General features: G+C 58.8%; 114 protein-coding genes and 3 tRNA genes (2 of these 117 cut by a window edge). 62 read left to right on the top strand and 55 right to left on the bottom strand.

The window, feature by feature from the left end; genetic code table 11:
• The 10 genes from tolB to J1W56_RS12590 form a co-directional block, all read left to right on the top strand.
• Positions 1 to 248 carry the final stretch of a Tol-Pal system beta propeller repeat protein TolB gene (gene tolB / locus J1W56_RS12635; protein ID WP_223613652.1) on the top strand. It extends 1,069 nt beyond the left edge of the window, so 248 of the gene's 1,317 nt are visible here — the last part of the coding sequence; its start codon lies off the left edge, out of view; the stop codon is at positions 246 to 248.
• Between the two features lie 233 nt (positions 249 to 481).
• Entirely contained in the window at positions 482 to 985 is a 504-nt protein-coding gene (gene pal, locus J1W56_RS12630; protein ID WP_223613651.1) for a peptidoglycan-associated lipoprotein Pal, read from the top strand.
• A gap of 191 nt (positions 986 to 1,176) precedes the next feature.
• Positions 1,177 to 2,157 (top strand): tol-pal system protein YbgF, encoded by a 981-nt coding sequence (gene ybgF, locus J1W56_RS12625; protein WP_223613650.1) that lies wholly within the window; start codon positions 1,177 to 1,179, stop codon positions 2,155 to 2,157.
• Complete coding sequence (gene tilS / locus J1W56_RS12620) at positions 2,138 to 3,499, top strand: tRNA lysidine(34) synthetase TilS (RefSeq protein ID WP_223613649.1); 1,362 nt, start codon at positions 2,138 to 2,140, stop codon at positions 3,497 to 3,499. The genes ybgF and tilS overlap by 20 nt, the downstream gene beginning before the upstream one ends.
• 96 nt (positions 3,500 to 3,595) lie before the next feature.
• Positions 3,596 to 5,530, top strand: a complete 1,935-nt coding sequence (gene ftsH, locus J1W56_RS12615) for an ATP-dependent zinc metalloprotease FtsH (RefSeq protein ID WP_223613648.1) — start codon at positions 3,596 to 3,598, stop codon at positions 5,528 to 5,530.
• Between the two features lie 211 nt (positions 5,531 to 5,741).
• The gene (gene glmM / locus J1W56_RS12610; protein WP_223613647.1) at positions 5,742 to 7,094 is read left to right on the top strand and encodes a phosphoglucosamine mutase; all 1,353 of its coding nucleotides are present in this window, start codon (positions 5,742 to 5,744) and stop codon (positions 7,092 to 7,094) included.
• Between the two features lie 204 nt (positions 7,095 to 7,298).
• The gene (locus tag J1W56_RS12605; RefSeq protein WP_223613646.1) at positions 7,299 to 8,072 is read left to right on the top strand and encodes an outer membrane protein; all 774 of its coding nucleotides are present in this window, start codon (positions 7,299 to 7,301) and stop codon (positions 8,070 to 8,072) included.
• 196 nt (positions 8,073 to 8,268) lie between these two features.
• Positions 8,269 to 9,444 (top strand): phosphoserine transaminase, encoded by a 1,176-nt coding sequence (locus tag J1W56_RS12600; protein WP_223613645.1) that lies wholly within the window; start codon positions 8,269 to 8,271, stop codon positions 9,442 to 9,444.
• 79 nt (positions 9,445 to 9,523) lie between these two features.
• Positions 9,524 to 11,119, top strand: a complete 1,596-nt coding sequence (gene serA / locus J1W56_RS12595) for a phosphoglycerate dehydrogenase (protein WP_223613644.1) — start codon at positions 9,524 to 9,526, stop codon at positions 11,117 to 11,119.
• Positions 11,120 to 11,134: 15 nt separating this feature from the next.
• Positions 11,135 to 11,653 (top strand): GNAT family N-acetyltransferase, encoded by a 519-nt coding sequence (locus J1W56_RS12590; protein ID WP_223613643.1) that lies wholly within the window; start codon positions 11,135 to 11,137, stop codon positions 11,651 to 11,653.
• Here J1W56_RS12590 and J1W56_RS12585 read toward each other — a convergent pair whose 3' ends face one another.
• Positions 11,654 to 12,547 (bottom strand): DMT family transporter, encoded by an 894-nt coding sequence (locus J1W56_RS12585; RefSeq protein WP_223613642.1) that lies wholly within the window; start codon positions 12,545 to 12,547, stop codon positions 11,654 to 11,656.
• 189 nt (positions 12,548 to 12,736) lie between these two features.
• Here J1W56_RS12585 and J1W56_RS12580 point away from each other — a divergent pair, with 189 nt between their 5' ends.
• Positions 12,737 to 14,029: an adenylosuccinate synthase gene (locus J1W56_RS12580; RefSeq protein WP_223613641.1), complete on the top strand. Its 1,293-nt coding sequence runs from the start codon at positions 12,737 to 12,739 to the stop codon at positions 14,027 to 14,029.
• Positions 14,030 to 14,083: 54 nt separating this feature from the next.
• Positions 14,084 to 15,766: a hypothetical protein gene (locus J1W56_RS26080; protein ID WP_319025544.1), complete on the top strand. Its 1,683-nt coding sequence runs from the start codon at positions 14,084 to 14,086 to the stop codon at positions 15,764 to 15,766.
• Between the two features lie 54 nt (positions 15,767 to 15,820).
• On the opposite strand, the gene J1W56_RS12570 is transcribed toward J1W56_RS26080, so the two are convergent.
• Complete coding sequence (locus J1W56_RS12570; protein WP_223613640.1) at positions 15,821 to 16,315, bottom strand: GNAT family N-acetyltransferase; 495 nt, start codon at positions 16,313 to 16,315, stop codon at positions 15,821 to 15,823.
• Between the two features lie 100 nt (positions 16,316 to 16,415).
• Between J1W56_RS12570 and J1W56_RS12565 the strand changes: the two genes are divergently transcribed.
• Positions 16,416 to 16,805, top strand: coding sequence for a VOC family protein (locus tag J1W56_RS12565; RefSeq protein ID WP_223613639.1), 390 nt, complete (start codon positions 16,416 to 16,418; stop codon positions 16,803 to 16,805).
• A 76-nt stretch (positions 16,806 to 16,881) separates the two neighbouring features.
• On the opposite strand, the gene rpoH is transcribed toward J1W56_RS12565, so the two are convergent.
• A complete protein-coding gene (rpoH, locus tag J1W56_RS12560; protein ID WP_223613638.1) occupies positions 16,882 to 17,793 on the bottom strand; it encodes an RNA polymerase sigma factor RpoH in 912 nt (303 codons plus the stop codon).
• 257 nt (positions 17,794 to 18,050) lie between these two features.
• Entirely contained in the window at positions 18,051 to 19,109 is a 1,059-nt protein-coding gene (locus J1W56_RS12555) for an RluA family pseudouridine synthase (RefSeq protein ID WP_223613637.1), read from the bottom strand.
• 2 nt (positions 19,110 to 19,111) lie between these two features.
• Here J1W56_RS12555 and J1W56_RS12550 point away from each other — a divergent pair, with 2 nt between their 5' ends.
• Both J1W56_RS12550 and J1W56_RS12545 read left to right on the top strand, forming a co-directional pair.
• Positions 19,112 to 19,513, top strand: coding sequence for a fimbrial protein (locus tag J1W56_RS12550; RefSeq protein ID WP_319025543.1), 402 nt, complete (start codon positions 19,112 to 19,114; stop codon positions 19,511 to 19,513).
• A gap of 87 nt (positions 19,514 to 19,600) precedes the next feature.
• A tRNA-Glu gene (locus J1W56_RS12545) sits at positions 19,601 to 19,675 on the top strand.
• Positions 19,676 to 19,731: 56 nt separating this feature from the next.
• Here J1W56_RS12545 and J1W56_RS12540 read toward each other — a convergent pair.
• Positions 19,732 to 20,919, bottom strand: a complete 1,188-nt coding sequence (locus tag J1W56_RS12540) for an alpha-hydroxy acid oxidase (RefSeq protein WP_223613636.1) — start codon at positions 20,917 to 20,919, stop codon at positions 19,732 to 19,734.
• Between the two features lie 202 nt (positions 20,920 to 21,121).
• On the opposite strand from J1W56_RS12540, the gene J1W56_RS12535 reads away from it, so the two are divergent.
• On the top strand, positions 21,122 to 22,048 hold the full coding sequence (locus tag J1W56_RS12535) for a 2-hydroxyacid dehydrogenase (RefSeq protein WP_223613635.1): 927 nt from the start codon (positions 21,122 to 21,124) through the stop codon (positions 22,046 to 22,048).
• On the opposite strand, the gene purU is transcribed toward J1W56_RS12535, so the two are convergent.
• From purU to cobG, 5 genes are all read right to left on the bottom strand, one after another.
• Positions 22,045 to 22,899, bottom strand: a complete 855-nt coding sequence (purU, locus tag J1W56_RS12530) for a formyltetrahydrofolate deformylase (RefSeq protein WP_223613634.1) — start codon at positions 22,897 to 22,899, stop codon at positions 22,045 to 22,047. The two genes, J1W56_RS12535 and purU, sit on opposite strands and share 4 nt — an antisense overlap.
• A gap of 150 nt (positions 22,900 to 23,049) precedes the next feature.
• Positions 23,050 to 24,747 carry a precorrin-3B C(17)-methyltransferase gene (cobJ, locus tag J1W56_RS12525; RefSeq protein WP_223613633.1) on the bottom strand — a complete coding sequence of 566 codons (1,698 nt, stop codon included), beginning with the start codon at positions 24,745 to 24,747 and terminating at the stop codon, positions 23,050 to 23,052.
• Positions 24,744 to 25,484, bottom strand: a complete 741-nt coding sequence (locus J1W56_RS12520) for a precorrin-2 C(20)-methyltransferase (RefSeq protein WP_223613632.1) — start codon at positions 25,482 to 25,484, stop codon at positions 24,744 to 24,746. The genes cobJ and J1W56_RS12520 overlap by 4 nt, the downstream gene beginning before the upstream one ends.
• A complete protein-coding gene (locus tag J1W56_RS12515; protein ID WP_223613631.1) occupies positions 25,484 to 26,110 on the bottom strand; it encodes a precorrin-8X methylmutase in 627 nt (208 codons plus the stop codon). The genes J1W56_RS12520 and J1W56_RS12515 overlap by 1 nt, the downstream gene beginning before the upstream one ends.
• A complete protein-coding gene (gene cobG, locus J1W56_RS12510) occupies positions 26,103 to 27,503 on the bottom strand; it encodes a precorrin-3B synthase (protein WP_223613630.1) in 1,401 nt (466 codons plus the stop codon). The genes J1W56_RS12515 and cobG overlap by 8 nt, the downstream gene beginning before the upstream one ends.
• A 156-nt stretch (positions 27,504 to 27,659) precedes the next feature.
• Between cobG and cbiE the strand changes: the two genes are divergently transcribed.
• A complete protein-coding gene (cbiE, locus tag J1W56_RS12505; RefSeq protein WP_223613629.1) occupies positions 27,660 to 28,877 on the top strand; it encodes a precorrin-6y C5,15-methyltransferase (decarboxylating) subunit CbiE in 1,218 nt (405 codons plus the stop codon).
• A 180-nt stretch (positions 28,878 to 29,057) separates the two neighbouring features.
• On the top strand, positions 29,058 to 30,107 hold the full coding sequence (locus J1W56_RS12500; RefSeq protein WP_223613628.1) for a DUF475 domain-containing protein: 1,050 nt from the start codon (positions 29,058 to 29,060) through the stop codon (positions 30,105 to 30,107).
• A 70-nt stretch (positions 30,108 to 30,177) separates the two neighbouring features.
• Here J1W56_RS12500 and J1W56_RS12495 read toward each other — a convergent pair whose 3' ends face one another.
• The 3 genes from J1W56_RS12495 to J1W56_RS12485 form a co-directional block, all read right to left on the bottom strand.
• Positions 30,178 to 30,654, bottom strand: coding sequence for an SRPBCC family protein (locus tag J1W56_RS12495; RefSeq protein ID WP_223613627.1), 477 nt, complete (start codon positions 30,652 to 30,654; stop codon positions 30,178 to 30,180).
• A 90-nt stretch (positions 30,655 to 30,744) separates the two neighbouring features.
• On the bottom strand, positions 30,745 to 31,986 hold the full coding sequence (locus tag J1W56_RS12490; RefSeq protein ID WP_223613626.1) for an RNA polymerase sigma factor: 1,242 nt from the start codon (positions 31,984 to 31,986) through the stop codon (positions 30,745 to 30,747).
• Complete coding sequence (locus J1W56_RS12485) at positions 31,983 to 32,357, bottom strand: YciI family protein (RefSeq protein WP_223613625.1); 375 nt, start codon at positions 32,355 to 32,357, stop codon at positions 31,983 to 31,985. The genes J1W56_RS12490 and J1W56_RS12485 overlap by 4 nt, the downstream gene beginning before the upstream one ends.
• 209 nt (positions 32,358 to 32,566) lie before the next feature.
• Between J1W56_RS12485 and J1W56_RS12480 the strand changes: the two genes are divergently transcribed.
• Complete coding sequence (locus tag J1W56_RS12480) at positions 32,567 to 33,451, top strand: methyltransferase domain-containing protein (protein WP_223613624.1); 885 nt, start codon at positions 32,567 to 32,569, stop codon at positions 33,449 to 33,451.
• A gap of 24 nt (positions 33,452 to 33,475) precedes the next feature.
• Here the strand turns inward: J1W56_RS12480 and J1W56_RS12475 are convergent, their stop codons facing one another.
• On the bottom strand, positions 33,476 to 34,672 hold the full coding sequence (locus J1W56_RS12475; protein WP_223613623.1) for an FAD-dependent oxidoreductase: 1,197 nt from the start codon (positions 34,670 to 34,672) through the stop codon (positions 33,476 to 33,478).
• 140 nt (positions 34,673 to 34,812) lie between these two features.
• On the opposite strand from J1W56_RS12475, the gene J1W56_RS26075 reads away from it, so the two are divergent.
• The 3 genes from J1W56_RS26075 to J1W56_RS12460 all read left to right on the top strand — a co-directional run bounded on the left by J1W56_RS26075 (position 34,813) and on the right by J1W56_RS12460 (position 39,233).
• On the top strand, positions 34,813 to 35,943 hold the full coding sequence (locus J1W56_RS26075; RefSeq protein ID WP_223613622.1) for a GNAT family N-acetyltransferase: 1,131 nt from the start codon (positions 34,813 to 34,815) through the stop codon (positions 35,941 to 35,943).
• Positions 35,944 to 36,029: 86 nt separating this feature from the next.
• Positions 36,030 to 37,028 (top strand): glycosyltransferase, encoded by a 999-nt coding sequence (locus tag J1W56_RS12465; RefSeq protein WP_223613621.1) that lies wholly within the window; start codon positions 36,030 to 36,032, stop codon positions 37,026 to 37,028.
• 33 nt (positions 37,029 to 37,061) lie between these two features.
• The gene (locus J1W56_RS12460; RefSeq protein WP_223613620.1) at positions 37,062 to 39,233 is read left to right on the top strand and encodes a glycoside hydrolase; all 2,172 of its coding nucleotides are present in this window, start codon (positions 37,062 to 37,064) and stop codon (positions 39,231 to 39,233) included.
• Here the strand turns inward: J1W56_RS12460 and J1W56_RS12455 are convergent.
• Positions 39,230 to 40,330 carry a GNAT family N-acetyltransferase gene (locus J1W56_RS12455; protein ID WP_223613619.1) on the bottom strand — a complete coding sequence of 367 codons (1,101 nt, stop codon included), beginning with the start codon at positions 40,328 to 40,330 and terminating at the stop codon, positions 39,230 to 39,232. The two genes, J1W56_RS12460 and J1W56_RS12455, sit on opposite strands and share 4 nt — an antisense overlap.
• Before the next feature lie 113 nt (positions 40,331 to 40,443).
• Positions 40,444 to 41,751 carry a lipopolysaccharide biosynthesis protein gene (locus tag J1W56_RS12450; protein ID WP_223613618.1) on the bottom strand — a complete coding sequence of 436 codons (1,308 nt, stop codon included), beginning with the start codon at positions 41,749 to 41,751 and terminating at the stop codon, positions 40,444 to 40,446.
• Positions 41,752 to 41,909: 158 nt separating this feature from the next.
• Here J1W56_RS12450 and J1W56_RS12445 point away from each other — a divergent pair, with 158 nt between their 5' ends.
• From J1W56_RS12445 to J1W56_RS12425, 5 genes are read left to right on the top strand one after another with little or no spacing between them, the layout of a single operon-like run.
• A complete protein-coding gene (locus J1W56_RS12445; protein WP_223613617.1) occupies positions 41,910 to 43,388 on the top strand; it encodes a GumC family protein in 1,479 nt (492 codons plus the stop codon).
• A 17-nt stretch (positions 43,389 to 43,405) separates the two neighbouring features.
• Positions 43,406 to 44,734, top strand: a complete 1,329-nt coding sequence (locus tag J1W56_RS12440; protein ID WP_223613616.1) for an O-antigen ligase family protein — start codon at positions 43,406 to 43,408, stop codon at positions 44,732 to 44,734.
• Positions 44,727 to 45,503, top strand: coding sequence for a polysaccharide deacetylase family protein (locus J1W56_RS12435; RefSeq protein WP_223613615.1), 777 nt, complete (start codon positions 44,727 to 44,729; stop codon positions 45,501 to 45,503). The genes J1W56_RS12440 and J1W56_RS12435 overlap by 8 nt, the downstream gene beginning before the upstream one ends.
• The gene (locus J1W56_RS12430) at positions 45,500 to 46,741 is read left to right on the top strand and encodes a glycosyltransferase family 4 protein (RefSeq protein WP_223613614.1); all 1,242 of its coding nucleotides are present in this window, start codon (positions 45,500 to 45,502) and stop codon (positions 46,739 to 46,741) included. Before J1W56_RS12435 ends, J1W56_RS12430 begins: the two co-directional genes overlap by 4 nt.
• Complete coding sequence (locus tag J1W56_RS12425; protein WP_223613613.1) at positions 46,741 to 47,889, top strand: glycosyltransferase family 4 protein; 1,149 nt, start codon at positions 46,741 to 46,743, stop codon at positions 47,887 to 47,889. Before J1W56_RS12430 ends, J1W56_RS12425 begins: the two co-directional genes overlap by 1 nt.
• A 119-nt stretch (positions 47,890 to 48,008) precedes the next feature.
• Here J1W56_RS12425 and J1W56_RS12420 read toward each other — a convergent pair whose 3' ends face one another.
• Entirely contained in the window at positions 48,009 to 49,259 is a 1,251-nt protein-coding gene (locus tag J1W56_RS12420) for a tyrosine-type recombinase/integrase (RefSeq protein WP_223613612.1), read from the bottom strand.
• Complete coding sequence (locus J1W56_RS12415; protein ID WP_223613611.1) at positions 49,259 to 49,702, bottom strand: Arc family DNA-binding protein; 444 nt, start codon at positions 49,700 to 49,702, stop codon at positions 49,259 to 49,261. The genes J1W56_RS12420 and J1W56_RS12415 overlap by 1 nt, the downstream gene beginning before the upstream one ends.
• A gap of 125 nt (positions 49,703 to 49,827) precedes the next feature.
• Between J1W56_RS12415 and J1W56_RS12410 the strand changes: the two genes are divergently transcribed.
• The 10 genes from J1W56_RS12410 (at position 49,828) to J1W56_RS12365 (ending at position 56,192) form a co-directional block, all read left to right on the top strand.
• Positions 49,828 to 50,010 carry a helix-turn-helix domain-containing protein gene (locus J1W56_RS12410; protein WP_223613610.1) on the top strand — a complete coding sequence of 61 codons (183 nt, stop codon included), beginning with the start codon at positions 49,828 to 49,830 and terminating at the stop codon, positions 50,008 to 50,010.
• A gap of 67 nt (positions 50,011 to 50,077) precedes the next feature.
• On the top strand, positions 50,078 to 50,275 hold the full coding sequence (locus J1W56_RS12405; protein WP_223613609.1) for a hypothetical protein: 198 nt from the start codon (positions 50,078 to 50,080) through the stop codon (positions 50,273 to 50,275).
• Positions 50,272 to 51,102, top strand: a complete 831-nt coding sequence (locus tag J1W56_RS12400) for a helix-turn-helix domain-containing protein (protein WP_223613608.1) — start codon at positions 50,272 to 50,274, stop codon at positions 51,100 to 51,102. The genes J1W56_RS12405 and J1W56_RS12400 overlap by 4 nt, the downstream gene beginning before the upstream one ends.
• Complete coding sequence (locus tag J1W56_RS12395; RefSeq protein ID WP_223613607.1) at positions 51,099 to 51,704, top strand: hypothetical protein; 606 nt, start codon at positions 51,099 to 51,101, stop codon at positions 51,702 to 51,704. Before J1W56_RS12400 ends, J1W56_RS12395 begins: the two co-directional genes overlap by 4 nt.
• Before the next feature lie 167 nt (positions 51,705 to 51,871).
• The gene (locus J1W56_RS12390; RefSeq protein ID WP_223613606.1) at positions 51,872 to 52,189 is read left to right on the top strand and encodes a hypothetical protein; all 318 of its coding nucleotides are present in this window, start codon (positions 51,872 to 51,874) and stop codon (positions 52,187 to 52,189) included.
• The gene (locus tag J1W56_RS12385; protein ID WP_223613605.1) at positions 52,179 to 52,484 is read left to right on the top strand and encodes a hypothetical protein; all 306 of its coding nucleotides are present in this window, start codon (positions 52,179 to 52,181) and stop codon (positions 52,482 to 52,484) included. Before J1W56_RS12390 ends, J1W56_RS12385 begins: the two co-directional genes overlap by 11 nt.
• A 51-nt stretch (positions 52,485 to 52,535) precedes the next feature.
• Positions 52,536 to 53,039: a hypothetical protein gene (locus J1W56_RS12380; RefSeq protein ID WP_223613604.1), complete on the top strand. Its 504-nt coding sequence runs from the start codon at positions 52,536 to 52,538 to the stop codon at positions 53,037 to 53,039.
• 93 nt (positions 53,040 to 53,132) lie between these two features.
• Positions 53,133 to 54,323 carry a hypothetical protein gene (locus tag J1W56_RS12375; protein WP_223613603.1) on the top strand — a complete coding sequence of 397 codons (1,191 nt, stop codon included), beginning with the start codon at positions 53,133 to 53,135 and terminating at the stop codon, positions 54,321 to 54,323.
• 74 nt (positions 54,324 to 54,397) lie between these two features.
• Positions 54,398 to 54,775, top strand: coding sequence for a hypothetical protein (locus J1W56_RS12370; RefSeq protein WP_223613602.1), 378 nt, complete (start codon positions 54,398 to 54,400; stop codon positions 54,773 to 54,775).
• Between the two features lie 16 nt (positions 54,776 to 54,791).
• Complete coding sequence (locus J1W56_RS12365) at positions 54,792 to 56,192, top strand: helicase HerA-like domain-containing protein (protein WP_223613601.1); 1,401 nt, start codon at positions 54,792 to 54,794, stop codon at positions 56,190 to 56,192.
• 235 nt (positions 56,193 to 56,427) lie between these two features.
• On the opposite strand, the gene J1W56_RS12360 is transcribed toward J1W56_RS12365, so the two are convergent.
• On the bottom strand, positions 56,428 to 56,931 hold the full coding sequence (locus tag J1W56_RS12360) for a hypothetical protein (protein WP_223613600.1): 504 nt from the start codon (positions 56,929 to 56,931) through the stop codon (positions 56,428 to 56,430).
• Positions 56,909 to 57,322, bottom strand: a complete 414-nt coding sequence (locus J1W56_RS12355; protein WP_223613599.1) for a hypothetical protein — start codon at positions 57,320 to 57,322, stop codon at positions 56,909 to 56,911. Before J1W56_RS12355 ends, J1W56_RS12360 begins: the two co-directional genes overlap by 23 nt.
• A gap of 99 nt (positions 57,323 to 57,421) precedes the next feature.
• Between J1W56_RS12355 and J1W56_RS12350 the strand changes: the two genes are divergently transcribed.
• The 4 genes from J1W56_RS12350 to J1W56_RS12335 all read left to right on the top strand — a co-directional run bounded on the left by J1W56_RS12350 (position 57,422) and on the right by J1W56_RS12335 (position 65,701).
• Complete coding sequence (locus J1W56_RS12350) at positions 57,422 to 59,671, top strand: phage tail tape measure protein (RefSeq protein ID WP_223613598.1); 2,250 nt, start codon at positions 57,422 to 57,424, stop codon at positions 59,669 to 59,671.
• 171 nt (positions 59,672 to 59,842) lie between these two features.
• On the top strand, positions 59,843 to 63,730 hold the full coding sequence (locus J1W56_RS12345; RefSeq protein WP_223613597.1) for a hypothetical protein: 3,888 nt from the start codon (positions 59,843 to 59,845) through the stop codon (positions 63,728 to 63,730).
• A 536-nt stretch (positions 63,731 to 64,266) separates the two neighbouring features.
• On the top strand, positions 64,267 to 64,989 hold the full coding sequence (locus tag J1W56_RS12340; RefSeq protein ID WP_223613596.1) for a hypothetical protein: 723 nt from the start codon (positions 64,267 to 64,269) through the stop codon (positions 64,987 to 64,989).
• Between the two features lie 259 nt (positions 64,990 to 65,248).
• A complete protein-coding gene (locus J1W56_RS12335) occupies positions 65,249 to 65,701 on the top strand; it encodes a GNAT family N-acetyltransferase (RefSeq protein ID WP_223613595.1) in 453 nt (150 codons plus the stop codon).
• Between the two features lie 427 nt (positions 65,702 to 66,128).
• Here the strand turns inward: J1W56_RS12335 and J1W56_RS12330 are convergent, their stop codons facing one another.
• The 11 genes from J1W56_RS12330 to J1W56_RS12280 all read right to left on the bottom strand — a co-directional run bounded on the left by J1W56_RS12330 (position 66,129) and on the right by J1W56_RS12280 (position 74,767).
• Positions 66,129 to 66,683, bottom strand: coding sequence for an ImmA/IrrE family metallo-endopeptidase (locus J1W56_RS12330; protein ID WP_223613594.1), 555 nt, complete (start codon positions 66,681 to 66,683; stop codon positions 66,129 to 66,131).
• Positions 66,680 to 67,036, bottom strand: coding sequence for a helix-turn-helix domain-containing protein (locus J1W56_RS12325; protein ID WP_223613593.1), 357 nt, complete (start codon positions 67,034 to 67,036; stop codon positions 66,680 to 66,682). The genes J1W56_RS12330 and J1W56_RS12325 overlap by 4 nt, the downstream gene beginning before the upstream one ends.
• A 246-nt stretch (positions 67,037 to 67,282) precedes the next feature.
• Positions 67,283 to 67,522 (bottom strand): hypothetical protein, encoded by a 240-nt coding sequence (locus J1W56_RS12320; RefSeq protein ID WP_223613592.1) that lies wholly within the window; start codon positions 67,520 to 67,522, stop codon positions 67,283 to 67,285.
• A 43-nt stretch (positions 67,523 to 67,565) separates the two neighbouring features.
• On the bottom strand, positions 67,566 to 67,871 hold the full coding sequence (locus tag J1W56_RS12315) for a hypothetical protein (RefSeq protein WP_223613591.1): 306 nt from the start codon (positions 67,869 to 67,871) through the stop codon (positions 67,566 to 67,568).
• Between the two features lie 152 nt (positions 67,872 to 68,023).
• A complete protein-coding gene (locus J1W56_RS12310) occupies positions 68,024 to 68,368 on the bottom strand; it encodes a hypothetical protein (RefSeq protein WP_223613590.1) in 345 nt (114 codons plus the stop codon).
• Between the two features lie 2 nt (positions 68,369 to 68,370).
• Entirely contained in the window at positions 68,371 to 68,613 is a 243-nt protein-coding gene (locus J1W56_RS12305) for a hypothetical protein (RefSeq protein WP_404928132.1), read from the bottom strand.
• Between the two features lie 199 nt (positions 68,614 to 68,812).
• Positions 68,813 to 69,613, bottom strand: coding sequence for a YtxH domain-containing protein (locus J1W56_RS12300; protein WP_223613589.1), 801 nt, complete (start codon positions 69,611 to 69,613; stop codon positions 68,813 to 68,815).
• A 129-nt stretch (positions 69,614 to 69,742) separates the two neighbouring features.
• Complete coding sequence (locus J1W56_RS12295) at positions 69,743 to 71,725, bottom strand: ATP-dependent nuclease (protein WP_223613588.1); 1,983 nt, start codon at positions 71,723 to 71,725, stop codon at positions 69,743 to 69,745.
• A 372-nt stretch (positions 71,726 to 72,097) separates the two neighbouring features.
• Complete coding sequence (locus J1W56_RS12290; RefSeq protein WP_223613587.1) at positions 72,098 to 72,724, bottom strand: hypothetical protein; 627 nt, start codon at positions 72,722 to 72,724, stop codon at positions 72,098 to 72,100.
• A gap of 707 nt (positions 72,725 to 73,431) precedes the next feature.
• Positions 73,432 to 73,508, bottom strand: a tRNA-Arg gene (locus J1W56_RS12285).
• Between the two features lie 89 nt (positions 73,509 to 73,597).
• A complete protein-coding gene (locus tag J1W56_RS12280; protein WP_223613586.1) occupies positions 73,598 to 74,767 on the bottom strand; it encodes a M20 aminoacylase family protein in 1,170 nt (389 codons plus the stop codon).
• A gap of 179 nt (positions 74,768 to 74,946) precedes the next feature.
• On the opposite strand from J1W56_RS12280, the gene J1W56_RS12275 reads away from it, so the two are divergent.
• Together J1W56_RS12275 and J1W56_RS12270 are read left to right on the top strand one after the other, a co-directional pair.
• Complete coding sequence (locus J1W56_RS12275) at positions 74,947 to 76,062, top strand: D-alanyl-D-alanine carboxypeptidase family protein (protein WP_223613585.1); 1,116 nt, start codon at positions 74,947 to 74,949, stop codon at positions 76,060 to 76,062.
• A 22-nt stretch (positions 76,063 to 76,084) separates the two neighbouring features.
• On the top strand, positions 76,085 to 77,263 hold the full coding sequence (locus tag J1W56_RS12270) for a CobW family GTP-binding protein (protein ID WP_223613584.1): 1,179 nt from the start codon (positions 76,085 to 76,087) through the stop codon (positions 77,261 to 77,263).
• A gap of 180 nt (positions 77,264 to 77,443) precedes the next feature.
• Here the strand turns inward: J1W56_RS12270 and J1W56_RS12265 are convergent, their stop codons facing one another.
• Positions 77,444 to 77,668 carry a sulfurtransferase TusA family protein gene (locus tag J1W56_RS12265; protein WP_223613583.1) on the bottom strand — a complete coding sequence of 75 codons (225 nt, stop codon included), beginning with the start codon at positions 77,666 to 77,668 and terminating at the stop codon, positions 77,444 to 77,446.
• A gap of 33 nt (positions 77,669 to 77,701) precedes the next feature.
• Positions 77,702 to 78,979, bottom strand: a complete 1,278-nt coding sequence (locus J1W56_RS12260; RefSeq protein WP_223613582.1) for a L,D-transpeptidase family protein — start codon at positions 78,977 to 78,979, stop codon at positions 77,702 to 77,704.
• Positions 78,980 to 79,298: 319 nt separating this feature from the next.
• Here J1W56_RS12260 and J1W56_RS12255 point away from each other — a divergent pair, with 319 nt between their 5' ends.
• Positions 79,299 to 79,751 carry an SRPBCC family protein gene (locus J1W56_RS12255; protein ID WP_223613581.1) on the top strand — a complete coding sequence of 151 codons (453 nt, stop codon included), beginning with the start codon at positions 79,299 to 79,301 and terminating at the stop codon, positions 79,749 to 79,751.
• Entirely contained in the window at positions 79,744 to 80,286 is a 543-nt protein-coding gene (locus J1W56_RS12250) for a GNAT family N-acetyltransferase (protein ID WP_223613580.1), read from the top strand. The genes J1W56_RS12255 and J1W56_RS12250 overlap by 8 nt, the downstream gene beginning before the upstream one ends.
• Positions 80,287 to 80,320: 34 nt before the next feature.
• On the opposite strand, the gene J1W56_RS12245 is transcribed toward J1W56_RS12250, so the two are convergent.
• Positions 80,321 to 80,596, bottom strand: a complete 276-nt coding sequence (locus tag J1W56_RS12245; RefSeq protein ID WP_091880272.1) for an HU family DNA-binding protein — start codon at positions 80,594 to 80,596, stop codon at positions 80,321 to 80,323.
• 171 nt (positions 80,597 to 80,767) lie between these two features.
• Entirely contained in the window at positions 80,768 to 81,742 is a 975-nt protein-coding gene (locus tag J1W56_RS12240; RefSeq protein WP_223613579.1) for a LysR family transcriptional regulator, read from the bottom strand.
• Positions 81,743 to 81,910: 168 nt separating this feature from the next.
• Between J1W56_RS12240 and J1W56_RS12235 the strand changes: the two genes are divergently transcribed.
• Positions 81,911 to 82,864, top strand: coding sequence for a ring-cleaving dioxygenase (locus J1W56_RS12235; protein ID WP_223613578.1), 954 nt, complete (start codon positions 81,911 to 81,913; stop codon positions 82,862 to 82,864).
• Positions 82,865 to 82,911: 47 nt separating this feature from the next.
• Here J1W56_RS12235 and J1W56_RS12230 read toward each other — a convergent pair whose 3' ends face one another.
• The 3 genes from J1W56_RS12230 to J1W56_RS12220 form a co-directional block, all read right to left on the bottom strand.
• On the bottom strand, positions 82,912 to 84,477 hold the full coding sequence (locus tag J1W56_RS12230; RefSeq protein WP_223613577.1) for a VOC family protein: 1,566 nt from the start codon (positions 84,475 to 84,477) through the stop codon (positions 82,912 to 82,914).
• A 217-nt stretch (positions 84,478 to 84,694) separates the two neighbouring features.
• Entirely contained in the window at positions 84,695 to 84,844 is a 150-nt protein-coding gene (locus tag J1W56_RS12225) for a DUF1127 domain-containing protein (RefSeq protein ID WP_091879951.1), read from the bottom strand.
• Between the two features lie 223 nt (positions 84,845 to 85,067).
• Positions 85,068 to 86,006, bottom strand: coding sequence for a hypothetical protein (locus J1W56_RS12220; RefSeq protein ID WP_223613576.1), 939 nt, complete (start codon positions 86,004 to 86,006; stop codon positions 85,068 to 85,070).
• Positions 86,007 to 86,262: 256 nt separating this feature from the next.
• On the opposite strand from J1W56_RS12220, the gene J1W56_RS25990 reads away from it, so the two are divergent.
• Positions 86,263 to 86,391: a hypothetical protein gene (locus J1W56_RS25990; protein WP_264319131.1), complete on the top strand. Its 129-nt coding sequence runs from the start codon at positions 86,263 to 86,265 to the stop codon at positions 86,389 to 86,391.
• Positions 86,392 to 86,462: 71 nt separating this feature from the next.
• On the opposite strand, the gene J1W56_RS12215 is transcribed toward J1W56_RS25990, so the two are convergent.
• From J1W56_RS12215 to J1W56_RS12195, 5 genes are all read right to left on the bottom strand, one after another.
• Positions 86,463 to 86,539: transfer RNA gene (locus J1W56_RS12215), tRNA-Arg, on the bottom strand.
• 213 nt (positions 86,540 to 86,752) lie between these two features.
• Positions 86,753 to 87,706 carry an acetyl-CoA carboxylase carboxyltransferase subunit alpha gene (locus J1W56_RS12210; RefSeq protein WP_223614118.1) on the bottom strand — a complete coding sequence of 318 codons (954 nt, stop codon included), beginning with the start codon at positions 87,704 to 87,706 and terminating at the stop codon, positions 86,753 to 86,755.
• A 215-nt stretch (positions 87,707 to 87,921) separates the two neighbouring features.
• Entirely contained in the window at positions 87,922 to 88,467 is a 546-nt protein-coding gene (locus tag J1W56_RS12205) for a hypothetical protein (RefSeq protein WP_223613575.1), read from the bottom strand.
• Between the two features lie 35 nt (positions 88,468 to 88,502).
• Positions 88,503 to 89,429, bottom strand: a complete 927-nt coding sequence (xerD, locus tag J1W56_RS12200; protein WP_223613574.1) for a site-specific tyrosine recombinase XerD — start codon at positions 89,427 to 89,429, stop codon at positions 88,503 to 88,505.
• Positions 89,430 to 89,433: 4 nt separating this feature from the next.
• Positions 89,434 to 89,595: a histidine kinase gene (locus J1W56_RS12195; protein ID WP_223613573.1), complete on the bottom strand. Its 162-nt coding sequence runs from the start codon at positions 89,593 to 89,595 to the stop codon at positions 89,434 to 89,436.
• Positions 89,596 to 89,732: 137 nt separating this feature from the next.
• On the opposite strand from J1W56_RS12195, the gene J1W56_RS12190 reads away from it, so the two are divergent.
• The 4 genes from J1W56_RS12190 (at position 89,733) to J1W56_RS26165 (ending at position 93,335) form a co-directional block, all read left to right on the top strand.
• On the top strand, positions 89,733 to 90,338 hold the full coding sequence (locus J1W56_RS12190) for a shikimate kinase (RefSeq protein ID WP_223613572.1): 606 nt from the start codon (positions 89,733 to 89,735) through the stop codon (positions 90,336 to 90,338).
• Complete coding sequence (gene aroB, locus J1W56_RS12185; RefSeq protein ID WP_223613571.1) at positions 90,335 to 91,450, top strand: 3-dehydroquinate synthase; 1,116 nt, start codon at positions 90,335 to 90,337, stop codon at positions 91,448 to 91,450. Before J1W56_RS12190 ends, aroB begins: the two co-directional genes overlap by 4 nt.
• Entirely contained in the window at positions 91,447 to 92,736 is a 1,290-nt protein-coding gene (locus J1W56_RS12180; protein ID WP_223613570.1) for an HlyC/CorC family transporter, read from the top strand. Before aroB ends, J1W56_RS12180 begins: the two co-directional genes overlap by 4 nt.
• A gap of 74 nt (positions 92,737 to 92,810) precedes the next feature.
• Positions 92,811 to 93,335: a TerB family tellurite resistance protein gene (locus J1W56_RS26165; protein WP_404928131.1), complete on the top strand. Its 525-nt coding sequence runs from the start codon at positions 92,811 to 92,813 to the stop codon at positions 93,333 to 93,335.
• A gap of 12 nt (positions 93,336 to 93,347) precedes the next feature.
• Here J1W56_RS26165 and J1W56_RS12170 read toward each other — a convergent pair whose 3' ends face one another.
• Positions 93,348 to 93,650, bottom strand: a complete 303-nt coding sequence (locus J1W56_RS12170) for a BolA family protein (protein ID WP_223613568.1) — start codon at positions 93,648 to 93,650, stop codon at positions 93,348 to 93,350.
• Between the two features lie 143 nt (positions 93,651 to 93,793).
• On the opposite strand from J1W56_RS12170, the gene J1W56_RS12165 reads away from it, so the two are divergent.
• The 3 genes from J1W56_RS12165 to cobT all read left to right on the top strand — a co-directional run bounded on the left by J1W56_RS12165 (position 93,794) and on the right by cobT (position 97,440).
• A complete protein-coding gene (locus J1W56_RS12165; protein WP_223613567.1) occupies positions 93,794 to 94,447 on the top strand; it encodes a J domain-containing protein in 654 nt (217 codons plus the stop codon).
• Positions 94,448 to 94,541: 94 nt separating this feature from the next.
• On the top strand, positions 94,542 to 95,528 hold the full coding sequence (gene cobS / locus J1W56_RS12160) for a cobaltochelatase subunit CobS (RefSeq protein ID WP_223613566.1): 987 nt from the start codon (positions 94,542 to 94,544) through the stop codon (positions 95,526 to 95,528).
• 13 nt (positions 95,529 to 95,541) lie between these two features.
• A complete protein-coding gene (gene cobT / locus J1W56_RS12155; protein WP_223613565.1) occupies positions 95,542 to 97,440 on the top strand; it encodes a cobaltochelatase subunit CobT in 1,899 nt (632 codons plus the stop codon).
• A gap of 105 nt (positions 97,441 to 97,545) precedes the next feature.
• On the opposite strand, the gene J1W56_RS12150 is transcribed toward cobT, so the two are convergent.
• Positions 97,546 to 98,196, bottom strand: a complete 651-nt coding sequence (locus J1W56_RS12150) for a VUT family protein (protein ID WP_223613564.1) — start codon at positions 98,194 to 98,196, stop codon at positions 97,546 to 97,548.
• Positions 98,197 to 98,284: 88 nt separating this feature from the next.
• The gene (gene rpmB / locus J1W56_RS12145) at positions 98,285 to 98,584 is read right to left on the bottom strand and encodes a 50S ribosomal protein L28 (RefSeq protein WP_091879976.1); all 300 of its coding nucleotides are present in this window, start codon (positions 98,582 to 98,584) and stop codon (positions 98,285 to 98,287) included.
• 268 nt (positions 98,585 to 98,852) lie between these two features.
• On the opposite strand from rpmB, the gene J1W56_RS12140 reads away from it, so the two are divergent.
• Positions 98,853 to 99,656, top strand: a complete 804-nt coding sequence (locus tag J1W56_RS12140) for a DUF3108 domain-containing protein (protein ID WP_223613563.1) — start codon at positions 98,853 to 98,855, stop codon at positions 99,654 to 99,656.
• A 72-nt stretch (positions 99,657 to 99,728) separates the two neighbouring features.
• Positions 99,729 to 100,559 carry an aromatic amino acid exporter YddG gene (gene yddG, locus J1W56_RS12135; RefSeq protein ID WP_226904679.1) on the top strand — a complete coding sequence of 277 codons (831 nt, stop codon included), beginning with the start codon at positions 99,729 to 99,731 and terminating at the stop codon, positions 100,557 to 100,559.
• Between the two features lie 26 nt (positions 100,560 to 100,585).
• Here yddG and J1W56_RS12130 read toward each other — a convergent pair whose 3' ends face one another.
• Positions 100,586 to 101,020 carry a cupin domain-containing protein gene (locus J1W56_RS12130; RefSeq protein ID WP_223613562.1) on the bottom strand — a complete coding sequence of 145 codons (435 nt, stop codon included), beginning with the start codon at positions 101,018 to 101,020 and terminating at the stop codon, positions 100,586 to 100,588.
• Positions 101,020 to 101,790, bottom strand: coding sequence for a hydroxyacylglutathione hydrolase (gene gloB, locus J1W56_RS12125; RefSeq protein WP_223613561.1), 771 nt, complete (start codon positions 101,788 to 101,790; stop codon positions 101,020 to 101,022). Before gloB ends, J1W56_RS12130 begins: the two co-directional genes overlap by 1 nt.
• Positions 101,791 to 101,901: 111 nt before the next feature.
• On the opposite strand from gloB, the gene J1W56_RS12120 reads away from it, so the two are divergent.
• Entirely contained in the window at positions 101,902 to 102,654 is a 753-nt protein-coding gene (locus J1W56_RS12120) for a class I SAM-dependent methyltransferase (protein ID WP_223613560.1), read from the top strand.
• A gap of 3 nt (positions 102,655 to 102,657) precedes the next feature.
• Here the strand turns inward: J1W56_RS12120 and metW are convergent, their stop codons facing one another.
• Both metW and metX read right to left on the bottom strand, forming a co-directional pair.
• Positions 102,658 to 103,272, bottom strand: coding sequence for a methionine biosynthesis protein MetW (gene metW, locus J1W56_RS12115; protein WP_223613559.1), 615 nt, complete (start codon positions 103,270 to 103,272; stop codon positions 102,658 to 102,660).
• A complete protein-coding gene (gene metX / locus J1W56_RS12110) occupies positions 103,269 to 104,456 on the bottom strand; it encodes a homoserine O-acetyltransferase MetX (protein ID WP_223613558.1) in 1,188 nt (395 codons plus the stop codon). Before metX ends, metW begins: the two co-directional genes overlap by 4 nt.
• Positions 104,457 to 104,648: 192 nt before the next feature.
• On the opposite strand from metX, the gene hisC reads away from it, so the two are divergent.
• Both hisC and J1W56_RS12100 read left to right on the top strand, forming a co-directional pair.
• Positions 104,649 to 105,755 (top strand): histidinol-phosphate transaminase, encoded by a 1,107-nt coding sequence (hisC, locus tag J1W56_RS12105; protein ID WP_223613557.1) that lies wholly within the window; start codon positions 104,649 to 104,651, stop codon positions 105,753 to 105,755.
• Positions 105,756 to 105,758: 3 nt separating this feature from the next.
• Positions 105,759 to 106,691, top strand: coding sequence for a prephenate/arogenate dehydrogenase family protein (locus tag J1W56_RS12100; protein ID WP_223613556.1), 933 nt, complete (start codon positions 105,759 to 105,761; stop codon positions 106,689 to 106,691).
• 26 nt (positions 106,692 to 106,717) lie between these two features.
• Here J1W56_RS12100 and J1W56_RS12095 read toward each other — a convergent pair whose 3' ends face one another.
• Positions 106,718 to 107,737, bottom strand: a complete 1,020-nt coding sequence (locus J1W56_RS12095) for a DUF2125 domain-containing protein (RefSeq protein WP_223613555.1) — start codon at positions 107,735 to 107,737, stop codon at positions 106,718 to 106,720.
• A 64-nt stretch (positions 107,738 to 107,801) separates the two neighbouring features.
• On the opposite strand from J1W56_RS12095, the gene J1W56_RS12090 reads away from it, so the two are divergent.
• The gene (locus J1W56_RS12090) at positions 107,802 to 108,329 is read left to right on the top strand and encodes a gamma-glutamylcyclotransferase (RefSeq protein ID WP_223613554.1); all 528 of its coding nucleotides are present in this window, start codon (positions 107,802 to 107,804) and stop codon (positions 108,327 to 108,329) included.
• 86 nt (positions 108,330 to 108,415) lie between these two features.
• Here the strand turns inward: J1W56_RS12090 and J1W56_RS12085 are convergent, their stop codons facing one another.
• From J1W56_RS12085 to ftsE, 4 genes are all read right to left on the bottom strand, one after another.
• Positions 108,416 to 109,201 (bottom strand): lysophospholipid acyltransferase family protein, encoded by a 786-nt coding sequence (locus J1W56_RS12085; protein WP_223614117.1) that lies wholly within the window; start codon positions 109,199 to 109,201, stop codon positions 108,416 to 108,418.
• A 68-nt stretch (positions 109,202 to 109,269) separates the two neighbouring features.
• A complete protein-coding gene (locus J1W56_RS12080; RefSeq protein WP_223613553.1) occupies positions 109,270 to 109,983 on the bottom strand; it encodes a YdcF family protein in 714 nt (237 codons plus the stop codon).
• Between the two features lie 107 nt (positions 109,984 to 110,090).
• The gene (locus J1W56_RS12075; RefSeq protein WP_223613552.1) at positions 110,091 to 111,089 is read right to left on the bottom strand and encodes a cell division protein FtsX; all 999 of its coding nucleotides are present in this window, start codon (positions 111,087 to 111,089) and stop codon (positions 110,091 to 110,093) included.
• Positions 111,082 to 111,705, bottom strand: a complete 624-nt coding sequence (ftsE, locus tag J1W56_RS12070; RefSeq protein ID WP_245421113.1) for a cell division ATP-binding protein FtsE — start codon at positions 111,703 to 111,705, stop codon at positions 111,082 to 111,084. The genes J1W56_RS12075 and ftsE overlap by 8 nt, the downstream gene beginning before the upstream one ends.
• Before the next feature lie 224 nt (positions 111,706 to 111,929).
• Between ftsE and J1W56_RS12065 the strand changes: the two genes are divergently transcribed.
• Both J1W56_RS12065 and hpt read left to right on the top strand, forming a co-directional pair.
• A complete protein-coding gene (locus J1W56_RS12065) occupies positions 111,930 to 112,262 on the top strand; it encodes a hypothetical protein (protein ID WP_223613551.1) in 333 nt (110 codons plus the stop codon).
• 126 nt (positions 112,263 to 112,388) lie between these two features.
• Positions 112,389 to 112,719, top strand: the 5' portion of a protein-coding gene (gene hpt, locus J1W56_RS12060) for a hypoxanthine phosphoribosyltransferase (protein WP_223613550.1). The gene runs 206 nt beyond the window's last position; only the first 331 of its 537 coding nucleotides appear in the window; it begins with the start codon at positions 112,389 to 112,391; its stop codon lies beyond the right edge, outside the window.

Here is a 112,719-nt window from a genome sequence, read left to right as displayed (position 1 = left end):
AGTCGGGCGGCCAGTTCTCCATCGGCGTCATGAAGACGGACGGCTCGGGTGAACGCATCCTGACCAGCGGCTATCACGATGAAGGCCCGACCTGGGCTCCGAACGGCCGCGTCCTGATGTTCTACCGCTTCCCTCCCGGATCGAACAGCCCGCATCTGTTCACGATCGACCTGACGGGCCGCAACCTGCGCCAGATCCAGACACCCAATCTGGCATCCGATCCGGCATGGTCACCGCTTCTCGAGTGATTGCATCCTGATCAATCGATGATTTAAGACCATTCGCGGCGATGTTATCTCAACATTGCCGCGAATGTCGTTTTTCCGCCGCATTGTTTGCATTAAGGATGCAGGACATTCACTGATTTCGCTGTTAATCCTGGTGTTAAGAGTGGATTAACCCTGTTTCTTGAACTGGCCTTAACCTCGATATGGTTACTGCTTGTTCACCGAAACAATTCAATTCTTAAGGAGTCCAGGCTATGCGCCGCTTCGAAATGATCGCCCGCAGTCCAGTTGTCGTCGCCCTTTTCATGGCTCTCGCTATTGCGGGCTGTGCGAAGAAACCTATCAACAGCGCCGGTGATCTTGGCCTGAACGGTGCCGGTAGTGCCCGCCCGGGTTCGACCCAGGACTTCACGGTCAATGTTGGCGATCGCATTTTCTTCGATGTCGACTCCTCCGTCATCCGTGCGGATGCCCAGCAGACCCTCTCCAAGCAGGCTCAGTGGCTGCAGCGCTACCCCAACTACACCATCACCGTTGAAGGTCATGCGGACGAACGCGGCACACGCGAATACAATCTGGCTCTCGGCCAGCGCCGTGCGGCTGCAGCCCGCAACTTCCTCGCGTCGCGCGGCCTGCCGGCTGCCCGCATCAAGACCATCTCCTATGGCAATGAACGTCCGGTTGCCGTGTGCGATGCCGACTCCTGCTGGTCGCAGAATCGCCGTGCCGTTACCGTTCTCGGCGGTGCTGGCAGCTAAGCCATACATCTCTGATGTAACTGCAGAAAAGCGGCCTTCGGGCCGCTTTTTTTGTCTCACCCGCGATCACAACAAAATTTGGCCGAAGTCGCGTTGCTCGTGTTAGATAGGTTCGCCGTAAATCGTTGCGGTGGTTAAATTCCCATATCAGGGGCGGTAAAGGAATGAACAAACGACTGAAAAGATTGGTTATGGCTGTGGCGGTTCTGCCTTTTCTGGCAACCGGCGCCAGCCATGCCTCGAACCTTGATGGCAGCTTTTTTCCCGCTGCGCCGAAGGCAAATGTCGGGAAAAGTGATGCGCCGATCCTTATGGCTCAGGCAGGCGATCCGCGTGTCAGCCAGCTGGAGGAGCAGATCAGGCAGCTGACAGGCAAGATCGAAGACCTTAATTTCCAGTTGCTGCAAATGCAGGAGCAGATGCGCAAGGTTCAGGAAGACAATGAGTTCCGTTTTCAGGAACTGGAAAAGAAGGGCGGCGGTAAGAAAACCGATGCCGGCGGCAGGGGCGACCGTACGGTTGCCGGTGCCGCGCCTTCTCGGACAACAGGGGAGGCATCGCCAGATGCCTCCGCTTACCCCGCCGCTCCGTCGCGGACAACCCCATCCGACAGCACCGATTCCGCTGCTATTGACCCTCAGCCCAATGCTCCGCAGTCTCCGCAGGTCGGCGAACCGCCGCGCGCGCTTGGACAGATTGAGTTCGATGCCAATGGCAACGTAATCGGTGAAACAAGGAACGACACCGCTCCGGCAGCCAATCCCAGCCTTGCGTCGCTGCCGCAGACGGATGATCCCAATGCGCTGTACCGGCAGGCCTATCAATTGTTCCTGTCCGGCGATTATCGCAATGCCGAAGCTGCCTTCCGCAGCCATATCGAGCGGTTCCCGAAAGATCCCTCCGATCCCGACGCGCGCTACTGGCTCGGCGAATCGCTGTATGGCCAGGAACGCTACCAGGAAGCGGCATCGGTCTTCATCGACAACCACAAGCAGTTTCCCGATTCCAAGAAAAGCCCGGAAAACCTGCTCAAGCTCGGCATGACGCTGGCGAAGATGAAGGACCACGATGTCGCCTGCGCCACCTTTGCAACGGTGAGTTCACGCTATCCCAGCCTCTCGGTCGCGCTCAAAGAGCGCGTGAAGAATGAACGTGCCGCCAACAAATGCTGACCATCGCCTCGATCCGGAAGAGATTTTCGCTGGAATCGATTTCGACCGTCTGACGGCGGTCGTCGTTGCCGTTTCCGGCGGCAGCGATTCTCTCGCTCTGCTTTTCCTGCTTGATGATCTGCGCAAAAGCCGGGCCGCCTTTCCCCGTATCGTTGCCGTCACCGTCGATCATGGGCTGCGGGCTGAATCAGCGGAGGAAGCTCTGTATGTCGCGGACCTGTGCAAGGCGGCGGATCTCGACCACCATATTGTCAACTGGGCTGGAGCCAAGCCCGCCACCGGACTGTCCGCCAAGGCGCGCGAGGCCCGCTACCGGCTGCTTCGCGACGCCGCCGGCGAAGCGGCAACCGATGTGATCCTGACCGGCCATACGCTGGACGATCAGAACGAGACGTTCATGATGCGCGCGGCGCGCGGCGGCGAACGCGGCCTTGCCGGCATGGCGCGGTTCACCCTGCTCGAGCGAGAGACATGGCTGGTCAGGCCGCTGCTCGGGATCCGGCGCGAAGACTTGCGCGGCTATCTGCGCGCGCGGGGGATCGTCTGGCGCGACGATCCGTCCAATGCCAATCCGCAGTCCGAACGGGTGCAGGTCAGGACGGCGCTGCAGGAACAGGGCAGCGGCGACATTCCAGCGCGCGTTGCCCGCAACGGCGCGCAGCGGCTTGCCGTCAACGGCGAGGCGGCGAAGCTCTTGCTGGGTCATGTCACGGTGACGGACGGCGTCAGGGCCGAGATGAACACCGCAGGTTTCGATCAATACGGCGATGATGCTCAACGTCTCGCCATGGGGGTTCTATTGGCCGCTATGGGCGGCCTGTCGTTTCTGCCGTCGGTGGAGGAATGCGGCAAGGCCCTCCGCCATCTCACCGGCGCGGATGGCCCCCGCCGCATGAGTCTTGGCCGCTGCATAATCCAGCGGGTTAACACAGGCGTAACCATATACCGTGAAATGCGTTCGATTCCCGATGCCGTCATCGCACCCGGTTGCGCCATCGTGTGGGATGGACGTTACCGCGTGTCGAATGGCGCCCCGATCGCGCTGCGGATCAGGGCGGCGGGCGATGACGGGGTGGTGTTTTTGCAGGAGGGCGGCTGCGGCAATGTCCACCGCGCTTCGATCGCATCCAGCCCGGCCTTTGTGGTCGAGGGCCGGATTGTTGCCGTTCCGGCCGGACCGCATCACGGGAATGTGCCTGCGGGGGTCGAGGTGACACGACACGTCGCCCTGTTCGATCATATCCTTTCAGGCTATGATGAAAACCTTGCCGCCAGCGTGGCAAAATTGTTTGGTTTGCGGGATTACAAGCGATTTTCTGTAAACCAGATTGATAAGAATTGATCTCAGTTTGATTGCCAGCCTTGGCAAGGCCATGCTTCGAACCTATGTTACGTGTAAATTCCGCGTCCTTGCGGTTGTGATTGATGGGACCCGATAATGAATCCTAACTACCGGAACTTCGCACTGTGGGCGATTATCGCTTTGCTTCTGATCGCGTTGTTCAACCTTTTTCAAAGCCCTTCCCAGCGTTCGGCATCCAGTGATGTGCCCTATTCGACGTTCATAACGGACGTGAATAATGGCCGCGTGAAAACGGTGACGATCGCCGGCAACCGCATCACGGGCACCTATGCCGACAATAACGCAACGTTCCAGACCTATTCGCCTGGGGATGCCGGCCTCGTCGGCCGCCTCGAGAGCAAGAATGTCCAGATCGCCGCCCGGCCCGAGACCGATGGCTCGACATCGTTTGTCGGCATGCTGATCAACTGGCTGCCGATGATCCTGATCGTCGGCGTGTGGATTTTCTTCATGCGCCAGATGCAGGGCGGCTCGCGTGGCGCCATGGGTTTTGGCAAATCCAAAGCCAAGCTGCTGACCGAGGCGCATGGGCGCGTGACGTTTCAGGACGTGGCCGGCGTTGACGAAGCCAAGGAAGATCTCGAAGAAATCGTCGAATTCCTGCGCGATGCGCAGAAATTCCAGCGGCTTGGCGGGCGCATTCCGCGCGGCGTGCTGCTCGTGGGCCCTCCCGGTACCGGTAAGACGCTTCTGGCGCGCGCCATCGCCGGTGAAGCCAATGTGCCGTTCTTCACCATCTCCGGTTCCGACTTCGTTGAAATGTTCGTCGGTGTCGGTGCATCGCGTGTGCGTGACATGTTCGAACAGGCGAAGAAGAATGCGCCCTGCATCATCTTCATCGACGAAATCGATGCGGTCGGCCGTCATCGCGGCGCCGGTCTGGGCGGCGGCAATGATGAACGCGAACAGACGCTGAACCAGCTGCTGGTCGAGATGGATGGTTTCGAGGCCAATGAAGGCGTCATCCTGATTGCTGCGACCAACCGTCCCGATGTTCTCGATCCTGCACTGCTGCGTCCGGGCCGTTTCGACCGTCAGGTCGTCGTGCCGAACCCGGATGTTTCCGGCCGTGAAAAGATCTTGAAGGTTCACGTCCGCAATGTTCCGCTGGCACCGAATGTCGATCTGAAGGTGCTGGCCCGCGGCACACCCGGCTTCTCCGGTGCCGATCTGATGAACCTCGTCAATGAAGCGGCGCTGACGGCAGCGCGCCGCAACAAGCGTCTCGTTACCATGCTCGAATTCGAAGACGCCAAGGACAAGATCATGATGGGTGCCGAGCGGCGCTCGACAGCCATGACCCAGGCGGAAAAGGAACTGACGGCCTATCATGAAGCCGGTCACGCCATTGTGGCGCTGAACGTGGCGATGGCCGATCCCCTGCACAAGGCGACGATCATTCCGCGCGGCCGTGCGCTCGGCATGGTCATGCAGTTGCCGGAAGCCGACCGCTATTCCATGAGCTACAAGTGGATGATCTCGCGTCTGGCGATCATGATGGGCGGGCGTATTGCCGAAGAACTGAAGTTCGGCAAGGAGAACATCACGTCGGGTGCTTCATCGGATATCGAGCAGGCAACCAAGCTTGCCCGTGCGATGGTGACCCGCTGGGGCTTCTCCGACAAGCTCGGTCATGTGGCTTACGGCGAAAATCAGGAAGAAGTATTCCTTGGCCACTCCGTTGCCCGTACACAGAACGTATCCGAGGAGACGGCGCAGCTGATCGATGCGGAAGTGCGCAAGCTGATTGACGATGCCTACACGCAGGCACGTGTCATTCTGACAAAGAAGAAGAAGGAATGGATCGCGATTGCCGAAGGTCTGCTCGAATACGAGACGCTGACCGGCGAAGAGATCAAGGCAATCATGGCGGGTAACAAACCAGCCCGCGATCTTGGCGATGATACGCCGCCGTCGCGCGGTTCGGCTGTCCCCAAAGCCGGTTCAGCCAAGAAGCCGCGCAAGGGCGACGAGCCGGATAAGGGCCTCGAACCGCAGCCGCAGTCCTGATTGCGGCACGCGCCAACAAGCAACGGCCGGTATTCACCGGCCGTTTTTGCACGGATTGTTCACGGATTGAATGATAGTATAATCGCCACATAATTTGTGAAATGCGCAAGGAAAGGTCTTCTGCAATAAGCGTGAAGATCAGGCACAAGCACAACAGGCTGAACACCGGCGCCGCCGGATAAGAGTTGGCCGCACAGTTTGGATAGACACTATGGCTCGAAAATATTTCGGCACCGACGGTATTCGCGGACAGGCAAATGCCTACCCCATGACACCGGATATCGCGATGAAGGTCGGCATGGCTGTCGGCCTCGCCTTCAAGCGCGGCAATCACCGCAACCGGGTGGTGATCGGCAAGGACACCCGTCTTTCCGGCTACATGATCGAGAACGCGCTGGTCGCCGGCTTCACCTCCACCGGCATGGATGTCTTTCTGCTCGGGCCGATACCGACGCCCGCCGTGGCCATGTTGTGCCGCTCGCTGCGTGCCGATATCGGTGTGATGATTTCCGCCTCGCACAATCCCTACCATGACAACGGTATCAAGCTCTTCGGCCCGGATGGCTTCAAGCTCTCCGACGAGATCGAGCTTGAGATCGAACGGCTGATGGACGAGGACCTGTCGGGGCGGTTGTCGAGCTTTGAAGCCCTCGGACGGGCCAAGCGCGTCGATGGCGATATCTATCGCTATATCGAGTTCGCCAAGCGGACGATGCCGAAGAACATCTCGCTCGCCGGTTTGAGGGTCGTCGTGGATTGCGCCAATGGTGCGGCCTACAAGGTTGCGCCCGCTGCCCTGTGGGAGCTTGGCGCCGACGTGGTGACGATCAACGACAAGCCGAACGGCACCAACATCAACGAGGATTGCGGCTCGACGCATCCGTTGAGCCTCATCAAGAAGGTGCACGAGGTGCGGGCGGATATCGGCATCGCGCTGGATGGCGATGCGGACCGTGTGCTGATCGTCGATGAGAAGGGCTCGATCATCGATGGTGATCAGCTGATGGCGGTGATCGCGCAGTCCTGGCAGGAATCGGACCGGCTTGTCGGCGGCGGCGTTGTCGCAACGGTCATGTCCAACCTTGGCTTTGAACGCTTTCTCGGCGATCGCGGCCTGACCCTGGCCCGCACCAATGTCGGCGACCGCTACGTGGTCGAGCACATGCGCAACCATGGCTTCAACATCGGTGGCGAACAGTCCGGCCATATCGTCATTTCTGATTTCTCTACGACCGGTGACGGACTTGTTTCTGCCCTGCAGATTCTGGCCGTGGTTCAGGAGGAGGGGAAACCCGTCAGCGAGGTCTGCCGCAAGTTCGAACCGGTGCCCCAGGTGCTCAAGAACATCCGCACGGCGGGCGGCAAGCCGCTTGAGGACAAGAAGGTCAAGACGGCGATCGATGATGCCCGCGACCGTCTTGGGAAATCCGGCCGTCTGGTCATCCGCCCGTCGGGAACGGAGCCCTTGATCCGTGTCATGGCGGAAGGGGACGACAGCCAACTGGTCGATACCGTCGTCAATGATATCATTTCGGTGATCTCGTCGGTCAAATCGGCAGCCTGATTTGCCGCCAGCCGCAACGCGCTGAATGGGCCCCTTTGCGGGCCCATTTTCACATCTGCTTAGCGGTATGGGGTTTGTTAACGTTAATGATCATGGTGAACAAACACGGTTAAGCGGGATTTAACTTTTTCCCTCCATATTCCCCTCTAGAACCTTAGTAGCATTCGCTGCGTTTCGATTTTTGGGCCTGACGAGGGATATGAAATGGGCATTTTCAATAAATATGCTGCAGCGAGTGCAGCTCTGCTATGCCTGGGGGCAATCCCGGCTCATGCTGCGGATCCGGTGGAAGTACCGGTGGTCGAAGTGCAGCAGTTCGGCGGATGGTATCTGCGCGGCGATATCGGCATGAGCAACCAGCGCCTCGGCAATCTGGACTATGTCGGCTTCGGCGACGCAGCGCAGCACGGCTTTCTGGAGGACGGTACGTTCGATGCCGGAATCACCGGCCAGATTGGTGTCGGTTACCAGTTCAACGATTGGCTTCGTGCTGACGTAACCGGTCAGTATCGCGGCAAAACCGAATTCAGTGCCCTTGATTTCTATTCCAATCCCGCGCTGGGACAGTATGGAACCAACCAATACCATGCGAAGAAATCCGAATGGCTGTTCCTGGCCAACGCCTATGCGGATCTTGGCACATTCAGCGGCATAACCCCCTATGTCGGTGGTGGTATCGGTGCGTCGCGCAATACGATCTCCAACTTCACCGATGACAACATCCTCAATGGTGGCGGCGGTTATGCCGACAGTGCCTCCCAGTGGAACTTCGCATGGGCACTGCATGCCGGTGTCGGCATCAAGGCAACGGACCGCATGACCATCGATGTCGGGTACAGCTACGTCAATCTTGGCGATGGCCAGACTGCCAATGCGCACAATTATGATGATCGTTTCACACGCGCCAATCCTGAGCCGTTCAAATTCAAGGACATCACGTCGCATGATTTCAAGGTCGGCGTACGCTACGCTTTCTGATTGAAACGACTTGGTTTTTCGAGCGGCAGGAGCATTGCTCCTGCCGTTTTCGTTTGTGTTTCAATCCGTCGGCTCCTGCAGATTTAATGTCGCACGCAAACATATTTCTTGACTGTGAACGACATTTCTCCTAGTTCCCGGAGTGGGCCACCTCTCCCCAACGAGAGGCGTGCTATCTGTGAGGATAGGAGAAAACATGACGACGCTTGTAAAGCCGGCGCAGCGCCCGGCTAACCCGAATTTTTCATCAGGTCCCTGTGCAAAACGTCCCGGATGGTCGCTTCAAGCGCTTTCCGACGCACCGCTTGGCCGCTCGCATCGCGCCAAGGTCGGCAAGACGAAGCTGAAACAGGCGATCGATCTTACCCGCGATATCCTGCAAGTTCCCGCCGATTACCGCATCGGCATTGTTCCGGCGTCCGATACCGGCGCTGTCGAGATGGCCCTGTGGTCGCTGCTCGGCGAGCGCGGCGTCGACATGGTTGCCTGGGAAAGCTTTGGCGCGGGCTGGATCACCGACGTGGTCAAGCAGCTGAAGCTTGGCGATGCCCGGACCATCGAGGCCGGTTACGGTGAACTGCCCGACCTTTCAACAGTCGATTTTGACCGCGACGTCGTCTTCACCTTGAACGGCACGACCTCGGGCGTGCGTGTGCCCAATGGCGATTTCATTCCGGCGGACCGCAAGGGCCTGACCATCTGCGACGCCACCTCGGCGGCGTTTGCGCAGCGTCTTGATTTCGACAAGCTCGATGTCGTCACCTTCTCCTGGCAGAAAGTGCTCGGCGGCGAGGGTGCGCACGGCATGCTGATCCTCAGCCCGCGGGCTGTCGAGCGGCTGGAAAGCTACAAGCCCGCCTGGCCGCTGCCGAAGATTTTCCGCCTAACCTCCGGCGGCAAGCTGATCGAAGGTATTTTCTCCGGCGAGACGATCAACACGCCGTCGATGCTGTGTGTCGAGGATTACATCGATGCGTTGAACTGGGCAAAATCGCTCGGCGGTCTGGATGGACTTGTCGGCCGTGCTGACCGCAACTTTGCCGCACTCAATGCCTTTGTCGAACGCACGCCATGGATTGCCAACCTGGCAAAGGTCCCGGCAACCCGGTCCAACACGTCCGTGTGCCTGACCATCGTCGATCCCGAGATCACGGCGCTCGACAAGGATGCCCAGGCCAATTTCGCCAAGAACCTGGTTGCGGTTCTGGAGAAGGAAGGCGTTGCCTATGATATCGGCGCCTATCGCGACGCTCCATCGGGGCTGCGCATCTGGGCAGGTGCGACGGTCGAAACGGCCGATCTCGAAGCGCTGACGCTGTGGCTCGACTGGGCATTCCAGTCGCAAAAGGCCGCGCTGAAACAGGCTGCCTGATTTCACCGGCTTGACGTGACCGCAGCGGATGCGGTCACCCCCAATTCAAAATTTCACCGATTCAACGATGGAGGCCATGATGGCACCGCGCGTACTCGTATCCGATAAACTCTCCCCGACCGCCGTTCAGATCTTCAAGGATCGTGGCGTAGAAGTCGATTACCTGCCTGATCTGGGCAAGGACAAGGAAAAGCTGGCCGAAGTGATCGGCCAGTATGACGGTCTTGCCATCCGTTCGGCCACCAAGGTCACGGAAAAGCTGATTGCCGCCGCCACCAACCTGAAGGTCATCGGCCGCGCCGGTATCGGCGTCGACAATGTCGATATTCCCGCCGCATCCCGCCGGGGTATCATCGTGATGAACACGCCTTTCGGCAATTCCATCACCACGGCCGAACATGCCATCGCGCTGATGTTCGCGGTTGCCCGCGAACTGCCGGAAGCAGACGCTTCCACCCGTGCCGGCAAGTGGGAAAAGAACCGCTTCATGGGCGTCGAGATCACCGGCAAGACGCTGGGTATCATCGGTTGCGGCAATATCGGTTCGATTGTCGCCACGCGCGGCGTCGGCCTCAAGATGCACGTCATCGCCTTCGATCCGTTCCTGTCGGAAGGCCGGGCTGAAGAGCTGGGCGTCGAGAAGGTCGAGCTTGACGAACTGCTGGCACGGGCCGATTTCATCAGCCTGCACACGCCGATGACCGACAAGACCCGCGGCATCATCAATGCGGATACCATCGCCAAGATGAAGGACGGCGTGCGCATCGTCAATTGCGCCCGCGGCGGCCTGATCATCGAGAAGGATCTCGTCGCGGCCCTGAAGGCGGGCAAGGTTGCCGGTGCCGGCATCGACGTGTTCGAGGTGGAACCTGCGACGGAGAACGAGCTGTTCAACCTGCCGAACGTCGTCTGCACGCCGCATCTTGGCGCGTCGACGAGCGAAGCGCAGGAGAATGTCGCACTGCAGGTTGCCGAGCAGATGGCGGACTACCTGATCAAGGGTGCGGTTTCCAACGCGATCAACATGCCGTCGATCACGGCGGAGGAAGCGCCGCGCCTGAAGCCGTTCGTCAAGCTGGCGGAAGTGCTGGGTGCCTTTGTCGGGCAGGTCACCGACGAGCCGATCCAGGAAGTGGAAGTGCTGTTCGACGGTTCCACTGCCGCGATGAACACCCGGGCGCTGGTCAGCGCGGCCCTGGCCGGCCTGATCCGCCCGCAGGTGGCGGATGTGAACATGGTGTCGGCACCGGTCATGGTGAAGGAACGGGGCATTATTCTCTCCGAAGTGCGCCGTGACAAGTCGGGTGTGTTCGACGGCTATATCAAGCTGACGGTCAAATCCGCTTCATTGACCCGTTCGATTGCCGGTACCTGTTTTTCCGACGGCAAGCCGCGCTTCATCCAGATCAAGGGCATCAATCTCGATGCCGAAGTTGGCCAGCACATGCTCTACACGACCAACAACGACACACCCGGCATGATCGGCATGCTCGGCACGATCTGCGGCAAGAACGGCGTCAACATCGCCAACTTCTCGCTGGGCCGCGACAATCCCGGCGGCAACGCCATCGCCATGCTCTATCTCGACGAGCGGATTCCGGATCATGTTCTGGAAGAACTGCGCGTGAACAAGGCAATTGTTTCGGCCAAACCGCTGGAATTTGACATCGGCTGATTGTAGGGATGGCGTATGTCGACATCCCAAACGCACACACTGAACTGGCGCCGGATGGAAGCGGGGGACCTCGCTTCCGTCATCGCCATGGCGGCCGTCATCCATACGGATTTTTTCGAGGATGATGCGATCTATCTGGAACGCATGCGCCTTTACGGCAAAGGCTGCTTTGTCCTCGAGGGGCAGAGCGGTGAACTTTTTGGCTATGCGATCACGCATCCGTGGCAGCTCTTTGCCACGCCAGCCCTGAACAGCCTGCTCGAGCGCCTGCCGGATCATCCGACGACCTATTATCTGCACGATATCGCGCTCCTGCCCGCCTCGCGCGGTAGTGGTGCGGCGCCGCGCATCGTGTCGATCCTTGCCGATCAGGCGCGTGCCGAGGGGCTCGAAACCATGTCGCTGGTCTCAGTCAACAATTCCGCCGACTTCTGGCAGAAGCAGGGTTTCGCGGTGGTGCAGCGGCCGGAACTCGACGCAAAACTCAAATCCTATTCGGATGATGCCTGTTTCATGCTGCGCAGGCTTGCCTGATCAGGCGGCGGCGTGCTTGCGCCCGCTGATTTCGGCAATGCCGATGCCGCCGAGAACCAGCACCAGGGCGACGGCGTGATAGAGGTGAAATGCCTCGCCCAGCAGGATCACGGCCAGCAACGTGCCGAAGATCGGCACCGCATTGATGAACAGGCCGGCGCGATTGGCGCCGATATATTCGACCCCCTTGATGAACAGCACCTGTGCGGCAAGCGACGGCAAAAGCGCGGTGTAAAGCACGACCATCGTGCCGGTAAAATCCGGTGCGACCAGCGCGCCATCCAGCCATTCCCAGATCGTGAACGGGATGGCGGTGGCAAAGGCAAAGAACGTCATGACCGTCATCAGGCTCTGCCAGTGAATGGCCGGACGAAGCCGCAATGCCACGGTATAGCCGCTGTAGAACAGCACGGCGAGCAGCATCAGCGCATCGCCCTGATTGACCTCGAGTTCCGCCAGCTTGAGGAAGCTGCCATGCCCGGCGGTCAAGGCCACGCCGACGAGCGACAGGCTGAAGCCGAAGATCTGGCCGGGGCGCACGGCCATGCCGAACAGCAGCAGGTTGGCAACGAAGATCACCATCGGCATGCCGGCCTGTTCGATGGTGACGTTGATGGCCGAGGTATAGTTCAAGGCGGTGTAGAGGGCCATGTTGAAGAAAGTGAAGCCGAACCCGCCCAGGGCGGCGAGCAGCGGCAGATGGGCGCGCAGCACTTTCCAGTCCCGCCTGACCTGGCTGCCGCTGATTGCGGCGACGACCGCGAAGGCGATAAGCCAGCGCAGCATGGTCAAAAGCATCGGCGAGATATGGCCAACCGCGAGCTTGCCCGCCACGGCATTGCCGCCCCACAGGAGAGCGGTCACGAGCAGAAAGATGTATGCGGTGCGATTCATGGCGGGCTGCTTATACTTTGGCGGGAGAAGTGTTGCGGTGTCGCCAGAACAATAGGTTTATTCGTTTAATAATGGCAAATTGGCCACGCTTCAGCCGAAAGAATTGTCGCGCTTTTATGAACCAGCCTGTATAGAAGCACCGCATTTAGCAAAAAATGCATGACGAGGTTATGACTCGAGGAGTTTTGAATGGCAAATGTTGTGGTGATCGGCTCCCAGTGGGGTGACGAGGGCAAGGGCAAGATTGTCGATTGGCTTTCCGAACGGGCCGATATCATTGTCCGCTTTCAGGGCGGGCACAATGCCGGCCATACGCTGGTTGTCGATGGTGTCACCTACAAGCTGTCGCTGTTGCCATCGGGCGTGGTGCGCAAGGGCAAGCTCTCGATCATCGGCAACGGTGTTGTCTTCGATCCGCATGCATTCATCGCCGAAAAGAAAAAGCTCGAGGCGCAGGGTGTCGTCATTACGCCCGAAACGCTGAAGATCGCCGAGAACACGACGCTGATCCTGTCGATCCATGGTGAGCTTGACCGCCGCCGCGAAGCCTCCAATTCAGGCACCAAGATCGGCACGACCGGCCGCGGCATCGGCCCGGCCTATGAAGACAAGGTCGGCCGCCGCGCCATTCACGTGCTTGATCTCGCTGATCCCGACACGCTTCCGGCGAAGATCGAACGGCTGCTGGCCCATCACAATCCGCTGCGCCGCGGTCTCGGCATCGAGGAAGTCGATGGTTCCAAGCTGCTGGCCGAACTGCTTGAGGCCGCGCCGCACATCATCCCGTTCATGGACCGCGTCTGGTATGTTCTCGACCAGAAGAAACGGGCCGGCGAGCGCATCCTGTTCGAAGGCGCGCAGGGTACCCTGCTCGATATCGACCATGGCACCTATCCGTTCGTGACATCGTCGAACACCGTGGCCGGCCAGGCATCCGCCGGTTCCGGTATCGGACCCGGCTCGCTGCACTATGTTCTCGGCATCACCAAGGCCTATACGACCCGCGTCGGCGAAGGCCCGTTCCCGACCGAACAGCAGAATGAAGTTGGCGAATTCCTCGGCCAGCGCGGCCATGAATTCGGCGTCGTCACCGGGCGCAAGCGCCGTTGCGGCTGGTTCGATGCGGTGCTGGTGCGCCAGGCCGTTGCCAACAACGGCATCAGCGGTATCGCGCTGACCAAGCTCGACGTGCTCGACGGTCTCGATGAGATCAAGGTCTGCACCAGCTATGAACTCGATGGCGAGGTCATCGATTACCTCCCGGCCAGTCAGGGCGCGCAGGCGCGCGTCAAGCCGATCTATGTGACGCTGGAAGGCTGGAAGGAAACAACGGCCGGAGCACGCAGCTGGAGCGAACTGCCGGCGCAGGCGGTGAAATATGCCCGCTATCTGGAAGAGCTGATCGGTGCGCCGATCGCGTTGCTTTCGACCAGCCCGGAACGGGACGACACAATACTTGTTACCGACCCGTTTCATGATTAGACTCACAAACGGGTTTCGATGTTAATCTCACAACAAAACCATAGGTTTGGGTGAATGGCTGATTTCGTTGCAGTATTGAGAAAGACAATTGACGGGCTCGCGGACCCAAAGCCCGAGCTCCGTCAACGTGTGTATGCAAAGGCTCGCGCAACGATTGAGCAAAAGCTTGCGACGCTGAATGCGCCGGAAGCTGTCGCCGTTCGCCAGAAACAGGCGCTGGAAGATGCGATCATCGAAGTCGAGTCGGATTTCGCGCCTGCTCTCGACGATCTGACGCATGTCCCGGACCCGGTTCCCGTTGCGGCCCCTGTTCCGCCACCACCACCGCCGGTCGCCCCGGCACCGGTTGTGGCAAAGCCGGAGCCTGCTGCGGCGATACCGCCAAAGCCGGCACCCGTCGCAACGCCTCCGGTCGTGCCTGCGCCATCCTTTACCAAGCCCATCGCCCAGTCCGATGCGCTTGAGGATTTCCTGACGACCCACACGCCGAGCGGCGCCAAGCCGATCGAGCATCGGGAGGACGGGTTCCACAACGAACGATCGGATGAGCGCCCCCTTGCCGGATCTTTTTCCGGTATGGCCGGCAAGCTGAAATCCGGACGCGGACCGGAAGAGGAGCTTGACGACGAGCCGGAACTGAAACCGGAGGATCGCGGGCCCACGGACTATGGCGTTTACACGCGCGGACCGCTGAAGCAGCCGAAACAGAAGCGTTCGCTGGTTCCCCTGGTCAGCCTTCTCGGCCTGCTCGTCCTTATTGGTGGCGGTGCCTATGCCGGCTGGACCTACAAGAACCAGATCGCTGCACGGGCCGCATCGGTCAAGACCTACCTTGCCAGCCTGACAGGCGGCGGCGACAAAGCCCCGGCGAAACCGGCCGAGACTGCCGGCAACCAGCCGGCAACACCGCCGGCGAAGACAGAACAGCCCGCGCAACCTGCGGCACAGCCTGCAACGCCAACGGCACCGGCAGGCGAAGCAAAGCCCGAACCGAAATTGACGCAGCGGCTGTTGCCGGACGGACAGGAAATCAATCCGGGCCCGGCCAACGACACGCCGTCGCTGGGCGAGGGCACATCGGTTGCCGCGTCGACGCCGGATCAGCAGCCTGCAACACAGCCGCCAGCGCAGGGACAGCAGACGGCTCCAGCCGGACAGACAACGCCCCCGCCAGCGGCGCTGCCGATCGGCCAGAAGGCGTTTTTCTATGAGGAGCGTTCCGGACAGGATGCCGGCACGGCGGATGCTGGCGGTGTCGTCTGGTCCGTGGTGCAGGAATCGCCGGGCAACGACCTGCCGCCCGAACCGGCAATCCGCGCCGAGGTGACTATCCCGGACCGTGGCATCAAGCTGCGCATGGTCATCCGCCGCAACGGTGACAAGACGCTGCCGGCCAGCCATCTCGTCGAAATGATCTTCACGGTTCCCGAAGGGTTCCCCGGCGGGTCCATCGATGCGGTGTCGCGCATGACGCTGAAGGATACCGAACAGGCTCCCGGCAGCCCGCTCGTCGGCATCCCGGCCAAGATTGCCGACAACTTCTTCATCATTGCGATGAATGACGCGAAAACCGCGGTTGATACCAACATGGCTCTGCTGCGCCGTCAGTCGTGGATCGATATCCCGATTGCCTACAAGACCGGTCGCCGTGCGCTGCTGACGCTGGAAAAAGGCTTGCCGGGCGAGAAGGCCTTTGACGACGTGCTGAAGGCATGGGCGGCCAAGGCGGGCGGCTAGTCCGTCGCGCCCCTACGACCGATGAAAAAGGCTCCGTGGAAACGGAGCCTTTTTTCATCGCAATTGTTTTTCCATGAGTTGCCCGCCAACCCCGCGGGCTGGTTCCCCGCTTGTTCGCGGCGGGCGCCGGTAGTAGACATCCCATTCGTCCTCGCCCGTCTGCGTAAAACCGTGGCGGGCATAAAAGCGTCCGGCGTCGCTTTGCTGAAGCACGCTCAGGCGGATCGGCAGGCCGGCGGCGTCGGCTTCGCCGAGCAGCCGCTGCAGAACCGCGCTGCCCAGACCTTTTCCCTGCTGTTCGGGCGCGATGTAGAAATGCTCAAGCAGCAGATCTCCGTCTGCCGGTCCCATCGCCACGCATCCGGCCAGTTCCCCCTGGGGCCGCATGATGAGCCTTGTATAATGCGGGCGGTATGAATTGCGAAAGCGGTCATAGGCGCGCCACTCGTCAAACCGTCCGATCCGTTCCAGGCTTTCACGCATGCAATGAAGGCGTAATTGCAGAAGCCGGTCGAAATCTTCTACGGTGGCGGGTTCTAGGGTGAACATGGAAAGCTGCCTGTGGTGAATCGTTTGCCTACAGGCTGGTTTTAGCGCAAGTCTTTGTCAATATTGTCATGGTCCGCAGGGGGATTTGGAGGAGACGGGGATGATCGGCTACACGATGATCGGAACGAATGACCTGGAAAAATCCCTGCGTTTCTATGATCCACTCATGGCGGCAATGGATCTTGATCAATGCTGGCGCGATGAGCAGTCGGTTTCATGGGGCAAGCGCGCGGATGAGGCCATTCCGCGATTCTTCGTCGGCTATCCTTTTGACGGCGGGGCTGCAACGGTGGGCAATGGCAGTATGACCGCGTTCCTGTTCGACAATACCGGCATCGTCGACCGGCTCCATGCGCTGGCGATGCAGAACGGCGGAAGCGACGAGGGCGCGCCGGGGCGAAGGCCGCATTACGGCGCGGGTTTTTACGGCGCTTATGCGCGCGATCCCGACGGCAACAAGCTGGCTTTCGTCTGCTACAACGCCGGATGAGACGGACGGCGCAGGGGCTGAAAATGCAAAAGGCCCCGTATATCCGGGGCCTTTTGTCTCATTCGCGATGCGCTTGTCAGCGCGCGTCGGAACCGGTCGAAACCAGCGCCTTCAATTGTTTGCTGGCTGCTGCTTTCACCGCATCCTGCACCTTCTCGAAAGCACGCACTTCGATCTGACGCACGCGCTCGCGGCTGATGCCGAACTCGGTCGACAGGTCCTCGAGCGTTACCGGATCGTCGGCCAGGCGGCGGGCCTGGAAAATGCGCCGTTCGCGGTCATTGAGCGATGACATCGCACCGGAGAGCATTTCGCGCCGGTTCTCCAGTTCGTCCTGTTCGATCAGCATGTCTTCGGCGCTGTCGTGGTCGTCGACCAGCCAGTCCTGCCAGTCACCGCCGGCTTCGCCGTCGGAAGAGCGGATCGGGGCGTTCAGCGATGCATCGCCGGACAGCCGGCGGTTCATCGATACGACCTCGTCCTCGGACACGCTGAGGCGGGTGGCGATTTCCTTGACCTGTTCAGGGTTGAGGTCGCCGTCGTCCAGCGCCTGAATCTTGCTTTTCACCTTGCGCAGGTTGAAGAACAGGCGCTTCTGGTTGGCTGTCGTGCCCATCTTGACCAGGCTCCACGACCGCAGGACATATTCCTGGATCGAGGCCTTGATCCACCACATGGCATAGGTCGCCAAACGGAAGCCGCGTTCCGGCTCAAACCGCTTGACCGCCTGCATCAGGCCGACATTGCCTTCGGAAATGACCTCGCCGATCGGCAGGCCGTAGCCGCGATAACCCATGGCAATCTTGGCGACGAGCCGCAGATGGCTGGTCACGAGTCTATGGGCCGCTTTCGGATCGGCATGCTCCAGATACCGCTTGGCGAGCATGTACTCTTCCTGCGGTTCGAGCATGGGAAAACGGCGAATCTCTTCGAGATAACGGGTCAGTCCCCCGTCACCGGCAACAATACTTGGAAGATTTTGGGCCACTGAGCACCCCTCCTCATTGTGAGATGAACCCCCATTATCGGCGGGTTCGCAGCAACCGGCCGCCCGCATTGCGCGGCACGACCGGACCAGTGCTATCCATATATAGGTAGCATTTTGTCAAAAACACGATGCATTAAGAACCGAAACAATTTGTCACATAAATGTGAACAACAGAGTCAAGATTTCCGCCTGCGTTCTATAACGTACGGTATGAAATAAAGTTCCGCAAGTGTTTTCGATTTTTTCTGCGGGGATCCCTAAAGCGGAGTTGTCCGGAATGCGGTCAGCAGTTCGGCCATATCCTCCGGCACATCCGCTTCAAAGCGCATGATCTCGCCGGTGGACGGGTGTTCGAATGCCAGCACCTGCGCATGCAGCGCCTGCCGTGAAAAGCCCTTGACCACGCTCTGCAGGGGGTCGGCCAGCTTGTTGGCCTTGGTCTTGTAGGCGCTGCCATATTCCACGTCGCCCACCAGGGGGTGGCCGATATGGGCCATGTGCACGCGGATCTGATGGGTCCGTCCGGTTTCGAGGCGGCATTCGATCAGCGAGGCGACCGCCGTCGAATCCTCTTTGGCACCGAAGCGTTCCTGCACGTCGAAATGCGTGACGGCATGGCGGGCGTCGTCGCGTTCCTCATGCACGACCGCCTGCTTGGTGCGGTCGCGGTGCGAGCGGCCGAGCGGCGCGTCGATGGTGCCGGTCTTGCGGTCGGGCGTGCCCCAGACAAGCGCGAGATAGGCGCGTTCCAGATCGCCGGTGCGGCCATGATCGGCAAACTGGGCGCTGAGGTGGCGATGGGCGAGGTCGTTCTTGGCCACGACCATGACGCCGCTGGTTTCCTTGTCGAGACGGTGCACGATGCCCGGACGTTTGACACCGCCGACACCGGACAGCGTATCGCCGCAATGGTGGATCAGCGCATTGACCAGCGTGCCGGTCCAGTTGCCGTTGCCGGGATGTACCACGAGACCCGCCGGCTTGTTGATGACGATCAGGTCGGCATCCTCGTAGAGAATGTCGAGTGCAATATCTTCTCCCGCCGGCGTTGCGTCTTCCGGTTCGGGGATTTCAACGGTGATGCTGACGCCTTCGCGCAGCTTGTGTTTCGTCTCGCGCACGACCTTGCCGTCGACGCTGACCTGCCCGTCGCTGATGAGCGCCTGGATGCGGTTGCGGGACAGATCCGGTGCCAGCTGCGCCGAGAGCCATGCGTCAAGTCGCTTGCCCGTTGCCTCGTTATCGGTAATTAGCTCTTTCAAAGACCGCGTCCCTTCGTTACAGAGGCTTGGTTTCGAAACCTCGGAGAATGCCATACATGGCCAATATCAATGCTGATACGGAAACGGAAGAGCAGCCGCTCGATCCAGCAATGGAACGGGTGCGCCGCAAGATGATCCGGCTTCTGGCTGTTTCCATCGGCATCATGGTGATTGGTCTTATGGCGGTGCTTGCGGCCATTGTCTACAAGATTAACCAGCCGGTGGGTGGCGCGGCCAAGCCGGCAGCGGTCCGTTCCGAGGCGCCGGGGCAGCCGATCGGCGATGCGCTGGTGGGTGAAGCCATCACGCTTGATCCCGGCACGCGCGTGCTGTCGCATAATCTTTCCGGATCGATGCTGTCGCTGGAAACGCGGCTGGCAAACGGCACGCGGCAGATTCTCGTCTATGACGTGGCGACAAAACGCGTCGTGGCGCGCATTTCGGAAGCGGCCAATTAGATATTGAAGACCGCTGCAATGACCATTCTCTTGCAAATGGTCATTGCACTTTTCGATTTGCTTGATTATACCCGCGCAATCGACTGCGCGCCCATCGTCTAGCGGTCAGGACGGCGCCCTCTCACGGCGCAAACAGGGGTTCGATTCCCCTTGGGCGTACCACTCACCTGAAATACGAAGAGGAATGTCTGGCCGGTTTGCACCGGCCATTGATCCTATCAGGCACGCTTTTTCCTGGGCGCGGCCGCGCGCGGCCTGGTTTCAAGGCCGCTCTTGTAGAGATTGTTGCGGTCGAGGTTCTTGACGTCGCGTTCGCCGCACAGCGCCATGGTGACGTCGAGTTCGTTGCGGATGATCTCCAGAGCTTGCGTGACGCCCTGCTTGCCGCCCGCACCCAGCCCGTAGAGGAAGGCGCGGCCGATAAAGGTGCCCTTGGCGCCGATGGCGAGCGCCTTCAGCACATCCTGGCCGGAGCGGATGCCGCCATCGAACAGCACTTCGATCTTGTCGCCGACCGCATCGACGATATCGGCGAGCGCTGAGATCGACGAGGGAGCGCCATCCAGCTGGCGGCCGCCGTGATTCGACACGATAATGGCATCGGCGCCGGTCGAGACGGCCATGCGCGCATCCTCGACATCGAGAATGCCCTTGAGGATGAGCTTGCCGCCCCAGCGTTCCTTGATCCAGGCAACATCGTTCCAGGACAGTCGCGGGTCGAACTGTTCATCCGTCCATGTGCCGAGCGAAGAGAGATCGCCGACACCCTTGGCATGGCCGACGATATTGCGGAACGTGCGGCGCTCGGTCTTCAGCATGCCGAGGCACCATTGCGGGCGGGTGGCCATCTGCCAGATGTGCTTGGCGGTGAATTTCGGCGGGGCGGACAGTCCGTTGCGCACATCCTTGTGGCGCTGGCCGAGAATCTGCAGATCGAGCGTCAGCACCAGTGCGGAGCATCTGGCCGCCTTGGCACGGTCGATCAGATCTTTGACGAAGTCGCGGTCGCGCATGACATAGAGCTGGAACCAGAATGGCTTCTTCGTTACCGAGGCGACGTCCTCGATGGAACAGATGCTCATGGTCGACAGGGTGAACGGCACGCCGAATTCCTCGGCCGCCTGAGCCGCCAGCATTTCGCCGTCCGCATGCTGCATGCCGGTCAGGCCGGTCGGGGCGAGGGCAACCGGCATGGAGACGGCCTGGCCCGCCATGGTGCTTTCCAGTGTCCGGTCGCTCATATCGACGGCCACGCGCTGGCGCAGCTGGATCTTGCGGAAATCCTCCTCGTTGGCGCGGTAGGTGCTTTCCGTCCAGGCACCGGAATCCGCATAGTCGAAAAACATTTTCGGCACGCGGCGCTGGGCAATTCTCTTCAAATCGGCAATTTCAACGGTCTTGGGCATGGGTTCCGTCCGGAGGTTTCTGTTTTTGATTTTCGACAATAGCAAGGTTGGGAAGACAAGCACGAGAATTGTCAGAACGTGCCAAAAAGTCATATACGATTAATTGCTTTACAGGTAAATTCTTATTGAGGGTTTGGCATAAGCCCGGCGATTTGGCTATGATCGCGCTCCTGCCTCGTTATTTTCCGAAGGATATCCATTCATGACAAAGCAACCGGTTCTCGTGCTCGGCCCCCTCATGCCCTATCTGCTGGCGGAGCTGGAGAAAAGATATGCGGTGGAGAAACTCTACGCGGAAAAGGACGCGCTGAAATTCCTGCAGGAGAATGCCGGGCGTTTTCGCGCTGCGGTGACCAGCACGTTTACCGGCATCACCGCCGATATGATCGACCTGTTGCCACAGGTGGAGATCATTTCGTCCTTCGGTGTCGGAACGGACTCGCTGGATGTCGCCTATGCCAATACCAGGGGAATCCGGGTTGCCAATACGCCCGATGTGCTGAATGAAGACACGGCCAACATGGCGCTGCTGCTGCTGCTCGCCGCGACGCGCGATCTGGTGAAGAACGATCGGTTTGTGCGCGAAGGACGCTGGGCCAGGGGCGAAAGCGCACCGCTGGCGCTGGGTATCGAAGGCAAGCGCGTCGGCCTTGTCGGGCTCGGGCGCATCGGCAGCGTCATCGCCAAGAAGCTTCTGGCATTCGGATGCGACGTTGCCTACCACACCCGCAGCAGGAAGGCTGACGCGCCCTATGCCTATTACGACAATCTCGTCGAGCTCGCCCGCGACAGTGCCGCGCTCATCGCCATCCTGCCGGGCGGCGAGGCAACACGGGGCGTGATTTCCCGCGAGGTCCTGCAGGCGCTCGGTCCAGACGGAACATTCGTCAATGTGGCGCGCGGCACGGTGGTCGACGAGGCGGCGCTGGTGGAACTGCTGCAATCGGGCGAACTTGGCCGCGCCGGACTTGATGTGTTCGCCGATGAGCCGTCCGTGCCGGAAGCCCTGTTCAAGCTCGACAATGTCGTGCTGCAGCCGCATATGGGCAGCGCCACGCTGGAGACGCGCCGCGCCATGGCGGATCGCGTCGTCACCAATCTGGAACACTATTTTGCGGAAAAGCCCTAGCCGAACACCACGGTCTTGTGCCCATTGAGCATGACGCGGGATTCGAGGTGCTTCTTGACCGCCCGTGCCAGAACCCGGCTCTCGATATCGCGGCCGGTGGCGACAAAGTCCTCGGCGCTCATGGCATGGCTGACCCGCTCGGTCTCCTGCTCGATGATCGGGCCCTCGTCGAGGTCGGGCGTGACATAATGCGCCGTCGCGCCGATCAGCTTCACCCCGCGCTCGAACGCCTGGTGATAGGGCTTTGCCCCCTTGAAGCTCGGCAGGAACGAATGGTGGATGTTGATCACCTTGCCGAACAGCCGCTTCGACAGATTGTCGGAGAGAACCTGCATGTAGCGGGCGAGGATGACGAGATCGGCGCCGGTGTCCTTGACGATCTTCAGCAGCGCCTCCTCCTGCGCCGTCTTGTTGTCTTTCGACACAGGCAGCACATGATAGGGGATGCCCTCATGTTCGGCAAAGCGGCGGCTGTCCTCGTGGTTGGAGACGATGGCGGCCACTTCCGCATCGAGCCAGCCGACCTTGATCTGGTAGAACAGGTGCAAGAGCGCATGGTCGAACTTCGACACCATGATGACGATCTTCGGCTTCTTGGCCTGGTCGATCAGCGTGGTCTTCATGCCGAAGCGCTCGATGGCGGGTTTCAGCGCCCGCTCGACATCGCCCTTGGAGGTGCTTTCTGAGGCGGCAAAGGCGATGCGCATGAAGAAGCGGTTGGTCTGGCGGTCCCAGAACTGGTTGCTCTCGGCGATATTGGCATCCAGCGCCGCCAGCTCCGTCGTCACCGATGCCACGATCCCAGGCTTGTCTTCGCACGACAGGGTGAGGACATAGTTCTTGTTTGGCATGGGAAACTCCAGGGATACGGGCGACAATGGACGGCGATCATAGTGAGGGCGGAAGAAACGCGTCGACACAAATGCGAAGCGCTCAGTCCTTTTTCCGGCATTCGGGTGCCCCGTCAAATGATCTTTCGTCACCGGGCGATGAGATTCCCTTCAACCGGCGGGCTTGGTTCCGTACCAGCGCGGGGTATAGACCCACTGGCCGCCATCCACCCGGTCAAAGCTTTGGGTGAGGGATGATCCCACGAGAATGACCGTGCGCATGTCGACCTGCTCGGGTGTGAGGTCCGCCAGGGTGATGACGCGCAGGGTTTCCGCCGGACGGCCGATATCGCGGCCCAGAACGATGGGTGTCTCCGGTGCACGGTGCTGGCGCAGAATCTCGATAGCACGCGGCAGTTGCCATGGCCGTGGTTTGGAGATCGGATTGTAAAAAGCCATGGCGAAATCCGCTTCGGCCGCCAGCGCGATGCGCTTTTCGATGATGTCCCACGGTTTCAGATTGTCGGACAGCGACAGGATGCAGAAATCATGGCCGAGCGGTGCGCCGCTGCGGCTGGCGGCCGCCATCGCGGCGGAAACGCCGGGAAGAATCTGCAGGTCGACCCCGTGCCAGGCCGGATTGTCGGATTCGTGCAAGGCTTCGACCACGGCGGCTGCCATGGCGAACACACCGGGATCGCCGGATGAAATCATCACCACCGAACGGCCGGAGGCGGCCAATTCGAACGCGTGGCGGGCACGCTGCATTTCCTCGCGATTATCCGTCATGTGAATGATTTGATCGGGGCGGAAAGACCCGGCCATGCGCACATAGGTCTCGTAACCGAGAACATCCTCAGCACGCTGCAGTTCCTGCCTGACGGCCGGGATCATGAAATCCGGATCGCCCGGTCCAAGCCCGATGACCGCAAGGCGGCCGCGCCGATGTCCGGCGCGTGTCACGGCATCGGGCGTGGCCGCAACGGCGATGGCAAGCTTGTCGTTGCCGTTCTGGCGTACCGGCTCTTTGATGAAGGCCGATAGGATATCTCCGGCACTGCAACCGTTCACCGGAAGCAGCCGCAGAGGCAGGCCAAGCTCAGCCGCAAGATGGTGGAGCGGGGCGCTTGCACTGCGTTCTTCGCTGGCGGCAAGGCAGACGACGGAAGCAAGCGCGATATTCTCTGCAGTAAGGGCAGCCCGCACCTCTTCAGCGCTGAAATCACCGGCAATGCCGACAACCGCCACCTTGGGATGAAAGACCAGCTCGTTCTTCTGCGGGGCAATGTTCAACGGCGTGACGCGGATATGCATCGCGCTGTTATCGGCGACCGGCAGGCGCGCCTCTTCCAGCCATGGCGCCGGACCATCGATCCGCACGGTCTGGCCGGCGAGAAGATCAGCGATGAAGCGTTTGCCGTCCTCGGGGTTCTGCAGATGGAATTCCGCCGGCGGATTGAGCAGGCAGGTGCCGAAGCGCAATTCGCCCGATGTGGTGATCGCAGGAGATACGTCGAGAATTTTTGACAGCTGCCGCGCCAGCACATTGACGCCGGTGGTTCCGCCGAGCAGCGGCACCACGGCGCTGCCGTCATCGGCAATGGCGAGTACCGGCGGTTCGCCGCCCTTGTTTTCCAGCAACGATGCCAGCGCGCGGATGGTGATGCCGGCGGAACACAGGGCGGCAATGGCGTTGCCGTTGCGGTAATGCGTGCGCAGCGTTTCGCCGAAATTGGTGTAGGTGTGGTCCGCACCCTGCACGCGGCCTTCCAGCCCGTGAATGACCGCTTCGGGATAACCGGCCTTGATCCGCTGCGCTGTTTCCATGCCCTGCGCGCTCAAAACCATCAGGACAAGCGGGGCTGTCATTCGCCGCCACCCTGCCATTTCTCGCCGGGCACAAGGATGAGCGAGAAATAGGGTGAAGACTCCGGATCGACATCGCGCAACGGCACAATGCGCTGCGCATCCATGGTGGCGCGCTCGACGTAAAGCGCACGATCCATCAGCCCGAGGTCGGCGATGACATCGCGCACCTTCGCCAGATTCTTGCCGAGCTTCATGATGGCGGCCGCTTCCGTCGCGGCGAGGCGGTTTTTCAGCTCATGGGCCGGAAGCACGCCGGAGAGCACCGTCAATGTCTGGTTGCGGTAGACCAGCGGCGCACCGAGCACGGCCGCGCCACCCAGAATGGAGCAGACGCCGGGCACGACTTCCGTCTCATACTGTCCGGCCAGCCGGTCGTGGATATACATGAAGGAGCCGTAGAAGAACGGGTCGCCCTCGGCAATGACGGCGACATCCTTGCCCGCATCCAGATGCGTTTTGAGACGTTCGGTGATCTCGCCGTAGAAATCGCTGACGATGGCTTCATAATTCATGTGCGCGGGCAGCTTTTCCGTGGTGACCGGATAGATCAGCGGCACAAGCAACTGGTTGTCGTTGAGATAGGTCTCGACGATGGTCAGCGCATTGCCCTTCTTGCCCTTGGCCGCGTGGTAGGCGACTACGGGCGCCGCCTGCAGCAGCCGCAGGGCCTTGAGGGTAATGAGTTCGGGATCGCCGGGACCAACGCCCAGTCCGAAAAGCCGTCCAGGCTGCGGCATTATTCTTTCTCCGAAGCGAGTGCATTGAGTGCGGCCGCGGCCATGGCGCTGCCGCCCCGCCGTCCGTGCACGACGACGAAGGGAACGCCGCGGCTGTTTTCGGCCAGCGCCGCCTTCGATTCCATCGCGCCGACGAAGCCGACGGGAAAGCCGAGGATAAGCGCCGGTTTCGGCGCGCCTTCATCGAGCATTTCGAGGAGGCGGAACAGGGCGGTCGGTGCATTGCCGAAGGCCACCACGGCTCCGGCGAGATGCGGGCGCCACAGTTCAAGCGCAGCCGCCGAACGGGTATTGCCCATGTCGCGGGCGAGAGCGGCGACGGACGGGTCCGAGAGCGTGCAGATGACGTCATTGCTGGCGGGCAGGCGCGCGCGCGTCACCCCTTCGAGCACCATGCGGGCATCGCACAGGATGGGTGCGCCCCCGGCCAGGGCGGCCACACCCGCTGCGCCCGCGCCTTCGGAAAAGGCGAGGTCCCCGATCACATCGACCATGCCGCAGGCATGGGCGACGCGCACGGCCAGCTTTTCCAGATCAGCGGGAATGCGGCTGAGATCGGCCTCGGAGCGGATGATGGCGAAGGAGCGATCATAGATCGCCTGACCGTCGCGGATATAGTCAAGCATGCGGTGGCCCCCCAGAGCCGGAAGTGAGCGGCCTTTGGGTCGATGGCCGGGAATTCAACGGAAGGTTGCCGATCCAGTCGGCAGCTTCCTCGATAGTAACATGTGCAGCCAATAGCTTGCCAAATCGCGACGGTCCATTGGTCGCACGCAGAAATATGTTGTAGTACCCCGGTTCGGTTGCAACCAGCGTGACCGGTTTTGCCGAAGGCGAGGCGCAGGATTTGCTGCAGCCGGTCAGGTGAACCGCCATATCAGGAGCCGTGTTGCGCAGCAATGCGCCGAGCTTGAGGCCATCGGCCTGCGTTGCACCAAGCGCCGATCCGCAACCGGCGGAGCCTGAACAACTGATCATGGTTGCAAGCGGATTATCCGGCCGGGCGGCGAAACCAAGGGCCTCGAATTCCCGCACTGTTTGCGATGCCATGGCTTCGGGCACTTCAGGCAACATTATGCTCTGCCACGGCGTTATCAGCAGCTTTCCATTGCTGTTTTTTTCCGCCAGTGCCGCCACGGCGTCCAGCCTGTCGGGATCAAGGCGCCCGAGCGGCGGCATGGCGCCGGCAAGGCGGTGGTCGCTGCCGCGTTCCGGCAACAGGCCGAGATGTCCATGCGGGCGGGGCAAGGATCGGCGCCATTGATCAGCCTGTTCATTGCGTATTGAAAAATTCAGACGCTTTTCCAGCTGGGCGGCGAATGCGTCGCGCCCGATGGCTGCGATCATGTGACGAAGCCGCGAGGCCGCCGGATTGGCGGCATTCCAATCGATGAACGCATCGAGAATCGCCGTGACCAGCTGCATGGCCCGGGATACGCCGACACTGCCGAGGGCGGGCGTATCGTCCGCTCCCGTCGGCGGTGTGCCGGCAACGCCCAGGGCAAACCGGGGGCTCTCTGCGTCGATGGCGCTCAGCCAGATGTCATGGGGATGCTCCACCATGGCAACGCTTTCGCCGCCGTCGACGAGAATGGAAAATTTCGGCGAAAGGCGCTGGTAGGAGGCATCGGTCTGCAGGATTTCGAACAGCTGCAAGGCGAGCGGCCGCACGTCGAATCTGCCCGGCACGACACCGGCGATCGGGCTGACCATGACATTGCGCACATCGTCGCCCCGGTCGGTCAGTGGCCCGAGCCCGGCGGCCAGCAGTGCTGCGATCAGCGGATTTTCCGTATCGGGCCGCACGCCGCGAATCTGCAGGTTGGCCCGGTTGGTGATCTCGATGACGCCATTGCCGAACTGCCGGGCTGCATCGGCAATGCGGTGCGCCTGTTCGGCGCTCAGCGTGCCGAATGTCAGTTTCACCCGGCATATTGCGCCATCAAGCGCCTTGGCCATGCGGAACAATCCGGGGCAGGCGGACCGCCGGTCTTCAATTCTGTTCGGGACTGCGTCCATGGTGCTTAACTGGCTCATCGGATCAGGGTTTTACAGGATGGCCGGTGCGGAGGAAAGAAATATGATCCGCAATTGCAACGGGCATGCTGTTTGAGCTTCGTTGACCCTTCCGGCGCTTTCGGGCATGCATAGCCTCTGCAATCAACGGGACATGACATGACGCCTTGGCTGACGATTATCGGGATTGGTGAAGACGGCTATGGCGGACTGGGTGCCAATGCCCGCGCCGCGCTGGACCATGCCACCACGGTTTTCGGCGGCAGGCGGCACCTCGAATTCCTGCCGGAAACACTTGCGGCAAAGCGGATCGCATGGCCGACACCCTTTTCCGATGTCTATCCCACCCTGACGGCGTTGCGCGGCACCCAAGTGGTGGTGCTTGCCAGCGGCGATCCCATGCATTTCGGCATGGGTGCAACTTTGACACGTTTCTTCGATCGGGCCGAGATGCGGATTCTGCCGGCACCCGCATCCTTCTCGCTCGCAGCGGCTGCAATGGGCTGGCCGGTGCAGCATGTGCATCTGCTCAGCGTGCACGGCCGTCCGGTTGAGACATTGTTCAAGTCGTTCACACCGGGAGTCAGGCTGCTCATCTTGAGCAATGATGGCGATACGCCCGCGAAGGTCGCGCGGATGCTGGTGGACAGCGGATTCGGTTCGGCCAGGCTTACGGTTCTGGAACATATGGGCGGTGAGGCGGAACACCGGGTCGACGGCGTGGCCAGGGATTGGACGCATCCGCGCGGGGCCGATCTCAATGTTCTCGCGGTGGATTGCGGATCGGCCGAACCGGAGGCGCGCTCCTATTCCATCCTTTCCGGCCTGCCTGACGAGGCCTATGAGAATGACGGCCAGTTGACCAAGCGGGATGTCCGCGCTGTCACCCTGGCGCGGCTCGGGCCGCGTCCTGGAGAGCTGCTGTGGGACGTCGGGGCCGGATGCGGCTCCATCGGCATCGAATGGATGCGGAGCGATCCCTCCTGCCGGACAATCGCCGTGGAAGCCAATGACGGGCGGCAAGGCGTCATCGAGCGCAATGCCCGGGCGCTGGGTGTTCCGGATCTGCAGCTCGTCCGCGGGGAAGCCCCGGCAGCACTCTCTGGTCTGGCCAGCCCGGACGCCATTTTCATCGGCGGCGGCGTTACCGACAGCGGCGTGATGGAGGCCTGCTGGAACGCGCTGAAGCCGGGCGGGCGGCTTGTGGCCAATGCGGTGACCCTGCAGAGCGAGGCGGCACTGATCGGCTGGCGCGGCAGGTTCGGCGGCGAGCTGACGAAACTTGCCGTTGCACAGGCGCAGCCGCTCGGTTCCTTTGATGCGTGGCGCTCCGCCTTGCCCGTGGTGATCTATTCGGTCCGCAAACCCGCGGATTGACAGCCGGACCGGCGCCGCGACAGGATTGCGACAGGATTATGCAGTCTAAGGGGGGCGGGTGATTGCTATTGCGCGCGAATTCATATTCAACCGGTACATAAGTTCCGATCTCTCGGTCGTGACCGCCGTTTTGATTTCCGGCCCCGATAGCAATCTGGGAGACTCTAGCAGGAATTAAATATGGCAACTTACAAGTACTTCACCTGGCCGTTTCTGTTCACGGCGGTTGGACTGGCGCTCGGCGCGTGGATAGGGTTCGTCTATTCGGGAACGGTCGAAGGCACATTATCAGTCCTCTTCATCTGTGCGGTGCTGGGCATTCTTGAAATTTCGCTGTCCTTCGACAATGCGATTGTGAACGCCAGGATTCTCCGGGACATGACGCCGGTCTGGCAGCGACGGTTTCTGACATGGGGCATCATCATCGCCGTGTTCGGCATGCGGATCATCTTCCCGCTGGCAATTGTTGCAATCGCCGCGTGGATCGATCCGATTTCGGCGCTGAAGCTGGCCATTTCAAATCCGGAACAATATGCGCGGATCATGCAGGACGCCCATGTCGGCATTTCCGCCTTTGGCGGTACGTTTCTCCTGATGGTCGGCCTCAAGTTCTTCTTCGATCATGAGAAAGACGTGCACTGGATCCGCGTCGTTGAAAGCCGCGCGTCCCGCTTTGCCTCGGTGCAGGGCATCGAGGTCGGCGTGGTCCTGGCATTGATCATCTTCTTTTCCAGGCAGCTCGACGGTGCGGAGTCGGTGACGTTCCTGACGTCGGCCATTTACGGCCTGCTGACCTTCCTCGTGGTGGAGGGGCTTGGCGCGCTTCTCGATGCCTCGCAGGAACAGATGGACACGGTCCACAAGGGCGGGCTTGGCGCGTTCCTGTATCTGGAAGTGCTCGATGCGAGTTTTTCGTTCGACGGTGTCATCGGTGCGTTCGCACTGTCGACCAATCTGTTTGTCATTGCGATCGGTCTGGGCATCGGTGCGTTCTACGTGCGCGCGCTGACCATCATGATGGTGGAGAAGGAGACGCTCGGCCAGTACCGCTATCTCGAGCACGGGGCATTCTACGCGATCCTTGTGCTTGCGGTGATCATGTATTGCCAGACCTTGTTTCATATTCCCGAAGTGATCACCGGTTTGATCGGCGCGGCACTCATCATCTTCTCGCTCTGGTCGTCGATCCGCTACCGGCGCCGGCATCCGGATCAGGCGGAACACGCCTGATCCGCTTCCATGTCCCGACAAAAAGCCATCCGGGTTCCGGATGGCTTTTTTGCAGGTGAAATGAAGGGTTTTAGAGCCTGGCAGCGAGGGCTGCGAGCTGGTCGGTGCACAGACCCCAACCTGCATGAAAGCCCATTTTTTCGTGGGCTTCCCGGTCGGCCACCGTCCAGTGCCGGACGAGCGCGGTGTATTTCGTCTTGCCGCTGCCGGCATCTTCCAGCGTGATGATGCCGGTCATGAACGGTTTCTCCGACGGCTTCCAGTCGCTGGTATAGGCATCGGTGAAGACGAGCCGTTCGTTTTCGACGACTTCGAGATAGACGCCTTGATTGGGAAACTCGGTGCCATCGGGTCCGCGCATGACGATGACGCTGGTGCCGCCGGCGCGCACGTCAAGCTCGGCGTGCGGCGTTGTGTAGGGCAGCGGCGCGAACCACTGCTTGAGAAGATCGACCTCGGTCCAGGCCCGGAATATGTTTGCGCGGGGCGCATCGATGATGCGGGTAATGACGAGGTCGCGGTCGGTGATTTCGCTGGTGGATGTCATGATGGTCTCCTGCGTGAATGGTTTCGATGCAAGGACGAATGGCAATCGGCGAGGCCGACACGGTATCGGAATTTTTCCTATTTTTCGCGATCAGTTCTGGCTGAGGCGGTCGAGATGCATGCGGATGTGGGCGGCTTCAGCCGGTGTATTGGCAAGGGCTATCGCGCGGTCGAAGGCAATGCGTGCCTCCCGGCTGCGGCCAAGCTGCATCAGCAGCCCGCCCTTGACGCCGAAGAAGTGAAAATAGCCGGAAAGCCTGTCTTCCAGCGGCTCGATCAGCAGCAGCGCCGCCTCGGCACCATGCACCTTGGCCACCGCTATGGAGCGATTCAGCGTGACCACGGGTGAGGGGCTTATCCGTTCGAGCGCGGCATAGAGCTGATCGATTTCCAGCCAGTCCGTATCCTGCGGCTGCCGGGCCCGCGCGTGCAGGGCGGCAATGGCCGCCTGCACCTGATAGGCACCCGGCTGCCGGTGGCGCATGGCCTTGTCGATCAGGGCAAGCCCTTCGGCGATCATCGTCTGGTTCCACAGGCCGCGGTCCTGATCGTCCAGAAGAACGACCGCGCCTTCCGCGTCGAAACGGGCCTTGGCGCGGGCGTGCTGCAGCAGCAGGAGAGCGGTCAGCCCCATGATCTCCGGTTCCGCCGGGAAAATGCGCAGGAGCAGGCGCGCCAGCCGGATCGCCTCGTCGCACAGCGGAAACCGCGCTGCCACTTCCGTGCTGCCGGCCGAGTAACCCTCGTTGAAGATCAGGTAGATCATTGCACTCACGGCCGAAAGCCGTTCTGCCCGCTCGAAGGCATCGGGTGTGTCGAACGGGATGTCGCCGGAGGAAATCCGACCCTTGGCTCGGGTGATGCGCTGCTCCATGGCGCTTTCGCCGACAAGAAACGCCTGGGCGATCTGGCGGACCGAAAGTCCCGACACGATGCGCAGTGCCAGCGCAATCTGCTGCGTGGCTGGAAGATCCGGATGACAGCAGATGAACAGCAGCCGGAGGATATCGTCGCGGTAGTCGGCGCTGTCGATCTTCTCGGCGATGGCCGATTCGGCATCTCCGAGGTCGGACAGCAGGTCTTCGGGCGGCAGTGGCTGCTGCTTGGCCTGACGCCGTACGGTATCGATGGCGCTGTTGCGGCCGACGAAGATCAGCCACGCCGTGGGGTCACGCGGCGGGCCGTTCTTCGGCCAGTTCTTCAGCGCGCGCAGACAGGCCTCCTGGAAGGCTTCTTCCGCCGTGTCGAGATTGCGGAAATAGCGCAACAGGGCACCCACGGCCTGCGGGCGTGCGGCTGTCAGCGCGGCATCGATCCAGGCCGGGTCGGTCATTGGGAACCCGATCCGGGTCTGAACAAGGCGATCGGGCGTATCTCGTAGGAACCCTGTCCGGGATTGGCCTGTGCCAGATCGCGGGCGATGTCGAGCGCCTCGTCGAGCGATTCGCAGTCAACCACGTAGAATCCGAGAAACTGTTCCTTTGTCTCGGCGAAGGGGCCGTCGATGACGAGGGGCTCGCCGCGGGATTTGCGCAGCGTTGTCGCGGCAGTCGTGGGCAGCAGCCGGGCCACAGGCCCCAGCTTGCCTGATTTGGCGAGCTTGTCCTGCACGACACCAAGCCGTTCCATGACAAGGTCGTCTTCCTCCTTGGACCACGAACCGACCACGTCCTCCATGTTGTAGCAAAGTATGGCGTAAAGCATCCCGTTACTCCTTCTTCCTCAAGACGAACCACTATCGCCGATCCCGACATGAGGTCGAGAAAAATTGCAAGCCTGTCTCGGCTCGCCTTGCGGAGTGAAATTCGTTGGCAACCAGCGGTTGACGCTGGAAACGAAACTGCTCTCTAATGCCTGGCAGGCGAACGTGCACAGCCAGCCGGCGGTTAAAGAACCAAGTGACGGGGTAATGAATGGGACACAGTATGCGCAATGCGGCCATGTACGGGATCGGCATTGTTTTCCTCGCTCTGGCCTGGGCAAAAAACAAGCTGCAGGGCTATACGACGCCCAACAAGGTCGACCGTTCCGACACCGATGGCCGCATCGACTATGTCTACGACACCGTTGCCTCGTGGAAGCGGTATCTGCCCGCCGGCTTCGATCTGGAGGGCAAGGACGTCCTTGAGCTGTGTCCGGGGTCGTCGCTCGGCACCGGGGCCATCCTGCTCGGCTATGGCGCCAAGTCCTATCATGCCGTTGACGTGTTCGAACTCGCGGGTACGGAGCCAGCCGCCTATTTTGCCAAACTTCTCGACCTGTTTCCGGAGCGCGAAGCCTATGCTCCCAGTATCGACCGGGCGAAACAACTGACCGAAGGCCCCGATTCCGACCTGTTCAGCTATCGCGTCGGCCGGGATTTCGACATTCCCCGGCTGGCGGACAACAGAAAGTTCGATCTGATCCTGAGCTGTGCCGCATTCGAGCACTATGACGACATCGAAGCGACGATTGCCAATATCTCCAAGGTTGCCCGCAGCGGCTGCATCGCCGAGCACATTGTCGATTATCAGACACACTCCCGCTGGATCCGCGAACAGGATCCGAACAATATCTATCGATACTCGGAAGGTCTTTACCGGCTGTTTTCCTTCCCCGGACAGCCCAACAGGCGCCGCCCGCTGGACTATGTCAGGGCATTCGAAGCCAATGGCTGGAAAAATGTCCGCGTCATCAATGCCCGTGCAATCCCGCAGGAGCATCTGGCCCGTTCCGTTTCGGGAATGGCGCCGCCCTTCGACCGGCCTGATATGCAGATGGACATGCTGTCCGGCGTGGTCATTGCGGAATGGCCGTGAACGGAAATCCCGATACGCCGGTACTTATTTGGGTGCCGGTGACCGCAGCTGCTTGACGGTGGCGCGCACCACGTAGCGCGCACGGCCCAGCGTGTTGCTGCGCAGCCGCCGCAATTTCCAGCGCATGCCAAGGTCGGTTTTGATCTTCTTCGCGTCGAAACTCATCTTCATTGCCGAAGCGTCCCGGGCCGTTTTGATGGGGTCGGCGTAAAATTCGCGGATTTTTGCCTTGGACATGCCCGCACTTTTGAACCAGCGCGGAATATATGTGTTGCACAACCGGTCCACGTCGGTGAGGGCCTTTTCAATCCCCGTGCCGGTGATCGGGCAGACGACGCAGAAGGCGTCCCCGATGAGAACAACCCCATCCTGTTCGTGATTGTGCACCTGTACCAGGTCAATGGGGCGGGCAATGACCGGACCGGCAATGGTGATTTCGCCAAACATCCTTTCCAGACCCGGCATCACAGCGCGCAAACCCTGCGCGGGCTGATCCCGGAATGTGCGGGTCCATTCCTCCGACGATGTCCGATAAACGAAGAAGTTGGCGCGAATTTTATCGCCTATAGGAAAGAGCGTGAGGTAGGATACGCGGTCATTGAATTTTGCCCCGTTCCACACGAGGGATGGAAAGGGAAAATGCGATCGCGGCTGTACCAGATCGAAACCGCAGCACAGCGAATGCTGCGGGCTTATGATGTCCCGTTCGATCCCGAGCTTCTTGCGGATCGTATCGCCGAGCCCCGTGGCAACGATCAGGAGCCGTGCGGTGAATTTCCGGCCATCGGACAATGTCACGTGCTGCAGGTTTTCGCTGGTCGCGATGTCATCGACCCGGCCGACAATGGAACGCACGCCCGCAGGGATGGCCCGGCGCACTGTATTGACCAGATCGGAATAATCGCCGCCATATTCGGGCGTCGTGGTTCGCTCGAACCGGCCGAATCGGTGGAGCCATACGCCGTCAAAAGCGGTCACCTCGGCACGCACGACATCGCCAAGACCGATGCGCTCGAACAACTCCATCTGGGTTTGCGCGACTTTCTCGGCGCGAAAGTCCGGCGGATGACGCTCGTGGCTGCTGATCAGGGTCACACCGTAGCCCTGACGGAACAGCGCGATGGCGGCACTGGCTCCTGCCAGCCCGCCGCCGATGATCACCACATCGGTCTGGATGGGCTGTGCCTCCGTCCCTTGAATTGCCAATTCCGGTTCAACCATGCATGCTCCGCAGACCTGTAGACAGCTCGATCAGTCAATGTGAAGCCGGATAATACAGCGTAAATAAGATGTATGTTAAACAATCGATTATGCTGGTTGTGGATAGAGTGTTCACGTATGCGTGTGTCGTGAAGGGGTGAGTGTTTGTGATTCCAGAATATGATATCCGGGTTTACAGCCATCCCGATCAGCTCTCGCCTCTATGGCCGGCGGCCGGTACGGCCACGGATGCAAGGCAGTATATTTTCCAGACGACCACATTCCTGCAGACATGGCTGGCATCCTATGGCACCCGGCCGGGCAACCAGCTTTGTCTGGTCGAGGTCTGGGATATCTCCGGAAATCCGCTGTGCTTTCTGCCGTTCAGCCTCTCGTCCCGCCATGGCGGGCGCGTCCTCACCTTCGTCGACGATGGCGTGGCGGATTACAACGCGCCGATCCTGTTTCCCAACGGCGATGAATGGACCCGAACATCCGCCGAACAGCTGTGGAACAGGATTGCAGAGGCTTTGCCGCCGTTCGACATGGCGATCTTCGACAAAATGCCGGAGCAAATCCGCGACCGCACGAATCCGCTGTTCCTGCTGGCTGAAGACTTGAACGGCGAGTCGTGCCACCTGACAAACCTCAAGCGCAGCTGGCCGGAGGTCGATCAGTCGCAGCCGGGGTCGAAGAACCTGCGGAACCGGCATCGGGCGCTCGAGCGGCTGGGCGAATGCCGGCTGCTGATTGCCGGGACGCCGGAAGAACGCGCCTTTGTTCTGGAGACGCTGCTTGCCCAGAAACAGCGCCGGTTTGAAGAAACGCAGGTGCCGGGTTTCGACAAGGAGCCGGAGAAGCAGAGCTTTTTCACGCTGGGAACCGACAATTTTGCCGCGGCAAATGCGCTGCACCTGTCCGCGCTTGTCGTGAACGGCCAGGTTATCGCGGCGATGTGGGCGCTGGTCGAAGGCAGGCACTATTACGGGCTGGTGTTCACGTTTGAATCCGGCGAATGGTCCAAATATTCTCCGGGGCGGGTGCTGCACTATCTGCTGCTGCGCCATTTGCTCGATAGCGGCTATGATTGCCTGGACCTCGGCATCGGCGACGAGCCATGGAAGCTGAACTGCTGCGACGTCACCATCGACCTGAAAAAGATGACGCTTGTCCGCACGGCGCGGGGACGGGTCATCGCAACGCGGTTGCGGGTGATGGAGAGGCTGCGTGCGACGCCCTTGTGGCAGAAACTCAGGCCGCTCAAGTGGAAAGTCTTACGCGCGTTGCGCTAATGCCATAAGAGATACGATAGTGAATACGCCATTGCGGGATGGCGGTGCATGTGTAGCGGTTTCCAGACTGGGGCAGGACTTGATTGATGACCGTTTCGATTATCATGAAAACGCTGAACGAAGAAAAGCGCATCGCAGCGGCGATTGAAAGCGCATTGCAGGCCTTGCCGGGCGGCACGGTCGAAGTCATCGTGGCCGATAGCGGTTCCACCGACCGGACGGTCGAAATCGCCATGCACTATCCGGTGACCGTGGCGCAGATCGTCAATCCGGCCAGGCCCAGCTGCGGCATCGGCCCGCAATTGGGCTTCCAGTACAGTCATCACGATCTGGTCTGCCTCATGGATGGCGACATGCTGCTCGACAAGGATTTCCTCGGTGCGGCCATTGCGTTTCTCGAAGCCAATCCCCGGGTTGCGGGGGTGACGGGACATGTGGTGGAAATGAACGTCGACAATCTCGAATTCACCCGCCGGGTGCGCCGCGTGTCGCCGGAAAACCGGACAGGATCGATTGACCGCATGAATGGCGGCGGGCTTTACCGCCGCGCTGCCATCGCCGAGGCCGGCTATTTCTCCGACCGCAATCTGCACGGCTATGAGGAATTCGACCTGGGCGTGCGCCTGCGGTCGCTCGGATGGGAGCTGCACCGGCTTGACCGCCGTTTCGTCGCGCATTTCGGCCACTCCATCAACGCCTACACCTTGCTGGTGCGGCGCTGGCGGTCGAAATATCTGCGGGGCGTCGGGGAATTGCTGCGTGCCGCGCTTGGCCGCCCGCATTGGAACAAGCTGGTGCACGAGCTGCCGGAACTTCGCCTGTGGGCCGGGGTCTATCTGTGGTGGCTGGCGATGATCGGGCTTCTGGTTTTCCTGCCCGACAAGAAGATGGCCCTATTGATCGATGCCGCATTGATCGTTCTCGTCGTTGCCGCGATGAGCCTGAAACAGCGCAGTCTGTCGCTGGGCGTCTATGCCGTTGTCGCCTGGTGTTTCCATGCCGCCGCCCTGCCGCTCGGCTTTTTCCATCCCCGCCGCCAGCCGGATGACTGGATCGAGAGTAAGGTCATCTCCAAGGACCACTAGGCTGCCCTCAAAGACACAGGAATGCACCGCATCATGCTGAGACTGGTTGCCCTTGCTCTCGCTTTCCTGCTGGTTACCGGGGCGTCCCGGGCGGGCGATGTCTGGTCGCCGGTCCGGGAGGTGTCGCTCGAGCTGCAAAGCGGCAGTCCTCTCGATTTTTCCACGCTGCTGCCCAATCCGCCGATCAGCGAGCAGAGCCGGATCGTCATCAATGGAGACGGCCGGCTGGCCCGTGCGGATGCGGAGACGAGCCCCGTGCGGTTCCTGTGCGCATCGCTGGGCTGGAGCCCGGCCTCCGGCGGCTTTCCCGACCATGACGGGGCTGACCGCTATGCCCGCCAACTGAAAATGCATGGCTACAACATCGCGCGTTTTCATTTTGTCGATGCGGCGCTGATGTTCGGTCGTGCCGCTGATTTCGATTTCGATCCGGAAACCATGGACCGTTTCCGCTATCTGATGGCGGCGTTGAAGCGCAACGGCATTTACTGGATGATGGACGGTCTGAGTTCCACCCGCGGCGCCTATGGCGGATATGACGATCGCTGGAATCTCACCGGCGACATGAAGCTTGAGGTGCAGATCAATGAAAAGACTTTTCAGCACTGGCTGAAATTCCAGCAGCTGGTGCTGGCAACGGTCAATCCCTATACGGGAATCGCGCCGATCCGCGATCCGGCTCTGGTGGCGATCATCCCATTCAATGAAAACAGCATCGAGTTTGACAGCATCCTGCATCAACGCGATGGCCAGCCACAATATTCGCGGCTTCTACAACCTCCATTCAATGCCTGGTTGCAAAAACGGTATGCTTCGACGGCCGCGCTTTCCCGTGCATGGGGCGCGGTCGAGGCTGGCGAGCGGCTGGAGGACGCAACGGTCAGCCTGCCGGCCAATCGTTATGAAAAGACGCCGCGCATGCGCGACCTGCAGGCCTTCTTCGTCGATGTGGAAACGCGTTCCGCGGAACGCATGACGGCAGCGCTGCGCGATCTCGGCTACCGGGGCGTGGTGGCGCCCTACAACAATTGGCCGAGTGTCCAGACAAGCCTGACACGGGCGGGGCAGCAGGCGGTGTCGATGAACACCTATCAGGATTGGGTCGGGGGCTACGAGCCGGGCAGTTCGCTCGGTCAGAAGAGCTCGATCGCCGACGGGGCGGCTTACATGCGGATGATGGCGGCGGCGCGCTGGCTGAACCGCCCCTTTATCGTCACGGAATATGATCACCTCTTCTGGAGCCATTATCGTTACGAGGCCGGCATTGTCATGCCTGCCTACGCGGCATTGCAGAACTGGGACGTGCTGTGCCGCCATGGGCATGGCCCCATCGTGCTGGCCTATGGCGAGGATTTTGCCCATAAACGCCAGATGCTGCCCTATGCCATTGCGCTCGATCCGGTTGCGCGTGCGGGCGAAACGCTGGCGGCCCTGCTGTTCAGGCGCGGCGATGTGCAGGGCTCGCCGGTTTCCATCCCCTTCCGCATCCGGGGAATGGAGGATTTGACGCAGAACATGTATGAGCGGGAACCCGATGCATTGACGACGCTCGCCCTGCTTGCGGCAATCGGGTTGCAGAAGGATGCGCCATCGGCACCAGCCCACGGTCTGGTAGCGGCATCGCCCCGCGATCCCGCGTCCGGCGGCAAACTCATCGCCGCCATGCGCGACAGCAGGCTGCTTGCGCCCGAAAACAGCACGGACGCCGGCAAGGGCATTTTTGAGAGCGACACGAATGAGATCAGCCTGGACCAGAACAAGCTGCGCATGATGGTGAAAACCGGGCGAACCGAAGCCATTGCCTTCGCCGACCTTGCCGATACGGTCACGCTTGCCAACCTGACCGTCGGCAATGCCACGGGCAAGGGCCTGTTTGCCGTTTCAGCGCTGGATGACCGGCCGGTCAGCACCAGCCGCCGCCTGCTGCTCATCTACGCGACCGATGCCCAGAACACCGCCATGCGCTTTTCGGATGGGGAAGAACGGGTTATCGCCGATTTCGGCCGCCTCCCCGCCCGCATCAAGGTGGGAAGCGTCGATTTCTCCCTGCCCGGGAAAGGACGCTGGACCGTCTCGCCGGTGGGGCTGGATGGCAGGGTGCGGCCTGCGATTGCCCGGGGAAGCGGCGCTGTTGCAACGCGGCTTTCCAATGACGGACCCGAGGGACCCACCACCTATTTCCTTATTGAACGGCAAGAGTTCTAGAAGAAGTCCGATACGAGCCGGCTCCACGATTCACCGGCCAGTCCGCCGATATACATGTCGTTGCGGTCGATGGCGTTGAGGACGCCGGCATGACGCGTGCTGACGCAGGTATGGGCGCGATGCTTGTAATACATTGCCCTTTGCCGGGTTAAAGCGTCGAGTTGCCGGGGCTGCACGTGACCGCGGGCCGCCACAAGCCCGGCCTGTTCCAGATGATACATCATCCGGTTGATCACGAGCGCATCCTTGCCCTTCTGGGAAAATATGTTCATCACCTGGGCAATCATTCCGGGGCGTCCGAAATAGACAAAGCAGCCGATCAGCTCGGCGTTCTGATCCCAGACCGAGCGGATGTTCAGATCTCCCAGGCTTGCATTCAGTCTGGCGACATCCAGAATCCAGTTCAGCTCCGGCCCCGACCAGACAGGACGGACCGGATAGTCGGAGAGAAAGTCCTGGACGGTTGCCACGAACAGTTCCGGCGCCATGTCCTCGTCATGCATTCCCGCGCCCGGCTCGACATGCAGCCCCGGTATCATCCGTCTGATGATATGGTCGACCGGCCGTGCTATCGGCAGCCGGGCAGCATGGCGGCCAAGGGTTGACCGGCTGGCCGCCGACCGGGCAAAAAAACCGGCCGGCTGGAAAACCCGGCACCAGCCCAGCCCATGGACCGGCAACAGGGCGGCACGTGCCGCCTTGAACGCCCCGGCGCTGGCGGGGGAGGCGCTGTCGGTGAAACAGAGATCCTGATTGCGCGGCCGCATGGTCAGCGCGAGCTCGGCCGCGCCATGGCAGGGCATGTCGGGGTCCGTCATGAAAGCGCAGAGAAGACGCGCCGTTATGATCCCGCCGTCGACCATGTATTGCATCGGCACGGCCGAAACGACGCTGCTGATATGCCCTGCCGAAGTCTCGTGAACGATGCTGCCATATTGCTGCTGGTAGATCGGGCTGCCGAAAAACAGCTGTTGGAAATAATCGTTGAAGGCGTTGCTTGAATTGCTGGCTCGGTTGCGGAACGTTTTATAGAATAGGCGTCCGACCTGAGGAATATCGTCCACAGTCATCGGACGTATCTGTCTTCCCCGTTTCATCCCCATCCCCATGCAGACGTATATCCCGACTAACAGTCTGCACTATCTCGATGTTCGAAGCATATAGTCAATGCAACCATAGCGCGATTCTTCAATTCTGATGGCAAGATGTTCTACGTGGTAAACGATCTTTCCTGTGCAGCGACACGGCTGTTGCGCGCCAGACGAAGCAGAACCAGCCATGCGGCGATCATGATGGCGATCTCGATGACATATATCGAGACAAATGTTCCGAGCGGCGGTGCGACCCAGGTGGCCCAGGCAATCAGTCCCGCGCCAACCGCATTGGCGGTGTTGAGAATTGCCGCCCGGGGTCCGTGATATCCCGCCGCCCCAAGCGCATCGATTGCCACTGACCAGATGGCAAGAAAGACCACCGTTCCGCTCAAAATCCGGCAGAACGAGACCAATGACACATATTCGCGGCCGAAGAGAATGGGCAGGAACGGGGCGACGATGAAGATGGCAAGGGCCGAGCCGATGCCGATCCCCAGGGCGGCCAGCAATATCTTCTTGGTTCGCCCGATCGCGTTGTGAATGCCATCGATGCTCAGGCGGGCAAGGCCCGGATAAACCAGCCGGTTCATGGCATCGATGGAGAGATAGCTGCTGTCAACGATACGGCGCACGACGCCATAGCTGCCGACGACCTCGGGATTGGCCATGATGCCGAGCATGAGAAGATCGACGTTCTGGCGGATGGCGCGGAAGATGAAGGGGGTTGCAAAGAGAATGCCGAGACGGATTTCCTCACGCACGATCCGGTATTGCGGCCGGCCCAGTTTGCGCAATGACCACATATAGACGATCAGGACCAGCACATGGGCAGCGAACTGCCATATGGCCCAGTCAACCAGACTGGTCACGCCGAAAACCAGACAGGCAAGCGCGGCGGCGGCCGTCCGGGCAAAGGCAAAGCCGACGACGGAGCGGTTGGCCGCGGGAAACTGCGAATGACCGATAAAAATCTGTTCGGTCAGCAGAATGATGCGGACCAGGATGATGTTGGTGATGAGGATCAGCAGGATTGCGATGACATTCTCGACGGGATCGGGCGAAAGCTTCATCCAGAAGGGCAGAATGGCGATGCCGAGCAGCACCAGCACGACGCCGCTCGTCAGGGTCAGGATGAGGTTGTGCCCCATCATGACGGGGTACATGGCATGGTCGCGGGCGACGCGCCGCACCAGGCATTCCGAGGCGCCGAGGCCGCACAGATGCACGGCGATGCTGGTCACCGCCGTTACGGAAACGAAGACGCCGAATTCGACGGCGCCAAAGGAGCGGGCAAGAATGGCGAATGTCACCAGCTGCGCCGCATTGGCGATCAGCAGGCTGCCGCTCGACGCCGCATAGGACATGATCATCGGCAAGAGTCGCGGCAGTCCAGCGATGATTTCCGCAGCACTCAACTTCTTCATGTTCTACGACCTGGGCGGAGGGCTGGCATTTTCATCTTTATTGTTCAGCAGGCCAAAGGGAGATAGCCATTTATTAACCAAAATTTGCAATCTATCGTTTAGATATACATTACCGTTAAACCGTTACGGTTTGATTGATGCTTACAGAGTATTGTTGAATGTACAAACTGCGTGACGCGACGGGCAAACTGCAGCCGGCAGCTCCTATCAAGGGACCTGTCGTCGAGCCTCCTGTGCGTGACGAGCGGAAACCGGCCCAGGCCGCCGCCTTTTCCCTGCCGCACATCGATGTGAGTTCGCTGATTTCCTGGCTGCTTGCCCGCTGGTATTGGGTTTTGATCGGGGCCGTCGTTGGCGCGTTGATCGGCATCGGTTACGGGATGGGCGCGAAGCCGCGTTATACCGTCTATACGGACCTGCTCGTGCCGCCGGCCAATCTCCAGGTCCTGCCGAACGACATCTATGTGCAGAACCAGCAGGGCGACACGCAGCTGCTCGACGTCGAAAGCAAAATGCTGGTGCTGACCTCCGGCAATGTGTTGCGGCGCGTCGTCAGTGAGCTTGGCCTTGCCAGCGATCCGGAGTTTGTCGGCACGGATGGGCCGGGCTTCAGTCTCGGTTCATTGTTCGGCAGCAAGCCGGCGGTCGCCGACAAAACGCTGGCAGCCATGCGCAGCCTGTCCGAGAGAATAACCGCACGCCGCCAGGAGCGCTCCTACATGGTGACCATCGCGGCCTGGGCCAACAATCCCGATACGGCGGTACGCATTGCCAATGCACTGGCCAAGGCCTTCCAGGAGGAAGTCGCCCAGGCGGAGGCGGATGGAGCCGGACGCGCTGCCTCGGCCCTGACCGACCGCCTGGCGGAGCTGAAGCAGGGCGCTTCCGATGCGGAGGCCAAGGTGGCTGAATTCAAGCGCGATCATGGCCTCCAGACCAGCGCCGGTGAGCTGATCAGTTCGCAGTCCATGGCGCAGATCAACGTGAAGCTGGTGGATGCCAATGCCCGGCTGGTCGAAGCACAGTCGCGCTACAACGAGCTGACAGCCTCGACACCCAATCAGACGAGCCCGTCGGCGACATTGCAGTCGCCCACGCTCGCCAGCCTGCGCGCCCAGTATGCGACGGTCAAGCAGACGGTCGATTCCATGTCGATCACCTACGGGCCGCGTTATCCCGGACTGATCCGCGCCAGATCGCAGCTCGGTGGCCTGGAACAGCAGATATCGCAGGAAACCGGGCGCATCCTGCGGGCTGCGCAGGTCGATCTGGACCAGGCGAAATCCGTGGTCGATGCGCTCAAGCAGCAGGCGGCAAGCGCGCGCTCCTCCGTTTCCATGGACAATGATGCACAGGTGCGGCTGAACGATCTGGAACGCGACATGGCGACGAAAATCGCCATCTACCAGACCTTCCTGACGCGCGCCGGTGAAACGACGGAGCGCCAGCAACTCAACAGCACCAATATCCGGGTGATCTCGTCCGCAATACCGCCCCTGCGCCGCAGCTGGCCGCCGCGCACGGCGTTGCTTGCCGCCGGCGGAACATTTGCCGGATTGGGCCTGGGCGCCTGCCTTGCCATCGCCACCGGCCTGCTTGGGGTCATGCGCGCCGAGCGCAAGGCGAAGAACAGTTAAGCAGGATACGTTCTTTTATGGGAACAATCGAAACCAGAACTGCGCCCACGACCTCCGCAGCGGGTGGTGTCGGCGCATTGCTGTTCGTGGCGATTTTCCTGTTTTTCTGGATCACCACCACACCCTATGTCGATCTGACGGGCGCGGCTTCGGTCGATCCGAGCGCTGGAAACTCCAACGTGGTCAATCAGCTTGTTACGCTGGTTCTCTCGGCAGGATTGATCGCCTTCGGGTTGAGCAGCCCCCTGCGCCGGACGATCATGCAGCCGCGCGGGCTGCTCGTCCTGCTGTTCGCCTGGTTCATTCTGGTCTCCGCACTGTCCGCGCATCCCGATATCGCCCTCAAACGCATCGTCCTTGCCATTCTGGTTTGCGTGAACGCCAGTGTCTTCCTGCTGCTGCCGCAGTCCGACCGGCATTTTGGCAAGCTGCTTGGCCTGGCGACGCTCATCATGCTGGGCTTTGCCTATTTTGGCGTGATCGCCCTTCCCACACGGGCCATTCACCAGGCATCGGAAATCCGCGAGCCGATGAATGCGGGTTTCTGGCGTGGTCAATTTCCCCACAAGAACGTCGCGGCGGCCGTCATGGTGATGGCAGTGTTCTTCGGACTGTTCGTCCATAGCGCAGGCCAGAGACTGGCTGGTATCGCCATCATTGTCCTCTCGGTGGTGTTTCTGCTGCACACCGGCGGCAAGACATCCACCGCCGCATTGCCGGGTGTTCTCATCCTTGCCTGGATATTCGAGCGCTGGAAGTGGACGCGGGCGCTGATCGGCATTGCCGGGATTGCAATGTTCAACATTCTTGCCGTGGGATCGGCGGTGTTCGAACCGATACGATCCCTCATCACTGCCGCCGGCATCGATGCCACCTTTACCAACCGGACGGACATCTGGCGTTTCGCCTTTTCCGCCATCGCCCAAAAGCCCTTTACCGGCTATGGATTCCAGTCGTTCTGGCAAACCGAGGAGCTGGTCTACAGCGGCGGCAATGTCGAGACGTGGGCCGTTGCCGCCTATAACGGCCATAACGGCTATCTCGACACGCTTTTGACAACCGGGATACCGGGGCTGGTTCTCACGCTTATATGGTTGCTTTTTCTGCCGCTGCGCGACATAGGCAGGGCAGATAGAGCCGCCAACAATCCCGCCCTCACACGGCTTTTTGTTCGCGTCTGGCTGTACGGGATCTACACAGCCTGCGTGGAAAGCATGTTCTTCCAGAGCGGCAGCCCGTTATGGTTCGCATTCCTGTTCGCCGTGTTCGGCCTGCGCCTGCAAGCAAATGCCAGCATTGTCAGCCCAACACCTTCACAAGGTAGATTGACGGTCGCCCATGCCTGACATTCTGAAAAAACTGGATTATTGGTCGGACCGCATCACCGACAGGCTGATGCGCCGGATGCCCGGACCGCGCCTTAACATACCCGTATCGCGACCGGTCGTGTCCTTCACCTTCGATGACGTGCCAGATACGGCGCTGACCAACGGTGCACGCATACTCGAGGACCATGGCGTCCGCGGCACGTTCTATATCGCCGGATCGCTGGAAGGACAGATTGAACCCGGGCGTAGGCTGATTTCCCGCGAGGGATGCCGAGCCCTGGCGCAGCAGGGGCATGAGATCGGCTGCCATACCTTTTCCCACACGAAGGTGTCTCACATGGGCAACCGGCGGCTTGCCGCGGACCTGCAGCGGAACAAGGCCTATCTCGACAGTGTTGCACCGCAGGAGCGCCGCCGCAATTTCGCCTATCCCTACAATGCCGGTTCGTTCTGGGGGCGCGGCATTTTCGGCAGCCGTTTCGAAACCTGCCGTGCCGGCGGCGAACGCATCAATCGCGGCGCCGTCAATCCGGCCTTTCTCTGGGGCGTGGAAATCCGCCAGCCGGAAAGCCATGCGCGCGACCTGACCCATTGGATCGATCATTTGATCGCGGAGCCTGGCTGGCTTATCTTTTTCACCCACGATATCGCGCCGCAGCCGACGGATTTCGGGTGCACGGCGGAGACGTTCGAACGCCTCGTCGCCCATACACTGGCACTGGGATGCACGGTCCTGCCGGTGCGGGATGCGCTGGAACAATTCAGCGCGGGGAGGCATCCGTCGTGAACGCCTCCACCCCGTCGAAGCGCCTGCTCGCGATCAACAATTATTTCTATCGGCGCGGCGGCGCCGAAGCGATATTCCTCGAGCACATGCAGCTCTTTTCCGAGATCGGCTGGGAGGTCATTCCCTTTGCCATGCAGCATCCGGACAATGATGCCTCTGCCTGGTCGGAGCATTTTGTCTCTGAAATCGAGTATGGGCGGGAAAGCAGCCTTTTGACCAAAGTCGCCCAGGCCGGCAAGATCATCTACTCCTTCGAAGCGCAGCGCAGCATCGAAGCGCTGATCGAGCAGGCCCGGCCCGACATCGCCCACGCGCACAATGTCTATCATCACCTCTCGCCCTCGATCTTTGCCACGCTGAAAAAGGCAGGCATTCCGACCGTGATGACGGTGCATGACCTGAAGCTGGCCTGTCCCGCCTACAAGATGCTGGTTGACGGGCATGTCTGCGAGGAGTGCCGCGGCGGCCGGATCTACAATGTCGTGCGGCACCGCTGCATCAAGGGCTCACTTGTCCTCAGCGGCCTGGTGTTCCTGGAGACCATCGTGCATCGCGGGTTGGGGCTTTACCGGAACAAGGTCGACAGGTTCGTGGTGCCGAGCCGGTTCTACCGCGAGAAGCTGATCGAATGGGGCTGGCCAGCGGAACAGCTGGTCTATATCCCGAATTTTGTCGATACGCAGGAATTCGCCACCGGCTGGAGCGAAGGCGACTATTTCGTCTTTGCCGGACGTCTCGCGCCGGAGAAGGGGCTGGTTACCCTGATCCGCGCCGCGGCGCTGGCAAAACATCGGCTGGTGATTGCCGGAACCGGCCCGGACGAGGCCATGCTCAAGGCCCTCGTTGCGGAGCTGGGTGCGGATGTCACGTTCGCCGGATATGTCTCGGGCGGCAATCTGCGCCGCCTGATCGGCGAAGCCAGGGCATTGGTGTTGCCCTCCGAATGGTATGAAAACGCGCCGGTCAGCATCTTGGAAGCCTATGCGCTCGGCCGGCCGGTCATTGGCGCGGCGATCGGCGGCATTCCGGAAATGATCCGCGAGGGCGAAACAGGCATGACTGCCATTGCCGGCGATGCGGATGACCTGGCGCGTGCCATCGGTGCCATGGCGGACCTGACCGCTGCCGCCCGTTCGCGCATGGGCATGAATGGCCGCGAGTGGATCGCCCGCGACTTCTCGGCGGCTGCCTATCGCGACCGCATGGTCGATCTCTACGCCACGCTTGGAGTATCCTGATGGCTGACGGACGCGGTGCAGCAAAGCAACCCACGGTGATGATGCTCGGCCTGCGCGGCATCCCCGAGGTGCAGGGCGGCGTGGAAAAACATGTCGAGGAACTCAGCCGGCATTTTGTCGACAGGGGCTGGGATGTCACGGTTCTCGGCCGCAGGCGGTACCTGCTGACGCCCGATCCCTATACGTGGAAGCGGGTGAAGGTGCATCCGCTGTGGTCGCCCGGTTCGGTGAAATTCGAGGCGATCGCCCATACGGCGCTCGGCGTGCTGTTTGCCGCCTATCATCGTCCGGATATTCTGCACATCCATGCCATCGGCCCGGCGCTGATGACGCCGCTGGCCCGCCTCTTCGGCCTGAAGGTCGTCGTCACCCATCACGGCTATGATTACGACCGGCAGAAATGGGGCGGCCTTGCCAAGCTCATGCTGAAACTGGGCGAGAAGGCCGGCATGCGCTTTGCGCGCGCGCGCATTGCCGTGTCCAACGACATCGCGCGGACGATGGAAAGCCGCTACGGCGTGCCGGTGCAATATGTGCCGAACGGTGTGACGGTCCGCCGGAGCCAGACGGATACGGGCATTCTCGGGAAACTCGGGCTCACGTCGCGGCGCTATATCATGCTGGTTGCACGCATCGTGCCGGAAAAACGCCAGCACGATCTCATCGCGGCCTTTGCCAAACTGGCCGATCCCACGGTCAAGCTGGTTCTGGTGGGCTCGGCCGAATACATGGCGCATTATTCGCAGGACGTTGAAAAGCTTGCCGCTGATGTTCCCGGTGTGGTTCTCGCGGGCATGCAGACAGGCGACGATCTTTCCATCCTCTACGAGAACGCGGGGTTGTTCGTGCTGCCTTCCAGCCACGAAGGCATGCCGATTGCGTTGCTCGAGGCGATGGGCGCCGGGCTGCCGGTGCTGGCCAGCGACATCACGGCCAACCTTGCAATCGGCCTGCCCGCGCAGGACTATTTCCCGCTTGGCGACATTGAGCAATTGGCCGCGGCCATGCGGTCAAAGCTCGCCGTGCCGTTCGATTCCGGCAAAGCGGCGGAGCAGGGCGCTCTTGTGGCAGAACAATATGGCTGGCTGAACATCGCGGACCAGACGCTTGATGTTTACAACACGGTTTTGAAGCGCAAACCACACTGATCTCTTGGGGAAGAGTGGTGATCCCGACTGGATTCGAACCAGTGGCCTACAGATTAGGAAGCTTATTTCACTGATTTGAAATCAAATAGTTACAGCCGTATGTCGCGTCTATGTCGCGTTCATTTTAAAAGAGCTAGCTCCGCGGCCGCTAATTCTGCTGCATCATCGTTGCGTGGGAAGAGGTGGCCATAGGTATCCATTGTCAGTGTAATGGACGAATGGCCGAGCCTTTCCTGTACCATCTTTGGAGGCAGTGACAGCCCTCCATCCTCCCGGCGGTTGATACACCAAGACGCATAGAAATGCCTGATCGCATGAAACCCTGTGTATTTTGATCTCAAGACCGGATTTCCGTCCTTGTCGATCTCGCCGGTGTTGGTGGTGACGCCAGCAGAAACTTGTGCTGGAGAAAAACCGAGCTGCATGATTTTCGATAGGGACTCGACCTTGCCCAAGCTGTTCGGGAATACCAACTGTTCGGGCCGTATCTCTTCCGTGAGATGCTTTCCCTTTGAATCCTTTTGTCCGGTTCGGGGGCGGGGACATGAAAGCCGCCACGCCTTCAACGTATTGGCCACCAACGGCGGAATAGGTATCGTCCTCTCTCCGGCTTCCGATTTCGGCCGGCCGATTTGATTGAACCTGTCAGCGCGTTGCCGTACGTGAATTTCCCGCTTTTCAACATCGACATCGACCCAGCGTAGGCCGCGGATTTCAGAAGCGCGTAGGCCGGTGAATATCGCGGTCAGAAGCAATGGTCTCCATTTGCCCTCCAGAGCGTCTACGATGGCCTTTATCTCTTCCCGTGAGGGAATATCCACTCCAATACGCGGTTTGCCGCTCTGACGCTTCTCTAAGCGTCTGTCTTTGCCCTTCTGACGTGCCCGGCTTTTTTCCCTCGCAGCATTGCGGATCACCAGTCCACGCTCTTGGGCATCAGCCAAGAGGGAACCTAGGCTCACCATGACTTTGCGAACCATGGATGATGATCGGCCTTGCTCCATCATGTCATCCTCAAAGGATCTGATCACCGGCACGGTTAGGCGCGAAAGCAATGTGGATCCGAGAAAATGATTGATATGCAGGTCGAGGTGTTGTCGGTACTGAACGATGGTACCGCGCTCCAGCCCATTCTTTTCTGCGCGCTTGATCCATAGTTCGCCGGCCTCTTTGACCGTCGCGCTGGCGCTGTCGGCGACATGGACGCCTTCACGAACTTCTACGCTTGCTGTAGACGCGAAAACATCAGCTTCTTTTTTCAGCCTGAATGTCTTCAGCCGGCGAGTACCCCTGATATCGGTATAATCGACGACCCAGGCAGTTTTCTCTTCGCCCTTAGCATTCGTCCAATTGCGCTTGCGGATAGACATTAGAAGTCTTTTAAATCACTTTTGCGTTGGATCTCTTCAACTTGTTCGGGATCGAGGGCTTTGACAACCTCGTCATAACCCCTTGTTTCCCCAGTTTCAATTTTCCATTTTTCAAGAGCATTTTGGATTTCTCTTCGCACCGATTCATCGATGTCCATAACCCGCCCAGACACGACACCCTCCAGTGTCTCACGGATATCGTCGACCAAGCTGTCGATAATATCTCGCGGATCTCCAGTTGCCTTTAGAATGGCCAATAAACCATTGAGTTGCCTTAGCCTCTGCTGGAACGTCCATGGCTCCGGGAATGCGTGTTCCAATACCTGGACGATCTCTGCATTCATTGAGCGTCCATGCCTTTCGGCATGAAGTTTGATGCGATCCCTCATCCCATCCGGGAGCCGAATCATTACCTGCTCTGAGCCACGTCCTTGTTTAGCCATTGCAACCTCTTTCGAAATTTTTATTTAGCACTGTGCTAAATCCCAATTGACGTCAATATTAGCACGGTGCTAACACTTGTCTAACGTCAGCACCGTGCTGATACCATTGGCTGCAGGAATTTCCTATGAACGAAGAGACGATGAATTTGATCTGGGGCGCAGAAGAGATCGCCAAAATAATTGGCCGCTCGACACGTGCAACTTTTCACATACTCGATAGCGGTGAGCTGCCGGCAAGAAAAGTCGGAGGCCGTTGGGTGGTCGAACGCAGCCAACTGATCCGCTTCTTTATGGAAAATGTGGCGTGACGGTATTCACTTCAGCCGGCACGTCGCAATTGCGTTTCGGTGTGACGCCTGTGGAAACTGTGTCTCCATGATACGCCTCACGCGCCAAGAACAGGACAGAATCCTCACCGCGCACGGCATTGTCGAGCTCGCGTCCGACGAAGTACCGATTTTCAATGGCAAAGATTTTGTGATTGTCCGGCCACAGCTCTTAGACAAGCCCTATCAAAACCGTCACGACCGTCGTGCGGCCGCTAAGGACGCCAGGCGGAGCAAATCGACATGAGCGACAAATTCACAGCCGATAAGCTGGCGTGGTTGGAACAGATTGCCTGCGATCCTGATCTATCGATTCTGGCTAAAGCTGTCGCGATGGTGATTGCCGTTCGTTACCTAAATCGCGAAAGTGGCGATGCCTGGCCTGCGGTTGAGACACTGGCCACGGACGTAGGGCGCGGCAAGACGCAAATCCATGAGGCGCTGAAAGCTCTAGAATTGCGAGGGCATCTGCAAATAACGCTCACGGCCGGTGGCAAAGGTCAGACCAACCGTTACCGCCCGTTCCTAAAACCCTCCGAAAAACCGGAGGGCAAATCTCGCATACCCTCCGGCTATCCAAACCGTTCGGAAACTCAAACCCTCCGAAATTCCGGACGAAACCCTTCGGAATTCCGGATGAAACCCTCCGAAAAACCGAAGGGGAATCCCATTGAAGAACCTATTGAAGAACCTATTGAAAGAGAATCTATCTCTCCGCCGTTGAAACGCCCGCTCGCAGAAAGCAGGGACGCAGAGTTCGATCAGTTCTGGCGCGTCTACCCTCGACGTGAGGCCAAGGCAACGGCGCGCCGTGCTTACGAGAAAGCACGCAAGGTCGTTTCGGTGGAGACAATATTGGAAGGCGCTATTCGGTATGCGAAGGAGCGGGCTTTCGAGGATCCAAAGTACACAAAGCATCCCGCAACATGGCTCACCGGCGAGTGTTGGGGCGACGAGCCTCGCCAGCCACAGATCATCCCCCCACAAGCCCAGCGTTCAACAGGACGAGCGAGGTCCTATACCGATGAAGCGATGGAATTAATCGCTCGCAGACGACAGGAAGAACAATCATGACCGATATGATCAACGCGAGTTCAGCGTCACTTGTGCCATACCAATTGATGCGCAGCCTCATCGCGCCGGCGGAACATAAGCGTGACCTCCAGCCGTTCTTGAAACGAGCGGTCTCAGATAATGGCGTGCTATCGCCGCTGTTCGGGCAGTACCACGATCCGAATGGACTCTCGAAGGCAAGGCAGTGGCTTTCTGACGTTCCCGGCGTTTCCGACCTCAGATCGGCCGAGATTGAATTCGCCGATGCCGCGAACACGAAAGCTACACATGAGCAGGTGACGTTCCTGATTGCAAGAATGATGGATGCTTTCCCCCAGGCGCGCCTAACCAGCATTGAACCGTATGTCGATGCATTGGCACTTCTCGTCGACTTTGATGACAGCGAAGACGAACCTGCGCCACCAATCTCGCAATACGCAATCGCACTGGCGATGTATCGAATCCATCAAACATCAAGATTTGTGCCATCAGTCGCTGAAGTAATAGCCGCGGCGCGAAAGGCTCGTGGAGAGTTCGTCTTTGCTGAGACCAGATGCAGAAGGTTGATCGAAATAACGGAAAGCGCGGAGCAATACCTTCGAGATGAAGGTGATCTGGAATGATCAATAACATTGACGCCAAAGTGGGCAGACGTGATCGCCCACAAACGCAAACCGCTCCCAAGCCGGTGGCAAGAGAGCGGTCAAGGAGGTTCCCCAAGGGTGACTCTGTGAGAACCCGACTAACGTCGCATCAAAGATTTCAACAAAAGTTAACAAGGAGTTCTTTCATGAAGGATGACCTGCATTCAGATCGCAGTCTCGTCGTTTCGATCTCGGCCGCCAAGCCGCGAACATTTCTAGAAGCTGTGTCAGAGCAGGGTATTGCTTGTGACCGCAGCAGAGACCTAGCGCAGTGGCAGCAAGAAATATCGGCGTCGGCCAGTGCGTTGGATTTTCCTACGCTTGCTGCGGCAGCGATCAAAAATGGCCTTCCTCCCTCTCTATTTCGAAGCCTTTGCGACACGTTACGCGACAACCGCTGGATCGCTGACGCGATTGCTCGCGACATTCCAAATCTCGGCAGGGATGGCCCTGATGCCAACTGACCAAAATCAATCCGGGGATTCCAACGTCGTTCAGTTCCGCGAAGGTCGAATTCCCGCACGCCAAACTTATGGCGATGCCTTTTACCGACAGCTGAAAGAGAGGAACCATCCCATGATCGAGGACACAGACACTGCGGAAACGGCGAGAATAAAGTCGATCATCACCAGCGATGAGGGAAAGAAATTTCGAACGCTGGCGTTCTACGTCTCTTTCGAGACGACTAACTCTCCGGAGCAATTTCAGGCGATCGTGCGATCGTTTCTTGAAGATGCCGGACCTGGCAACGGCGCATAGCGCCCGCTTTGCCATCACCTAATCCCGAAGCAGATGAAAAGGAAAATCGTGATGACCTCTAATCACTCATCGCGGCCGACAAAAGAGGATTGGCTGGCGGCTTTTGACCACGACAGTGCGTTGGCTCGCCGACCTCTTCAGCAAAGCCTCATGCGATCGAAGGGAAAGACTTTCTGGGATACCTATTGGGAACGGTTCGAACAGAGCCTCTCCGTTGCAAGAGATCATTTGTCATCGCCCGATGTCGTGTCACGCTTTAAATGTGACCAGGCCGTGATTGTTGCTGGTTGCTTCGACATTGATTTCAAATCGATCATGCCCACCCCTTTGGGCACCTTTCATCACCCGGAGTTGATCGCTGAGTTTCGACGCAACCTCATACGTAAGCGCTCGATCATGGGGTTGCCAGCAACTGCCACTTTGTATGGGCAGCACCACCAAGCAATTCTAACCGCCGTCTTCGATGGAACTAAACCGGTTGAGCAGTTCCAGAAAATCTTAGCCAAACATCTTGCCAGTCACGCCGGCCAGTATCGCGCTCGGCCGCTGACCTAGGTCGCCTGCAGTTTCTCCGAACAATGCGAGGTGCACCGACAAAGCCACAAGTTCTGATCTGCCTGAACCGAATTCTAACCCATGGTGAAAAAGATGAACCGTCTGAAAAACATGATTAAACGTCCGAAGAATACGGAAATATCCGCGATCGAGGATGAAGTCTTGACCCTCACAACCAAACGCACCGATATTGTTGCGCGTCGTGCAGCGGCCGTAAAGGCCGCCGACGAGGCGCGCGAGCAACGAAAGATTGCATTGATCGATAGCTCTGAGACCAGCATCGATCCATTCAATGATGAGATTACCCGACAAGAAGGCGTCGTTGGCACTTGTGACAGTGTTGTCGCTGAGATTGATCAAATGCTTGCTGCTGCCCGCCTGCGGCTCGAAGCCGCTCGCTCTGCCGATCTGCGAGCAAAGAACGCAACCACACTCGAGGAGGTCGCAACGACTGTTGAAAAACACGCAGGTGAGCTCGAAGTAGCATTGAAACCCGTTGCGGCCATTTTGGCAAAAATCCGCAAGGCCTTGCCGGAAAATGTGGCAATATACAATCCAGCTAATCGCCCTGAAGGCAGAACGGAAAAAAATCATCACGCTTCATCACGTGAGATTGTTTCTGCGCTCCTGGCTGAGGCAATCGCACACGTCGCGCCAGATACCTTCGACGAGGAGACCAACTATAAAAGAGAAAATGCGCTGTTCCGCGTCGTCGTCGACGAGTGGGAACCCGGAGTGCGCTTTCGGGAAAGGCGTGATCCGTCATCTGCTTCCGCGGCGGCCCGATTGCTCGTTGGCGATAGACTCCGGCAACGAGCAACAGCGATCAGGGATGGTAAAGCACCGGCGGAGATTCATGGAACGCCAATTTATGTTCCTAGTGTGGATGTTCCGCAGACCAGCATCGATCTCTTCGTGGTTAAGAACTTTTCCTACATCAAGGACAGGCTTGGCCGATACGAATTGCATGCACAAGGTTCGACAGCCGTTCTTGACGTAAAAATAGCCACGGTAGCTATCGAGAAAGGCTTTGCTCTTCGTCTGGATAGCGATGAGGGCAGGCAGGCTTATGACGCGCATCTAGAAAACCTGAAAACTTATCAGCCGTGGAATAGCAGCTTGTCTACGGACGAATGTGAGCCGCTTGGCAATATTCTCAACTTCGAGTTGGAAGAGGGTTCCAATCCGCTCCAGATTTCGTCAGAGCGGGGACGACATACGGCTGAACCATCTGCGATTAAACCCGCACGTCGGATTCCGGAATTTTCATGGGAAGACGATTAATCAACGTAACGTGGGGCGCTCCACGCGCGGTTCGCCCCACTATTCTCCCTCTCAACTTTCCTAAGGAACACACTATGTCGAACCAAATCGAATTTAATGCAGCAAGCCGTAGACAAGGATCGATCGGCGCCAGCCCCATCAGTTCGGTTGATCCATCCTCCGGCACAGGTAGCCCAGTAACCGATCAACTTTCCACTCTCATCGACAACCATCAAGCCTCGCTTGCCGAGGTCGATATTGCGATCGAGCAGGATCCGAGTGAGGGGAGCGAAGGTTTGCAGCTTGCGTTCGAGAAAGAGCAGATCGCACTTGAACAACTGCTGCAATACTCACCGCGAAATCTTGGCGAAGTTAATTTCAAATCCTCCTATTTTCTTGAACGCTCAGATTTTCTGGGATGTGAGGATCCTCACATGCTGATGTTCCTACGAGCAATGGTGCAAGTCGCTTAGGATAGAGAGAAATGCAATGAAACTCGATCTCGGCACTACGTTTGGCGGCACACCCATCAGCCTACCCCTCCGCTTTGCCAACCGGCACGGTCTTGTGACCGGCGCAACGGGCACGGGCAAGTCTGTGACCCTGCAGCGTATGGCCGAGGAATTCTCTCGCAATGGCGTTCCCGTGTTTGCCGCAGATGTGAAGGGAGACCTTTCAGGCATCACCACCGCATTTCCTGCCGCGCTTTGGGACATCTTCGGGCGGCATGGCATGCCGCTCCGCACCAGCGTGCAGGAAATGGGCGCACAATTGATATCACGCATGCTCGGGCTGAACGAGACGCAACAGGGAGCGATCGAGATCGCATTCCGAATTGCGGAGAAAGAACAGTCGTATCTCCTCACTCTCGACGATCTCCGCTGGTCCCTCTCCGACATGCTCGATAACCGTGAGGACGTCTGCAAGCAGCACGGGAATATCACGGCGGCATCTATCTCGGCGATCCAACGCAATCTATTGGCGCTCGAGGCGCAAGGCGGTGCCAACCTTTTCGGCGAGCCGCCGTTTGATATCCTCGATTTCATCCGGACCGATGCCGCCGGCAAAGGAATGATCAATCTGCTGCACGCGGACCAATTGATGGAAGCGCCGAAATTATACGCGACCTTCCTCCTCTGGCTGCTGACAGAACTGTTCCGGCGCTTGCCCGAGGCCGGTGACTTGGACAAACCGAAGCTGGTTTTCTTCTTTGACGAGGCTCACCTACTGTTTCGGGATGCCCCTCGGCTGCTCGTCCAGAGCATCGAGCGCCTGGTCCGCCTGGTGCGCTCCAAGGGTGTCGGCGTGTATTTCGTGACGCAATCCCCGGCGGACGTCCCCGATACGGTGCTTGCGCAGCTCGGCAATCGCGTGCAGCACGCGTTGCGCGCATACACGCCCAGCGATCAGCGGAAAGTCAAGGCGGCCGCCAACGCGTTTCGGCCGAATAAGGGCGTGGACGTGAAGGCCGAAATCACGACGATGGGCGTTGGTGAAGCGCTCATTTCAATGCTGGAAGAGAACGGCGTGCCCCGGCCCGTGGAAAAGGTCCGGATCATCAAGCCGACAGCACAGATAGGCCCTGTGTCTGAGCTCGAACGCGAGACGGTTGTCGCAGCCTCGCCCATGTCATTGAAGTATCGGACCGAACTAGATTCCTTTGAGGCCAGCCACTGTTTCACCAATCGCATGAAAACTCAGAGGGGCATCCACGTCGACGCCGAAGCGACAGCCCAACCGTACGAAGAGAAGATGTATCTGAAGCACATTCCGGATCTTAACGAGGAAGAGAAAGAACAGAAGGGCACGAGTATCGCGATGACCTTGGTTAAAGTTCTTTTCTGGGGTGCCTTCGCAATGGGCGGTCTTAAAGTGGCGGGCCTGTTCTAAGCAGTCCTGGATGTTCCGCGCGGGATTCGTAATTCTTTCAATACCTCTGCAGTCAGGTGGCCCACTATCTCGATTAGGTTATCATCCGAACTGTTGGTGTCAGCGCGTACACGCGCGATAGCCTCATCGTCCGTATCGATCGCGACATGCCAAAGCTGCACCATCGGTGCTCCGCCGCTCACTGCTTGCGTTGTTACTCTGACGATTTTGCCGCCATTGGCCCACTCTGTACCGTCTACCATAATTTCACCCCTGCTTCGTTCAGCGAAAACGCAATGATCTCGGCTGCCCGATCCCGTCTACGTCGAAACGTTGTGTAAGACCAGCCCCGCTTCTTGCATTCATTCTTCGCATGCCAACCGCGTACTTCCCAGATGCACCAGGACACAAGGCAACGTCGCATCCCATCGCTGTCTTTCAGAAATCCGATCGGCCACGCCGGGTGGAGCTTCCCATCCTTGCCCTTATGGCCGAGCAGCACCTTCTCCATGTTGGAGATCTCCCGTGCCGACCGCTGCACCCTTGCCCGCATCCGCCCGACGGCGTTCGTTCCGCTAAGCTGCTGCTCGGCATTGTCGGACTGCGTTACCTGCTGCAGATACTCAGGCCAATTGCTCTTGTGCCCGCCCGGGCCAACACGGCCGGTGGTATCGAATAGGATTTCGAAAGCGGCCTTCAGTTCGACCTTGACGATTGCGGCCGTCCACTCTGTCTGCTCATTCCCCGTCGAAGCGGCCATCTGTCACCGCCGCATACAGATCGTCCGACAGTGCACAAACTGAAATCCGGCGCAGGTACTCCTCAGGCGCAATCTTGAGCTTCTTAGCCCGCTGGGTAAGGAGGGTTCGCTCGTGCGCCATGAGTGGAACCGGAACGGTCGCAACATGACGGCCGCCGGTCGGCGTCATTGGCAAGCGCCACCGGCGCCACATGGCTCGGATGGTTGCGGGATTCACACCGTCGTTCAAAGTTTTTGCAATTTCAGTGGATGCCACGCCCTTACCAGTCAAATACGCCACATATGCTGACTTCGCATTGGTCCATCGCTCCACAAGCAACTTCTCACCGCGCATCCGTTCTGTGTGGTGCTTCTTCCTGCGTGTTTTCTTCGGCATGGGGTCAGGTGTCATGATGCTTTCCTCTATATTACCGATAAAATTTGGATGATATTTAGAAATTACAATGAATTATCAGTGATAATTACTAGAACTTTATGAAGCGGAGACGGAATGATGGCGAAAACTTTCCTCGGGCAGCTCGTATTGCGGCTGCAGGATGAAATGTCCGGCAAAGCCAAGAAGGCCGCCACGGACGTGACCAGATCTATGAAGAAAATCGAGGATCACGCACGCCGACTTGCTGGCGCGCAGTGGGGTACCAATTTCCAGCGACAGATCGAGAAAATGGGTGCCTCGGCACGCGAGCTTGAGATCGTCCGACGGTCTTGGGATCGAATGCATAAGGATATGCAGTCGAAAAACCTCGGAACTGCGATGAGGAAATCCGAAATCGGTGCGTGGAAGGTCGCAACTCTGTCGCACCTGGCGCAGGTTCGCTCGGGGCTCCGGAGTACCGAAAAGGAAGCTCAACGGAGTGCCAAGGCTATTAAAGCGGCGATGTCTGCAGTCCTCAGGCCTGCATATGTGGCGGCCGGTGGTTACACGGGTGCCTACATGGTCAACAACCTTGGGCGAGAAGCTGTGACAGCTTCTTCGGAGCGCCAGCGCGAATATTTCCGCCAGAAGATGGCAAATATTCCCGAGAAAGAACGGGAACAGATGTTCCAGAGATCCAGCGAGCTTTCGCAGCAATATCCCTCGGTGAACATCACCGACATCATGGAAATGGCCCGCTCGGCGCGCAATACCATGGGGTCGACCGAGCAGGGTATGAAGATCCTCGACGGTATGGTTCGCGCCATGGTGACGCTCCAATCATCGAAGGGTGTCGATGCGGCCACGGATCAGCTGATGCGCATGCTTCGCGGTATCGACAACCTGGGCAAGAACTCGAATGGCGATATCGGCGTGAAAAACGTCCTCGATATTATCGACGGCGTGACAAAGGCGGCCCAGATTGAAGGCGCTGATTTGGATCCCGGCAAGATGTTTGAGTTTGCGCGGCGTGCAAAGATCGCTGGCCCGGGCTTGAGCACGGATTTTCTTATGACAACGGCGCCGGCATTCATGCAGGATATGTCGGCCGAGGGCTTTGGCAGCGCGTTATCGAGCGCATACCAGGCGTTTGTCATCGGTGCGAACAGCAATTCAGGCAAGGTCAATATTAACGAGCAGCGAAGGCTTGGCTTGCGCAAGGGGGAGGGCAACGGCGATCTCGTAGGGAGCGATCTATTTGGCACCAATCCCTACCAATGGGTCAAGGAGTATCTCATGCCCGCCCTCACCAAAGACGGGGTTGACCTGAATAACGAAACGGCCGTTAGCAAGGCCGTTGCGAAAACCACCAAGAATACTAACGCGTCCGGTATGCTCACGCGCATGATCACGCAGAGTGACCAGACGGAGCGCCTGATTAACCTCTATGGCCGCTCTATGGGCACCGATGCCGCTGACCAGGCAAGGTTTCAAGATCCGTTCGTCGCCTACAAAGGGTTCCTCGAGTCGTTCAAGAACCTGGCGGCCGCCGTCGGTGAAAGCGCGATGCCGGTCATCGTACCCGGGCTCAATGCCATTTCCGACGCTGTGAATAGCTTCTCTGCGATGGTGAAGGCAGGGGATCCAACGGTTGCGACCGGCCTCGGCGTTGCTGGCGTCGGTGCCGCTGCCTTCGGAACCTATAAAGTTGGCGCTGCAATTTACGGGCTCATCACTGCGGGCACCAACCTCAACGTTGCTGCGCTCGCTCTGCAACAGGCTGCCGCAATGCAGGGCGGCGGCGCGGCCGGCGATCTACTGGTCACTGGCAAGGGTGGCGGAAAGAAAGGGATTCTCGGGATGCTGGCCGGCGGCGCCGGCTCAATTCTCAAATCTCCGATCGGGAAGGGCGGGGCGTGGCTCGCCGCCCTATACGCTCTGCAGCGGGGACTCGATGAATCTCCCACGAAGGATCCAAGCATGATGGATCCGGAGCAGCTGGTTCGGAAGCACAATGCCTATCGGGATCGCATGAACCCGAGCCATGCTGTATCTATGCCAAACTATACGCCCGTGCCTGAGAACAAAGGGTTCTGGGAACAGATGATGGCACCAGTGTCTTCGGTTGGGCAACCCGCCGGGGCGTCGTCTGACCAGATGGATGATATCTTGAGGCGGTCGGCCGATATCGGTCGGCAGGTTGTGGAGAATCTCTCAGTTTCAGCAAAACCAGAAGTCGACGGATCCGGCATAAAGGCGGCGCTTGCAGATGCTAGAGAGTTGAAGGCCGTTTTGGCAGGGCTCGGATCCGTTATCACAGCGGCTCAAGACAGGATTAACAGTGAGATGCGCCGCAGCTTCTCCGACTACGGGGTGTCGCCTTAATCGTGCGACGATCCGACCCCGTACTCCGTCCGATTTTTTGCTGCTAAAGTCTCAGCGTTTAGCAATTTGGCTTGTTCAAACGCGTTCTCGAACGCGAATCCTCTCCCTTTCGCGTGGAAGAAAAGCTTCAGTCAGCGGGCCTCCGCATGACATCTGCAATGAAATGATGTCATGGTATCAAACATCAAGGAGATTAGACTTTCGATGTTTTTTACTGCAGATACCGACCATATTGCAAAACTTGACAGTCTGACGCTCGTCAAGTTGATGAAACGCCTTATGTTTGCTGAATGCCGCTCTTGTGGGGTGCCCTTGCGTGCAGCGACCGCGCCTTTACAGATCAATGTCCCTGATGGCGGCGAAGACGGGCGGGCAGAATGGACAGGTGGTGTTGCGTCAACGGATTATCTCCCACACCGCTTTTGTATTTTCCAATCAAAGGCGCAGAAGCTGCGTGACGGAGACGTCAGGGCAGAGATACTCAAAGGTGGAACAAAGGGCACCCCTTTGCGCCTAAGTAACGCCATCGAGGAAGTATTATCGAAAGGCGGCGCCTACATTGTTTTTTGTTCCCAGGCGATGACTGGAGCGAAGATAAACAAGCTGGTCAAGGCAATCAAGGCGGCCATCACCGAAGGGGGCGGTGATCCTGGAAGGATCACTGCGATCAAGATCTACGATGCTAATCAGATTGCCGACTGGGCCAATACGCACACACCCGTTGCACTTTGGCTTGCAACGCTTCAGCGCAAAAGATCACTTAGCGGCTTCCTTTCACATGAAGATTGGGGGAAAACGTCGCGCATTTTGGAAGCCCCTTGGGTGAACAGCGAGACGCCACGTTATCAACCTGTAAACCAGATGATAGCAATGGCAGAACGTGGGAATCCCGCAATAAATGCATGGAGTTGCAACCAGGCGATCACGGCAAGCCTTGATTTTCTCGCTAATCCAAACGCAGCTCTGCGTATTATCGGTGCATCTGGGCTTGGTAAATCCCGGTTTGCCTACCAACTATTGCTGTCACAATCCTCCGTTTCCGATACCGCCGATCATTATTCAACGATTTATGCAGATTACGTCACTGTCGGGAACGAGTTGTTGAAACTGGGACTGGAAATTGCGCAATCCGGTTCATCAGCCATTTTGGTGGTAGATGAATGTCCCGATCATGTTCATCAAAAGCTCATGGGATATGCGGGCTTCAAAGGATCCAATCTGCGTATTGTTACAATTGATGTGGAAACCAATATTCTCTTGGCGAGAAACACGCTGACTATCGAGCTGGAGAAAGCCGACGTCACGCTGCTTGCAGACATAGCAGAGGCTGCTGGCAGCAACCTCGACATTGCGGACACGCGTTACATCGCCGAAATTGCCGATGGCTACCCAGGAATGGCCGTGCTGGCGGCGCAACTCAAGGGCGATCGCAGGCTGACTATTCGGTCGATTGATGAAATGATGGATCGCATCATCTGGGGTCATCATGCGCCCAACGCTGAGGCCTTACGCGCACTTGAATGCCTGTGCCTGTTCGATTGGGTTGATCTAAAGAACAGTGCGGCTGGAGACGCCAACTACATTGCCGCCACCCTCGCGCACATGCGACCTGAGCAGTTCATCGAGCACGTTCAGAATTTCCAAAAGCGCGGCATTGTTTTAAAACGCGGCAGCTTTTTCCAGGCTGGTCCGACGCCTCTTGCCGCCCGGCTTGGTGCACTTCGTCTTGAGCGTATAGCGGCAGACGATGTGCTGGCCTGCTTTCTCGGTGCTTCTCTAGCCCTTAAACGTAGCTTCCTAAAGCGTTTGCGGTGGTTTGACACATCACCAGTCGCGCGTGCATTCGCAGGTTCCGTATTGGGTGAAGATGGTATTGGTAATCTAGCCGAGCTTAATACCGAATTTGGGTCGGAGTGTCTTGACGGCCTCGTGCACGTCGATCCCGACGGGGCGATGGCGATGATCGATCGTGTGTTAGGAAATATGACCAAGACCGAGTTGCAGGCGATCCGGGATGGGCGGCGTTACTTGGTTTGGGCTTTGGAAAAGCTTGCCTTTCGCAAATCAAGTTTTGACCGCGCTGCAACCCTGTTGCGTCGGCTCGCTGCTAGTGAAAACGAAAGGGACATCGGTAATAATGCTACCGGCCAGTTTGTCCAGCTGTTCCAACTGCATTTGTCTGGTAGCGAAGCTGACCCCGATGCAAAACTGCGCGTTTTGGATTCGGGGCTTGCATCGTCTGATCTCGCTGAACGCGAAGTGTGCCTCGCAGCGCTGGAAAACATGCTCCCGGCATCTCACTTTACACGCGGTGGGGGAGCGGAAGAAATCGGCAGTGCAAAACAGCTTAAGGACTGGAAACCCGAGACCTATGGCGAAGTCCGCAATTACCACACGGCGGCCGTGATCCGGCTGACTGCGATAGCATTGGCAAAAGATTCTCTCGCGGAAGACGCCAAAGCGATTCTCGGGAAGAAAATGCGAGGCATTGTCAATGGGGTAACGCTGGATGCGGTCAAGGGGATGACACGCCAAATCATCGATAGGTTCGGCTTCTGGCCAGAAGCCGTGCAGGGCATAAGCAACTGGCTTTATTTCGACGCTCCGAAGGCACCGAAGCAAGCTGTTATTGCTGTGCGGTCGTACTACGACGAACTAATGCCAAACGATCCGGTTGAACAGGCCCTAGTTTACGCCAACGGCTATTCCCATACGCTACATGATCCTGATGCCCGCTATGAACGCGATTCAAAAATACCTCGCGACAGAGAATACGTTGCACGCCATGTCAAGGCTCTGGCGGTGATTATAGGCAATGATCGGCAATTGACGGAGAAAGCAATCACGGCTTTCGTTTTTAGCGCTGCCAAGAATGCATATACTTTCGCTTACGAACTCGCGGCGTCAACTACCGATCCGCTGTCAGTGTTTGTAAACGCTATTACTCGTGCCGACTCAAGCGATGCACCTGTCAATGTCCGCTTCTTCACTGGTCTGGTATCGGGGGCAAATGCGTTGGATATCGGCATTGGCCGTGCATGTATCCGAACTGCTTTGGGTTCCCTGCAACTGAAGCCTTATATGGCACAGCTTATCGGAGCTGGGGCGATGTTGCCGGCAGACCTTACGTTGCTTGTTACCTTGTTGCGGAACAAGGACGTCACGGCGAATGACTGTTATGTGATTTCGAACAGATTCGATCACCTTGATCCAAATGAGCTTATGCCTGTGCTTAATGAGCTGGAAAGACATGGAGCTGACGGCCTGTGGATGTCATCCGACATTATAACCCTTTATCTCCATCCAGCGAAGCTTCCGGCCGATCCCCTGATCAAGGCAATGAAGCGCATCCTTCTGACACCGAAACTGTTCACCTCGAAGAACCCCGGCATGATGGATGGTTACCATCTTGGGGAAATGGTTGCGGCCCTCGAACGTGCCAATGCTCTCGACATGACCTTTGCACAATCTATGATGAAGCAGCTGTTGAGGCTGTGCGAGGTTGACGATTATAGAATTTTTATGAAACTCGATGAGGCTGCTAGCGAGATTCTGATCCGCTTGATCGCGTTATACCCGGTGGTTGTATGGACAACGGTAAGCAAACAACTCGAACGCAAGGCTTGGAGTGCGCTCGACCGGTTGAAACATCTGATTGACCAAAGGCTCGAACAGACTCTGGGAGCGGGCGTTCTGTTTCAAATACCCACCGCGATAATCATGGATTGGGTACGTGAGAAACCGGAGAAACGAGCCGAGATTGTCGTCGAGTGGTTGCCCATTGCGATACGGCAGGCGGATGGCGCACTTGTTATACAGCCGGAATTGGATGCCTACCTGTCAGAATTTGGCGATGTGCCTCAGGTGCTTGTGCAAATTTATTGGCGCATGACCAAAGAATTTTTCAACGATTCAAAGGCCTTATTGCCATTTTTCGAGCATTGGAAACAACATGCGCAAGAAGACGTTCGTCGGTGGGCAACCATCTCAATCGGTAAACTGGAGGCTAATGTTGTTAAGGAACAGGAGCAGGACGATGCATTGTTCGCCCACGGATAGGTAAGGCATTGATAGATTTACGATTGTTAATGTATCCATAAATAGCCCAACGCATATCTTTCAACGTTGAAAGTTAGTCGTCGTCTATGCGCGCAATCGTATCCACTCGCTTCAACTTCCTCTCCATCTGTGGTCAAAAAAACGGACGGTCAGACGAAACCTGAAAGCAGTCAAAATTGGACGCCGATCACCCCGCCTGAGTGGGCAATATTCCACGCTGAAACACATACATCGGTTTTGGTGCGATGCCGTTTTGTGTGGCCGCCGCGGCTTCAGCGAGCATTTGGCAGTGGCGTGTTGGCTCGTTACCCCGCCAAAACCCTTCGATTTCCCTTGACAGGAAACCGTCAACGAATCGCTCTTTGACACTCACGGGGAGGAACCCCCTTAGAGAAGATAACTTCGCCGAGATTCCGGGGTGCTGCGCCCCGCTCTGAGAAGGCCCCTCATACGGTCCCTAAAGTCTTTGCGAGGGCTGCTCGCCGCCGCAGGGTGAGGCGCACAGAGGTACGTAGCATGGAGCATCAAGGCTCATATTGCTCGCGCGTGCTGGTGGTGCGCTGGTAGCGTGGCTTTGGCTTGATGTGAATAGAGGTGCATGCTCGGACGATGCATCAGCCTATCCTCGGCCGGGTGTAGCCGCACCGGGTCTCGAGGTTCCTTTCGGGGCATGTGAACGGCACACAGGCGCCAAGGTCAGTGCGTCCGCGTTAATCCTGTTGGAAGATGACCGCAGTTCTACAGTTGCATTCTTTGCGAATTTTAAGTTGTTTCTCTGTTTAGAACTTCGTCAGGCCGGTTCTGGCCAGTTGTTTTTGAGGAGGCAGGTCGTGAAGGTTTCAATTCTGGCTGCGGTATTGTCTGGTTTTACATTCATTGCTGTACCAGCACTTGCACAAACTGATGCCGATATGGATAAGCGGTTAGATGAGACGATGGGATCTCACAAAGACTACGCCAAATTCTTTTCGAAGCTTCAGAAAGCCGTGGCAGCCGATGACAAGCAGGCATTGTCTGCGATGGTCTATTATCCGTTTGCTGTGCATTCAAAGGGCAAAGCTGTCATGATCAAAGACGCCAAACATTTCGTCGCTGCCTACGACCAAATCATTACGCCCAAGGTGAAGGCTGCTGTCGTTAAGCAAACCTATGCAACGCTCTTCGCCAATTGGCAGGGCGTGATGATCGGTGATGGCGATGTCTGGTTCCAAGGAATAGGCGATAAACTTGAAGTGAAGATTTTCGCCGTCAACAATTGACACACGTAAATGGTGGCTATTCGTTACTCTGGTTTCCTTAAGGAAGACGCGTTTTTTGTGTCCAAACTCCTGATTTAAGATTTAAACCCAGCCCAGCCGTTCACGGTGCCCTTGCTGAACTCGGGCTTGTGTTCCCCGCAATTTCGTTCCGTTCCAAAGCGTTTGTTAGAGACAACGGAGCAAACCTCTTTTGCAAGCGGCGCTGTTCGAAATGGGTGGAGCATGCTAGGTGGCCCCGAACTCACAAGGGTCCGGCTGAATGGAACATTCTATAGAAGTAATTTCAAATCCGACTAATTCGGACCGTGACCGTATCCTGGAGCCACTGCTCGAATACAATGATCAGGCGGCACCTCCCTCAGAGTTTGAGACCTTTGCCATTGTCATAAGGGACAATCAAACGTCAGAGCAGGTGGGCGGGCTCTGGGCCAAGATCAATTACGATTGGCTCATAGTCGAATTGACATTCATTCCTGAAAAATTACGGGGCCAAGACCTGGGCTCGCTTCTTTTGGCAAAGGCGGAAGAGATCGCTATTGGAAAAAACTGCATGGGTATTTGGCTCGATACTCACAGTTTCCAGGCACCCGACTTTTATATCAAACGAGGGTTCGAGGTTTTTGGCCAACTAGAAGATCATCCGAGGGGATCAAACCGTTTCTTCCTGCGCAAGGTCTTGAACGATAGTGTACCGAAAATGCCAAACTCATAGCGGTAGCCCGGCAGCGACTGTTTATCGAAGGTAGGCGTTTACCGGGCACTTGCTTGCGTGAGCACGCAGTGCCAAGGTCGGGTGTGCCGAGATAAGAAAAACCCCGCCGAAGCGGGGTTCCTCTTTGTTAAGGACGACTTGAAACCAAGATTGGCCAGGCTTTAAGACCATAGTGTTTTGCCCACAATACCTTGCCCGTTTTAGGGCAAGTCCGCGAGGGGCGGAAGATATACTCCTGCCCTGGCGGTGGAGGGGGAAGCTGGTGCTTCATCTCCGCCGTTCCTTTCTCCTCGGGGCGCTGTTTACCTTGACTTTTCCAATTTATGTAATTATCTGAAGCTGTCACACTAGCAGATGGATCGGTCTAAGGCTTCCACACCGGCAGGCCCCGAGGCAGTCCGATGCAAAAATAAAATGGGGGTCTGTGTTACATCACTGATCCCCTTATTTTTTCCCATCGACTGTTCATAAATCGAAGCCGGTTCTGAGCGGCTTCATTCGAAACAGCATGCCGCGACATGATTGTCTGAACGGTGTCGTTCAGTTCAATGAAACACCGCGGCATCAAAAGCTCTGCTGCAAATTGATTTGCTTGTGGTTCGCTTAGTATGAACGCCTTCTCGCGGCGGTCGTCAGAAGCTCGCGCCATGGGCATGCCGGTATGGAGGAAGTAGTGGCCGAGTTCATGCGCGACTGTGAAGCGATCCCTGCCGTTTTCTTCCCATGCATTTTCGTACACATCTTGACGCAGGGCAATGAATTTTCCCTCAGGATCGGTGTACCCTTCGTACGCTCCCATTTCTTCTTTTGACCGAATTCTCAGTTCCACCATTTCCATCTTTTCATACAAAACTTTTTCAAGGAATTGCATAACGGGAAAGTTTGGCTCCTCCGCGAGAGAGAACTGAACACGCAGGCGATCACACATCGCGCCGATGTTATCCCATGAACGTGGAGGGACAATATAGTTCTGACTGCTCATTCCTCTTTTCCTCGTTTCAAAATTAGTTTGATTTCCTCCAATTGGTCGTCTGTGAGAGTGTTCATTTTTCTGGCCAAAAGGCCGGCAGTATCTCGACCGACTATCGTGTCCGCACTAATAGTAAACACCTCGCGCGAACGATCAGCTGCGATTCTGAGGCGGTCTGCAGCAACCTTTGTCAGGCCGTAGACTCGAACAATCATCTCCTCAAACCCTGTAGGTGGGGATTTATGTCCTGTCTCTACCGCCGAAATAAAAGCTGCTGACTTACCTATTTTTTGAGACATATCCAGCAACCGTTCATCATGATCAATTCGAAGTTTTCTAAGCTCCTTCCCAAGTTCAGTTTTCATTTTCGCTCTCCGTTCAAAGCGACGAATCATAATGTCGCTCGTACAGATTTAATCATTTTGCGAATGAAAATCAACCTGACAGGTTAAAAAATATAAAGATGCCGTGAATGATGCGAATAGAAGCGAGTTCATCTCGACAGTGTGGTGGGCAAACGTAGTGACAATCATGCGAAATTTTCCGTTGGGACGTGCAATCATCGAAACGGAATAGCCCATCCGCTCACGGCGCTGATGCTGCCTTCGGCCTCAATCGTTCCTCTTCATGAGCTTCGCCAGTCGAATCTCAACGTCCGTCTTTCCCTTGGTATCCAGGGCAATTGTCGTGATGTCGGCAACCGACGTGATAGCGGCCAGCACTTCCTCATGACGCCATCCGGCGCGGGTCGCTTCGACAACCAGCAGAACAAACACTTCTTCTATTGCCGTCTGGCAATCCTCGAAACGGTCAGGATAATTGCATGTCGCCTTGGGAGCCGGGATTTTCATTTGAGCGTTCCTTCCATGGGGTTTGGCCGCACCAAGCGAAACATCACTCGTCATTTTCTTCGAGTATCTCTTGTTTGATACCCATCATGAGTCGAAGAATCCTCAACGCGTCTGCCGCTTCCAGCATCATTGCTTTGGTCTCTTCCTCATATCGGAAGTCCAGTCCATCACCATAGTTGTCCAGTTGGTACGCAATATCTGTCTGCTGGTCATTGGCTGGTGTTCCGGACAATGCGATCAAAGCGCGATAACATCTAATGGCTTCGGCAGCTTCATCAAGAAGGGATTTTTGCAAATCAGTTGAAAGCGTAAGTGCGCCATTGGCAAATTTGACGAGATCGCGGTTCAAGCCGTTTCTCACCCGCACAATCACTCTCCATTAAGCCTTCTTCTCTTTCAACTTTGTAGAAAGACGTGGCGAGAGTCGAGCCTGATCAGCGCAACAAAAAACCGCCCGGAGGCGGCTTGAGCGAAGGGCTTAGATAACCTCTCGTATTCGCTTTATTTGTCTTCTACGTCCTTCAGTTTATGAACTTCTTCCAACAAGAATGTTACAAACACAAAAAGGCAGAAAATTGAAAATGGTAAAATTGAAAACATGGTGTCGACATCCTTCACTAGAGGGACGCCCCCCTTGTCTTCCGCAACTTTGATCGCCGCTTGGATTCCAAATTGGTAACCAACCCCCCAAGCGATATAAAGCCAGATGCAGGCGAAACTCACTTTGCGAAGAACGCTGGCAAGTTTGGAAAATGATTTGGGATGATTGAACGCATGCCAAAATAGGGCACCTATGATTGGCACTATGATGGCGATCAGCCAGCTATACGATGATATCGATGACAAAATTATTCCATCTCCGGTACTTCGCCCGACTGAAACAGTACTGTCGGTGGCCCGTATTCCCCAATATCTGGTTGTGCTTCTCTCGCCCAGGCCAAAACGCCAATGTGCTGACCGGCCAAATTCTTACCTGATCGCAATGCACGTTCTTCACTGTCGAATTGTACAGCCTCAAACGCAGGAATGAGATCGCCATTATCCGAGCGGTCAAACGCCATGACAACGATGAGTTTTGCTGGCTGGGTCACTCAGAATCTTTCCTTGGGAACTTAAGATTGCCCGAGCCCTTGAGGGAGTCAACCGTGATAACGATGCAGAAGCAGTCAGAATGGCACGTATCAGGCCGCGACATACGAGGGGCACAATACGCGCCAATGAACTTATTTCAGGCTAATTTCGTCGGCGAACCTTTGGTGATTCTGTGGCGTCCATTGCAATTGAATCTTCTTATTTATCTGCATTTTCGGCAGTCCCTCGGGCGTTCGAAATGGTGTGCGCGTGCAATGTAAAAAAGCTTGAGTCATTGAAGTATTCTTTTGCAATGGCTGATATATCTTCACATAGGGATGCAGCTTCAGGCAGGTCGACAGCCAGAAATTTGTCCAACTGGGCGAGCATATCTGAAAGATGCAAACTTCTTACTTTATACTCCCCGATCAAATGTTCGGGAATGGCAATTTGCGTATGCTCATTTTCGGGATTGGGATCCATAAAAGAAGACATTAATTTCTGAAGTTCAACATGTGCGGCGCTGTATTCCTTGAATGTTGTACTATTTGCATCATAACGAAGTGACAACATATTTGCGCGATCAACCACGTCAGCCCTCTTCGCGTTGATGAAAGGGGCAAAATCACTTGAGTCAAATGTGGGTATCGGACGCGACAACCCAACTGCCGGCTTCACAAACTGAAATAGTGCACTAGGAAGAGCTCCCAGTCGGTTCGCGGTTTCCTTCGCGTCAGCGATATACTTTGATGTCGTATAAAGCCCATTCGCAATTTCTTGAAGCTTCAGCATAGCCCGCAGCGCAGATGCTTTTTCTTGTAGGATTCGCTCGTCTGCATCTCTCTTGAGCTGAAGATCGTTTGCCTTTTTGGCTAAGTGAAGAGAGACTACAGCGCCAATTAAGGCGCCTAGTACTGCTCCCCCGAAACCTGAAAGCAACGTGGCATAGTCAGAGTTGGGGATCTCAATAAAAATCGGCGGATTGAGACTCAAATGGATTTCTTTTCCTAGATCTATCATTTCAATCGGTGATTTCTTATAGAAACAAGTTCCCAATCGGGTGGCCGCTTCGTCGAACGAAATCTCTTAGTCATATTACGTCCATGCGTTTTTGAGATGGCTTCCGAGCGAATCAAGGCATCAAATACACTACGCGCCCTGCAAACTGTTTAGAGATCTAAACAAGGTCTCGGCTCGTGATAACGTTTCTAGAACAGGCTCCGTGTCGCCACCGAGCGTATCTGGATTGGCAAGAAGCCAAGCAGAAGGGGCAAAATGACTGTATAGAGGCATTGGTTCTGGGAGGGTGTTAAAGTATGCCTCAGCTTGTTTGACTTGGCGCTCGGTATTCCCATCAGCAGCCAGTAGCTTCGCTGGGTCCAATTCAAAGTCACCCACTAGCTTGTGCGAATCATTCACAACTTGGCAATATAACGACGAATGGAAAAGATCCTCAATATCCGCTTCTTCCTGATTGACGAAGTCAGCAATGGATAGAACGCCTCCTCTCTTGATGATCTCCGAGTTTCTGAGTGCTTCGAGCTTGTTTTTGTCGCGTTTCGTGTAATCAGACAGGGTTATTACGTCCAGGCTATTGCCAGCAAACAGAGAGACGAACGATTGGATTTTATCGATACCGCCAGTAGGACACATAATCCACTTCGGATCGAGTCCAGTGCGGCCACGGCGGAGAAGCTCGGCTGACAATGCTTGTAGATACAGAATGTCCCCTGGGCCTTCGACAAGAATGACATGCTTCCCAATAAAAAGAGATTGTGTCAGCGAGTATCCCAATGCGCCCTGTAGCGGAAAAACTGAGTCTTTACTTGCCTTCAGGACGTCTTCGCGAACAACTGTTCCTGTAGGTGTCCGTCGGCCACGATCATCTACCTTGACGAGGTCTTCGACGATACGCGATGCCATGATGTCGTCGTGTGGCACCATGAATGGCGAATGAGTTGAGTAGATAATTTGGTGATGGGGTTCCAGTTTCTCCGTAAAGTATCGAAGTAGGTCAGCTTGAGCGAGACCGTGGAGTGTTAGCCCTGGCTCATCGAGCAGCAGAAAGATTTTTCCGGCCGCGTCTTTTTTCACGCGATCAAATTTGATTAGGAAGGAGAAGAACCACGTGAACCCGGCGCTACGCTCGGAGAACGAAGTATCGGCTCTATGGAGAAGATTATAAATGCGAGCCCGACCGACAGCGCCGACATTGAAAGGAATCGGATCACCCGAAAGGCCCTCAGCCACGCTGACGCGTATTTCGATGTCTTGATTCTGAGTCCAATACTCAAGGATTTCCTCGGTCAACACGTTGGAAGCAGCCTGAAGCTTGGCATTAAAACTCTCAAATGTCGTGGTCGAGAGAATGTCGAAAAGTGGAACACCTGAATATTCTAGAAACTCCCAGAACAACCGGTCGCCACGCAGGGCCTCGGTCTGAAAAAGTGTTTGGTCGTTTGCACGATCTTTGAGCGTTGGAAGATGGACCATCGCATTCATGCGATCGTAGTTCGAAAAGTACATGAATTGCGGAAAGTGGGGCAAAAGGACTTCGCGAGCCTTAGCAAAAGCTGACTTGTCTGGAAAAGCGGTGACCAGGTCCGACAAAGCCTTGTGCTTCGGATTGGTAGCTAAGGGCGTCAGCTTTGCTATCAAATCCGTGATCGTGGATGGGGTGCCAACTTGGCTATTCTCGGCTGCAGAAAAACTGCTCAGTGAAATAAGGTAATCGATCACCTTCGCTTCATCCACCGGCACAATCCAGCGAGTACTCGTGGAGTTGTAGGTGCGGCAGATGGTAATAGTGTTCCCTGTGATTGAATCTGGACCCAGTGCTGCTTTTAAAAGCTCAATCTCGCTCTCGTTAAGCTCCCAGACTGTGCGAATAATTTCCGCTTCATTGCCACCGTGGCGTTCTCTGTATCGGGCAAGGTAACGTTTAGGATAGTCACGCTCCAGTTCGTATTCAAAGGGCGTCGCAGGATGAGGATTCAAGCCAGCGATAGCTTGTAGAATGGCCGTTTTCCCGGCTTCATTCTTACCGACCAAGCAAGTCAAATGCTCGACGCTAAATTCGCTGGAGTCCTCAACCGAACGAAAGTTTTGTATGCGGACTTTCTTGAGCTCCATGGCTCCCCCTAAAGTATAATTCCAGTAAGCGCCTCTCTCGGACGTTGAAGATAGATGATGTGAATCCTGTAGAACTGTCAATTGAGACAAACAATGAGGACGTCCTGCAGGCACCTGTGGATAGCAGGGATTGTCAACAACGTCCGTTTGTTAATGGTCGCAATCAATCAAACAGTGTTGTTATGTCTCTTCAGTATCATTCAGCTCAAGTTTTAAACGCGATCCGTTTGCGAGAGCGAATTCAGTGGATCGGCTTTGTAAATGGTTATCCGTTGTGGACAGTCGAAGAGGACGTGCGCTGCCGGCTGCTTTATCCAAGCTGCAACGCATTAGAACGCGCGTTATTATGGCGGACGCGACAAGCCATTATGACTAAAGACTTGGCTCGTCGAGATGAGTCATGAACTGACCTGAAAGCACCGGGTCAATTTTGTCGGCCTCCGCGAGTGCCCATCGTACCCACGCTGCCAATGCCGCTTCATCGACGATTGTGGAGCCATTCTCAATTGCATGCCGCACCCGTTCGACGAGGCTGCGGATATCCTGGGCTTGACGCAAAAGATCACCGGACTCTCTCAGGTTTTGTATGCGCTTTTGATTTAGCTCTGCCAGCCGTCTTTGCCGTTTCCTTTCCTGTTCGAGTTGGGCCTCTCGGTCACGTTCTTCTTCTTCGCGCAGACTGGCTCGAAATCTTGCTTCGCCCGCAACAATGAGGCCGGCCGTGATTTCAGCGAGTTTCGCCTCAAGTTCCCCTGCGTTGTCATCCTCCCAGCTCCTTGTAGCTCTGCCATCGAAGCCAGGTGACATACGTAGAATCAACGGTGTGGTTGCTGGAAGGTCTGGTGCTGGTCGATCATAGCCGTATTGGCGCACAGTGCGATATTTACCGACAATGGCGAGGTCCAAACCTAGGTAGGTACCGCCTATTATTGCTCGAGCGTGAATTGCTCCATTGTGCTCGTAGGCATCGCCGCCGTGACCACGTTTGCGGAGCGCCAATAATATTCCATTTAGGATTCTTAAGCGTCGCCTAGCTAGAATAGTATCAAAATTTGGTGGGGTCGAAGTCCATCTGTCGGTTGAAAACCTTTCTCTCCGTCGCTCTTCTTGCTTGAGCAATTTAACCAATCCAGCGTGTGGGGCATCTAAGGTTTTAGGAGCTGTAACTCGACCCAACAGTCGAATCTCTCTTGCGAAGAGCTCATCGAGGTCCTCGGGAACTTCCTGAGAAGCGAACGGACCAGCGGCCGATAGAGGCTGAGCCTTTGTGAGCAATTTTGCAAAACTAGAGTCGACGCTTGCGCGCCCAGTTTCGCCTGGTCGCCGAGGCGCTGCGCCAGGAATGGGGGGCGTCGGTTTTCCAGCATGGACTTTATTCCAATAACCTTGCGGGGGTATTGGCACACCATAGCTAGCAAATTTCTTTCGGAGTCCTACGTCGGATAAGCCGAGTTTGGCAGCCAGATCGCGCATTGGCTCCGACCACGCAAGCGCGATCAAATCTTCATGGAGTACAAGCATATCGTTCCAATTGTGCCCAGCGATTCATACTCTCTCTTAAGTATCAAAAAACGGTCCTCGTGTCGCATCCATGTCGCATGGATTCGCCGCGTACCCGTGAAAATCGTTTGAAATCAATGATACTCAGTTGCAACATAATGCGACACAAGATTAGGTGTGATATTGTGCTAAGTCATTGAAAATATTGGTGATCCCGACTGGATTCGAACCAGTGGCCTACAGATTAGGAATCTGTCGCTCTATCCTACTGAGCTACGGGACCATGCGGCCAGACATACTGTTTTTCCGCCGCGACGCCAAGCCTGAAGATGCGCGAAATGCACGCATCTTCAGGGGCCACGTCTCAAAATGTCAGGATGCGGCGGGAAGGGCGCTTTCGGCCAGCTGCACCCAGTAGCTGATGCCGTGCGGAATGACATCGTCATTGAAATCATAGGCCGGATTGTGCAGCGAGGCGCTCTCGCCATTGCCGATGAACATGAAGGCACCGGGGCGCGCTTCCAGCATATAGGAGAAATCTTCCCCCGCCATCATCGGCGCTACCTCCAGATTGACCGCTTTGCTGCCGGCGACGCTCTGTGCCGTGCGCGCGGCAAATTCTGTCTCCTGGTCGTGATTGAAGGTGACGGGGTAGTTGCGGTCGTAGTCCACCCTGGCGACAGCGCCGAGAGCCGTCGCCACGCCCTCGGCCACTTCGCGCAGGCGCTTTTCGGCAAAGTCGCGCATTTCGGAGCGCAGGGTGCGCACCGTGCCGGCGAGCTCGGCCTTCTGCGGGATGATATTGTGTGCATCGCCCGCATGGAATTTTGTCACGGACAGAACGACCGAATCCAGCGGATCTGTGCCGCGCGAAACGATGGTCTGCAGCGCGTTGACCAACTGGGCGCCGATCACGACAGGATCGATCGTGCGGTGTGGCTGGGCCGCATGGCCGCCACGGCCCTCAATGGTGATGTTGAATTCGTCCGTTGCGGCCATGATCGGCCCCTTGCGGATGGCGAACTGGCCGACGGGCAGGCCGGGCGTATTGTGCATGCCGTAGACTTCGGAGATGGCGAAGCGCTCCATCATGCCCTCCTTGACCATCTCGCGGCCGCCGCCGCCGCCTTCCTCCGCCGGCTGGAAGATCACCGCGACCGAACCCTTGAAGTTGCGCGTTTCGGCAAGATACTGCGCCGCCCCGAGCAGCATGGCCGTATGGCCGTCATGGCCGCAGGCATGCATCTTGCCGGCGTTTTTCGATGCATAGGGCTTGCCGGTGATTTCATTGAGGGGGAGCGCATCCATGTCGGAGCGCAAGCCAACCGTCTGTCCTTCGCCGTGGCGTCCGTGAATGATGCCGACGACGCCGGTCCGGCCGATGCCGGTGGCAACCTCGTCGACGCCGAAGCTCCGCAGCTTGTCCGCGACAAATTTCGCGGTCTCGTGGACATCGAACATCAGTTCCGGATTCTCATGCAGATGGCGGCGCCACCGGGAGACTTCTTCCTGCATTTCGATGGCGCGATTAAGCAAGGGCATAGTGTTGAAACTCCAAACGTGCGGACTACATCTGACAATTCAGTGAACAGTTCAAAGGTGTTTTGCCTTTTGCCTGCCACATAGGATAGATAAGGCCATTGCGACCCGGCGGGAAGCCCGGCAATGAAATCACAAGGCCATTTCCCTGGTTCTTTATACAGACAGGCTGGATATCTGGAATGCGGAAAACTGTAGCACTCTTTCTCTCGGGCTGCGTGGTGTCAACCACCGCGGGCCTGGCAACAGCGGCACTTGCGGGCCCGAACATCACCGTGGATGTCGGTGCAGGCGAGGTTTTGTCGCAGGAAGATGCGTTCCAGCGCTGGTATCCGGCGTCCCTCACCAAGCTGGTGACCGCCTATGTGGCCTTCCGCATGATCGAATCGGGGAAGATCACCCTGGACACGCCGATCAAGATGACGGCACGTGCGGCAAAGGAGCCGCCGAGCAAAATGGGCTACAAGCCCGGCTCACAGCTCACGCTGGATAACGCGTTGAAGATTCTCATGGTCAAATCGGCCAATGATGTGGCGATGGCTGTCGGCGAGACCCTCGGCGGCTCATCGGAAAAATTCGCCGTGCTGATGAATGCCGAAGCCAAGCGTCTGGGCATGTACGGCTCGCATTTCGTCAATCCCAACGGCCTGCATTCGGACGATCATTATACGACGGCGCGCGACCTGGCGATCCTGACGGTGCAGATGCGGCGCGAATTCCCGCAATACATGCACTATTTCGATATTGAGGCGATTGATTCCGGCAACAAGATCCAGGCCAATTTCAATGCACTGATCGGCCGGTTCCAGGGCGCGAACGGCATGAAAACCGGTTTTGTCTGCCCATCCGGTTTCAATCTGGTCGGCTCGGCCACCCGTGATGGCCGCAATATCATCACCGTGGTTCTGGGTGAGTTGAAACAGCAGGGGCGCGCGACGAAGGCAGCCGAGCTGCTGGCAAAGGGGTTTGAGACCCGGGGAACCGGCAAGACGCTGGAGGCCCTGCAGCCCTACGGCCCGGCCACGCGCGATGTTGCCGTCAACATGCGCCCGACCGTTTGCTCCAAGGAGGCCGCCGCCTCCGACAGCTGGGACGGCAAGGACGTCGAAGGGCATATCATCGAGGGTTCGCCCTATATGTACCGGATGGATCATGAACCGCAGGCGGAACTCGTTGCCTTGCTTCCTTCCAAGACCAATGCGAAGGGCAAGGACATGAGCCGCATCCCGATCCCGGTTCCGCGGCCCGACCGTGCATCGATCACCGATGCGGCCAACACGGCAAAAACAGTGAATTAACGCAGCAAGATAGGATGTCATCATGAGTGGCCTCAATGCCCCCATTCCGGTTTCTGTACTCACGGGATTTCTGGGGTCGGGCAAGACCACCTTGCTGAACCGCCTGCTGAAAGATCCGGCGCTGGCCGACACGGCCGTCATCATCAATGAATTCGGTGATGTCGGCATCGACCATCTCCTGGTGGAGACGGCGAGCGAAGGCGTCATCGAGCTTTCCGACGGCTGCCTGTGCTGCACCGTGCGAGGCGAACTCGTCGATACGCTGGCCGACCTGATCGACCGTCTGCAGACGGGCCAGTTGAAGCGGCTCAAGCGGGTCATCATCGAAACGACCGGGCTGGCCGATCCTGCACCCGTCCTGCATGCGATCATGGGGCATCCGGTGCTCCTGCAGGCATTCAGGGTGGATGGGGTGATCACAACCGTTGATGCCGTCAACGGCATGGCGACGCTCGATGCGCATGAGGAAGCGGTCAAGCAGGCGGCGGTTGCCGACCGCATTGTCGTGACCAAGACCGATATGCCGCAAGCCGCGCAGGGGCTGCCGGCGCTGCGTGCCCGGCTCGCCGCACTCAATCCCGGTGCGGATATCATCGATGTCGGCGATGCGCGCACCGGCTATGCCGCCCTGTTCGAATGCGGTGTCTACAATCCCGAGACGAAAACCATCGACGTGCAGCGCTGGCTGAAGGCGGAAGCCTATCGCGATCGTGAGCATGAGCGTGAAGCGGTTGAGCATCACGCGGATCATCACCATCACGATCATGGGGAGCATCATCACCATGATCACGACCACCACCACCATCATCACGATGTGAACCGCCACGATGCGGCGATACGCTCCTTCTCGCTGACACACGATGCGCCGGTACCGCGCGCCGGTTTCGAGATGTTCCTCGATCTCCTGCGCTCGGCCCATGGCGAGAAACTCCTGCGCATGAAAGGCATCGTGCAGCTGGCCGATGATCCGGAGCGTCCGCTGGTCATTCACGGTGTGCAGCAGATTTTCCATCCGCCGGCGCGGCTTGCCGCATGGCCGGAAGGGCGGCGCGAGACGCGGCTCGTTCTGATCGTGAAGGATCTGCCGGAAAGCTACGTGACCCAGCTGTTCAGCGCCTTCCTCAACGAACCGAAGGTCGATACACCCGATCGCGCAGCGCTGTTCGACAATCCGCTGGCGATTCCGGGACTGAAAGTCTAGGCTTCAGCACGCTGCAGTGGACGTTGTGCGTGGTTCGACAAGCTCACCATGCGGGAAGTGATTTGGCTGCAACGCTAATCGCAAAAGTTGCAGAATAGAGCTCCCTGCGATCCCCCACCTCCCTCATGGCGAGCTTGTCGAACCACGCACTGGTCTTGCTGCAAATCTGCGAATGGTGCGTTAGCCGCGCTCGATGTGAAAGCGGTGGCCGCCCTCGATGGTCACCGTCTCGATCAGCCGGTGGCCGTCGTTCAGGCAGAAATTCGGCATGTCGATGACGGCGAGAGGATCGCTGGTTTCGACCCAGAGACGGCTGCCTCCGGGCATGGTTTCCAGGCGTTTGCGGGTTTTCAGCACCGGCAGCGGGCAGTTCAGACCACGCAGATCGTAGATGTCAGCCGACATGGCAGGCTCTCCGGGCAGGCAAATATACGTGGCTCAATTGCCGATGATTTTCCACCAGGCCTTTTTCGCCGGCTGTTCCGCCACCGTGGCTGTCACGTCCTGTGGTGCCTGGACGGGCGTTGCCGCCGGTGCCGGTACGGGTGCGATTGTCTGGCGTACCGGGGCAACGACATTGGCGGCGACCTGATTGGCGGTGGAAGCCGGTGCCGTGGTTGCGGCCGGGATGGCGGCAACCGTCATGCGGTGCCGTTTGCCGGCCTCGCGCTCGTCACGCGCCTTGTCGGCGGCGACAGCGGAAGCGAGGCGGACCATGACCTGCGGCTTCAGCGCGGCGTCCTTGTCCTGCGGCGACAGGGATGGCGGCTCCTGGGTGACGCGTTCACCGCGGGCGCGGCGGGCGCTCCATTCGGCGATGATCTTGGCTTCGTTCAGGCCCTGGATGGAACGGCTCGGCGCCTGGATGCTGCTCTTGCCGACCATGGAGGAGAATGCAGCCTCGTAATTGGTCTGATAGCTCTGATAGGCCATCTTCAGCGTTTCAGGCTGCTGCATGGGCGGGCATGTGGCCGTTGCGGCAATCGGTGCATTCGGATCGGTGGTGTTGTTGAAGACATATTTCTTCTCGCACACGTCGACCTTCGGCGGCACCTTGGTGATCTCGAAATGATCGTAGCCTTCCTTCAGGTTTTTCCAGAAGGGATAGTTCGGATCATCCTTGTAGCGCGCCATGTTGGCTGCGGTCATGCGGAACGGAAAGGCCTGGAGCTGGATCGAGTCCTGCCCGCCCTTGAACGCGTCGCGGGCAAAGGCGTAGATTTCCTGGACCTGCGCATCGGTCATCGAATAGCAGCCGGACGACGAGCAGGCGCCGTGCACCATCAGATTGGCGCCGGTACGGCCGAGCGCCTGGTCGAGCGCGTTGGGAAAGCCGGTATTGAAGGACAGGTAATAGCTGGATTTCGGATTCATCTGCCCGGGGCGCACGGCATAGAAGCCTTCCGGTGCCTGGCGGTCGCCCTCGATGAATTTCGGGCCGAGCTTGCCCGACCATTTGCAGATCTGGTAGCTCGTGACGATATCGTAGCGGCCGTTGTCCTTGCGTTTCCAGACTTCGAGAACGCTCTCTTCCTTGAAGATGCGGACCATGATCGGCGCGGTCATGGTCATGCCCTTGGTCTTCATCAGCTTGACCAGCTTTTCGGACAATTGCTTTTCGGATTTTGGTGCAAGGTCGGACACCGACGCGCCCTGGCAACCCGCCAGAAACAGGGTCAGCAATAACGGAGCAAGGATATGTGTCGGTATTTTCATCTTCGCAGCTGTTACCAGTTCGCTTCGCCGAAATTGTGTGGATTGAAATCCACAACCCCCTATTTGCATCCGGTATAGTTGATAAAGCCTTACTGCAATGAGTCAAATTGCTCAATCATGCAATTGTCACCTGCAATGAAGACAGGGCGGATTTATGGCGAAATACACTGTTTTTCCAAGATGATCCATCCGTTGCAATACGTACTTGCCCTGTAATACGCCATTGACAGGAAGCATTCGCCCTCATCAATTGTTGGTGTCCGGCCCTTGAGCGGCCGCGTTGCGTGCCCGTTTCATCAGCCGTGCAGGGAGGAACAGAATGGCAATTGCACCCTTTTTGACGCTCAAACGCCATCTGAAAGCGCCGCCGCGGCTGGTGTGGGCCGCCTGGACCGATCCCTCGATGATCGTGCGCTGGTGGGGCCCCACGGGGGCCAGAACCCTGAAGGCGGAAGCCGATCCGCGCCTTGGCGGCCGCTATCACATCGTCTTCGTCACCCCCGATGGCGAGCAGCACGATGTCAGCGGTGTCTATTGCGAGGTGCTGGTCGAGCAGCGCCTGGCCTTTACCTGGATGTGGATTACCCTGCCGGACCGGGAGTCGCTGGTAACGCTGGTGCTGGAACGGGTGGATGACGGCACATTGCTGACACTCATCCATGAGAAGTTCTACGACGAGGCGGCGCGGGATCGTCACAGGCAGGGCTGGAGCGGCGCGCTCGACAGTCTTGAGAATTTTATCAATCAACAGGCGGTGGATCATCGTGACTGAACATTCTGCAATCACATTTCGCCCGGCCTCACTGTCCTATCTGCCATTGATGGCGAAATGGCTGATGATGCCGCATATGCGTGACTCCTATCAGCCGGACCCGATAACCCCGAGCGAGGTTGCGGAGGAATATGGGCCATTGTTCACCGGAGAGACGCCGGATATCTGTCACATCGCCTATTATGGCGAGCAGCCTTTCGGTTATCTGCAATGCTACCGCAACGCGGACTATGAGGACGAGCTGCCCGCGCTCGACTATGGCATCAGCGTCGACCTGTTTATTGGCGAGCCGGACTATATCGGGCGCGGCATCGGTTCGCTGATGCTGAGGGAATATCTTGCGCAAATCGCCTTCCCGCATTTCACCGATGAGCGGTTTGCCTATATCACCCACGAGGCGGGCGATCTGGATGCGATCAGGGCATCGGAAGCGGCTGGTTTTCGGCCGGTTGACGAATTTGAAGAGGATGGCGACAGCGTTATTCTTTTCAGGTTCGAACGCAGCAGCAACGACAATAAAAAAGGCGGCGCCTGAGCACCGCCTTTCATGAAATCAGCACAAATGGTGATTAGCCGTTGAGGGCATCCTTCAGAGCCTTTGCAGGCTGGAAGGCAACCTTCTTGGAGGCTGCGATCTTGATCGTTGCGCCAGTTGCAGGGTTACGGCCTTCGCGAGCAGCGCGCGACTGTACCTTGAACTTGCCGAAGCCTGGCAGCGAAACTTCGTCGCCTGCGACGACGGCATCGGTGATGCCCTTAAGAACGCTATCAACAATCGCCTTGGACTGAACCTTTGTAAGACCCTGATCAGCGACGAGCTTCTCGATAAGATCGGACGTATTCATGTTGGCGGTTTCCTCAGTATATTCGTTGATCGAAGGCGTCTGTATGGCATGCGTTGCCGCCCCTGTCATCAGGAATAGGACGCATTTTCGGGGTTTATACCCAGTGTTTACAGGGTTTTTTGCAAAACCGGCTATGATTTTTCAGATCGGAGCCGGATGACGCCTGCAAATTCAGTCCGGTGATTCGGCCTGTGATTCCGCAGGTTCAGGGCTGCCGGTCTGCAGAGCGTCGGGCATCTGCCAGATCGGAGGGTTGCCGATATGGCGTGCCACGTGGTCGATAAAGGCGCGCACCTTGGCCGAGACATGCCGGGTCGGCGGGTAGACCGCATAGATCCTGTAGGGCAGCGGCCTCGCCTCCGGCAAGACCGGGATGAGCGTGCCGCGCCGCAGCGCTTCGGCGGCGATGAACATGGGCAGGAGCACCAGGCCCAGTCCGGCGATGGCCATGTCGCGCATGGCTTCGCCATTGTTGGCCACGATGCGCCCGTGCATGGCAACCGAAATGGGTTCGCCGGGGGCTGCCGGGTTTTCGAACTGCCAGAGCTGGCTGGTGTTGACGTTGGAGTAATCGATGCACGCGTAGGAGCCGAGTTCGCCGAGGTTTTGCGGCAGGCCGTTGGCTGCGGCAAAGGCCGGGCTGCAGCATATGACGCGCGGGTCGGTGCACAGCTTGCGCGCGATCAGGCTGGAATCCCGCAGGATGCCGATGCGGATACCGGCATCGAAGCCGCCTTTCACGAGATCGACCATGCGGTCGTCGAGTTCAACGGCGATTTCGAGATCGGGATATTGCCGGGCGAAATCGGCAATCAGGCGGCTCAGGTAAAACGTGCCGAAGGTCATCGGTGCCGTGATGCGCAAGGTGCCGCGAATGGCACTGTAGCGCTCCCCGACCGTGTCGGCCGCTTCGGTGAGCTCGCGCACGAGCGGCCGGACACGCTCGACAAAGGCGCGGGCATTGTCCGAGGCGAGCAGTTTGCGCGGCGAACGCTGGAACAGTTCCGTACCGAGCGCCGCTTCCAGATCGGTGATGCGCTTGCTGACCACGGATTTCGACAGATTGAGCCGGGCGGCAGTCATGGTGATGCTGCCCGTCTCCATCACGTCGAGAAAAGTTAAGAGATCGTCGAAGCGCCATTTCATGGTTCTCTTATAGAGGACAACAGCGCAACAACAAAGACGGTTCAGGGAAAATCGTTCTGCCCTGCCGAACATGGGTTGCATCGAAGCGGGCTTTATATCGGCGCCCGTAGCGCAGATATTCACCCCAACGGCGCATGAGCGCCAGGCAACACCATTCAGGAGGCTTTCATGTCCCTACAATTGACAGGTATCCATCATCTGACCGCCATCACGGCGAATGCCCCGGAAAACCTGCGTTTCTACACGCAGACCCTCGGTTTGCGGCTCGTCAAGAAGACAGTCAACCAGGACGATACCAGCGCCTATCACCTGTTCTATGCCGATGGCGAGGCAACGCCCGGCACCGACCTGACCTTCTTCGACTGGCCTGTCGGCCCGGAGCGGCGCGGCACGCATAGCATTGCGCGCACGGGTCTGCGCGTCGGCAGCAAGGCCAGCCTTGTCTGGTGGAAGGCACGCTTCAACGACCTTGGCGTCAAGTCGGACGAAATCGTCGCAATCGGCGGCCGTGACTCGCTCGATTTCGAGGACGGCGAAGGCCAGCGTTTCCGGTTGATCGATGATGGCGGCGCGGGCCCGTCGCATCCCTGGGACAAGAGCCCGGTTCCGGCCGAACACCAGATCAGAGGCCTTGGCCCGATCACCATCAGCGTGCCTGATATCACCAACACGGAAGCCATTCTTCTGCATGTGATGAACATGCGCCAGACCAGCACCTATCCGTCTCCCGACGGGGCCGGTCATGTCCACGTCTTTTCCATGGGTGAGGGCGGACCTGCTGCCGAACTGCACGTCGCCGTCCAGCCGGATCTTCCCGTGGCCCGTCAAGGTGCGGGCGCGGTGCATCACGTGGCGTTCAGGGCGCCGGATGTGCAGCAGCTGCACGAATGGACGGAACGGCTGAAGAGTTTTCGCATGCCTTCCAGCGGCGAGGTCGAGCGCTACTATTTCCGCTCGCTGTATTTCCGCGAGCCCAATGGCATTCTGTTCGAGATTGCCACGGATGGTCCCGGCTTCACCGTTGACGAACCGCTGGAAACGCTGGGCGAAGGATTGTCCCTGCCGCCGTTCCTCGAGGGCAAGCGGGCGTCCATCGAAGCAAACCTGAAGCCTCTGGTCTGACCAGAATGAATAAGGCCCGACGCGCAAGCGTCGGGCCTTCCTGCATTTCAGGCCTCTTGATCAAGATTGGCGGCAATCCATTGCTTGATGGCTTCAATGTCGTGCTGGCCGGTTTCATGCCCGGCATGGACACGCTGGACGATAAGTTCCGCTCCGGCCTGCCGCAGCAGCGCTTCGAGATCAGGCGTCTTGGCGCCGAACAGGTCGTGGTCGCCATTGATCATCAGAATTTTCGCATGGCTCAAATCCGCGTGCGGTGTCTCCTCAAGAACATTCATCGCGCGCAGGAGAATTGCATTCCTGACAAGGCCGGGATGCAGCAGCATGGTTGCCACCAGCATGTTGGCGCCGTTGGAATAACCCAGAAACACCGTGCGTTCGAGATCGAGACGATAGGCCTCGGCCGCCTCTTCGATGAAGGCTGCCAGTGCTTCGGCCTCCGAACGGATATCCTGCTGATCGAAACTCAGGGGGCCGAAGCGGCGGAACCAGCGGCCGATACCCTCTTCGTTGCTGCGCCCGCGTAAACCAATGAGGGTGGCATGCGGCGCGGCATTGGCGGCAAGCGGCAGCAACGTTGTCTCATTGCCGTCGGAGCCATGCAAAAGCACAAGCGTCAGGTCATCAGTGTGGTCGGGCGTATAGACGCGGTGCACGAAAGGCAGCTCGCGGTAGAGGAACCGCTCCTCGCCGGGCAGGCCGAACTGCGGCAGCATCACTTTGAGATTGGCGGCCTCTTCGGCAAAATGCGGCGGAATGAACAGTTGCGTGCCGAGCGTTTCCAGCGGCTCGTCCACAAGCATGCCGGGACCGTCGGTCGCCATCTCGAACAGCGTGCCGCCGGGCTCGCGCACATAGATCGAGTGAAAATACTTGCGGTCATGCATGGCGGTCGCGTCCGACCCATCCCTGATCAGGCTGTTGTAGGTCTCCTGGACATGGGCGATATCGGGCGCGCGGAAGGCGATGTGATCGACCGTGCCGGTGCCGGGCGCCGAACTCCAGAAGCCGCTGGCATCGCGCACATCGACGCAATCGCCGGTATCCGAAACCATCCGCACAATCGTGTCGGTGCGCTCGCCGGCGTGAAAGCCGAAATAGGTTTCCAGAAAGGCGCAGGTGGCCTGCGGCTGTTCGGTGAGGACAGTGGCGCCGCGGATGCGCCGGATGGCGTCTGCCGCGGCAATACCCCGGACGGTCCAAGGCGCGGTGCCCGTTACGCCTGATGTTCCGACGAGTTTCACGATCACGCCGTCGGGATCTTTCAGTCGCAAGACCGTTTCGCCGAACTCCTGTGCGGGGCCGGTGACGGCAATGTTGTGCTGGAGTGCGCGGGTCAGCCAGAAGCCGATGGCATCCGGGGCGATGGCAAGCGCGATTTCGCTCGGCTGCCCGTAACCCACCCGGCCGAGCGACCCGTCTTCCCAGACGAGAAAGGTGATCAGGGACCCGGGGGACGCGGAGGTGTCGCCGTAAAAGAGGTGAAGCTGGGTCGCGTCTTCATAACCGCCGGTGCGCTTGACGAGGCGAAGGCCGAGAAAACCGGCATAGAAGTCCACATTCGCCTGAACGCTGCGGGTGATCAGGGTGATGTGGTGGATGCCGCTTGTCATGAAGTTCCTCCGCCTGTGGATCATGCGACCAATATGCGGCGATCAATACGGGGAAAGCCAGCGGGCGGCAATCAGGCAGGGCCTGAAAAAACAACACCCACCGCGGGAGGAGGTGCGGTGGGTGCTATTTGTAAAGGCCGGCTGGGAGGAGGAGTGCCGGCCTTTGAACGTTCGGAACCTGGGAGGAGGTCATCCCGAACGTTAACTTTGAATTCGATTAGCGCGCAGCTGCGGCCTTCTTGGCAACGAAGGCGATATCGCCACGGGAGATGCCGAGGTCGTTCAGTTCACGTGCGGACAGGCGGTTCAGTTCCGTGACGGTGTCACGATAACGGCGCCAGTTGTTGTAAGAGCGGATCAGGTTCATTTCACTCACCTTGGTAACTTATTGTTTGTTGGATCATTTCTTGATCGTGACCTGCATATAGTCGATGCCCGGCGAAACTTGCAGTGACAAGAATGCATAGCTGCTTTGCAGGAAGTGCGGAGTGGATGGCCAAATTGGGGCGGGTCGAATCACGTCAATCATGACGGCCTTGAAGGGGCGCAGAAACCCGCTTCCATCTTGCCGCGGCAGCCGGCCCGTCCGGTTATCGCTGCCCGTGACTGCGGACCTTTTGAACGACCCTTCGCAGCGGCTGCGTCATCCGCCACGAGGTGCTCGATCGGATGGCGGTCAGTTCCTCCTGCAGCCGCAGAATAATCTGCGCCTGTTCCCGGGACATTTGCTCCAGTGCGCTGTGGTCCGGATTGTGCCTGTCCATGGCTGCGGCATGAAGAAGCCGCATCTTCTTGATCTCGCGCCGCAGGGCAATGTTGTCGAGCTGCTCCAGCGACGGAAAGTCATCCGATGCCGCCGCCGGGAGTTTTGGCAGGGTTTGCACGGCAATTTCCGATTCCACCCGCACTTTTTCAGGATCTATCAGGCTCTTGTGCAGCGGCAGAATGGATTCGAGGCTCGCCGACGGGGGCAGGCATCCCCGGAGCGTGGAAAAGAGATATTCGGGGTCCTGGGTGAAACGCGGAAAGGCGATGAGATAAATCGGTATTCCCGCCCGCGTCAGGCGCTCGACAAGGTGGTGGAATCCCACGGCCAGCAGCCGGGCCTGATCGACGGGATCGAGCGCATACACCGCGCCTCCGGGTGTTTCTCCCCAGTGGTCCCATGTCCGCGCTTCGTCGGCCATCCATTCCTGGGTGTGATGGAGTCTCTGCAGTTCGAGAATGATCCGGCTGCTTGCCGCTTCCGCCAGATTGCGTATGGGAATGATGACGCCGTCAATCGTAATGTCGGTGCGCTTGAGCACCTCGTCGATGAACTGGTACAGCCAGGGGGATTTGACGACGTAGGGAAGGTTCGCGCCGCCATGGAGGACAAGATCCTCCAAACCGGCATTGGCGTCCTCTATCAGATGGGTCTGTCCGTTGGATCTGGTGATGTGTGTGGTCAGTCCCAGGGCATCGAGATATCGGACGAGAAGGCTCGTTCCGGCCCGGCCTGTACCCGCGATGAGGAGATGATTTGCCATGCGTGTCTCGTATTATCTGGCAAACAGATACACCCGGCCTTGGGCGGAAAACAGTTACAAGTTGTTAAGTTTGTTGATCGCGAAAAAGCCCGTTTTCTGGGCATGGGGACGCCGCCTGCGGGCAGACTTTTCGGTGCCGCGGCGGGGACGGCAAATCGAAATCCCCGATTGAACCGGTATTGAGCATGGCCTTGCTGTCGGTTCGCCGGGGCTTGGGCCAAGATCGGGCTCCTGATCCCCACGCGAGAACGAAGCCGTGTACGACGAGTATGACGACAAACAACACCTGCATTATACGACACCGGTCTGGGTGCATCTGCTGGCCTTTGGCGTCGTGGTGGGGATTGCCGTGCTGATCTGCGAAGTGTGCCAATCCCTGGCCTAGAATCAGGATTGCCGCGTCATCGGCCAATGCCGGTCGCGCTAACAGCGATATCGATTTTCGTCGGGAAGGAATGGCGCGCCCGAAAGGATTCGAACCTCTGACCCCCAGATTCGTAGTCTGGTGCTCTATCCAGCTGAGCTACGGGCGCGTGCCACACTTGCGCGTTCGTCTGCGCAGGCCGGTTCGTAATCGGTTGGGCTGTGAATTGCAAGCAGCTTTGGCAAAAAAACCGCAACAATTTTTTGCCGGAACGTCGCACCCCGGTTTATTCGGCGGCTTAGCGCCTTTCCGGCCGTGTGCACCCGCGTCTTTCTGGCAGAAAAGAAAAGGCCCGGAGAATGTCCGGGCCTTTGTGCAGGTCTTAAAGGTTGCGCCCGATGGCGAGGAACTTGTCGCGCCGGTCTTTCCTGAGCGCTTCGCCGTCCATCGATGCCATGGATTTCAGGGCAACGTTGATGATGTTGCCCGTCGCCTCGATCACCGCATCCTTGCCGCGATGGGCGCCGCCCGTGGGTTCGGGAATGATGCCGTCGATGATTTTCAGCTCGTACAGGTCCTGTGCCGTGATGCGCATGTTGGTTGCTGCATCCTTGGCGCGGGTGGAATCGTGCCAGAGGATCGATGCCGCGCCTTCCGGCGAGATCACCGAATAAATTGCATGTTCGAGCATGTAGACCCGATTCGCCGTGGCAATGGCGATGGCGCCGCCGGAGCCGCCTTCGCCGATGATGACGGAAACCATCGGCACTTTCAGGTTCAGCGATGCCGCGGTGGACCGCGCGATGGCTTCCGCCTGTCCGCGCTCTTCCGCGGCGATGCCCGGAAAGGCGCCGGCCGTATCGACGAGCGTGATGACCGGAAGGTTGAAGCGGTCGGCCAGGTCCATGACGCGCACGGCCTTGCGGTAGCCTTCGGGCATGGCCATGCCGAAATTGTGCTTGAGGCGGGACTTCGTGTCGTTGCCCTTTTCCTGGCCGATCACGGCGACGGCCTGGCCGTTGAAACGGGCAAGACCGGCCTGGATGGCCTCGTCTTCGGCAAAGTTGCGGTCACCGGCGAGCGGCGTGAAGTCCGTGAACAGCTTGCCGATGTAGTCGACGCAATGCGGACGGTCGGGATGGCGGGCGATCTGCGCCTTCTGCCAGGGGGTCAGCTTGCGGTAGAGATCGCGCAAAGCCTCGGCCGACCGCTTTTCCAGGCGGGCAATCTCGTCATTGGTGTCGAGTGCGCCGCCTTCTTCCGCAAGCTTCTTCAGTTCGAGAATCTTGCCATCGAGATCAGCAACCGGCTTTTCGAAATCGAGATAGTTGTACATGGACGACGTGTCTGCCTGCATAACGGTGGATTTTTCACGACCTAACTGGCTGTTGCGGACGCTCATGTCAAGGAAGCATGGCCGACAAGGCGCGTTCGCGGCGCCAGTTATAGGGATAATTCCGGCGAAGGTGTGGTGGAAACCCGTGGATAAGGACGAAGTTCAAGGCCTTGCCTGCGTGGCGTGCCTGGCGGAAGAGCCGCCGCGGGCGCCGTTCATGCATCCGGCTTCCTGGTCGATGCCCGGGGTTTGGCCGGTGCCGTCTTGCGTTTCGGCGCCGGCTTCTGTGCCGGTCTCGCCGGCTTGGCGGGTTTTGGGCGCTGCCAGCCGATCCACGCGCCTTCGCCGTCGTAATAGTGAAAGCCCTGCGATGCATTGTGCAGGCCCTTGCGCAGCTCGTCGATGTCGAGACCGGGCATGTTCTGCAGAAGGGCGGGCGGAAGATGGTCGATGTTCAGCCAGTCCGCATGGAAATAGATGTGTTCGGGTGCCTTTTCGTTGTCAACGATGATGAACCATTCGCTCTCCATGTAGTCGCCGAACCAGGGGTCGGGAAACATGGCCTGTTTGAAGGAGAAGCCGAAACCGTCGATCTCGTCCCAATCCCAGTGCTCCCGCCAGCCCATGGAGCGGATCAGCTGGCTGGACCGCGTGAACCCGGTTTCGTCGAAGCGCATCACTTCGCTATCGGCTTCGACAGGCGCCGGTTCCGGTCTCGAAAACAGCTTTTTCAACAGCCGCCACATAGAGAGTCCCGCCAAGTCTATGGTCCCGCCTGTTTCGCGGGGGAATGGGTTCAGTCTGCCAGAGGGTGGTGCTCCGTGACAAGGCGGTGCAAGCGCTCCTCCATGACATGGGTATAAATCTGGGTCGTTGAAATATCCGAATGACCCAGCAATTGTTGGACCGCCCGCAGGTCCGCGCCATTCTGCAGGAGATGGCTGGCGAAGGCATGCCGTAACACGTGCGGCGAGATTGCTGAAGTCACAAGTCCGGCACGGGCGGACAGCCCCTTCAATTCGCGGGCGAAAACCTGCCGCGCCAGAAAACCGCTTTCGGAGATGGCCGGGAACAGCCAGGGATTGCCGGCAAGGTTCGGCAGGGCATCGCGTACGGCAAGATATGTGGTCATTGCCGTGCGGGCCTTGCCGGAGAGCGGGACCATGCGGTCCTTCGAGCCCTTGCCGCGCACCATCAGAAAGCGGTGATCGGACCGGGCAACCGTCACCGGCAGCCCGACCAGCTCGGAAACGCGCAAGCCCGTCGCATAGAGAATTTCCAGCAGCGCATGCAGGCGCAGGGCGCGCAGATGATCGCCCGCCGGGGCCGCCGCGTCCAGGGTTTCCAGTTCGGCCCGCGCCAGCAGTTTCTCGACATCCGCCTCGCTGAGGATTTTTGGCAGCGAACGGTCCTTCCTTGGCGCGTCCAGCGTGCCCGTCGGGTCATCGGTGCGGATATTTTCCGTATAGAGAAAGCGGAAGAACTGGCGCAGAGCCGAGAGCCGCCGTGCCTGCGATGTCGCGGCATAGCCGCGTCCGGCGATATCGTCGAGATAGGCGCGGATTGTTGCGGGCTCCGCCACGGTCAGCTGCACGCCGGCGGCACTGGCGAACGCCGCCGCATCCTCCAGGTCGCGGCGATAGGACTCGAGCGTGTTCTGCGCCGCGCCGCGTTCGGCGCTCATCATCTCAAGAAATGTTTCTATCGCTGCTGCTGCACGCATGGCTCTACTTTGGATTGCCGGGTTTGACATTGAGCTTTTCGGCGGGAATGCGGATGGTCAGTTCCGTCTGCGTCGGATGCACGAAGGTCACCAGCGCCAGCATTCCCGCATAGACGAGCCCGGCGAGAACCGCGAGGGTGATGATCAATCGGGTCAGTGTGGGCATCAAATCGACTTTGCAAGCTGGCTTTCCATGTTCCATAATCCTGCAACGGAAACTCTTATGAATTGATGAAGGCCAGACATAAGGACAACCCCACACTTTGCTTGACGAAAGCCCGGTTTTCCTGTCGAAACGCATTTATGAACAGCATTGACGATATTCTTGGCACAGCCCAGGTTCCGGAGTTGGCCCGATCCATCCGGGAGCGCCTGGGGCACCGGTCTATTGTGCTCGTCGGTTTGATGGGCGCAGGCAAATCCACCGTGGGTAAAAAACTGGCTTCGCTGGTCGAGCTGCCGTTTTTTGACGCCGATAACGAGATTGAAAAAGTCTCGACCATGACCATTCCCGAACTGTTCGAGGCCTATGGTGAAGCGGAATTCCGCGATCTGGAGCGCCGGGTTATCGCGCGCATGCTCGAAGACGGCCCCATCGTTCTGGCGACCGGCGGCGGCGCCTATATGAACGAGCAGACGCGCGGCGCCATCGTATCCGAAGGCATATCGATCTGGCTGAATGCCGAACTCGACGTGCTGATGAACCGCGTGGTGCGCAAGCAGAACCGGCCGCTCCTGAAAAGCGACAATCCGCGCGCCGTCATGGAACGGCTGATGAGCGAGCGCTATCCGGTTTACGCGCAGGCGGATCTGACCATTCTCTCACGCGAGGAAAAGAAAGAAATCATCGCGCTTGAAGCGATGCAGGCCGTATCGCAGCATCTGGACAACAAGGAATCCCCGCGATGAGCGCCCTGACGACAGTTCCGGTCAAACTCGGAGACCGTTCCTACGACATTCTCATCGGCGCGGGCCTGATCGAGCGCGCCGGGCAGGAGATTGCCGGGCGCACGGGCGCAGGGCGGGTGGCCATCGTCACGGACGAGAACGTTGCCGCGCTGCATCTGCAGCGCCTGGTTGACAGCCTGAAGGCCGCCGGCATCGAATCGACGCCGGTTCTCGTTGCCCCCGGTGAAAAGTCGAAAGGTTTTGCCACGCTCGAAACCGTCACCAATGCCATTCTGGCTGCCCGGCTGGAGCGGGGCGATATCGTCATCGCCTTTGGCGGCGGCGTGATCGGCGATCTCGCGGGCTTTGCCGCAAGCATCGCCCGGCGCGGCATGGGCTTCGTGCAGATACCGACCTCCCTGTTGGCCCAGGTGGATTCATCCGTTGGCGGCAAGACCGGCATCAACACGGCGCATGGCAAGAACCTTGTCGGTGCTTTCTACCAGCCGCAACTGGTGCTGGCCGATACGGATGTGCTCGACACGTTGAGCCCGCGCGAATTTCGCGCCGGCTATGCGGAAGTTGCCAAATACGGGCTGATCGACCGGCCGGATTTCTTCGCATGGCTGGAGACGAACTGGCAGGGCATTTTTGGCGGCGGGCCGGAGCGGACCCACGCCATTGCCGTATCCTGCCAGTCAAAGGCCGATGTCGTGGCGCGCGACGAGCGCGAAACCGGCGACCGGGCGCTGCTCAATCTCGGCCACACATTCGGCCACGCGCTGGAGACAGCCACGCAATACGATTCCGCCCGTCTCGTGCATGGCGAAGGCGTTGCCATCGGCATGGTCCTCGCCCACCAGTTTTCGGTTAAGATGAATCTGGCGAGCGCCGACGATGCCCGGCGGGTCGAAGCGCATTTGCGGCAGGTCGGGCTGCCGGTTTCCATCGACGACATTCCCGGTGCCTTGCCGCCGGCGGAGAGGCTGATGGAGTATATTGCCCAGGATAAGAAGGTGACGCGGGGCACGCTGACCTTCATTCTCACCCGCGGTATCGGCCAGTCCTTTATCGCCCGGGATGTGCCGCCATCGGCCGTTCTCAGCTTTTTGCAGGAGAAACACCCAAAATGAACCTGGAACTCTGGATCTTTTGCGGAATCATTTTCCTTCTGATCCTGATGTCTGGTCTTTTTTCAGGATCCGAAACCGCGCTGACCGCCGTGTCGCGCGCCCGGATGCACCGGCTCTCGAAGCGCGGCGATGACCGTGCAACGGTTGTCGAAGGTCTCATCGAAAAGCGCGACCGCCTGATCGGTGTCATGCTGATCGGCAACAATCTCATCAATATTCTTGCGTCATCCCTGACCACGAGCATGCTGCTCAACCTGTTCGGACAGGCGGGCGTTGCCTATGCCACCGCGATCATGACCGTGCTTCTGGTGATCTTCGCCGAAGTGCTGCCGAAATCCTGGGCGATATCGAGCCCCGACCGCAATGCGCTGGCGCTGGTGCGGTTCGCACAAGTTGCCGTGTTCATCTTCGGCCCGCTGTCGGACCTCATCAACTGGATCGTGCGCCGTATCCTCGGTCTGTTCGGTATCGATCTCGGTTCGGTGAAATCGATGCTGTCGGCGCAGGAGGAACTGCGCGGCGCCGTCGATCTCCTGCACCGGGAGGGTTCGGTGGTGAAGCGCGACCGCGACCAGATCGGCGGTCTGCTCGATCTGCGCGAGCTCGAAGTCTATGACGTCATGATCCACCGGACGGATATGGATTCGATCAATGCCGATGATCCGATCGAGGAGATCATCGGCCAGATTCTGGCGAGCCACCACACCCGCATTCCGGTCTGGCGCGGTGACAACGACAATATTGTCGGTGTCGTGCATGCCAAGGACCTGGTGCGGGCCATCCGCGATTCCAACCGGGATTTCTCCAAGATCAACATCATGAAGGTGGCGACCAAGCCCTGGTTCGTGCCCGATACGACAACCCTGCAGGATCAGCTCAATGCCTTCCTGCGCCGCAAGGCGCATATCGCCATCGTCGTGGATGAATATGGCGACGTGCAGGGCCTGATCACGCTCGAAGACATTCTCGAGGAGATCGTCGGCGATATCGCCGACGAGCACGACATCGACGTTCAAGGCTGCCGCCCCCAGCCGGATGGGTCGGTATTGGTTGATGGCTCGGTTCCGATCCGCGACCTCAACCGGGCGCTCGACTGGAACCTGCCGGATGCTGAGGCCACGACCATTGCCGGTCTCGTCATCCACGAAACCCAGAGCATCCCCACGGAAAAACAGGCATTCACCTTCCACGGCAAGCGCTTCACCGTGCTGAAGCGGGAAAAAAACCGCATTACCCGGCTTCGTATTCGACCTTTGGAGGATGACGAAAAGGGCAAAACCAGTTAAGCTGCCGCCACTGGTTCGATTATTTTAAGATATTGTTTTTTCAGACGCTTTCCTGCGCATAAGCTAGGGGCTGCATGCATATTGTTATTGCCATTTTAAGTGGAATTGCCGCGATTTTTTACTGGATGTTTCGGCTGCAATGGGCCGCTCGTTCCATTCGGGATCTGGACAGAAATACGCCTCGTCTGAGAAACAGGAGCAAGCGGGTATTCGACCGTCTCGTTGGTTCGCGCCATAGCCGGATCTGTGATCCACGGCTGGCGGCAACCGTGCTGATGATCCAGCTCGTGCGCACCGGTGCGCCGCTGACCCAGGCTGAAAGACGGCAGATCATCGCGCTGGTGGCCGGTCCGCTGGGGATCGGCGCTCCGGATGCGATGTTTCGCAAAGCCTGGCGCTATACCAGACGCCGGGGTTCATTCCCCTCGATGGCTGACGATATGGTGCCGATGCTGCGGGCGCGCCTGAGCGTGGACGAGCGTTTTCAGCTGATCGGCATGCTGTGGCAGACTGCCGCCGCCTATGGCGGGGAGAGCGAGTTGCAGGCGCAGATGATCGCCCGCCTGCAACGGCAACTGATGCAAAGCGAGGAGGTTTAGGCAGGAAAGCCTCTAGCGGCGTGTCGCTTCGCCGGGAGCTGCCGGTTCCAGTGCGAGCGCGTGGACGCTGCCGGCCAGTTCGTCCTTCAGTACCTCGTTGATCGCCCTGTGCCGCGCGACGCGCGACAGGCCCGCAAAAGCTTCTGCGACAATGCGCACGCGAAAATGCGTTTCACCCGAACCGTCGAATGTGGCATGATGCCCGCTGTCTTCATGATGGTGGCCGGCATGAAGGTGGCTCTCGTTGATAACGGTCAATGAAACAGGATGAAAAGCCTGCGTCAGTTTGTTTTCGATCGCTGACTGAGTGGACATTTCGTTCTCCTGCGCCCATATGGTAGTTTCATTTGGCAAACCCGTACATGATCACAAATTTACCGCCATTTCAGGCGTTAGGTTGATCCATGGGCAATTGTCAATTCTTGTCTTGTAAACCAATCCGTTGATAATCGTACGCAATGACCTCAAATTCGAAATATTTTGACAGCATCCGCATCCGCCCGAAAAAGGTGGAAGAGGAGAAATCGCGCATTCCCGCGTGCCAGTGGGATGGCTGCGACAAGCCGGGTCCGCACCGTGCACCGGTTGGGCGCATGAAGGAAGGCGAGTTCTTCCATTTCTGCATCGATCATGTCCGCGAGTACAACAAAGGCTACAATTATTTTTCTGGCCTCTCCGATGTGGAAGTTGCGCGTTATCAAAAGGAAGCCCTGACCGGCGACCGGCCGACCTGGACCGTCGCGGGCCTGCCGGGCAGCGGCGCTGGCGCCAGCGCGGCGGCTGCAGCGTCCGGCGGTGCCAAGACGTCGCCGGACTTTTCCAAGCTGCGTTCGGGCCGGGCTGCCTATCAGAACCGTTTCCGTGATCCGAACAGCGTGTTCGGTGATGCACGGCCGAGTGCGCGCCTGCGCAAGGCCAAGCCTTTGGAGGCAAAAGCGCTGGATACTCTCGGTCTTGATGTAAAAGCCACTGGCGAAGACATCAAGTCGCGCTATAAAGAACTGGTGAAGCGCCATCATCCCGATGCAAACGGCGGTGATCGGGCTTCCGAGGATCGTTTCCGCGACGTTATCCAGGCTTATCAATTGCTCAAACAGGCTGGTTTTTGCTAAGGACCATGTTTGGCTGAATTCGAAGCCTCCCGTCGAGGCTTCATGGGTGTGACTATCTTATTGCGTCTGCGCGTGCAGTCGCGCTGGAGGCATGATGAATAAGGTTGATCGCGATATTGCGAATTTGCCGGATACTACGGTTTCTGCCGCAAAGCTTTTCGGATTTGATACCGACATGATGGTCCCTGCCTACAAGGCAGGCGATGCTTACGTGCCGGAGACCGATCCGGATTATCTGTTCGACAAGCAGACCACGCTGGCCATTCTGGCCGGGTTTGCCTTCAACCGGCGCGTCATGGTGTCCGGCTACCACGGCACAGGCAAGTCGACCCACATCGAACAGGTCGCCGCCCGCCTCAACTGGCCGTGCGTGCGCGTCAATCTCGACAGCCATGTCAGCCGTATCGATCTCGTCGGCAAGGATGCCATCGTCGTCAAGGACGGCATGCAGATCACCGAATTCCGCGACGGTATCCTGCCATGGGCCTATCAGCACAATGTGGCGCTGGTGTTCGACGAGTATGATGCCGGCCGTCCGGACGTGATGTTCGTGATCCAGCGCGTGCTCGAATCGTCCGGCCGCCTGACCCTGCTCGACCAGAGCCGCGTGATCCGTCCGCACCCGGCGTTCCGCCTGTTCGCGACAGCCAACACCGTCGGTCTCGGCGATACAACCGGTCTCTACCACGGCACGCAGCAGATCAACCAGGCGCAGATGGACCGCTGGTCCATCGTGACGACGCTCAACTATCTGCCGCATGACAATGAAGCCGCCATCGTTCTGGCTAAGGCCAAGCACTACCAGAACAAGGAAGGCAAGGAGATCGTCTCGAAGATGGTCCGCGTTGCCGACATGACCCGTGCCGCCTTCATCAATGGCGATCTCTCCACGGTGATGAGCCCGCGTACGGTCATCACCTGGGCTGAAAATGCCGATATCTTCAAGGATGTCGGTTTCGCCTTCCGCCTGACCTTCCTCAACAAGTGCGATGAACTGGAACGTCCGATCGTTGCCGAGTTCTATCAGCGTGCGTTCGGCAAGGAACTGCCGGAGTCGACGGCCAATGTGGTCATAGGCTGAGCGTCATCAGAGCATGGCGGGCCCGGGAGACAATTCACGCACAAATCCGAAAGGCCCGGTTGATTCCGAGCCCTTCAAGCGCGCGGTTACGGCCTGCATGCGGGCCATTGCCGGTGATCATGAAATGGAAGTCGGGTTTGGCAATGATCGCCCGGCCCTGACGGGGCATCGGGCGCGTCTGCCCGACCTGCCCAAGCGTCCGACGGCGAACGATATCGCGGTTACCCGCGGCATCGGCGATTCCATGGCGTTGCGTAAGGCATGCCACAACGACCGCATTCATGCGACGCTAGCGCCGGAAGGCAAGCAGGCGCGTGCCATTTTCGATGCGGTCGAACAGGCGCGCGTCGAGGCAATCGGTGCCCTGCGCATGGACGGCATGGCCGAGAATCTCAGTTCGATGCTGTCGGACAAATATTCCCGCGCCAATTTCCCGGCCATCACCGACAAGGCCGAAGCACCGCTGGAAGAAGCGATAGCGCTTGTGGTGCGCGAGAAGCTGACGGGCCGCAAGGCGCCCGAGTCCGCCGGCAATGTCGTCGACCTCTGGCGTGACTGGATCGAGGAAAAGGCAGCGGCCGACCTCGAGCATCTCGGCGACAAGATCAACGACCAGAACGCTTTCGCCCGCGTCGTCCGCGAAATGCTGGCCTCCATGGAGATGGCCGAAGAGCTGTCGCAGGAAAGCGAGCAGGACGAGGACCAGGAAAACAACGAGGACACACCGGAGCCCGAAGAGAACAACGAGGGCGGTTCCGACGAAGACCAGGGCAGTGACGCGTCCGAGGACGATGATTCGGAAAGCTCCAGCGACGACAGCCAGTCGGGCGAGACCGAGGCCGCCGATGCTTCCTCCGACGAGATTGACGACGATGCGGATACGGATGCGGAAATGCCCGGCGAGGCACGCCGTCCGAACCAGCCGTTTTCCAATCTTGGCAGCGAAAGCGGCTACAAGGTCTTCACCCAGGAATTCGACGAAACCACCGATGCGGAAGAACTGTGCGACGATGCGGAGCTGGAGCGCCTCCGGGCTTTCCTCGACAAGCAGCTCGCCAATCTTTCCGGCGTCGTCGGCCGCCTGGCCAACCGCCTGCAGCGGCGCCTGATGGCGCAGCAGAACCGTTCCTGGGATTTCGATCTGGAAGAGGGCTATCTCGATTCGGCGCGTCTCGTGCGTGTGGTCATCGATCCGACGCAGCCCCTGTCCTACAAGCAGGAACGCGATACGGATTTCCGCGATACGATCGTCACCCTGCTGATCGACAATTCCGGCTCCATGCGTGGCCGTCCGATCACGGTCGCGGCGACCTGCGCCGACATTCTGGCGCGCACGCTCGAGCGCTGCGGTGTGAAAGTCGAGATTCTCGGCTTCACCACCAAGGCATGGAAGGGCGGGCAGGCGCGCGAGGCCTGGCTGGAGCGCGGCAAGCCTGCCAATCCCGGCCGCCTCAACGATCTGCGCCACATCGTCTACAAGCGCGCCGATGCCCCGTGGCGCCGTTCCAGGCGCAATCTCGGGCTGATGATGCGCGAAGGGCTGCTGAAGGAAAACATCGACGGCGAAGCCCTGATCTGGGCGCATCAGCGTCTGTTGGGTCGGCCAGAGCAGCGCAAGATCCTGATGATGATTTCCGACGGTGCGCCGGTCGACGATTCCACCCTGTCAGTCAATCCCGGCAATTATCTCGAACGGCACCTGCGCGCCGTGATCGAAGAGATCGAGACGCGCTCGCCGGTAGAACTGATCGCCATCGGCATCGGCCATGATGTGACGCGCTATTACCGGCGCGCGGTGACCATCGTCGATGCGGAAGAGCTGGCGGGCGCCATGACCGAGCAGTTGGCATCGCTGTTTGAAGAGCAGGAACAGCGCCGCGCCGCGGGCAAATCTGCCGCCCGCAAACGCTGACATGAACCGTATGGCGCTGCTTGGTCGGCGCATACGGTTCATTCTTCTTCCGGTTCTGCCGCCCGCGGTCGTCGCGGTGGCCGATTCGATCCCGCAGAGAAATCTTTATCTGGAATTCCGGTTGGCCGAATAGATCGCCGGCGCGAAGACGGCAAGAATGGCGCCATAGGGCACCAGCATCACCACGGCCATGACAATCTTCACCATCAGGTCGCCGAAGCCGAGCGACATCCACAGCGGGATATCCTTGCCGAGGAAAGGCACCAGCATGGCGAGCGATGAGTCGGCACGACCCATCGCCAGATCGATCCAGGCGAACTGGGCGGCAAAGGCGATGGAGAAAAACAGCAGCGTATCGAGCAGCGAACCGAACACGGCGGACGCGAACGGCGCTTTCCACCAGGTCAGCTGGCGCAGTTTGCTGAAGACGGTGACATCCAGCAGCTGGGCGCAGAGAAACGCCGAGCCCGAGGCGATGGCGATGCGCGGCGTTGCCAGCCAGACCGACAGAATCACCGCGATGACGAAACCGGCATAGACGACCTTGCGGGCGAATTGCGGTCCGAAACGGCGGTTCGACAGGTCATTGACGAGGAAGGCAACGGGATAGGTGAAAGCGCCGTAGGTCAGGATTTCGCCCAGTCCGAGATGATTGAACGGGTACTGCACCAGGATATTGGACGCGGCCACGACCGCGCACATGGTGAGAACGGGGAAGATGAAATCCGACAGGGAATAGGCGCGCGAAAGCGGCATTTTTTTATCCTGGGTAATGGAACCAGCAACAATAAGGCCAGCATGCGCTGGCCTCAAGCGATTAGGATGTCAGAGCCGTGTCGGCCGATCAGGCAGCAACAGGCGCTTCAGCCGACTTCTTGGCAATCTGGCGCTTCAGGAGGCGGGCACGCTGTGACAGCTCCTTCTCGTCAGCCTTGTTCAAGAATGCATCCAGACCACCGCGATGTTCAACGGTGCGCAGGGCATGGGCCGAAACACGCAGACGGAAGCTCTGACCGAGAGCTTCGGAGATCAGCGTAACGTGGCAAAGGTTCGGCAGGAAGCGGCGGCGCGTTCTGTTGTTCGCGTGGCTCACATTGTTGCCGTACTGTACCGATTTAGCGGTCAATTCACATGTGCGGGACATTGGGTCTCACCTTCAAAATTCATTACCTATAGCCCGAATGTTCTTGTTACCATCACACGTCGCCGTGCAGCGGCGCGCATATCGGACAGGCGGCCTATTGGGAAGTCGCGTTTCTATAGTGATATGAGCCGCGCGCGTCAAGTGTGCTTCTGCTCCGGTTTTGTGTATTTAACGGACTTGTCGCAATGTTTAACACAACTTTGCCTGCTTTGTACGGTCTCACCACAGGCAATTCACACGTGCGTGATGCAATTTGAAGGAGCGGGACATGACTGGTCTCATTCGGCGGCCCGGCTGCGGATATGCTGCGATTGCCGCAGGGATACTGCTCGTTGCGGGGGCACTCCCGGCGCGCGCCGAGGAAGTCTACAAATCCGATTACCGGGTTTCGCTGCTCGGCCTGACGATTGCCAAGGCAAATTTTTCAACCAGTGTCTCGGGCGGCGCCTATACGGTATCCGGCGGCCTGAGAAGCTCGGGCCTCGTGACCGTCTTCGACGACACCAAGGGCAATATCGATGTCAAAGGCCAGTTTGGCAAAACCGGCCCGCTGCCGAACTCCTATCTGGTCAAGTACCGGCACGGCAAGAAAGACAAGAGCACTTCGATTGCCTTCGCCAATGGCAATGTGACGGAAACAACCAATGTCCCGCCGGTCAGGAAGAAGGACAAATGGGTGGAGCTTGAGCCTGCGGCGCTGCAGGGCGTGACCGATCCGATCTCCGGCGTCATGGTCGCGGCGGACAGCATCGGCCAGGTCTGCACCCAGACCCTGCATCTCTATGACGGACAGACGCGGGTGGACCTTCAGCTCTCGCCATCCGGGAGCCCGCAGCCGTTCTCCACCAAGGGTTTCAAAGGCGATACGATCACCTGTTCGGTCAAGTTCATTCCGGTCGGCGGCTACCAGGCGGGGCGCGACGCGATCGAATATCTGAAAAACAAAAGCAAGATCAGTCTCACCTTTGCATCCCTCGGCAAGTCCGGTATCTATTCGCCGGTGCAGGCGAAGATCGGCACGCAGATCGGAACGGTGACGGTTTACGCGACCCGTTTTGAAAAGATGCAATAGAAGCGGCAGGGGCGCCGCTCTTTCGAATGGGGGCGGCGCGTGGCTACATCAGTCGGGTTTCTTGCGGTTATCATGTGGGCGATGCTCGCGCTGTTTACCGATGTCTCCGGCAAGGTGCCGCCGTTTCAGCTGACGGCCATGACCTTCGCCATTGGCGCCTGTCTTGGCCTGTTGTCCTGGCTCTGGCGACCGGGCGCGGCACAGCACCTGCGCCAGCCGGCAAAGGTCTGGCTTCTCGGCGTTGTCGGCCTGTTCGGCTATCACTTCCTGTATTTCACCGCCCTGCGCAACGCGCCGGCCGTTGATGCCAGTCTCATCGCCTATCTCTGGCCGCTGTTCATCGTGGTCGGCTCGGCGCTGATGCCGGGCGAACGCCTGCGCTGGTTCCATGTGCTGGGAACCCTTTTGGGACTCGCCGGCACGGTGCTGATCGTCACCAAGGGCGGCAGTGTCGGCTTCGAGGCGCAATATGCCTTCGGTTACGCCATGGCCGGGCTTTGCGCCCTGACCTGGTCTGCCTATTCGCTGCTGTCGCGGCGTTTTGCCAGCGTGCCGACCGATGCGGTGACCGGCTTTTGCGTCGCGACATCGGTTCTGTCGCTGATTTCGCATCTGGCGCTGGAGCAGACCGTCTGGCCCGAATCGCTGACGCAGTGGCTGGCCGTGCTGGGGCTCGGGCTTTTCCCGGTGGGCGCGGCCTTCTATGCCTGGGATTTCGGCGTCAAGCGCGGCAATATCCAGGTGCTGGGTGCATCGAGCTACGCGGCGCCGCTGCTGTCGACGCTTGTCCTGATCGCGGCGGGGGCCGCCGAACCGACGGTGCGCGTCTTGCTCGCCTGCCTGCTGATCACCCTTGGCGCGGTACTTGCCGCCAAGGAGATGATTTTCCGGAAACGGGTTTAGGGCTCCCAACCCGGTTGGAAGACTTCTTATGGTTTCCAACCGGGCTCGGCCAGCTCGAACTGGGCGAAGTCGAAGCCCGGTGCAACCGTGCAGCCAACCAGCGTCCAGTCGCCAAGCGATTTGGCTGTCTGCCAGTGCCCGGCGGGAACAATGCCCTGCGGCCGCTCGCCTGCCATGATATCCATGCCGAGCCGGTGGACCTCATGCGGCGCGCCTTCGGTTGCAATGGTCAGTTGCAGCGGTGCCCCGCCATACCAGTGCCAGACCTCGGCCGCGTCTTTCACCCGGTGCCAGGCGGAAACCTCGCCTTTTTCCAGGAGGAAGTAGATGGCGGTGGAATGGCCGCGCCCGCCCACCGGCCAACCGTTCTGGTTGTCGCGAAACATCTGGATATAGGCGCCGCCCTCGGGGTGCGGTTGCAGCCCCAGCGCGGTGCGAATCTGCTCGGCGGTCAACGTCATCAGAAATTGTCCTTGCGCTTGCGGATTTCGGTGAAAACGGCCTCGTCGCTGGCGTTCTCCAGCTTCAGGTTGCGGCGGATCGCCGGGTCATGCCAGCGCAGGAACGGGTTGGTTGCCATTTCGCGCAGCAAAGTGGTGGGCAATGTCGGCAGGCCGGCCTCGCGCAGGGCAAAGATCTCCCGGGCGCGTTCCTTCAGCGCTGAATTGTCCGGATCGATCGACAGGGCAAACCGCGCATTGCTTTCGGTATATTCGTGCCCGCAATAGATCTGCGTGTCGACCGGCAGCTTGATGAGGTGGTTGAGCGACCGGAACATGGTTGCCGGGGTTCCCTCGAACAGGCGCCCGCACCCGAGCGAGAACAGCGTGTCACCGGCGAAAACAACCTTGGCTTCGGGGATATGATAGGAAATCTCGCCGGCGGTATGGCCGGGCGTGGAAATGACGAACACGTCGAAATTGCCGAAGCGGAAGCGGTCGCCGTGTTTCAGCGTGCGGTCGATGCCGGGTATATTGGCCTTTTCCGCGTCCGGGCCGAGGATTTCGAGCTTGAACCGCTTTTTCAGCGCAAGGTTGGCGCCGACATGATCATTGTGGTGATGGGTCGAGAAAATATGGGTCAGCGTCCAGCCGCGGCGCTTCAGCGCGTCGAGCACGGGCTTTTCCTCCGGGGCATCGATGGAAGCGGTGAGATTGGCATCGGGGTCGTGGATCAGCACGCCGAAATTGTCGCTGAGCGCGGTGAACTGTTCTATCTGCAGATTTGACATGGGGCCTGTCCGGTTTGTGCGTTGCGATCAGGATAGCCAGCTGTCCGGCAGGCGCAACCCGTCTCCAAGCCATTTTCTTGATGTTATGATTTGCCGTGTTAGGTTGGATATATGCATCTCGATATCATCGACCTCCGCACCTTCTATGCTTCCACCCTCGGCCACCTGACCGAGCGGGCGATTACCATGGCCCTTGCGCCGATCTGGCCGAAACTGCCGGGCGAACGGCTTGTCGGTCTTGGCTATGTCGTGCCCTATCTCGACCGGTTTCGCGGCGATACGGAGCGGACATTCGCCTTCATGCCTGCCGGGCAGGGCGCGGCGAGCTGGCCGCCGGCGGAAGCGTCGTCGACGGCGCTGGTGTTCGAGGAAGACCTGCCGCTGCCGGATTCGGCGGTGGACCGTATTTTGATGGTGCATGCGCTGGAGCATGCGGAGGACCCGCGCGAGACACTCAAGGAAATGTGGCGGGCGCTTGCCCCCAACGGGCGGCTCGTCATCGTCGTTCCCAACCGGCGCGGTATCTGGGCGCGTTTTGAACACACGCCTTTCGGCAGCGGACGGCCCTATAGCCGGGGGCAGTTGATCCGCCTGCTGCGGGAAACCAATTTCACGCCGGGTCCGTGGGCCGAAGCGCTGTTCTTCCCGCCATCGTCACGGCGCTGGATCATGCGCCCTTCCAGTCTGTTCGAACGGGTCGGACGGCGTTTCTGGCCGGTGTTCTCCGGTGTCCTCATCGTGGAAGCGCAAAAACGCATCTATCAGGGCCTGCCGGTGGCCAAGCGTGCATCACGGCGTGTCTTCGTGCCGGTGCTCTCGCCGCAGGGCACGGCGATGCGGCGGGATGGGCCGGAGGAGAATTGAGTGTTAGCGCCGTAGCAGGAATACGGCCTGCTGGCCGAAGAGGTTCCAGAACCCCCAGGGCATGTTGAAGCCGATACGCTGGCCGAAGGCATTGAGCGCCACGGCCGTTTCCACCTGCGCGCCGATCTCCCTCGTCATGTCGACAAAGTCGTTGATGGTGCAGAAATGGATGTTGGGCGTATCGTACCAGCTGTAGGGCAGCTCTTCCGTCACCGGCATGCGGCCGTTGACGAGCAGCGAGGCGCGCATGCGCCAATGGCCGAAATTCGGGAAGGAGACGATGGCCTTCTCGCCGATGCGCAAGAGTTCGGTCAGGACATTCTTCGGGTTGCGCGTCGCCTGCAGCGTCTGCGACAGGATCACATAGTCAAAGCCCGCATCGGGATAATATTTCAGGTCGCTGTCCGCATCGCCCTGGATGACCGAGAGACCGCGCGCCACGGATTCGTTGACGCCCTTCTGCGACAGCTCGACACCGCGTCCGTCGACATTCTTGGTGTTCTGCAGGAGTTCGAGCAGTTCGCCGTCGCCGCAGCCGACGTCGAGCACCCGCGCGCCGGGATTGACCAGCGAGGCGATGACGTCGAAGTCGACGCGCGAAGTGGTGTTCACGCTCATGGCTGCAGGAGCCCCCTGGCACGCGCCGCGGAGCGGATGAAGCCGTTGATGGCCGAGAACATTTCCGGCTCGTCGAGCAGGAAGGCGTCATGGCCGCGGTCTGTCTCGATCTCGACAAAGGAGACGGAGGCACCGGCGGCATTCAGCGCATGGGCAACGGTGCGGCTTTCGCTGGTCGGGAACAGCCAGTCGCTGGTGAAGGAGACAATGCAGAACCGTGTCTTCGATCCGGCAAAGGCATCGGCCAGCCGTCCCTCATGCTCCGCCGCCAGGTCGAAATAGTCCATGGCGCGGGTCATGTAGAGGTAGGAGTTGGGGTCGAAGCGCTCGACGAACGACATGCCCTGATGGCGCAGGTAGCTTTCGATCTGGAAATCCGCGTCGAAACCGAACGTCACGTTCTGCCGGTCCTGCAGGTTGCGTCCGAATTTGCGGTGCAGGGCGGTTTCCGAGAGATAGGTGATATGCGCCGCCATGCGGGCCACGGACAGGCCTTTGCGCGGAATGGTACCTTCTTCCAGATAACGGCCTTCCCGCCACTCCGGGTCCGCCATGACGGCCTGACGGCCCACTTCATGGAAGGCGATGTTCTGCGAGGAGTGGCGCGCGCCCGTGGCAATGGCGACGGCGGCAAAAACCCGGTCGGAATGGCTCGATGCCCATTCCAGAACCTGCATGCCGCCCATGGAGCCGCCGACCACGGCAAAAAGCTGTTTGATGCCGAAATGATCGACCAGCATGGCCTGCGCCCGCACCATGTCGGCAATGGTGATGATCGACAGGTCGAGCGCGTAGGGCTTGCCGGTTTCGGGATTGATCGAAGCCGGGCCGGTCGAACCGAGGCAGCCGCCGAGCACATTGGAGCACAGAACGAAGAAGCGGTCCGTATCGATGGGCTTGCCCGGGCCAACGAGGGTTTCCCACCAGCCGTTCTTGCCGGTCACGGGATGCACGTTGGCAACGTGCTGGTCGCCGGTCAGCGCATGGCAGATCAGGATGGCGTTCGACTTGTCGGCATTGAGCGTGCCGTAGCTCTGATAGGCGATGCGGAACGGGGAAAGCACGACGCCGCTGTCGAGATGCAACGGCTTGTCGGCGCCAAACTCCACCACGGGGCTGTGGGGATTTGTCGCTTCCTGGCTTCTCTGATCGGGACTGGCGGACGGGTTGCTGAATTTCGTCATTTTCGCGCGATTTTAGCTTTGTGGGCGGTAGCTATGGTCGCGCAACCGGCAAAGTCAATGGTTTCTTTGATTTTCCGGACTTGGCGCCGCAAGTTTGGCTCGACATCGCGCCTGTTGGCGGCTATGCCCCGTGGCTTGAGCCATTGCCTGCGATGACCATCGATTTCAACGATGTTACGGATCTTGTGAATCATGACAACGACATTGAAAGACACGCGCCCCACACCAAAACCCGGTGTTCTCGACATTGCCGCCTACGTCCCCGGCAAGGAATCGGCCCCCGGCGTTGCCAAGGTCTACAAGCTCTCTTCGAATGAAACCCCTCTGGGCGCGAGCAGGCACGCGACCGAGGCCTATCACGCCGCATCCGCACGCCTTGAAATCTATCCCGACGGCCAGGCCACCCAGCTCAAGCAGGCGATTGCCGACGTGCATGGGCTGAACGCCGACAACCTGCTGTGCGGCAACGGCTCGGACGAACTGCTCGGCCTGTTGTGCCAGACTTACCTCTCGCCCGGCGACGAGGCGATCTACACCGAGCACGGTTTCATGGTGTACAAGATCTACATCATGGCGGCCGGTGCGACGCCCGTCGTGGCCAGGGAAAAGAACGAGCAGGCGGACGTCGATGCCATTCTCGCCGCTGTCACGCCGCAGACCAAGATCGTGTTCCTGGCCAACCCGAACAATCCGACCGGCACCTACATTCCCTTCGAGGAAGTGCGCCGCCTGCATGCGGGCCTGCCGAAGAACGTCCTGCTTGTTCTCGACGCAGCCTATGCGGAATATGTGCGCCGCAACGATTACGAAGCGGGTATCGAGCTCGTCTCGACGTTCGAGAACGTCGTGATGACCCGCACCTTCTCGAAAATCCACGGCCTTGCCGCCCTGCGGATCGGCTGGATGTTCGCGCCGGCGCATGTCATCGACGCGGTCAACCGCATCCGCGGGCCGTTCAACCTGAACTCCGCCGCCATTGCGGCCGGTGCTGCCGCTGTCCGCGACCGTGCGCATGTCGACAAGGCTGTTGCCTTCAACGATACATGGCTGCCATGGCTGACCGAACAGCTGTCGGGGTTGGGCCTGCGTGTCACGCCGTCGGTCGGCAATTTCCTGCTGGTGCATTTCCCGGACGATGCGGCGAAATCGGCCGACAAGGCAGACGCCTATCTGACCAGCAGGGGCTATATTTTGCGCCGTGTTGCGGGCTACGGATTCCCCAACGCGTTGCGCCTTACCATTGGATCCGAGGAAGCCAATCGCGGCGTAGTCGCTGCACTCTCCGAATTCTTGAAGTAAACAATGTCCAAAATCCATTTCGATACCATTGCGCTGATCGGCATTGGCCTGATCGGTTCGTCGCTGGCGCGCGTCATCAAACGCGAGGGCCTGGCAGATCACATCGTCATCTCGACCCGCAGCGAAAGCACGCTGCAGCGCGCCGAAGCGCTTGACCTGGGCGACAGCTATGTCCTCGACAGTGCGGAAGCGGTCAAAAACGCCGATCTGGTCATCATTTCCGTGCCCGTCGGCTCGTCCGGTGACGTTGCCAGGCACATTGCCGGATCGCTGAAAGCCGGCGCCATCGTCACCGATGTCGGTTCGACCAAGGGATCGGTCATCGCGCAGATGCAGCCGGAACTGCCGGCGCATGTGCATTTCATCCCCGGCCATCCGCTCGCCGGTACGGAATATTCCGGACCCGATGCGGGGTTCGCCGAGCTCTTTGCCAACCGCTGGTGCATCCTGACACCGCTTGATGGCACCGATCCGGTTGCCCTCGACCGGCTGACGAAATTCTGGGAAGCCTGCGGCTCGCGGCTTGATACGATGGATCCGGTGCATCATGACCGGGTGCTGGCCATCGTATCGCACCTGCCGCACATCATCGCCTACAACATTGTCGGCACGGCGAGCGATCTGGAAGAAGTGACCAATTCGGAAGTGATCAAATACTCCGCCTCCGGTTTTCGCGATTTCACCCGCCTTGCCGCGTCGGACCCGACCATGTGGCGTGACGTGTGCCTGCACAACAAGGATGCGATCCTTGAAATGCTGGCGCGGTTTTCCGAGGATCTCGCCTCGCTGCAGCGGTCAATCCGCTGGGGCGACGGCGATGCGCTGTTCGATCTCTTCACCCGCACTCGTGCCGTCCGGCGCGGGATCATCGATGCGGGCCAGGAAGTGGATGCACCCGATTTCGGGCGCCAGAAGGCGGGTGCCAAGAGCGCCTGACGGCACTGCGCCGGCTGTACTTGCCCTCACAGCGAGGGCAGGCGGCCGATGCTGATGAAGCCGACCGACATCTTGCCGTTCTTGACCGAGACGGGAAGTGTCGGCGCGCCGCTTGCATCCTTCGGCACGAAGGCCATGGCCTGCAGCACGGATGAAATGATCTTGTCCTGACCGGGGAAGATGCTCTTTGCCGTATTGGCAACGCTTTCCGGGTTGCGCAGGGTGATCTTGAAGTCGCCGCTGATACGTCCGTCGTCCGCCACGGAGAAGGGCCCCGATATGACGATGCCGCTGCCGTCGGGCAGGGCCAGGTCCACGTTGCGCAACAGGCCGGACTGTCCGCGCAGGATGCTCAGATCACGTTCCGTCTTGCCGATCAGGGCAAAGCCGTTTGCCATCTGGATATCGGCGGCGCCGGTCAGTTCGGGCAGCGGCTTGTCGTAGACCGTGTTGTCGGCAACCTTCAGGCTGCTGAACGACAGGGCGATATCCATGACCGGCTCCATGGCGCGGAAATGCAGCTGGCCGTCCTTCAGGGTGGCAAACGGTGTGCCTGCACCGGACGGGTTGTGCTGGGTGACGACGATGTTGCGGCCCTGCACCGACAGGCGCTGCGGAATGGGCTTGTCCAGCCGCACGCTGGATTTCAAATTGTCCCAGTTCAGGTCCAGCGGCGGCATGCCGGGAGCGCTGACGGCAGCCGGGCCGTCGATTTCGCTGACGATGTGGAACGGTGCATAGATCTGCGCGGCGGAGCGGAAGGCACCGGCACTGACGGAAACATTTTTCGCCTGGTCGACCCATGACACCTTGGAGCAGTTGAGGCCGAGGCGGAACGGATAGCCGCTGGCCGCCGCATTGTCGCACGCGGCGTTGATGCCCTTGGCCTGCAGGCCGGCAATATTGGCGGCAACCCGCGTTTCCAGCATGTTGGCCACGTAGTACCACCCGCCCGTATAGAGCAGGCCGACGAGGACGATACCGGCGGCCAGGAAACGGATACGCCGTCCGGCATTGTAAGATTTGTCGGCAGTGCTTGACGTCATGGTCCGGGTCTCGCTATCGGTCAGGGAAGAAGCTTCGCAATGAAGTACAGCTATCAGGACGGATATGGGCGATTTTTGGGTCTTTGGCTACGGTTCTCTGATGTGGAAGCCAGGCTTTGCACATGTTGAAACCATGCATGCGCGCCTGCACGGCTATCGGCGGGCGCTGTGCGTGCGTTCCTACGTGCACCGTGGCACGCCGGAACGGCCGGGGCTTGTGCTCGGTCTCGATCATGGCGGTTCCTGCCTCGGCCTGGCCTTCCGGGTTCCCGGCGAGCTTGAAGACGAGGTTGTCGCCTATCTGCGCGAGCGGGAACTGGTCACCAATGTCTATCTGGAAAAGCGGCTGGCCGTCCGTCTGAGGGATGGCCGCAAGGTCGAGGCGCTGACCTATGTGGTCGACCGCAGGCATGTGCAGTATGCGGGGGCGCTGACGGTTGAACAGGCCGCCGCCACCGTGCGCGGCTCGGTTGGTCAGTCCGGCCGCAACGAGGATTACGTGCACAATACGCTGGAGCACATGCGCAAGATGAATATCCGCGACCACTGGTTCGAAACCCTGGTCGCCACCATCGACCGCAATCCCGGCTAGGGATCAGGTTGTAATTTTACCAGTTGCAGCAGCTGCCGTGCGTGGTTCGACAAGCGCACCATCGGTGTTGCGGACCCCCGGAAATCTCAGACCGTTACCCCGAGCTCCTTCAGCCGCTGCACTGCCGTCGGCGGCAGGGGCGGCGGGTTTTCCGAGCGGGCCGCCTCGATCAGCAGTTCATCGCATGCGGCTTCCGTCACCTCCTGCAATTTTTTCAGGAAGCTCTCGGCGTCGAGGCCCGGCTGGATCGGCGGCAGGATGCGGCAGCGGATCGTACCGGGATAGCGGCGGAACTTGCGGCGCGGCCAGTACAGTCCGGCAACATGCGCGATCGGCAGAACCGGCACGCCGAGCTCGGTATAGATATGCGCCACGCCGTATTTGTAGGCAGGCGGTGCACCCGGTGCGGTGCGGGTGCCTTCCGGATAGATCATCAGCTGGCGGCCCTGGGCAACGGCGTCCCGCGCCCCCCGGATCGCCGTCTTCATGGCGACCGAGCGTTTGCCCCGGTCGATCGGCACCATCTTCATCTTGAGGATGTACCAGCCGAACAGGGGAATCCACATCAGCTCGCGCTTGAGAATATAGACGGGATCGGCGATCTGCGGCAGGAAGGCATAAGCATCCCAGAACGATTGATGTTTGGGCGCGCAGATGTAGGGGCCATCGGGAATGTTCTCCAGGCCCTCGATCACATGATCCGTGCCGGCCAGAACCTTCTGCAACCAATGGTTGGACCTTGCCCAGTTCTTCGGCACGCTCCAGGCATTCCTGCGGGAGCTGAGGAAGTAATAGGGCGTGAAGATGATCATCTGGATGATCAGGTTGAGATAGAAGGCGATATTGAAGACAATTGATCGGATGATCGTCATCGGGGTCCCGGTCATGGCGGTTGGTCAGGCCTTCGTTATACCAACTTGCGCGCGCCGTGAACTCCCAATCAGCCGCCCCTGATCCATCGAACGAAGGTTTGTGTCCCCGCCGAAAGGCTGTCGGGCAGGGCCGAGCGTATGACCGCGCCGAGATATTTGACATATTCGACGACAAGCACGCGCACCACCTGGCCGCGGGCCAGCCAGTCGCCATTGCGCAGATCGCTGTTGACGATGGGGTAGGGGATGAACTCGATCTCCTGCGAGGCGCGCCGCAGCTCCACCAGTGTCCGGGGCATGTGGTAATTGTTGGTGACGACAATGATGCGCGTGTACTGGTTGGCCTTGGCCCACTTGATGCTCTCGGAGGCATTGCCGATCGTGTCGAGCGCCGAGCGGTCGATGTCGACACAGCATTCAAACAGCGTGGCATCGCCGCGCGTTACCCGCTGCAGCTCGCCGCGCTTGGTCGAAGGATGGACCCCGCTGATGAAAAGCCGCTTGCCACGCTTGTTCTTGAGCAGGTCAAGTGCGCCTTCAATGCGCGAATAGCCGCCCGTCAGGACGACGATGCCATCAGCCGGTTCAACCAGTTCAGGCGTCTGCATGGTGCTGACATGATCGCTGAAGACAATGAACCCGCCGAGGAACAGGCCGAGCGCCAGAACGCCGAGCAGGAAGAACGGGCGGGCAACACGCTTGCGCAATGCAGACGCAAGTCCGCGCGGGCGGGCTTCGGCGCCTGCCGGCGGTTGGATGTTGCTGTCGTCCGAGCCGTCCATTTTCTGATCACGCGTTGCCTTGTTCGAGAGTCGTGCCACCGGGAGTGTATAAGCCTTGCCGGCAAACCTCCCATGAATTTTATGTCGTCAAATTGAATCGAAATTGCTCAGGTATCGTGACTGTCGCCTGCGCGCCCGTCGACCTGGCGTAAATGCGCTATGACTGTCATTCGTGTTGTAATCATGGTCAAAACACTGACTGCGAGAATGATCAGCACGACGCCGGTGTAGCCGCCTGACCCGATGGAAAAATTGCCGAACAAGGCTGTGGCCTGATCGGCTTCCGGCGTTGCCAGATTGCGGGACGACCACCAGCCGATGAGCAGAAAGATCAGGATGGCCAGCGCGCCGCCGCATAATGCGCCTTTCAGGGCGGTCCAGAAAAAGTGCCGCTCGAACTGCCGGGCGACGAATTTCTGTTCCGCGCCGATAAAATGCAGCACTTCGATGATGTGACCATTACCGGCCATGGCGCCGCGCGTGGCAAAAATCACCGTGAGAACCGTAGCGGCGATGACCAGCCCGAGCACCGTCATGCCGATCAGCACGGTGGAACGGGCCATGGACACGAGCCGGTCGACCCAGGTGCGGTGATCGTCGAAACTGGCGCCCGGGATGTTCTTTACGAGTTCGCTGCGCAGCAAGGCGAAATCCGGCGGGGAGGCCTCGTCGAGCGTAACCACGACCAGCCGCGGAACGGGCAAATCATCGATGTTGAGCCCGGTGCCGAGCCATGGCTCCAGCAGCCGGGCCGTGGCCGCCCGGTCGATGACGCGGGTGGATTTGACCCCGGAAAAGCCCTGTGCAAGCTTGCCGGCCTGAACGAGCAGTGCTTCCATGTCCTGGCCCTCGACCGGACGGATCTGGATGGTGGCTTCGGTCGAAATCTGGCTCTGCCATGTCGCCGCGGTCGACTGGACGAGACTGACCGCCCCGATGGTCAGGCAGGCGAGGAACGTCATGATGGCGATCACGATCATCAGGGCATGGCCGACGACATTGCCGGCGGGCACGATGGGCGCCTGGCCGTTCTTGCCGCGCACAAGCTGGATGGCGCGACCGGTCAGATCCGCGGCCAGCTCCCTGAGGCGGGCGGCGTCAATCATAGATGTCGAGCCTCCCCTGATCGAGAATCATGCGGCGCGCATTGACCTGATCCATCAGGGTAAGATCGTGGGTGGCGATGACCACGGCGGTACCGGAACGGTTCAGCTCGCCGAACAGGCGCAGCAAGCGCCGGGCAAGGGGCGGATCGACATTGCCGGTCGGCTCGTCGGCCAGCAGGATTTCCGGCTGGTCGATCAGGGCGCGGGCAATTGCGGCGCGCTGCTTCTCGCCGCCTGACAGCACCGGCGGCAGCACGTGCATGCGTTCGCCCAGGCCAACCCAGTGCAGCAATTCCTCGACTTCCGCGCGATAGGTGGCTTCCTCCTTGCCGCGCACCCGCAGCGGCAGGGCGACATTCTGGTAGGTCGTCATGTGATCGAGCAGCCGGAAATCCTGGAACACCACGCCGATACGGCGGCGCAGGAGCGGCATTTCCTTGGAGGAGATGGTCGCGATGTCCTTGCCGAAGACGGTGATGAGACCGCGCGTCGGCTTCAGCGTCATGAACAGCAGGCGCAGCAGCGATGTCTTGCCCGCGCCCGACGGGCCGGTCAAAAACTGGAACGAGCGGGGTGAAATATGGAGGCTGACGTCACGCAGAACCTCCGGGCCCATCCCGTATCGCAAACCGACATTCTCAAAACGAATCAAGCTGACTTTCCAAGTTTCTTGTCCACGCGTGTTTTATTCAGCGCGGACGGATTTGACCACCCATCAATCGCTGCATCCGTTCGGCGAAACATTAATTATTGGGCGATAGGCTGCCACAATGATTCGGAGGATCATGACTGCAACATGGCAGAACGACCGGAAAACACGTGATTGCACGGTTTAAAACGATGAGCGGCGAAACTGTTTCGCATATTGTCCCCGCGCTCCACTTCGACAAGGGCGGGGCGGAAGACGCAATCTATGAATCCATGTCACCCCCTTCCTCCCGGCAAAGCCTGGACGCACACTTCCCCGTAAACCAGCGCATGACAATTCTCCAAAAGTCGCAGGAGGCGCAGGCGCGCATGCCCGGCTTCGCCTATTGGCTGCTGGTGCTCCTGGTTGCGGCGTCGACGTTCTGGATCTGCGGCGGGCATGTGCTTTTCAGCCAGCGGCATGCCGCCGGTCCCCACATGCCTGGCACGAGCGTGTCTGCGCCCGCAGGCAACCTGATCCGTTGACCGGCGCCGATTGACCGGTCGGGAAAACGCTGAGGTTTTGCTTTTCCGGCCGATATCGGGCTATAGAGCCTTTCAAACAGGAAAGGCTCCAGGAGCCTTGCTTATCGGAAAATCAGGAAGAGTTGCATGCCGAAAGTTGGCGAGAAGAATATCGATGTTCTGTTCAGTGCGCAGGAGATCGCCACGCGCAATCTTGAACTGGCACAGGACATTGTGGCAAAACGGTTTGACAACCTGCTGGTGATCTCGATCCTCAAGGGATCGTTCATCTTCGCGGCGGACCTGATCCGCGCCATGCACGATGCGGGCGCCGAGCCTGATGTCGAGTTCATCACCGTGTCCAGCTATGGCAAGGGCACCGAGAGCAAGGAAGTGCGGCTGCTGCGCGACATCGACAGCGATGTGCACGGCCGCGACGTGCTGTTGATCGACGATATCCTGGAATCGGGCAGGACGC

It is taken from the genome of Phyllobacterium calauticae, from assembly GCF_019991125.1.
GTDB lineage: Bacteria > Pseudomonadota > Alphaproteobacteria > Rhizobiales > Rhizobiaceae > Phyllobacterium > Phyllobacterium calauticae.
This window is presented reverse-complemented; position numbering and strand designations above follow the sequence as displayed.

Bases quoted from the DNA above. Each gene is read 5' to 3' on its own strand.
- pal (WP_223613651.1), top strand. From the start codon at position 482: ATGCGCCGCTTCGAAATGATCGCCCGCAGTCCAGTTGTCGTCGCCCTT.
- ybgF (WP_223613650.1), top strand. From the start codon at position 1,177: ATGGCTGTGGCGGTTCTGCCTTTTCTGGCAACCGGCGCCAGCCATGCC.
- ftsH (WP_223613648.1), top strand. From the start codon at position 3,596: ATGAATCCTAACTACCGGAACTTCGCACTGTGGGCGATTATCGCTTTG.
- glmM (WP_223613647.1), top strand. From the start codon at position 5,742: ATGGCTCGAAAATATTTCGGCACCGACGGTATTCGCGGACAGGCAAAT.
- J1W56_RS12605 (WP_223613646.1), top strand. From the start codon at position 7,299: ATGGGCATTTTCAATAAATATGCTGCAGCGAGTGCAGCTCTGCTATGC.
- J1W56_RS12600 (WP_223613645.1), top strand. From the start codon at position 8,269: ATGACGACGCTTGTAAAGCCGGCGCAGCGCCCGGCTAACCCGAATTTT.
- serA (WP_223613644.1), top strand. From the start codon at position 9,524: ATGGCACCGCGCGTACTCGTATCCGATAAACTCTCCCCGACCGCCGTT.
- J1W56_RS12590 (WP_223613643.1), top strand. From the start codon at position 11,135: ATGTCGACATCCCAAACGCACACACTGAACTGGCGCCGGATGGAAGCG.
- J1W56_RS12585 (WP_223613642.1), bottom strand. From the start codon at position 12,547: ATGAATCGCACCGCATACATCTTTCTGCTCGTGACCGCTCTCCTGTGG.
- J1W56_RS12580 (WP_223613641.1), top strand. From the start codon at position 12,737: ATGGCAAATGTTGTGGTGATCGGCTCCCAGTGGGGTGACGAGGGCAAG.
- J1W56_RS26080 (WP_319025544.1), top strand. From the start codon at position 14,084: ATGGCTGATTTCGTTGCAGTATTGAGAAAGACAATTGACGGGCTCGCG.
- J1W56_RS12570 (WP_223613640.1), bottom strand. From the start codon at position 16,315: ATGTTCACCCTAGAACCCGCCACCGTAGAAGATTTCGACCGGCTTCTG.
- J1W56_RS12565 (WP_223613639.1), top strand. From the start codon at position 16,416: ATGATCGGCTACACGATGATCGGAACGAATGACCTGGAAAAATCCCTG.
- J1W56_RS12555 (WP_223613637.1), bottom strand. From the start codon at position 19,109: ATGGCATTCTCCGAGGTTTCGAAACCAAGCCTCTGTAACGAAGGGACG.
- J1W56_RS12550 (WP_319025543.1), top strand. From the start codon at position 19,112: ATGGCCAATATCAATGCTGATACGGAAACGGAAGAGCAGCCGCTCGAT.
- J1W56_RS12540 (WP_223613636.1), bottom strand. From the start codon at position 20,919: ATGCCCAAGACCGTTGAAATTGCCGATTTGAAGAGAATTGCCCAGCGC.
- J1W56_RS12535 (WP_223613635.1), top strand. From the start codon at position 21,122: ATGACAAAGCAACCGGTTCTCGTGCTCGGCCCCCTCATGCCCTATCTG.
- purU (WP_223613634.1), bottom strand. From the start codon at position 22,899: ATGCCAAACAAGAACTATGTCCTCACCCTGTCGTGCGAAGACAAGCCT.
- cobJ (WP_223613633.1), bottom strand. From the start codon at position 24,747: ATGACAGCCCCGCTTGTCCTGATGGTTTTGAGCGCGCAGGGCATGGAA.
- J1W56_RS12520 (WP_223613632.1), bottom strand. From the start codon at position 25,484: ATGCCGCAGCCTGGACGGCTTTTCGGACTGGGCGTTGGTCCCGGCGAT.
- J1W56_RS12515 (WP_223613631.1), bottom strand. From the start codon at position 26,110: ATGCTTGACTATATCCGCGACGGTCAGGCGATCTATGATCGCTCCTTC.
- cobG (WP_223613630.1), bottom strand. From the start codon at position 27,503: ATGGACGCAGTCCCGAACAGAATTGAAGACCGGCGGTCCGCCTGCCCC.
- cbiE (WP_223613629.1), top strand. From the start codon at position 27,660: ATGACGCCTTGGCTGACGATTATCGGGATTGGTGAAGACGGCTATGGC.
- J1W56_RS12500 (WP_223613628.1), top strand. From the start codon at position 29,058: ATGGCAACTTACAAGTACTTCACCTGGCCGTTTCTGTTCACGGCGGTT.
- J1W56_RS12495 (WP_223613627.1), bottom strand. From the start codon at position 30,654: ATGACATCCACCAGCGAAATCACCGACCGCGACCTCGTCATTACCCGC.
- J1W56_RS12490 (WP_223613626.1), bottom strand. From the start codon at position 31,986: ATGACCGACCCGGCCTGGATCGATGCCGCGCTGACAGCCGCACGCCCG.
- J1W56_RS12485 (WP_223613625.1), bottom strand. From the start codon at position 32,357: ATGCTTTACGCCATACTTTGCTACAACATGGAGGACGTGGTCGGTTCG.
- J1W56_RS12480 (WP_223613624.1), top strand. From the start codon at position 32,567: ATGGGACACAGTATGCGCAATGCGGCCATGTACGGGATCGGCATTGTT.
- J1W56_RS12475 (WP_223613623.1), bottom strand. From the start codon at position 34,672: ATGGTTGAACCGGAATTGGCAATTCAAGGGACGGAGGCACAGCCCATC.
- J1W56_RS12465 (WP_223613621.1), top strand. From the start codon at position 36,030: ATGACCGTTTCGATTATCATGAAAACGCTGAACGAAGAAAAGCGCATC.
- J1W56_RS12460 (WP_223613620.1), top strand. From the start codon at position 37,062: ATGCTGAGACTGGTTGCCCTTGCTCTCGCTTTCCTGCTGGTTACCGGG.
- J1W56_RS12455 (WP_223613619.1), bottom strand. From the start codon at position 40,330: ATGAAACGGGGAAGACAGATACGTCCGATGACTGTGGACGATATTCCT.
- J1W56_RS12450 (WP_223613618.1), bottom strand. From the start codon at position 41,751: ATGAAGAAGTTGAGTGCTGCGGAAATCATCGCTGGACTGCCGCGACTC.
- J1W56_RS12445 (WP_223613617.1), top strand. From the start codon at position 41,910: ATGTACAAACTGCGTGACGCGACGGGCAAACTGCAGCCGGCAGCTCCT.
- J1W56_RS12440 (WP_223613616.1), top strand. From the start codon at position 43,406: ATGGGAACAATCGAAACCAGAACTGCGCCCACGACCTCCGCAGCGGGT.
- J1W56_RS12435 (WP_223613615.1), top strand. From the start codon at position 44,727: ATGCCTGACATTCTGAAAAAACTGGATTATTGGTCGGACCGCATCACC.
- J1W56_RS12425 (WP_223613613.1), top strand. From the start codon at position 46,741: ATGGCTGACGGACGCGGTGCAGCAAAGCAACCCACGGTGATGATGCTC.
- J1W56_RS12420 (WP_223613612.1), bottom strand. From the start codon at position 49,259: ATGTCTATCCGCAAGCGCAATTGGACGAATGCTAAGGGCGAAGAGAAA.
- J1W56_RS12415 (WP_223613611.1), bottom strand. From the start codon at position 49,702: ATGGCTAAACAAGGACGTGGCTCAGAGCAGGTAATGATTCGGCTCCCG.
- J1W56_RS12410 (WP_223613610.1), top strand. From the start codon at position 49,828: ATGAACGAAGAGACGATGAATTTGATCTGGGGCGCAGAAGAGATCGCC.
- J1W56_RS12405 (WP_223613609.1), top strand. From the start codon at position 50,078: ATGATACGCCTCACGCGCCAAGAACAGGACAGAATCCTCACCGCGCAC.
- J1W56_RS12400 (WP_223613608.1), top strand. From the start codon at position 50,272: ATGAGCGACAAATTCACAGCCGATAAGCTGGCGTGGTTGGAACAGATT.
- J1W56_RS12395 (WP_223613607.1), top strand. From the start codon at position 51,099: ATGACCGATATGATCAACGCGAGTTCAGCGTCACTTGTGCCATACCAA.
- J1W56_RS12390 (WP_223613606.1), top strand. From the start codon at position 51,872: ATGAAGGATGACCTGCATTCAGATCGCAGTCTCGTCGTTTCGATCTCG.
- J1W56_RS12385 (WP_223613605.1), top strand. From the start codon at position 52,179: ATGCCAACTGACCAAAATCAATCCGGGGATTCCAACGTCGTTCAGTTC.
- J1W56_RS12380 (WP_223613604.1), top strand. From the start codon at position 52,536: ATGACCTCTAATCACTCATCGCGGCCGACAAAAGAGGATTGGCTGGCG.
- J1W56_RS12375 (WP_223613603.1), top strand. From the start codon at position 53,133: ATGAACCGTCTGAAAAACATGATTAAACGTCCGAAGAATACGGAAATA.
- J1W56_RS12370 (WP_223613602.1), top strand. From the start codon at position 54,398: ATGTCGAACCAAATCGAATTTAATGCAGCAAGCCGTAGACAAGGATCG.
- J1W56_RS12365 (WP_223613601.1), top strand. From the start codon at position 54,792: ATGAAACTCGATCTCGGCACTACGTTTGGCGGCACACCCATCAGCCTA.
- J1W56_RS12360 (WP_223613600.1), bottom strand. From the start codon at position 56,931: ATGGCCGCTTCGACGGGGAATGAGCAGACAGAGTGGACGGCCGCAATC.
- J1W56_RS12355 (WP_223613599.1), bottom strand. From the start codon at position 57,322: ATGACACCTGACCCCATGCCGAAGAAAACACGCAGGAAGAAGCACCAC.
- J1W56_RS12350 (WP_223613598.1), top strand. From the start codon at position 57,422: ATGATGGCGAAAACTTTCCTCGGGCAGCTCGTATTGCGGCTGCAGGAT.
- J1W56_RS12345 (WP_223613597.1), top strand. From the start codon at position 59,843: ATGGTATCAAACATCAAGGAGATTAGACTTTCGATGTTTTTTACTGCA.
- J1W56_RS12335 (WP_223613595.1), top strand. From the start codon at position 65,249: ATGGAACATTCTATAGAAGTAATTTCAAATCCGACTAATTCGGACCGT.
- J1W56_RS12330 (WP_223613594.1), bottom strand. From the start codon at position 66,683: ATGAGCAGTCAGAACTATATTGTCCCTCCACGTTCATGGGATAACATC.
- J1W56_RS12325 (WP_223613593.1), bottom strand. From the start codon at position 67,036: ATGAAAACTGAACTTGGGAAGGAGCTTAGAAAACTTCGAATTGATCAT.
- J1W56_RS12320 (WP_223613592.1), bottom strand. From the start codon at position 67,522: ATGAAAATCCCGGCTCCCAAGGCGACATGCAATTATCCTGACCGTTTC.
- J1W56_RS12300 (WP_223613589.1), bottom strand. From the start codon at position 69,613: ATGATAGATCTAGGAAAAGAAATCCATTTGAGTCTCAATCCGCCGATT.
- J1W56_RS12295 (WP_223613588.1), bottom strand. From the start codon at position 71,725: ATGGAGCTCAAGAAAGTCCGCATACAAAACTTTCGTTCGGTTGAGGAC.
- J1W56_RS12280 (WP_223613586.1), bottom strand. From the start codon at position 74,767: ATGCCCTTGCTTAATCGCGCCATCGAAATGCAGGAAGAAGTCTCCCGG.
- J1W56_RS12275 (WP_223613585.1), top strand. From the start codon at position 74,947: ATGCGGAAAACTGTAGCACTCTTTCTCTCGGGCTGCGTGGTGTCAACC.
- J1W56_RS12270 (WP_223613584.1), top strand. From the start codon at position 76,085: ATGAGTGGCCTCAATGCCCCCATTCCGGTTTCTGTACTCACGGGATTT.
- J1W56_RS12265 (WP_223613583.1), bottom strand. From the start codon at position 77,668: ATGTCGGCTGACATCTACGATCTGCGTGGTCTGAACTGCCCGCTGCCG.
- J1W56_RS12260 (WP_223613582.1), bottom strand. From the start codon at position 78,979: ATGAAAATACCGACACATATCCTTGCTCCGTTATTGCTGACCCTGTTT.
- J1W56_RS12255 (WP_223613581.1), top strand. From the start codon at position 79,299: ATGGCAATTGCACCCTTTTTGACGCTCAAACGCCATCTGAAAGCGCCG.
- J1W56_RS12245 (WP_091880272.1), bottom strand. From the start codon at position 80,596: ATGAATACGTCCGATCTTATCGAGAAGCTCGTCGCTGATCAGGGTCTT.
- J1W56_RS12240 (WP_223613579.1), bottom strand. From the start codon at position 81,742: ATGAAATGGCGCTTCGACGATCTCTTAACTTTTCTCGACGTGATGGAG.
- J1W56_RS12235 (WP_223613578.1), top strand. From the start codon at position 81,911: ATGTCCCTACAATTGACAGGTATCCATCATCTGACCGCCATCACGGCG.
- J1W56_RS12230 (WP_223613577.1), bottom strand. From the start codon at position 84,477: ATGACAAGCGGCATCCACCACATCACCCTGATCACCCGCAGCGTTCAG.
- J1W56_RS12225 (WP_091879951.1), bottom strand. From the start codon at position 84,844: ATGAACCTGATCCGCTCTTACAACAACTGGCGCCGTTATCGTGACACC.
- J1W56_RS12220 (WP_223613576.1), bottom strand. From the start codon at position 86,006: ATGGCAAATCATCTCCTCATCGCGGGTACAGGCCGGGCCGGAACGAGC.
- J1W56_RS12210 (WP_223614118.1), bottom strand. From the start codon at position 87,706: ATGTACAACTATCTCGATTTCGAAAAGCCGGTTGCTGATCTCGATGGC.
- xerD (WP_223613574.1), bottom strand. From the start codon at position 89,429: ATGCGTGCAGCAGCAGCGATAGAAACATTTCTTGAGATGATGAGCGCC.
- J1W56_RS12195 (WP_223613573.1), bottom strand. From the start codon at position 89,595: ATGCCCACACTGACCCGATTGATCATCACCCTCGCGGTTCTCGCCGGG.
- J1W56_RS12190 (WP_223613572.1), top strand. From the start codon at position 89,733: ATGAACAGCATTGACGATATTCTTGGCACAGCCCAGGTTCCGGAGTTG.
- aroB (WP_223613571.1), top strand. From the start codon at position 90,335: ATGAGCGCCCTGACGACAGTTCCGGTCAAACTCGGAGACCGTTCCTAC.
- J1W56_RS12180 (WP_223613570.1), top strand. From the start codon at position 91,447: ATGAACCTGGAACTCTGGATCTTTTGCGGAATCATTTTCCTTCTGATC.
- J1W56_RS26165 (WP_404928131.1), top strand. From the start codon at position 92,811: ATGCATATTGTTATTGCCATTTTAAGTGGAATTGCCGCGATTTTTTAC.
- J1W56_RS12170 (WP_223613568.1), bottom strand. From the start codon at position 93,650: ATGTCCACTCAGTCAGCGATCGAAAACAAACTGACGCAGGCTTTTCAT.
- J1W56_RS12165 (WP_223613567.1), top strand. From the start codon at position 93,794: ATGACCTCAAATTCGAAATATTTTGACAGCATCCGCATCCGCCCGAAA.
- cobS (WP_223613566.1), top strand. From the start codon at position 94,542: ATGAATAAGGTTGATCGCGATATTGCGAATTTGCCGGATACTACGGTT.
- cobT (WP_223613565.1), top strand. From the start codon at position 95,542: ATGGCGGGCCCGGGAGACAATTCACGCACAAATCCGAAAGGCCCGGTT.
- J1W56_RS12150 (WP_223613564.1), bottom strand. From the start codon at position 98,196: ATGCCGCTTTCGCGCGCCTATTCCCTGTCGGATTTCATCTTCCCCGTT.
- rpmB (WP_091879976.1), bottom strand. From the start codon at position 98,584: ATGTCCCGCACATGTGAATTGACCGCTAAATCGGTACAGTACGGCAAC.
- J1W56_RS12140 (WP_223613563.1), top strand. From the start codon at position 98,853: ATGACTGGTCTCATTCGGCGGCCCGGCTGCGGATATGCTGCGATTGCC.
- yddG (WP_226904679.1), top strand. From the start codon at position 99,729: ATGTGGGCGATGCTCGCGCTGTTTACCGATGTCTCCGGCAAGGTGCCG.
- J1W56_RS12130 (WP_223613562.1), bottom strand. From the start codon at position 101,020: ATGACGTTGACCGCCGAGCAGATTCGCACCGCGCTGGGGCTGCAACCG.
- gloB (WP_223613561.1), bottom strand. From the start codon at position 101,790: ATGTCAAATCTGCAGATAGAACAGTTCACCGCGCTCAGCGACAATTTC.
- J1W56_RS12120 (WP_223613560.1), top strand. From the start codon at position 101,902: ATGCATCTCGATATCATCGACCTCCGCACCTTCTATGCTTCCACCCTC.
- metW (WP_223613559.1), bottom strand. From the start codon at position 103,272: ATGAGCGTGAACACCACTTCGCGCGTCGACTTCGACGTCATCGCCTCG.
- metX (WP_223613558.1), bottom strand. From the start codon at position 104,456: ATGACGAAATTCAGCAACCCGTCCGCCAGTCCCGATCAGAGAAGCCAG.
- hisC (WP_223613557.1), top strand. From the start codon at position 104,649: ATGACAACGACATTGAAAGACACGCGCCCCACACCAAAACCCGGTGTT.
- J1W56_RS12100 (WP_223613556.1), top strand. From the start codon at position 105,759: ATGTCCAAAATCCATTTCGATACCATTGCGCTGATCGGCATTGGCCTG.
- J1W56_RS12095 (WP_223613555.1), bottom strand. From the start codon at position 107,737: ATGACGTCAAGCACTGCCGACAAATCTTACAATGCCGGACGGCGTATC.
- J1W56_RS12090 (WP_223613554.1), top strand. From the start codon at position 107,802: ATGGGCGATTTTTGGGTCTTTGGCTACGGTTCTCTGATGTGGAAGCCA.
- J1W56_RS12085 (WP_223614117.1), bottom strand. From the start codon at position 109,201: ATGACGATCATCCGATCAATTGTCTTCAATATCGCCTTCTATCTCAAC.
- J1W56_RS12080 (WP_223613553.1), bottom strand. From the start codon at position 109,983: ATGGACGGCTCGGACGACAGCAACATCCAACCGCCGGCAGGCGCCGAA.
- J1W56_RS12075 (WP_223613552.1), bottom strand. From the start codon at position 111,089: ATGATTGACGCCGCCCGCCTCAGGGAGCTGGCCGCGGATCTGACCGGT.
- ftsE (WP_245421113.1), bottom strand. From the start codon at position 111,705: ATGGGCCCGGAGGTTCTGCGTGACGTCAGCCTCCATATTTCACCCCGC.
- J1W56_RS12065 (WP_223613551.1), top strand. From the start codon at position 111,930: ATGAGCGGCGAAACTGTTTCGCATATTGTCCCCGCGCTCCACTTCGAC.